Genomic DNA, 115,343 nt, shown 5'->3' with positions numbered 1-115,343 from the left:
TTTATACCCTGACGAAATAACAGCCACACCCCTAAGCTGGTAAATATGGGGGCAAGATTATGTAAGACACTAGAGATTGCAACGCTAGTTTGAGTCAGCGACCAAGCCAATAAGACTAAAGTGGCAGCCCAAAGAATACCAGCACCTAGCAATAGCCACAGATCCTGACTGGTATAGGGCTGCTGTTCTACAGGTTTGTCTAAGGAAAATCGCTGCCGTATTACCTTGTATCCATGCCATAGTAAGAAGACCACACTACTAAGCCAAAAGCGATTAAATACAGTGGCATTGGGGCTGAGTTCAATTTCGCTCAATTTCATAAAAATAGAGCCAAAAGATATGGCACCTACACCTAGAAACAATGAAGCGATCGCTATCTTCCTTTGATTGGATACATTCATTAGAAAATTTAAATTCAACTTCTTACCAATAAAGAATCAACTAATGGATCAAAGCCTCTAACCAATTTTGAGATGATTATCCCGATTTCATATATGCCTCTATTTCAAGAAAAAAAATGGTTATTTAGCTTGCTGCTAATATCTCTAGTCTATAGCTGATATTTTTGCCAAACTTTCCTTTCCGATACTGGGATTAAAGTATTTACGCTATAGTACCAGAAAAATTTACCTTACTGGTAACTGGCTTTATCCCACCCTTCAGGAGTAAAATTATAGTTACAATTAAAGGATTTACACTGATTTAACCATAAATTATTAATTAACTGTTTTTTCCCTTTTAACCCAGCCATTGATCTTTGCCATAATTAATCCATTGTTGCACAAGAGCGATCGCGGATACAATAATCACAAATAATAGATTTTTATATTTTCTTTTTCCCGGAAAACAACAATACAAATATCCTAAAGCTAGAAAAAAGAAAGGTACTGCAAATATATATCTACCTAAACTTGCTAGGCGATTTTGTGTGAAAAATACAATTAAAGCATTAATTACTGAAAAATATATACAAAACCAAAATAGATAATTATTTGGTAAGTTATTGGTGAATTTAGAGGTGATTATTTCTTTTTTTACACTTCGCCAATAATTCAACATATACGCCAATCCTAATACAGGCGGATATATTATTAAGATATCCCAAATAAATGTTTTTGGAATAAATACCAATAGCTGATGGTTTTTAATTTTACAATATATTATTACTAAAGAAATTATTAGAATTAAAATTGGCAGATATAAGCCTAATAAATCAAACAAGGGAGATTTAGGTAAAAATAGTAAGTCTAAATGTAATCCTAATGTTTTCCCCCATTGTTTTTGGTCGTGGAATGGCGCAAAAAAATCTCCTCTTAATTGGAGACATGAAAATCCATAAATAGAATATCCTAATATCGCTGAAATAGATATTGCGATCGTTCTGAAAATATTATTTTTACTTAGTTGTTTTGTTAGCCAAAATATTGTTATTAATGATAATAAACAAGCAAAGATTATCGGAATTAATACTGGACGAGTTAAAGCCATTAAAATAGTAATAAACGATAGCAGCATTAATTTTATTTTCTCATTTAATTTGTTTTCAGGTAAAAGCAGCCATATAAAAAAAATCCCTAATAAAGAAAATAAGCTTTCTGTATAGCCGATAACGCGAAAAATCGCCATAGGGTTGACGGTGTAAGTCAGGGTAATTATTAATGCCAAATACTGATTTTTTAAAGCCTTTTTAAATACCCAAAATATTAGAGGAGTAGATATGCAAAAAAGTGCTGTAGCTGTAATTTTAAAATAATTGGCATATTCATCTAAGTTTTCAGGATGAAATAGGCGAGTAATGATAAAACCCCAAAGAGGATAAAAAGCAGTACAGGCATTTTGCAAAGCCATATTTGCATAAAGTTCTATATCCCAATAGTAACTTTTTCGTGGTAATTGAGGAGGAATTGCACGAGGTAACTGAGTGGGTGAAAAAAACTTATTAAAAGTATCTGGGAAAATTAGCATTCCGACAATAGCGCAAACAATAAAAGCACTATAAATAATTATATAAGGTGTTAAATATCTGGGAAATTTTACTTTTTTCATTTTATGAATTTATCTTGATTTTCCTTTGATTGGATACATTCATTAAGAAAGTTAAATTCAACTTCTTACCAATAAAGAATCAAACCTCTAACCAACCCAACGCTCTTGGGCAAATCCTACAGCTATTTTGGCTAGTAATGTTACAAAAGCACCAAGATTAAATATTCCTGACGAGGATGGCGAGATAGCAGCACATCAATGGCTATATTCAAAGGCACAATACCATAGGCAAGATGACTCAAGGAAATAGTGTCTCCAGAGGCTAGCAGCAAACCAATACTACAAAAGCCATAGATAACTGTAGCTAGGATCAGTTGCGTGTGTAAGTGCCATAACACTTAATAATTCTTGATGGGGCAGAGTACTGTAGGGAATCTGTGAAATAATTACTTAGTACACTAACGACTGATGATAATTGGGTAGTGATGTTGAAGTTTGAAGAAGTTGAGGCAGAGGACAAGAGGGCATGGAGACACACGGGGACACTTTCTTTCTCCCCCTCACCGCGTCTCGACTCCTTTGCCTCAGTGTATCGATTATAGTGATTGCTGTTATTAAAGAGTCCCAAGCAATTATAGTGAGAGTTGTCTGTAAATCCTTAAGCAATTGTGAAAGCGATTACTCTCGTTGGTTCCACTGGTTCTATTGGTACTCAGACTTTAGATATTGTCACTCAGTACCCAGATCAGTTTCGGATTGTGGGATTGGCAGCTGGGAGCAATGTTGAAATGTTGGCTGCTCAAATTCGGCAGTTTCGACCGAAAATAGCAGCAATTTGCTCAGAAGAGAAATTACCAGCGCTCAAAGAAGCTATCATTGACCTTGATCCCCAACCGATTCTACTGGCAGGTGACGCCGGAGTGATAGAAGTCGCTCGTTACGGCGATGCCCAAACCGTTGTCACTGGTATCGTTGGTTGTGCTGGTTTGCTACCCACGATCGCAGCTATCGAAGCTGGTAAAGATATTGCCTTAGCGAACAAAGAAACCCTGATTGCTGGGGCCCCTGTAGTTTTACCCCTAGTCGAAAAACACGGTGTAAAATTACTCCCAGCTGATTCAGAACATTCCGCAATCTTTCAGTGTCTCCAAGGTGTGCCAAAGGCAGGCTTACGGAAAATTTTGCTCACTGCATCTGGTGGGGCTTTCCGGGAGTGGGATGTAGAAAAGTTAGCAGATGTCACCGTTGCTGACGCCATCAAGCATCCTAATTGGTCAATGGGGCGAAAAATCACAGTAGACTCTGCTACTTTGATGAATAAAGGACTGGAAGTAATTGAGGCTCACTTCCTGTTTGGGTTGGATTATGACGATATCCAAATTGTCATTCATCCCCAGAGCATTATTCACTCGTTAATTGAACTGCAAGACACTTCAGTTTTAGCCCAACTCGGTTGGCCGGATATGCGCTTACCCTTACTGTATGCTCTATCTTGGCCCGATCGCATCTACACCAACTGGGAACGACTAGATTTAGTCAAAGCTGGAAATTTAACCTTCAGTGAACCAGATCACCAGAAGTATCCTTGTATGCAGTTAGCTTATGCTGTGGGTAAAGCTGGCGGTTCGATGCCAGCTGTGTTGAATGCCGCAAATGAGCAAGCTGTGGCTTTATTTTTATCAGAAAAAATTCGGTTTTTAGATATTCCCCGGTGTATCGAATCGGTGTGCGATCGCCATCAAAATGATCACCGGGCAAATCCCTCTTTAGATGACATTTTGGCAGCAGATAAATGGGCAAGACAAGAAGTTTTAATCACAACTGAAAAGTTAGAAACTGACTCACGGATAATTTCTCTACGATAAGAACCTTCACTCAGACTCCCAAAGGGGAGATTTTCTGGCTCTTGACCAATTTTTGTTTAGCCTTCAGCCTAATCCTGAAGGCTAACGGTTAAATTCATCTGATTTCCTTAAGCTCTTTCTGATATTTCCGCTTGTGACATCAAGCGCTGCTGTAATCGCTAAATGCTTGACCCTATGTGGTCAATCATACGGGAAGTTTTGAAATAGTTAACTGTAACGCTTGCATTTGGGGAAAATCGCGCTGAATAATTTCCATAGCTTTTGTTTGACTTGATTGATTTTTAACAATCAGTTGTGCAGTCCCATCACCCTGAGAACCCACACCTTTTCCTCCGAAGATATAAGGACTCAGAGGCTCGTAATGGAGAAGGAGATGCAGCTTTTTTGCAGTTAATTGTTCTGGACAAGCCGGAACTACGTGCTGATCAAATTCAGCTTGGGCTTTTGTCATTAAAGCTCCCAGAAGTTGGGCATCTCCAAGTTGTATTGCTTCAACTGCTGCTCGGGTAATTTCCGAGCTAATAGAACCCAAGTATTTTTGGACATTTTGCTCTTGAGTATTAGTAGCGAAAGGATAACACTCATTCAATCTTCTTAGTATTTCTTGTGTATTTTTGCTGCCGCCGAGATCAACAATTACAAAAAACAAATCTTTGCTAACTTTCAACTCAATCAGGTCAATTTGCTCACCATCAAATATCATCAAGATTGGACGATTTCCATAAGCACAAGCCTGATCCATACGACCGCAAAGACTAGGAGTGGTTCTTTCTGCCTGGTAGGCCAACTCCATTTCTGAACGAATTGTCATCTTCAAATCATACAGACGATTAAATGCCCTCACCATGAGAACGCAAAAGGCAGCACTTGAAGATAATCCCTTTTGAATGGGTAAGTCGGTTAGATAATTATCAACCTCAAGTCCGCCGACACCATAGTGAGTCAGAAATTGATAAGCTGTACCAGCAGCATAACTAAAAAAACCGCCCTCTTGCGCTACGCACTTGAGGGTATTAGATTCCATAGGTAATCTGAACGGTTCATAACGCCTGCCATCACAGAGAGAAGCACGAATAATTAACTCAGTAGAATTAGGTTTGATATCGGCATAAATTCCTTGATTAGTACCAACAATTAAGGTGTAGCCCTTTTCAATTAGAGGATTAATCCGGCGATATTCTCCTGCCCAATCGCTGTGTTCTCCGAACAAACAAAGACGGCCAGGAACAAAAATTCTCATTTGAAGTTTCCTATTGTTAATCGGGGTATAGACAATAACGATAAATGTTGCTATCAACTATTGGAATCCCTACCTCTTTTCAACACGCGCTCTCACACCCTAACCCCAAAAGATGGATGATGGTGTTCGTTACTGTCAACGCCCTATTCTTTGACCGTCTAATCACGTGCTTAACTCGTTAGCTCTGACACTTTCATCTAATTTAATTTCTCTTCATCGCGCTCAATCAATGTCAATAAACTTACAATAACTCTCCAAACCCCACCACAAGATGCTTTGAGGGATAGTGCGACAATATGATGATAACCGCCAGCGTCTACAAAAGCAGATGAGTGACTCGATATCAAAACTCATCTAGAAAATAATTTTACTCTAGTTAATGCAATTAAACTGTCTGAAGAGATCAACCCAATAGAACCAATTCATAAATGGCGTACATCCGATTGAACTATATGGGTTTAAGGCTTATTTTTTCCTCAAAAATGTTTAAGTCCCGCTAAGTCATAATTAGAGATTACTTAGGTACTCAATTACTTATGTGAGGAAGGGATTGATACACTACTTTATCCATAACTCAGTAAATCAGCCCGGGGTTTAAAGGTTTCAATTTGCCGTAACTTTTCGTACAGTTCCTGTTCTTCTTGACTAATATTTTTCGGGGTAACTATTTGAATTTCCACTAATTGATCACCACGTTTCCCATCATCGCTGGGGTAGCCTTTATTCCCTAGTCGGAATTTTTGACCCGACCTAACTCCTGGGGGAATTGTCATTTTCACTGGGCCGTCCAAAGTTGGTGCTTCTACCTGTCCTCCTAAAACTGCCTCACTGGGAGTAACTGGGACTTGGCAGAGGATATTTAAAGCTTCTAACTTAAATAATCGATGAGGTTCAACAGTAATTTTTAAGTAGAGGTCGCCACCACCAACGCCTTGGTTCCGCAAACGGATGGTTTGACCTGTTACCATACCTGGAGGCATATTAACTTCTAGCGATCGCCCATCTTCCAAACGAATGCGTTCATTGCCACCTTGATAAGCTTTTTCTAGTGGTAGCGTCAATCTGGCTTCTATATCCCGACGGGTTGTGCGAGGTGGGGTGTTAGGGGTGTAGGCAACTTTTGTTCTGGGGGAACGAAACGGATCGCTAGTATTGCTATTACTGGAGTTACTTGTGCCATTCTTATTTTTGACGCCGATAACTTGATTAATAAAGCTTTCAAAATCAGAGAATTGGCTTGGATCTACGTCCTGATTACTGTTGCGATCGGCTTGACTACTCTGCCAAGTTTTAGCCTTTGGCGTTTGTTTGTTGCCTGCAAAGCCTTTTTGCTTCCAGTAGCGGCTAAACTGGTCGTACTGCGATCGCTTGGCTGGGTCTGAAAGAACTTCATAAGCCTCGCCGATATCCTTAAATTTTTCCTCAGATGCTTTGTTACCCGGATTGAGATCGGGGTGATATTGCCTTGCTAACCGCCGATAAACCTTTTTAATTTCCTCACTAGAGGCGTCTTTAGATACTCCCAAAATCTCGTAGTAATCGCGGAAATTCGGCAAATTTTGCATAGTCAGTTATTTAAATTTTAGATTTTAGATTTTAGATTTTGGATTAATTAGCAGGTAGGAGTTAGGAGTAGAGACGCGATTAATCGCGTCTGTACAGGAGTTATGAATTGAAATATTTAATTTTTAACTTCTCACTCCTAACTTCTCACTCCTAACTTCTAACTTTTATTAGGAGTATTACGACCAATCATTGTCTTCTTCTTCATCCCAGTTATCTTGGTAACTTGGACGGGATTTGCGTGAAGGACGGCTGTCATCCGAGGAAGAACGACTGTCTCGGCTATAGTCTTTGCCATAGTCTTTCCCATAGTCTTTACCATAATCTCTGCCATAGTCCTTACCATAGGAATCGCGTTCCCGATATGTATCTCTGGGAGATTCGCGTTCTTTATCTTTATCACCGCCAGTAAAAATGTCACGGATATCACGGATAGTACCCAACCAGTCGTCGTCTTCCTCTTCATCATAAGACTGGCGGACTTCCCGGTTTAGATCATACAGAGCATCTTGCAAGTCGGCGTAGGATTGGTCAATACCGCGATCGCTATTTTCTTTGAGACTCTCTCGTAGTTCTCGGCAAATATTATCAATTCTTTGGCGGCGGCTGCGGGCAAACTGCATACCAAATTCTAAAGCTACTTCTCTGAGTTGTCGTTCTGCTTGGAAAATCAACGCCTCAGAACGAGTCCGCTTTTCTACTCTTTCTTTACGTTCGCGATCAACATCGGCGTATTTCTGAGCGTCCTGAATCATCCGATTCACTTCCGACTCGTTCAAGGTAGAAGCGCCTTGAATGGTGATACTCTGTTCTCGCCCAGTGGTTCTATCTAGTGCTGTTACCTGTAAAATACCGTTAGCATCAATATCAAATGACACCTGAACTTGAGGAATTCCTCGTGGTGCTGGGGGGATACCATACAGCTTGAACCGTCCTAAAGACTTGTTATTTGCTGCCATTTCCCGTTCGCCCTGGACTGCATGAATTTCCACAGTATTTTGGTTATTTTCAGACGTGGAAAAAATATCAGAACGGCGGACAGGGATGGTGGTGTTGCGAGGAATGAGTTTTTTCATCACGCCGCCGATGGTTTCCAATCCCAAAGAAAGGGGTGTGACATCCAAAAGCAGCACATCTTTGAGTTCGCCTGCGAGAATACCTGCCTGAATTGCTGCACCCACTCCCACTACTTCATCGGGGTTGACGTTTTCGTTGGGTTCGGTACCAATCAAGTCCCGCACTAGCTGTTTCACCATTGGCATCCGTGTACAACCGCCAACTAGCACAACTTCTTCAATGTCTCTAGGTGAGAGTCCTGCGTCTTTGAGGGCCCGTTTCACTGGTGTCCGCAATCGCCCCACCAAATCAGCACACAACTCTTCAAACTGGGAACGAGTTAGACGAGTTTCCAGATGTTTGGGGCCTTCCTGGTCAGCAGCAATAAAAGGTAAGTTAATATCGATCACGCTGACAGAGGAAAGGTTATTTTTTGCGTTTTCCGCAGCTTCCATCAGGCGTTGTAAAGATTGTCTCTCGCGTCTTAAATCTATCCCTTCGACTTCCAGAAATTGCTCTGCTAACCAATCTACTATTTTTTTGTCAAAGTCATTACCACCAAGTTGCGTATCTCCGCTGGTAGCTTTGACTTCAAATATGCCATCACCAACTTCTAAAATCGACACATCAAAGGTGCCACCACCCAAGTCAAATACTAAGATAGTTTCCGTTTCACCCCGATCTAATCCATAAGCTAAAGATGCAGCAGTTGGTTCATTGAGAATCCGCAGCACCTCTAAACCAGCAATTCTGCCAGCATCACGGGTTGCCTGCCGCTGAGAATCGTTAAAATAAGCAGGTACTGTAATCACTGCCCCTGTGACTGGTTCACCCAAGTAGCGACTAGCGTCGTCTGCCAATTTCTTCAGCACCATTGCTGAAATTTCTTCTGGGGCAAATTCCTTATTCAGACGGGGACAAGCAACTTTGATATTACCTACTTCGTCTTTGCGGATGGTGTAGGGTACACGCTTGGAATCTGGGTTAAGTTCGCCATATTTGCGCCCAATGAAGCGTTTAACTGCGAAAAAGGTATTTTGGGGATTGAGGATGGTTTGTCGCCCTGCCATTTCCCCAACCACCCTTTCACCTTCTTTGCTGAAGCCAACTACGGAGGGAGTTGTTCGCTTTCCTTCTGCATTGGCAATCACCACCGGCTTGCCACCCTCCATAACGGCGACTACTGAGTTGGTTGTACCCAAGTCGATGCCGACTACCTTGCCCATGCGTTACTTTTCTCCTAAAGTGTCTTATATATTTATTATCATTGGGTGAAACTACCTCTATTTTTGTGCCACAGGATGAAAATACCTCAATGGTATAATAGTCATCATTAAGGCAGTAAGCTAAGAAGTGCAGCTAGAGGAGATAGTTGCAAGACTAGGATAACATTGACGATGATTGGTGTGTCCAAGCAGCCTCAATTCTTGTTATCCGCCTACTTCTATGCACTGGATCTGCAAGTTGGTAAATGCACCTTAATAATACTTGCTCTGCTTCTTTGAGTGCCTGAAAACCTTAATATTGCCACTATTTTTAAAATTTGAATTTAACAGAGCGATTACAAACTTCCCTGAGTGAGATAGCGCGAGAACGCGATCCTTACATGGCAACGGCTGGACATTTTTTTGTCCAAGAATATATCCGCCAGCAATTTTCCCAATGGGGGAGTGTGGAAATCCACACCTTTAAAGTAAGAGGTAAAGCTTGTAAGAACTTGATATTAAATTTATCCTCTGAAACTAGAGGGCAAAAAAAGGATTTGCCACCTATTTTAATTGGTGCTCATTATGATGGCGTTCCGGGAACACCAGGAGCTGATGATAATGCCACAGGTGTGGCGGTGTTGCTGGAATTAGCCAGAAAGTTTGCTGCCCAAGCTGTAAGATATCCCTTAAAGCTAGTTGCTTTTGATATGGAAGAATACGGCTTACTGGGTAGTGCTGACTATGCAGCCCTGTTGCACCAACAAAAGCGATCGCTACGCTTAATGATCTCCTTAGAAATGCTGGGCTATAAGGATTCTACACCTGGTTCCCAAAGTTACCCCTCTCCTCTGGAACGCTTCTACCCAGATAAAGGAGATTTTATTGCTTTAATTGGCAATTTACGGACATTACCTGATTTAATTGGCATGAGCCGTAATATTCGCAAAGCTGGCGTATCTAGTCAATGGCTACCTGTGCTGAATCGAGGTTTAATTGTTCCCCAAACTAGACGTAGTGATCATGCACCTTTCTGGGATTTGGGTTATCCAGCAATTATGGTCACAGATACGGCATTCCTGCGAAATCCACATTATCACAAACCTAGTGATGCGATCGCTACTTTAGATTTAGATTTTCTTAGCCGTGTATGTGAAGGGTTGGAAATTGCGATTCGGCGGTTGTAAAAAATATTAGGGTGAATGATGATCTGCTTGACTTCTCTGACAGTTGAGTGAATACCTTGTCAGTCTGATCCGAATCGGATTACATTATCATGCACATTTTGATCTAAAGAGTGGATCTAAAAGTAGGCAAGCTCTGCACGCTCTTTCATCGATAGCTAAAAGAATTCAAGCCTAAATTTCTCTACTGTATAGCTCAAAGTATCCATCCAAAAAGCCACTTCATAAAGAAAGCGGAATTCAACGCGAATATCTTAACTTTTTCATTCTCAACACCGCTTAAAGCTTAAGCGAAAAGTATTGGAAGATGGGAAAGCAGGGGGAAATAACCGATGCCCCATTCCCAATGCCCAATTCAGTTGTGATCAACTACCACTTTATGACTATGAAGATTGTACTAATTGACACGAAATAATTAGGCTAATGAATGCCAAGATCAAAAAAAAGGATGCCCCAAGGATATTGAAAGGACTATGCCAGAATTACACCAATCAATTGCCCAGCATTATCACGAACGGACTAAATACAACCCTGAGACTCTCGCTTCCAAAAGTCAAAGTTTAGACTGGGCTAAACAGCCAGTGCCCTTTAAAGAGTATAAAATTGGCTCTACTTTTGATCTCAAACCCTATATCCAAGAAAAACCAGAGGGATTTGCTAATAACCCAGATGCTCAATGGTGGCAAAGACTTTCACGGCTGCTGTTTCACAGCTATGGATTGACAGCGAAAATGCCTTCTATGGGTAGTGCGGTGTATTTACGTGCTGCTCCCAGTGCAGGCGGACTATACCCTGCCGAAGTCTATATAGTTTCCCGTGGCACGTCGTTATTACCACCTGGACTGTATAACTACCAATGTCGGACTAATTCACTGATGCATTATTGGGAAAGTGATGTTTGGCAAACTCTCCAAGCAGCTTGTTTGTGGCATCCTTCTTTAGAAAATACCCAACTGGCAATTATTGTCACTGCGGTTTTCTATCGTTCTGCGTGGCGCTATGAAGATCGGGCTTACCGCCGGATTTTTCTAGATGCAGGACACCTGTTGGGCAATATCGAATTAGCTAGTGCGATTACTGACTTTCGCCCCCATTTAATCGGTGGTTTTGTGGATGAATCGGTAAACGATCTACTTTATATCGATCCGCAACAAGAAGGTGCGATCGCTGTCTTACCTCTGGCAGACTTGTTAGATGTCAATCAAAATTTGCCATTGGGATGTACTGCTTTACCTTCCGCCACAGAAACCAGTTATCCCCAAATCCCCGATGGCGAACTGTTGACATATTTCCATCAACACACCCAGATCCAATCAGGTATAACTGGCAATCTCAATCTACCAACTATCAAACAAAAAAAATCTTTGGAGGATAAATATAACTTTCCTTTCTGTTTGAAAATTCCCACCACCACCGCGCCTATAGATTGGGGACAAAAGCTGTCAGAACTGGAAAGTACTATGTACAAGCGACGCTCTACCCGCGCCTACAATGGTGATGATTTAACCTTCGATGAATTGAAAAGTTTACTCGATTTCACTTACCAGCCGCAAAATTACATCGACCAAAGTTTAGATATTTCTCCAGACTACTTTGATTTGAATTTAATAGAAACATTTATTGTTGTTTGCGGAGTCCAAGGATTGGAGGCAGGTTGTTACTATTACGCGCCCAAAGCCCAAGAATTACGCCAAATTCGGTTTAAAAACTTTCGGCGAGAGTTACATTTTCTCTGTTTAGGGCAAGAATTAGGGCGGGATGCTGCAGCGGTATTGTTTCATACAGCCGATTTGAGAGCTGCGATCGCCCAGTATGGCGATCGCGTGTACCGTTACTTACATATGGATGCAGGCCATTTAGGACAACGCTTGAATTTAGCTGCAATACAACTAAATGTAGGTGTCAGTGGCATCGGTGGATTCTTTGATGACCAAGTAAATGAAGTCTTGAGTATTCCTGCTGATGAAGCAGTTATATATATCACGACACTTGGACGCTCAAGATAAAAATAATCTCAGAGGCGCACAGAATGCAGAGAGTTTCTTTCTGTATCCTTTACGTCTCTGTACAACTGCTCTTTGCTTAGTGTAAACTATCAGACATACTTTACACTGCGAGATTCGCATGAAAACTGAACCAACATATACCTCTGTGGGAAGTCTCTTTGAGTATAAACCTATGTTTTTTATTTCTAAATATCAAAGAGCTGATGCGTGGAGTTGCGAATCCCTAGAAGACTTTATAAAAGATTTAAAGATTTGAAAAATTTTTGTCACACAACCACTAATGCTATTTACTGAAAATGAAAGCCAACGGCTAGAAGTACTTAATCAGTATCAAATTTTAGATACGCCACCAGAAGAAATCTTTGATGAACTGGCTCAACTAGCTGCTAACCTTTGTGAAACACCAATTGCTCTCATTAGCCTAGTTGATGCAGAACGGGAATGGTTCAAGTCAAAAATCGGAGTAACTATATCGGAAGTTCCTCGAAGCATTTCCTTTGGTAGGTATACTATCTTGCAAAGTCAAATATTAATCATCCCAGACGCTTTGCAAGATGAACGGTTTGCGACAAATCCCCTTGTAAAATCAAATCATTATTTCCGCTTTTATGCGGGTGTTCCCCTGATTACTTCAAGCGGCTTTGCATTAGGTAGTCTTTGTGTAATTGATTTTGCACCGCACAACTTGAGTGTTAAAGAGCAAGTAGTATTACAACAGTTGGCAGGGCAAGTAATCAGGTATTTAGAGTTACATCAGCAAAAAGTAATAGATGATAGCCAAAGAAGTTTTAATCTTCTTTTCTCTAAAAATCTCAACCCAATGTGGGTATATAACCAGAATAATCTGCAATTTTTAGATGTAAATGAAGCTGCTGTTATTCACTACGGCTACTCACGAGAAGAGTTCTTGCAAATGCGAATAACTGATATTCATCCTCCAGAAGATGTGCCTATCTTGCTGAAATATTTAGGACAAAAGTATCTTAACTTACACTTTGCTGGACAATGGCGACATCGGCGAAAAGACGGACAGATTATTGATGTTGAAGTTGTCACACATCCAATAAGCTATGGCAGTTATAACGCTCAGTTGGTTAATATCCGAGACATCACAGAACACAAACGAATAGAAAGAATTCTTCAGGAAAGTGAAGCCAGATTTCAAGTTATTTCTGAAAGTATTCCTGTTCCCTTGATGATTTCACGTGTATCTGATGGGTTGATTTTATCTGCTAACCCATAGTTACTTCAAACATTTCGATTTTCTCCAGAGTCCAAAGTTAATCCTAAATATTTCTTAGATTTATATTATAACTTGGCAGATTTTGAAGCCTTGTTAAAACTTCTTAATCAACATGGCTTTATTCATAATTATGAACTTCAATTGAAAAGAGGGGATGGAAGTTATTTTTGGGCGATCGCTTCCCTACAATATTTAAATTATAACAATGAAGCAGCAATTTTAACAGTATTTTATGATATTAATGATCGCAAAAATTTAGAAATAAAACTCCAATAACAAAATGAGTTTTTGCAGAGAATTTTTGAGAGTATACCGTTGATGATTGCCCTGATTGATCCCAATGGAAAACTCCAGTGGGTGAACCAAGAATGGGAAAATGTTCTAGGTTGGAAATTTCAATATTTCCAAACTTGCGATGTCTTGGAAGCGTTATACCCTAATCCGGAATATCGACAGTATGTAATTAATTTTATTCAGTCTGCACAACACAATTGGGGTGACTTTAGAACTCAGGTGTGCGATGGTCGTTTACTAGATACGTCTTGGACTAATGTTTACCTTTCAAATGGTCAAATTATCGGTATTGGGCAAGACATCACAGAACGTAAGCGAACTGAACTAGCTCTAAAAGCCCAAGCCGAGCGGGAGCAATTGATGCGAACCGTTGCTCAACGGATTCGTGAATCTTTGAATCTTCAAGATATTTTGAATGCAACAGTTCAAGAAGTGCGAGATTTACTTGGGGTTGATCGAGTAATTGTTTATCAGTTTGACTCCGAGATGATCGGTACAATTATGGCGGAATCAGTGCAACCTGGATGGACAGTTTCTTTGGGCGTAAAGATTCATGATACTTGTTTTAAAACAGGTGCAGGAATGGAGTATTATCAGGGACACAAACGCGCGATCGCTAATATTTATGAAGCTGGATTAACTGATTGTCATATTAGCTTGTTAGAACGGTTTGAAGTCAAAGCAAATTTAGTCGTGCCGATTTTACGAGAAGTAAGCTCTAAAAACCCTGGCTCTCACCTTTGGGGTTTACTGGTCGCTCACCAATGCTCTGGTTTGCGTGAGTGGGAAGAAAATCAATTAGATTTACTCGATCAACTTACAGTCCAATTAGCGATCGCAATTCAACAATCCAGTATCCTTGAGCAAGCTCAAACTGAACTTGTTCAAAGACAAAAAGCTCAAGTGAAATTAAAAAATGCCTTGGCTGAAAAAGAAGTTCTTTTAAAAGAAGTTCATCATCGAGTTAAAAATAATTTACAAATTGTCTCTAGTCTATTACAACTCCAGTCTCAAACACTCAAAGATCCGGAAGTAATTAAAGTTTTTCGAGAAAGTCAGAACAGAATTGAGTCAATATCTTTAATTCATAAAAATTTATATACTTCCGCCAATATTGGACAAATTGATGTTGCTGAATATATCCATAATTTGGCAGCAAGCTTGCTAATTTCCTATCAAATATGGCCTGGTAAAATCGCTCTAGAAACTGATATAGATTCAGTGAGTTTGAATGTTGACCAAGCTATTGCCTGTGGACTGGTGATCAATGAGTTAATCTCTAATGCCCTCAAGCACGCTTTTCCCAACCAACAAGTAGGTACAATCAGCATTGCTTTACGTAATGTTGGCAATAGTATTGAGATGACTATCCGAGACAATGGGATTGGTTTACCAGATAATTTAGATTGGACAAATACTGATTCTTTGGGTCTGTCGTTAGTATATGACTTAGTTACAGAACAACTAGAAGGCGATATTACTCTAGAACGCAATCATGGAACAGTATTTAAAATCCAATTCACGCAGTTAACTTTGCATCAGTAAATATCAAATGGGTCAAGCTAGGATTTTAGTCGTTGAAGATGAAGTGATTGTGGCTAGAACTATTACCAGCCAACTCAGTCAACTAGGATACATTGTTACAGGTACAGCTTCATCTGGAAAAGTTGCCATTGCCAAAGCATTGGAAACTCAACCAGAACTAGTATTAATGGATATTATCCTTAAAGGTGAGATGGACGGTATTACTACTGCCAGTCATATTCGTGAGCAGTTAGACGTTCCTGTAATTTTTTTAACTGCATACGGCGATGAGCATACTTTAGAAAGAGCAAAAATTACCCAACCTTTTGGATATATCGTTAAACCATTTACTACCAAAGATTTAAGAATAGCGATCGAGATCGGTCTGTTAAAACACCAGTTAGAACGTGACCTGCGAGAGAATCGAGATCAGTTAGCAACCCTTTTAAACTCAATGAGTGATGCTGTAATTGCCACTAATGAGCACGGAAGGGTGACATTCATGAATCCTGCAGCTGAGGCGCTGACTGGTTGGCAGCAAAAAGATGCTTTAGGAAATGAGGTGGCGGAAATTTTTCATATTGTCGATGAAATTACAGAAGATACATTAGAAAACCCTGTGACAAAAGTGCTGCGGGAGCAACAGGTTGTTTATTTAAGGGAATTCACATCTCTGATTACAAAAGATGGAAAAAAAGTTCCAATTGGTGATAGTGCTTCACCACTGAAGCTACGACCTGACCAGATAAATGGTGTAGTAGTTGTTTTCCAGGATCTTAGCGAACGACGCCAGACAAAATTGTTAGAGCAAGCCTTAGAGAAAGAGCAAGAACTTAATCGTCTCAAGTCCTTATTTATCTCGACCGTATCTCATGAGTTCCGTAATCCCTTAACTGTTATTCAAACGGCAGTAGAACTCATAGAAATGCAAGCAGCAAATTTGACAGATGCAAAAAGAGGCATCTATTTAAAGCGAATTCAAGGTGCTGTGCAATCTATGGAAAAACTGATGGAAGAAGTGCTGTTTATGGGTCGAGCGGAGGCAAAAAAACTCGTATACAACCCTGCTCCACTTAACTTAGAGCAATTCTGTCGAGAGTTAATCGAAGATTTTTCTATTGTTAAAAGTAGCGTGTGTGAAATTGTTTTTTCCTGTTATAGCGATCGTACCGACGCTGTAATGGATGAAGGACTCTTACATTATATGTTTAAGAATCTTCTCTCAAACGCTGTTAAATATTCTCCAAGGGGTGGCAACATTCAGTTTAATTTAGTATGTGACTCGATTGAGAAAGTAGCAATTTTCTATATTCAAGATCAAGGTATGGGCATTCCGGAACCAGACCAAGCTCGACTTTTTGAGTCATTCTACCGAGCTTCAAATGTCCAATCAATTCAGGGTACCGGATTGGGGTTGGTAATTGTTAAAAGGTGTGTTGATGCTCACAGGGGTAAAATCAGTGTCACAAGTAAAGTTGGAGTTGGTACTACATTTACAGTAATTTTGCCCTTAAATTCCGAATTATCCTTGACTGAAGCTAATAAATGATCGCATTTAAAACTTGCTTTTGTGATTAACTCACATCCCGATTTTTGTTACCAACTTGGCTTTGATAGTGCCGCCATTTTTCCTGCTGACGCGCTCTTTTCTCCTCAGTGAGGCTATCAAAACAATAGGGACAGGAGATACCTTGCTCATACTTACCAGACAGCTTATCTGACTCAGAAATCGGACGTCCACAACAGAAGCACAGCTCATAACTCCCTTCATCCAACCCATGACTAACGGCTACCCGCTCATCAAAGACAAAACATTCCCCTTCCCATAAACTTTCTTGTGCTGGAACTTCCTGCAAATACTTGAGAATGCCGCCCCTGAGATGATACACTTCTGCAAAGCCTTGGGCAAGCATGAAGGATGAGGCTTTTTCACAGCGAATACCGCCCGTACAAAACAGAGCAACTTTTTTGTGTTTAGTTGGGTCGAGGTGGTGTAGCACATAATTGGGGAATTCCCGGAATGAGCCAGTTTGGGGATTTTCTGCCCCTTGGAAAGTACCGATATTCACTTCATAATCATTGCGGGTGTCAATCACAGTTACTTCTGGGTCACAAATCAAATCATTCCATTCCTGGGGACTGACATAAGTGCCAACTTGCTCACTTGGGTCAATTTCAGGCAACCCCAAAGTGACAATTTCTGGCTTCAACCGCACCTTCATCCGCTCAAAGGGCGGGGTTTCAGTATGGGACTCTTTGTATTCTAAGTCTGCTAGACGAGGGTCAGAACGCAGAAACCAGAGAACAGAATCAATCGCCTGACGCGAACCTGCAATTGTAGCGTTAATGCCTTCTTGTGCCAGCAAAATTGTTCCCTTGACACCTTGTGCTTGGCAGTAAGACAGCAGAGGATCTCGCTTCTCAGCAAAATCTGGCAGCTTAACAAATTTATACAGTGCTGCAACAATTTGGATATTTTCTGGCTTCATCCCTTTGGTCACGGAACAATATTAAGTTACAAGAACAATGGCAATCAAAGTTACTTACTATTTTAATTTTAAGGGGGTTTAGCTCAGTTGGTAGAGCGCCTGCTTTGCAAGCAGGATGTCAAGCGGTTTGAGTTTGCTAACCTCCATTGCATATGATTTATCTCAATGTACGATGCCTGCGGTTGTTGCTGGCCTACGCACATACAATGTTAATCAAAAGCCGATTCCTTCATAGAGAATAGGCTTATTTTCCTTGGTAGGCAAGGAGTAAAGGGAGAGGGAAATTGGTATTGCATCTAATTGCCCCTATCCAAAGCCGTACTTAGTTAAAGAAATCTCTGGATAAGGACGTGAACTCTGACTTGACAGCAGTAAGGTAATTTTGATCGTTCAAAATTTGCAGCGGTAACTTATTAGCACTAACACCAGCCTTAACTAAATCTTCCGCAACAATATTTTTGTTCTGGCGTTCAAAAATCAAAGTTCCCCCACTGGGAATGCCTTGCTGCTCTAAACCACCTTATACATGTAGCTAACTCGGTGGTTTGAATTATTTCTTACCCATTTGGTTGAAGCTATAAAGCAGTCAGGAATAGTGTAATACTCAACATTTAGTTTACTTGTTTGGGCAAAGAGGAAAATGGTAAAGATAAGGCGATTAAGTATTGCTACAATAGGCGTCTTAGTTGGCATCATCCAGAGCCAGTTAATCAAAGTTGGGCTTATATATACTTAGGGGGTTCTTTGAAAAAGCGTCCATTGGGATTAGTGGCAATTGTTCTCTACAAATCATTTACCGCTTTGCTGCTTATGGTTACTTCGATCGCTTTATTGTTGACGTTAAAAAATTATCAAACTCTAGAGGCTTTTTCAGAAAATTATGTTTTAGAAGGAAAATCGATAATTATTAATTGGCTTCTAAATAAAGTTATCAACTTAAATCCAAGAACCTTAGCCTTTAGCGGCATTGGTACAGGAATCTATGCTATTGTAACTACGATTGAAGCTGTTGGTTTGTGGTACGAGAAACGTTGGGCACATGTCTTAGTATTGGTGCTTGTCGGTATCAGTATTCCCCCGGAGATTTATGAATTGATTCGGGGTATCTCTCCTATAAAAATATTAATTTTCTTGTTGAACTTAGCCGTATTTTGGTATCTATTACGCAATTTTCCTAAACATCGAAAATAATTTTTTATTCGATACTTAGGTCTATGTTGGAGAGGTAAAACTAAGCGATGTCTAACGACAAGAGGCTGCGGATCTACGCAAAACCAAGACCCCCACGTTGTACAATCGCTAGAAATACAATCTGGAGAGCGACTTGCCTAGATCGATTCAGTCTACTCAACCACCACTGAAATTTATTCCCCAACAGTTTAACCCGCTGATACTCCAGATTTTTCGCTGGTTACTGCCGATCGCGTTACGGTTTCGCACTCGACCTTGGCTAACGGCTGGTATTGTCCGTGTTGAAGCCAAAAATGTTGAGGTATTAGCTGAACTTTATCAACAATTTCAGGCTGGAAAAATTCGCTTTTTGTTGGCATTTCGCCACCCAGAGGTAGAAGATCCTCTCTGTATGCAGTATTTGCTTTCCCGCATTGTGCCACAGGTGGCTCGTCAGAAAGGTATTACACTGCGATCGCTTGTTCACAGCTATTTTCTCTATGACCGGGGGATGACGGTTTGGGCTGGAGATTGGCTGGGTTGGTTGTTTTCTCGGTTAGGAGGTGTGCCGGTTCATCGCGGTAGGCGACTAGATCGCCAAGCTATTCAAACAGCACGGCAGTTGTTTGCTAATGGCGAACTACCGATCGCAGTAGCACCGGAAGGCGGTACTAATGGTCATAGTGGTATTGTTAGCCCACTGGAACCCGGTGTTGCTCAAATGGGGTTTTGGTGTGTAGAAGATTTGCAAAAAGCTAACCGGACTGAAACTGTGATCATTGTGCCGATCGCCATCCAGTATCGCTACGTTGAGCCACCTTGGTCTAGACTGGATTGGCTATTGAGTAAGTTAGAAGCTGATAGTGGGTTGCCAGTTAAGGAAATTGATCAGGGCGATGGCGAAGAGATTTACTATCAACGCCTGTGTAAATTGGCTGAATATTTGATTACCGAGATGGAAGAGTTTTATCGTCGCTTCTATCATCAAGACATCCCAAAAACTATCTCAACTGATGAATCTGCTAGTCCTAATCAGGTGTTGATTGCCCGACTTCATCGCTTACTAGATAAGGCTTTACAAGTTGCCGAACAATATTTTGGAGTTCAAGCGCAGGGTAATTTTATTGACCGCTGTCGGCGTTTGGAAGAGGCTGGCTGGAATTACATTTATCGGGAAGATTTGCCAGATATTAATGCTTTACCACCCCTTAAACGTGGTTTGGCAGACTGGATTGCAGAGGAAGCAGACTTGCGAATGCGGCATATGCGGATAGTGGAAAGTTTTGTTGCAGTTACCGCTACTTATATTCAGGAACAACCAACGGCAGAACGGTTTGCAGAAACAGCTTTGCTCATCTTCGATATGCTTTCTAGAATTCAGGATACAACACTTCCAGGGCGACCTCGGTTAGGTTTGCGACAGGCACAAATCACCGTTGGGGAGCCAATTTCAGTAACTGAACGCTCTCAAAATTGTCAAGGCGATCGCTATGCAGCTAGACAAGCTGTAAGCGATTTGACAAAAGATTTGCAAATCGCCTTAGAGAAGATGATTAAATAATGAAACTTTTAAGACTTTTTAGCCCTAATTTTGTCAAAGATTGCCCCTTCATCAAAGAATTTTTTCTGAATCTCATTCCACCCTCCTAAATCTTCAGCTTTAAAAATAGTTTTAATTTTGGGAAAATTGCCTTCTGTTTCTTTGGCGATCGTCAGGTCAATGGGACGAAATCCTAATTTAGTAAACTTTCGTTGCGAGTCTGGAGTGTAAAGAAATTTGATAAATGCTTCGGCAAGAAGGCGAGTCCCATATTTATCAACATTCTTATCTACAACAGCAACAGGATTGTCGATGGAGATATTTACATCGGGCACAATATATGAGATTTTATCGCCATTTTGCCTTGATAAAATCATCTCGTTTTCATAGTTGAGCAAAACATCACCCTGACCATCTTTGAACGGTCAGTTCGTTGATTTAAAAAGCTAGAAGAGGAGTTAATGCACTGTAAAGCTTATACAGCTTAATTTAGATAGGATTCTGGTAAGCACTTATCCAGGTACAAGGTAAGGGAAAGTGTAAAGCGACTGCGGTATTCCCATCAGAGTTAAAATTTGTTGTTGAAGTTCACCAAGTTGAGTCATTTCGTAGCTGCCATCTCGATGAAAATACATTGTTATTCCATTGAAAGCATTCAACAACTTTTCTGCTGTTGGTTTGGTTGTGTGGCGCTTGGGATTAGCATCATACAGACCAGCCAAAGATTCATTTTGATGTAACAATTGACGACGAATCACAAACTCCATTCGAGTAAAAACCGCTACTGCTAACAGCACTCAGCACTCAGTACTGAGTACTGAGTATGGTAAAACATCAGAAGAGACGAATTAAGAAAATCATGCTCGGTTTGTTAAAGTGCTGTAAGAGAAAGAACTATCTGCAAAGATAAATTTATCAAAGCCAGTGGTAGACATGGTAATGGTGTTGCCGTTGTTGTTAAAACTGATGTCAGCAGTTTGAAGGGTATTGCCAAAAATAACACCAGATACGATGAGATCAGAGCGATTGAAAGTGCCCAGATCCAGGGTGTCGTAACCTTTACCACCATCAACAGTCGCAGCACCGAATCCTTTAAAGTAGTCATCCCCAGTACCCAGTTGAATACTTAACCCGCCACCAATAGAGACTTTCTGTTGAACCCCATCTACGATACTGGTGGCAATAATTTTGTCATTGCCATCACCAGTCTTGATGATTCCTTTTCCATAAATGCCGTAGGCAGGACTATCGCCATAGCCAACAGCATTACTTGTTACTGTAGCCTGTCCGATAATGGTGTCAGCACCCTTGCTTGTATCAATGACTCCATCGTTGAAGATGCCATAAGTGGCGGTGTTTGCTCTTGAACTGTTTCCATTACCTGTAATCGTGTCGTTGCCTGTCCCTGTAGTTATGGAGGCGTCTTGAACGTTCTGGATGCCGATCCCAGCACCGCCGTAGCCGGCGAAGCCGGTGACGCTGCTCTTGCCACCATCACCCGTGCCAGTGATCGTGACGTTTCCGTTTCCTGTATTCAGTTTGCCACTATTAGCAATCCCAGTGCCAGTACCGCCGTTGCCGTTGGTGCCTAGGTAGGGAACGTACTTGTCGTAGTTTCTGTCACCACCTATGCCGCCGTTGCCGCCAGTACCAGTGCCAGTGATCGCGTCGTTTCCGTTTCCTGTATTCAGTTTGTCACTGTTAGCAATCCCAGTTCCAGTACCGCCGTTGCCGCCATCGCCGCCACCACCACCGCTGGCATAATTAATATTGTTAACATGTCCGCCGTTGCCGCCGTTGCTGCCAGTACCAGTGCCAATGATCGTGTCGTTTCCGTTTCCTGTATTCAGTTTGCCACTGTTAGCAATCCCAGTGCCAGTACCGCCCTTGCCGCCCTTACCACCGTTGCCGACATCGCCGGCATCGCCGCCCTTGCCGCCCTTGCCGCCAGTGCCAGTGCCAGTGCCAGTGCCAGTGCCAGTACCAGTGATCGCGTCTTTTTCGTACCCTAAATTCAGTTTGCCACTGTTAGCAATCCCAGTTCCAGTACTGCCGCCGCCACCGTTGTTGCCATCGCCATTGCCACCGTTGCTGCCATTGCCGCCGTTGCTGCCAGCACCCCTGCCCTTAATGGCGTCATTCCCTGAACGCGTATAAATGAAACCTCCAGTTAAAATATCGATACCTATTGCTGGAGATGCATTTAACTGTTCCCCGATTAAAGTGTCTGAACCAGGAGTGCCGATGAAATTGGGTGGAAAGGTAAGTTTAGGCATGATCAAAATCCTCTTAATTAGGTTAGTAAGGTCAGTTTGCTGATTCAAATAAGCAAACTCTCAAAAAATTCCCGGATCGTTTCTCCAAGAGCTATTTAGTCAATGAGTCTGCTGTTGTAGCTTTTACTGAAGCCGAATGAAGTTCCAAGGAATTAATCAGATTCCAGGGCATTAAACCCACATTCTGCACGTGCATTAACGTTCGCGCGGCGTCTCGTAGAGAAGCTCACCGTTCGCGTAGCGTCTCGAACAGTTGGTAAGTAATCGGACAAGATTAATTACACAAAAATGTGGACTGAAATCCTTGACTGGCAAAGAATTGGTAAATAACTAATATGTAATTAATTCTGTCCAGGTACTTATCGCGTCATCTAATAGGCTGATAGCTATTTATAAGTAAAGAAAATTTTATTACTTTGTAACTACCAGTACAATTACCAGTATTTCACGATTTAGTATAATCTATCTTTAGACCTAACTCACCACTCACGGTTCGCCCATTTTAAATTGAGTTAGAAAAAAGCCGAACGATTTAATAAGGGTTCCAGACTGTAGTTCAAACGTACTATGGTTCCGACTTTACGCGATCGCATAAAAATAGAGTTTTGAGAGCGGAGTGGTAATTTAAGGGAATTTAGTAAAATCTCTAAAACTATTATGGTGTATAGATTTTATGGTTTTTGATAATTTCTATAACTCAAAAAAATGGGCGAACCGGGAGTTTGAAGAATACTTCGCTGGCATTCCGAGCAGTTTTGGGTAATAAAGGTGCATTATTATAGACTTTGGCGATAAAGTCTATTGCTTGATTTTCATTGCCGCCAGTTTTTGTCACAGAACTCCACAGACTAAGGAAGTTCCAGCGAGCACCGCCAGAGGTTCTGGGGTCAGATGTAACCACATTTACACCATCTCGTGCTAAATCTGTCCAAGTTTTGATATTTTGGGATTACCCTGACGGATGGCGATCGCATCTAAAGATTTGGTAACAATTGCATCATTAGGCGCTTCTTTTTCCCACCCCGGTTGAATAAAACCTGCCTGAACAAGTTTATTAATATCTAGGGCAAGTGACAGGTGTACCACATCGGCTTCTTTACCGTCAATTACGGCAAGAGTCTGGGAACCTGAGCCATCATAGCTTTGATTAAAAGTGACGTTTTGGTTATGTTCTTTCTTCCACTGTTCGATAAATTTGGGAATGATCTGCTGGTATGCTGCATTAGTAACTGAGTAAGAAACAAAGGTTAGGGTTACATCACTCTGGGAAGCTGCGCCAGTATTACTAGTATTCTGCTACCCCAACAATCGGAAGTTCCCCCAGACTTTTGGTTCCTAGTGCATTCACAAAAGGATCGTGTTCTTCAATAAATTGTACTTCCATATTTGGGATATCTGCATGAACGGGAATTAGGTAATCAGAAAGGTTAGCACCAACTATTCTGCCCTGATTGGCATCCATTACGGTTTTCTCCATCAGCGCCATACCGATTCCCCATGTAATCCCGCTTAAAACTTGACTCCGCGCTGTCTTGAAGTTGAGAATTCGCCCTGCACCATAAACACCTACGCAACGCCTAACCTTGATTTCTCCCAACGATTCATCAACAGCCACTTCCACAAATATCGCACCAAAAGAATGTTTAGCATATTGTTTGCTCTCTGGGTTGAGTGAGGATTCCTCTGTAACTTCTAAACTCTCTAACCCGTGACGAAGCAGAATATCGGTGTAGCTGTCTCGCTTGAAAGGGTCTTGTTTTAAAAATATTTGCCCTGACTCTACGGTAATATCTTCTGCTTGAGATTCGTAAAGCAGAGAATTTGGATCTATGATCGCCATTTTAATTATCTTATCCCGTGCGGCGATCGCTGCTTTATGCACCGCAGGAGAAACACTAGCAACTGTAATTGAGTTTCCTGCCATCGGGGCTTTAGGAAGATTACTATCACCTAGTTCAAACTGCACTGGTAATCCTAATACCTCAGCAGCTACCTGCGTCATTACTGTATAAGTGCCTGTACCGATGTCTTGAGTGCCACTTTGTACTTTCACTTCTCCATTGGCAAAAATTTTTACCTTGACTAATGCTGTTTGAATGTTGGTAGGAAATGTCGCACTTGCCATCCCCCAACCAATCAGGAAATGATTATCCCGCATGGAACGGGGAACTGGATTACGTTGTGACCAACCAAAAATTTCTGCCCCTTTTCGGTAACATTCTTTCAGGGATTTAGTTGACCAAGGTAATCCTTTGTGCGGCTCGATATCTGCATGATTTTTTAATCTGAATTCAATCGGGTCAATATTTAAGGCATATGCCAGTTCATCCATTGCTGACTCTAGGGCAAACATTCCCGGCGCTTCTCCTGGCCCACGCATAAAGGTTGGTGTGCCAGTATTAATGCGTGCCAAGCGGTATTTAATTTCCAAATTGGGACAAGCGTACATCATTGTTGTTGCTGTACCCACAAGTTCCACAAAGTCATCAAACAGAGAAGTTAAGGATGTGCCAATGTGATTGATCAGGGTTAGCTTACCTTCCTTGGTTGCACCTAAAGTTAGCTGCTGCTGAGTTTGGGATCTGTGGCCGCAAGCTGTGTACATTTGCGATCGCGTTAGCACAACTTTCACAGGGCGCTTTACTTGACGAGATGCGATCGCAGCCAGGATAGTATGAAATCTTAGCAGTACTTTACAGCCAAATCCTCCCCCTAAATATTTGGAGATGACGCGGACATTTTCTTGAGGAATATTCAGAACAGATGCGATCACTCTTTGGGTTGCAGAAATGCCTTGAGTGGTTTCATACAGCGTCAAATTATCCCCTTCCCACATAGCGATCGTTGCAGAAGGTTCTAGGGGATTATGATGTTCCAGATGAACAGCAATACAATGTTCGCTAGCTCCGAAAATAGCGTGCATTCGATTTTAACCTGCGATCGCAGCACAACCTATACCGGGAGTGCGTTTATTACAAGGAAAAACCGGATCGCGAAAGTAGCCATAGCGGACTCGTTGCAATAAATTACCGCCCACTGTTGCCATATTTCGCAGTTGCGGTGAAGCACTTTGTAATAATGCTTGGCTAATTACTGGATAGCACTCCTGAATTTGGGGATGAAAAGCCACGTCACTCATCCGAGAAACTGCACCAATACGGATTCCATCAGCTTGAGATTCAATATCTGCTAAGGATAAACTATTAATATCAATTAATAAATTTGCTGTTTGGACTCCATCCTTCATCAATCCCAGTAAATCTGTGCCACTAGCAATAAATGCAGCAGTTTTGTCTTTTTCAACTGTTGCGATCGCTACTTCTTGTGAAGTAACTTTAGCATGACTAAATGGCTGCATCTTCCATTTTCTCCAGCACATCCTGAATCGCTGCAATAATATTTGGATATGCTTCACAGCAGCAAAGGTTTCCACTCATCTTTGCTCTAATTTATACTTTAGATTTTGGCAGTTATTCCAATTTCATCCCCACGGCTGAGACAATTTAACCAGATGTGCAGTAACCACATTGAAAAGCATCATGGGTGATAAAGGCTGTTTGCATGGGGTGGAGTTTGCCATCTTGGGCTAATCCCTCTATTGTGATTATTTTAGCGCTGATATGCATTACTGCTAGAGTCATACAAGAGTTAATTCACTGGCAAATTTTCACACACAAGTTTTAATTGTGCCGATTGAAGCTGGGATGGCAATTGGATTGTGGATTATGATTATGATTGTGACTCAAAGCTTTACAGCCACCCCGTCACGTAGTAAAGCTATAATTGGGATGCAAGAAAAGCCGGATAAACTTCGGAGCGATCGCAATGGCAGAATTAATGATTCATAGTAATGTTAGAGGTAGACTTTAAATAACATTTGGATCATATGCAAAAATTTTATATTTTAAAATCTCTATTCAAGATTTGATATAATTCCCTACTAAATATTGTTTTAACCCATCTAATTAACCTAATAATATGGAAAATCTTACTCAGAAATTATCCAAACCGATAGTAGAGAAAGTTGCCATTGTCGGTGCTGGCCCAGGTGGTTTGGCTGCTGCTATAGCATTGAGAAGCCAAGGGATAGACGTTCAAGTGTACGAAAAAGCCCAAGAATTTCGTCCGGCTGGAACTGGACTAGGACTGGCTCCTAACGGTTTGAATTTTTTAGATGCGATCGCACCAGGAATAGTCGAAACCCTTAAAAGTTCAGGATGCGAGGTTTACCACACGGTTTTAAAGAATATTCAGGCAGAAACAATCCGAACTAACGCAACCAAATACTTGGAGCAATACGGACAGCCATTATTGACTGTTTGGTGGTATCGTTTGCAGCAAGTTCTAGCGTCTAGATTGCCATCTGACATCATTCACCTCAATCATCGCTGCATCGGCTTTGAGCAAGATGAAAAAAGTGTGGAAATTCATTTTAATGGCGAAAAATCAGTATATGCAGATTTGCTGATTGGGGCTGATGGCGTCAACTCTGTAATCAGAGAAACTTTATTTGGCGAGGGTAAGCCTAATTATATTGGTAGTATGTGTTGACGTGCCGTTATCAAGTATCACCACGAGTTATTTAATGACTATGAACTAGTTTTTGTCAAAGGCAATAAACAATTTATGTACATTCTCAATGTGGGCGGTGGCTATACCAGTTGGATTAGTCGGAAGTTATCGCCTGAGTACTCTCTTTCCCACAGTGCTGATCAAGTGAAATCTCGCATTCTCCATGAATTAACTGATTGGGATGAATCTTTTCGGGCGGTGGTAGAAGCGACACCAGCCGAGCAAATCTGGGAGGGGCCGATTTGCGATCGCCCACCGTTAACCCACTGGAGCCAAGGCAGAGTCACACTTTTAGGCGATGCTGCTCATCCAATGGCACCTGCGATGGCACAGGGAGCAAATACCACTTTTGAAGATGCATACGAATTGGGAGAGTGTTTTTCCCAGTCACAGCTAACTACCCTAGGGTTAATCATCCTAGGGATTAGCGTTGTGTCATTAGGACATTAAGCAAGGTTTAGAATATACAGGTTAGCAAAGCGGCAACTTAACTAACCTACATAGTGGTAGAGTTTCAATGTTATTTAGGAACTCTACCCTTTTTTAGCGCAATTTTATTATAGCAAGAATTAAAGCTAGTAATATATGTGATTGAATTAGATATATTACTGAACATATGTGATCTAATTATATAGATTAAATAATTCATGTTTGACTGTAATACTATTTATCCTATGTAATATGTCTATGACTTTAAGTAAAAGTCACTTTTAAACTTGTAATTAAATTACAAAATCAGACTCATTCCTAACTTAAATATGAAAATTAAGGCTGTAGAGCTACTAACTCAACCCTCAGCAATAGAGACAGAGCCTCAGATCAGGATTTGGACGCAACACACTTTGGGGGCACAACAATGTTGTGCCCCTACGACGAAAAAGCTATATTTTACACTTGAGAGTCTGAAACTTAGTTTCGAGAGAAACAAAAGAGTCACACTTCTAACTCGCGGCTAAATTGCCCCAACCGACGTAGGGTAATTTTGCAGCAGTTGCCCGAACTTGGTCAGCATTCGCCACCAACTGACCGCAAGCGTCCCAAGTCCCAGAAATAAATGTACTTCTAGTACCTTCTTCGATCGCAACTGGGGCAGTGTAATCACCAATCTGCACTTGCAAGGTTTCCAGATTCACTGTCACGGCAGCTTGAGGATTGGCAGCCACTAACTCTTGCAGTTGTTTAACAGTAACAGCATCGGCTGTCAGACAAGGTATGCCCATTGCCACACAGTTACCGAAAAAGATTTCTGCGAAGCTTTCACCGATTAAAGCTTGGATTCCCCATTTTGCGATCGCTTGGGGTGCATGTTCCCGTGATGAACCACAGCCAAAGTTACGGTTGACTATTAAAATCTTCGCACCTTGGTACTGGGGTTGGTCAAAGGGATGTTCACCTTTAAGTGCTGTCCGGTCATCAATAAACGCGCCTTCGCCTAACCCATCAAAGGTAACGGCTTTTAAATATCGCGCGGGAATAATGCGATCAGTATCTATATCATTGCCCACTAAGGGTATACCGCGCCCTGAAACTGTTTTAACTTCACTCACCATATTATTTTTATATAGAAAACGTAGACACGAAGTGGCTTCCCGTAGGGTAGGACACAAAGAAAGAAAGAAAAGTTTAAGAGACTTATCTCTGCCACGAAGTGGGGTTACAGTAACTCGCGTACATCAGAAACTTCGCCTTTAATTGCAGCAGTGGCGACCATCGCCGGACTCATTAACAATGTCCTACCGGAGGATGAACCCTGTCTTCCTTTAAAGTTGCGGTTAGAAGAGGAAGCACTGATTTGTCTTCCTTGTAGCTTATCGGGGTTCATGGCTAGGCACATGGAACATCCCGGTTCACGCCACTCAAATCCGGCTTCCTCAAAGATTTTGTCCAGTCCTTCAGCTTCCGCCTCTTCCTTCACCCTTTCAGAACCAGGCACAACAAAGGCTTTGATTCCCTCAGCAACGTGGCGACCTTTGGCGATTTTCGCAGCTTCCCGTAAATCACTAATTCTGCCGTTAGTGCAACTACCAATAAAGCAGACATCTATTTTGGTGCCCTTGATGGGTTGACCAGGATATAAATCCATGTAGCGGTAAGCTTCTTCGGCAATGAATCGGTCTTCTTCAAGCAGTTCTTCCGGTTGAGGCACTGACTGGTTGACACCGATACCTTGACCGGGAGTAATCCCCCAGGTAACAGTAGGAGAAATTTCAGCAGCGTCGAATACGACTACATCATCATATTGGGCATCAGCATCGCTCTTGATGGAATCCCACCAAGCCACTGCTTTATCCCAATCTGCATCTTTGGGTGCAAAATCTCTACCCTTGAGGTAATCGTAGGTAACTTGATCGGGATTAACGTAGCCGCATCTAGCACCGCCTTCGATCGCCATATTGCAAACTGTCATCCTCTCTTCCATATTCATTTGTTCAAATGTCGTACCTGCAAATTCGTAGCCATAGCCCACACCACCTTTAACGCCAAGGGTGCGGATGATATGCAGGATGACATCTTTGGCGAAAACTCCTGGCTTTAGGGTGCCGTTAACTTCAATTTTGCGGACTTTCAGTTTAGAAAGGGCGAGAGTTTGAGAAGCAAGAACATCCCGGACTTGGCTAGTACCAATACCAAATGCGATCGCACCAAATGCCCCATGACTGGAAGTGTGGCTATCTCCACAAGCGATCGTCATTCCTGGTTGGGTGATTCCAAGTTCTGGAGCGATGACATGAACTATACCCTGACTGCCAGAACCAATGTTGTAAAAAGTTATGTTATTTTCTTGACAGTTATTTTCCAGCGCCTGGATCATTTCCTCTGCCAAGCTATCGGCAAAGGGACGCGCCTGATTTTCTGTGGGCACAATATGATCGACTGTAGCGACGGTACGCTCTGGAAACAGTACTTTCAGATCCCTCTCGCGTAACATAGCAAAGGCCTGGGGACTGGTGACTTCATGAATTAAGTGAAGCCCGATAAATAGTTGCGTCAGCCCTGAGGGAAGTGTACCAACGGTGTGTAAGTCCCAAACTTTGTCAAACAGGGTACCTTTGCTCATACGTCAATCAGTATTTAAAGAGTCCGGACTTAAATAGTATCAAAAAAAAGTATAGGTTTTTGCAGATCACTTAATATTACTTACATCTTTACACTCTTATTTCTCTGTGCCGCGCCAGCTGCTATAACGGGGGGAACCCCCGCAACGCACTGGCTTCTCTGTGCCTCTGTGGTTTCAATCTTCCTTAATGTAGACGCGCAGCGGCTTGCCGCAGGCTACCGCAGAGGCAAGGCAGTGCGTTGGGCGGGTTCCCCGACTTGAAGCAACTGCCGCGCTGAGAACACAGAGGAAGAGAGAACAGAGGTAATATCTACCTTTGAGGCAGCAAATCCGAAATGTTTAAGCTGATTTTGGTCCAGTGTAATTATGTTAGTTTGCGCGATCGCTTAATCTTCAGATTGCAGGAAATTTGTCAACTTGAAATTCGTGTTTTGGCAGTGCAGCAATCTCGCAAAACTCTTTATACTGCGATTCAGGAAGAATTCGGCGAAGAAATACCAGCCTGTGTGATGGTTGTCGGTTTGGAATCAGTACAGAATTTGCCTATAATGTTAACTTCTGCTAATCAGGTGCAGGAAGAGTTTCGCAAGAATTTTGCTTTTCCCTTAGTGTTGTGGATTGACGATGAAATTTATAAACAACTAATACAGCTTGCACCAGATTTGGAAAGTTGGGCAACTACGAGAAATTTTGCTATATCAACACAGGAATTAGTAGATTTTATCATTCAAACCGCTAATCAATGGTTTAGTAATAACTTAAAACTTAGCGTAAATGTATATATCAAACTGGAAAATGATTTAGAAACAGCGCAAAGAGATTTACTCAATCAGCCAGATGTTTATAATTTAAAAATTAAAGCTAATTTAAAATCTTTATTAGGTTTTGTTAAACAGATAAATAATTACGAAGATTCGGCTTTAGAGCATTATCATAAAGCTTTAGAACTTTGGCAGGAAAGTAATAATTTAGAAAAGTAAGCAATAATTCTCGGTGAGATTGGTATTTGTTATTATCTCAAAGCTTTTAAACATCAAGATATCAATCATCCAGATTGGCAAGCAACTTGGCATTATGTTCAAGAGTATATTAATTTTATTAACCAGTTTCAAAGTCCAGATTTAATCGCCAATTCAGTAGTGAAATTCGGTGATATCTTGCGAGACTTGCAAAAGTGGGAGTGGGTAAATGATACCGCCGCCAGTTGCTTCTCGTCTTGGCGGTAGCCTGCGGCAAGCCACTACGTGTCTACGATAAATTAAGCTTTTCGGCGATTTTTATGTAAATCCTGAGTTATTTAAATAGCAATCAAAACTTAAAAGCAATATTCTCTTCAGGCTTTTTATGGGTTTTTTGAATTTAATTGCATAGCTCCCAAATATTTGGTTAAATAAGGCGAAAAAACTTCATAAATTAAAGTTAGTGGCTGTCCATGATGCCAAAACAAGTAATGGCGACCCCAAAAAGGCCCGGTTACATCAAAACCAGACTCTAACGCCGATGAGTCACCGTAGTAAATTCCTCGAACATCCCGATACAACTCTGTGCGAAGACGAGCTAAACTTGCCCAAATTGGTAATGAACGATTTTGCAAATACTCATCTACATGACTGGCTTCCCACCACGAAGTGGCGTAGGCTAATCGTTGACCAGAAGCAGTACGCAGCCACACTTGTCGCCGTAGTCGTGGACCTGGGACAGTTTGGATTAATTCAGGCGCACCATCCAAGTCCATGCCAATCAATGACATATCAATCACATCTACTTCTACAGGCTCACCTGTGAGCAATTCTAGGTGACGTGTTGGAGAGCCGTCACCCAAAAGCATTAGTTGCCAAGCAGGTGCTAGCTGAGTATGAGGTAAACTTTGTTGAATTATTTCCTCCCCTCCTTGCCAAATCGGAGTGAGGCGATGCCAAGCTGCTGGCAATGTTAAGTTGTTTGTGGGCGTAAAAGTAATACTCAATGCTTTTTACAAAACTTCACCTATCTCTATAAAAGCATAAAAAACCTTAGCTCTACTCAGATTTAAGGGTCAATAATCTAAGGTGTTTTGACCCTTGACTATTGACCCTTGACTAAACAAACAAAATATGCGGATGGCGAGACTCGAACTCGCAAGGCAAAGCCACACGCACCTCAAGCGTGCGCGTATACCAATTCCGCCACATCCGCACGGGTTGTCTAAATATAGACTATAGCATAAGAAAATAATTATAGTAAGGTGATATCTAAAGTTATATTTCTCAAAAATATAAATTTCCTCAAGGCGGTATCAGACTGACAGAAATCTAGCCTCTGCACAAGTGATATTAAAAAGGGTAGAGCTACTGTAGGAGGTGCGGTGCGATGTCTACGACGGGCTACGCCTACGCAAAAGCCCATTTTGGCACTAGCCAAGACTTACAGTAATTAAGACCCATAAAGGCAGCAAGCTTGCAATATGAAAGTTTGCTTAGAATCAGGGTGGCGAATCGACTGTGATAATTTGAAATAATGCGAAAGCGTCGTTTCAAGTTGGATCAGAGAAAATGTCAATCTACTGGTAATGATATCGAAACTAAAAAATGAAGTTTGACAAAATATTAATTGCCAATCGGGGAGAAATCGCCCTTCGCATTCTCCGCGCCTGCGAAGAAATGGGGATTGCGACAGTTGCGGTTCACTCTACCGTTGACCGTAATGCTCTTCACGTCCAACTTGCTGATGAAGCGGTTTGCATTGGCGAACCTGCTAGCAGTAAAAGTTATTTGAATATTCCCAATATTATTGCTGCCGCCCTGACGCGCAATGCGACAGCCATTCATCCAGGTTATGGCTTTTTGGCAGAAAATGCCCGGTTTGCGGAAATCTGTGCCGACCATCATATTGCTTTTATTGGCCCAACTCCAGAAGCTATCAAGCTGATGGGGGATAAATCGACTGCCAAAGAAACCATGCAAAAAGCTGGAGTCCCTACAGTACCTGGTACTGAGGGGTTAGTAGAATCTGAGGAACAAGGATTAAAATTAGCCAAGGATATCGGCTATCCAGTGATGATCAAAGCCACAGCGGGTGGTGGCGGACGAGGTATGCGCCTAGTTCGTTCTGAAGATGAATTTGTCAAACTTTTCCTGGCCGCCCAAGGGGAAGCAGGAGCAGCTTTTGGGAATTCTGGCGTTTACATAGAAAAATTTATTGAACGTCCCCGCCACATCGAATTTCAAATTTTGGCGGATAATTATGGTAATGTTATCCACTTGGGCGAACGGGATTGCTCTATTCAGCGCCGGAATCAAAAGTTACTGGAAGAAGCACCAAGTCCGGCTCTCGACCAAGACCTGCGCGAGAAAATGGGACAAGCTGCTGTCAAAGCTGCCCAATTTATTAACTACAGTGGGGCGGGTACTATCGAGTTTCTCTTGGATAGATTCGGTAAATTCTACTTTATGGAAATGAACACCCGGATTCAAGTAGAACATCCTGTAACAGAGATGATTACTGGAATAGACTTGGTTGCCGAACAAATTCGGATTGCCCAAGGGGAAAGACTCAAGCTTACCCAAGAGCAAGTAGTTTTGCGGGGTCATGCGATCGAATGCCGGATCAACGCTGAAGACCCGGATCATGACTTTCGCCCTTCTCCTGGACGAATCAGTGGCTATCTTCCCCCTGGAGGGCCTGGTGTTCGGATTGATTCCCACGTTTACACAGATTACCAAATCCCGCCCTATTACGATTCCTTGATCGGCAAGTTAATTGTTTGGGCCCCAGATCGACCTACTGCTATTAACCGCATGAAACGCGCACTCCGGGAATGTGCCATCACTGGACTACCCACCACCATTGGATTTCATCAAAAAATTATGGAAACTCCACAGTTCTTGCAGGGTAATGTCTATACAAATTTTGTGCAAGAAATGAACGGTTAAGGGGGTGGAGAGTGGGAAGCTGGAGGAGCAAGAGAGCAGGGGAGCAGGGGTGAAATAACCAATGCCTTATGCCCTACGCCTCCTCAATTTTGGATTTGCGTTAGCGAGTCAGACGCTACGCACAGTTGCTCTAAGCGTACCCCTTCTCCTTCTCCTGACGGAGAGGCTGCGCCAACGGAGACGCTAACGCGAACGGGGAAGCAAGCTACGCGTAGCGTCTCTAAGAGTTGCCATGCCGTTGGCGCAGCTTCTCCAAGAGTTGGCTTTACGCTGCGCTATCAAGCGTTTTTTAGATTTTAGATGTTCAATCCAAAATCCAAAATCCAAAATCCAAAATTCTTCTGCCCCATGCCCTATCCCTAATTCACACGAGATAGCATAGTCAGCAATCCTTGCTGACCTAGCAGGATTTCTCGCAGCAGGCTAAAGATACCAACCCAAATAATCGGTGTAATGTCCACCCCACCTATAGGTTGGACTAGCTTTCGCAATGGTACTAAAAATGGTTCAGTAGGCCAAGCTATTAAATTAAAGGGCAAACGATTCAGATCCACTTGCGGATACCAAGTGAGAATGATCCGGAATATAAATAAAAATGTCATCAGTCCCAACACAGGGCCCAGAATCCAAGCAGTCAAGTCAACACCAGTCATCGGTTTAAGCTACTATCTATCTCTAAAGAAAGAAAAAACTTAGGCAACGGTAAGCCCTTCGGGTTCGCGTAGGCGTAGCCCGTCGTAGACATCGCCAGAAAATTTTAAGCTTTGTAAAGCACTCTCATGATCATTTTAACCAAATGCTGTCACTTCCTTCTGAAATAGAAAAGCGAACTCGCTCACGTGGTTAACTCAACAACTGGTGAAAGCAGTTACCAAGTTTAGCAGTTCCAAGTTAGAGGCTTCTCAAGAAAGTAATACACTATTAAAATTAGGATGAACTGTGTAAAAAAAGGTTGAGAAGTATGACGCCTTCTTTAGCAAATTTTCTTTGGAGTCTGCTATGGGGTACTGCAATTGTTGTAATCCCCGTTACAGTTGGTCTAGTTTTCATTAGCCAAAAAGATAAAATTCAGCGTTCATAATGCTTATGAGAGTCGAATTGACTCTCATAACCGATTGTCTGTCAGTTATTTTTAATTGCACCAAAAACAGCAGTGTTTACCGCTAGGAGCAGTTGTAGCTGACAGAAGTAGGTGTTTTTATTTTTCTGTGAACAGCTTCAGAGCTTCTTTGCCAGAGGCTTTGAAGCTTCAATATATCGTGACTAATTAGAGTAGTGATTTTAATTGTGACTCGCTAACATAGATTTGATATTGGGAAAACAGCAATGATAAATTTTGGGCTGAACTCAGCCAGTTTTCTGGCTCAGGTTAATTTTGGGGCAAACTCAGCCAGTATTTTAGGAATTTTCCTGGCTGTGGCTGGGGCAGCACTGTATTTTCTCCGCACTGTGCGTCCGGAATTGTCACGGGATCAAGATATCTTTTTTGCGGCAGTCGGCTTGCTCTGCGGCTTCATTCTCGTCTTTCAAGGATGGCGGCTAGACCCGATTCTTCAATTTGGTCAACTGCTTTTAGTTGGCACAACTGTGTTTTTTGCAGTTGAAAGTATTCGCCTGCGGAGTATAGCTACCCAGCAAGCAAAACGCAACACTCCGATTGTGGACGATGAACGAGAGATAAGCAGAAACTATGAGTACAAGAATCGCAGAAACTATCAAGCTGAAATTGAAGACTTAGATCCATTGCCTTATGAAGACGAGGAGGAACGCCCCGTGCGTGCCCGGATTCAGGGTAGCAGGGATAAGATTTCAACTCGTGATGACTACTACGAGGAGCAACCCCCCCGTCGTACAGAACGCCGCAATAGCAGCAGTAGTGAAAGACAGGCTGCGACTGATAAAACGCGGCGGCGGACTTCTGGCCGTCCAGTGAATCGCCCTTCTGAAAGCTCTGAAGAAGAGAATTGGGGTTCTTCATCTAGGGAAGTTGATGATTGGGAAAGTTCGGGTGGGGAAGTCAGAAAACCTTCTCGCCGCAGTAATAACGGGCCCCAGCGTCCCGAAAGTCGTGATGATGATGTTGCTCCCAGACCAAGAAGGCGTCGTCCACCCACTGACTCGACTCCTCGAAGAGGGCGCGAAGATGATGAGGCGATCCCAACTGATTATGTACCATACAACCCGGTTGAAAAGCCAAATCAGGAGCCAGATAATTCGACCGATTTTGACGATGTTTAAAACAGTTAGCGTGGAAATAGATTTAGAGGCGACGGAAAACAGTTGAGGTGGAAAAATTTACGCCTACATTTTGGCTCCAAAGACCAATTCATTGGAGCCTGGTTTTTGGTTTAACAAGTTTGCTTGTATCTTGTGGTTCTAACGATATTCCTATAGGGTCTACTTCCCTCAACAGTCGCTACACCGAGGAGCAACCTGCTTTGAGTGGAAATGGGCGTTTTTTAGCGTTTGTATCTAATCGGAATGGTAATCAGCAGTTACTGGTGTACGATTTGGAGAGGCAACTGTTTATTGGCACACCGGGGATAAACCGACAGGAGACAATTGCTGAAAGTCCGAGTTTGAGCTATACCGGGCGTTATATTGCTTATCTTACTAGTGATCAAGGTAGACCTGTGGTGGCACTTTACGATCGCGCTACGCAACAGTCGCAAATCGTCACACCAATCTATCGCGGCTGGGTCAGAAAACCAAATATCAGCCCAGATGGACGTTATGTTGTCTTTGAAACCGCCACCCGTGGTCAGTGGGATATTGAAGTCCTAGACCGGGGGCCAAATATTGAGTTAGATATTCCTAACGGTGCAACTGTCGGTTCATCTCCGTAAAGGAGGCAGGGGAGGTAGGGGGAGAATAATTACTGATTAATGATTAATAACTATATATATGAAACGTATTGTTTTTATACCTGTATTTTTCTGTTTAAGTTTATTGACTGGGTGTTTTGGCTACCCTCGCATTTTAAGTTATCCCTTTGATCCGGGGGGTCGGAGTCTCAATAGTTTAGCGTCGGAATTAAATCCCCAAATTTCTGGGAGATACATTGTTTTTATTACTGACCGACGTGGTAGCCAAGATGTTTATATGTTTGATACGGTGACTCGTGATTTGGTTGATTTGCCAGGTTTAAATTCCTTTGATGCGATCGCAACTCATCCTAGCGTTTCACAAGATGGTCGTTATATTGTATTTGGTGCTAGCCGTCAGGGGCGATCAGCCATTTTTCTCTACGATCGGGAAACACGTCAATCACGGAATTTGACTAATAATCTGCAAGCGGAAGTCCGCAACCCTACAATTAGCGCTGATGGTAGCAGGATTGCTTTTGAATCGAGTAGCAACGGGCAGTGGGATGTTTTAGTATATGACCGTTATGGACAGCCGTTGAATATCCCTCAAGAACCGCGTTGAACTGGAGTTAGGAGTTATGAGTTAAAATTCTTAACTCCTGTAGAGACGCGATTAATCGCGTCTCTACTCCTCATTCCTCACTTTTATTTTCTACTTGTTGCACAGATTCAATGAGCGATCGCACTTGTTGCATCCCCTCTGAAGGTTCAAATGATCGGGGAAACTTACCCCGGATGATCATCCGTAAACCGAGGGGTGCAAGACTGAGTAATCCTTTTAAATCTCGAAAGTAGTTACCGACAACTTGTAAACCAAATTGACGTTCATCAATCCAACCACCTTCTTTAACTAAATCCACCAATACTTTTCGGTGACGAAGTGAGCGACTATCGCTGGCTTGTTTCTGGGTGAGAATTTCTTGTTTAATTTTGGTGATTTGTTCTAATGGTGCAACATCCATTGGACAAACGGAATCGCAGTACAAACAACGGGTGCAACCCCATACGCCTTTAGTACCTTCGTTGTAGCTTTCTAAACGATTTTCGGTGTCGCGATCGCGGGAATCTGCTACCATCCGGTAAGCTTTGGCAAGGGCATGGGGACCAACAAAGTCTGGATTAACTTCACGGGCGTTGCATTCAGAGTAACAAGCACCGCACATAATACAGTTGCCAGTTTGATCGAGGCGCGATCGCTCTTGGGGTGTTTGCAAAAACTCTCTTTCGGGTACAAGTCGTGCTGCCGTACTCACATAAGGAGCAACTGCCTCTAGATTATTCCAGAAACTGCTCATATCTACAACTAAATCTTTAATCACCGGCATATTGCCGAGAGGGGCGATCGTGATTTCGCCAATGGCATTTACTTTACTTTGGGATGATGATATTTGTTGTAATCTGGCAAGTTCACTGCCAACATTTTCCTTACAAGCTAAAGCCGAACGCCCATTAATTCGCATAGCACAGCTACCACAAATGGTATTGCGGCAATTTTTGCGAAACGCCAAAGTTCCATCTTGCTCCCACTTAATATGATTGAGGCAATCCAAGATTGTATTACCTGGTTCTGCCTCTACGAAGTAGGTTTGCACAACAGGAGAGGAATTTTGTTGCTGTCGAATGACCTTAAAAATAACTTCCATGACCACTAACCAAAATTTTAAAATTGCTTCACTAGCCTCAACAATCATCAGTCAAGGCAGGTAGTTGCCAAAAGTGAGCTATACTTTTTTGCCCTTAATTCAAATCCTGGTGTTAATAGGCTGACGATGAAAGAGTGACTGATTCTAGTTTAAGGATAACCATTAAAACTTTACTTGCACCAGCGCCGTAGGCAAGATTTGTGTCAAATTCTGAGTTAAAACGCCAAAAATGTAATCGGAGCTTTGCATTGAATTTAGCTGTTTAGGAATGTAAAGGAAAGGAAGTTTGCTTAGAAAGGGACTTAGGTTCATCTTTGACCTAGCGATCATATCCAAATTAGATGCATGTCAGGTTAGCAACACGTCTTGATCTCAACTTGAGTCAAGCAGTCCTGACTGGAAAATTCCACCTTCGCTACCGCTTGACAGAATTTTTTGATTATATAGAAGTGTAAAAGCACATGTTCAATATATAGTAATAGCAATCAAGCGCTAGGCAGATGTTAAGAGATTTATTCTTCCCATAGACAGACGGACAAAATCTTCTGACCGCTTTTGAGCTTACGGTAATAAACTGAGGAAAAATCCTCACCACTTTTAAATAAAAGTTCTTGCACCGGAAATCCCGGATGCGGGAGACTTTTAGATTTTTGCCTCCTCTCAATCAAGAAAATCTTGGATTTAACTCATTGGTCAAAACGGCTCGTCTATATTAGATAAATTTTTATAAAAGCCATAGGGCAATACTTACGCTTGCAATAAAGGGTTAAGAAAATACTCGCTGCTTTTTCCAAGCTTTAAGTCCAGGAATTTAAATAAAAATTTACCAGCAACTTTAATTCAAAATTAAACAACTATTTTGCTATTATTAGTCCATGCTAGTATTTGATATAAAATTACGAAGTAACAAAACCAGAATCAATAGCCGTATCAGCGCGGTTACTACTGCTTTGTTGATTCGTAATGTAGAGACCAAAAAATTCACGTCTCTACTGGCAGGACAAAAGGGCGTATGCCCATAGGACTCTATTGAAATACTATGCTGTCCAAAGCTTGAAAGGACGAGTAGAGAAAACTCTACTTGTTCATTGGTCAGAAAGGCAAGCACTGAAAGTGAAAAACCTGCAATTTATTGGGTCTACGACTTATTTGTAGTAGAATCAACACAATTTGTAAAGGTGGCTGAAAGTTACACCGCTACAGTAGCGTCACAGGAGAAAATAGTTTTCTTTCTGATGGCGAATAATGGTTAAAAGTGCCGTAACATCGCCAAAATTAATGTCTGTGGCAACTATGACCTCTAGTTGGTTGTGGACAACCATATATAGAAGTGCTTTTGGCTCTTATCAGCAGGAATTCACCCGTTACATTAGGGTCTTAAGTAGCTTTATGCAAATGCTAAAAAGCTAAATGCTGGCATGAGACTACATCGTTTATCAGTTTGGAGAGAGTAAGGAAAATTTGAGCATAATGACTGAAACTGCAACCGCGCCATTAACCGGAAAAGCACTACTTGCTAAAGTAAAAGAACTTTCCACTTTACCACGCCGAGAAAGAGCTAAACAGTGCGGCTATTACACTGTTACTAAGAATAACCAGGTTCGTGTCAATCTCACTGATTTTTATGACGCTTTGCTATCGGCTAGAGGAATTCCTCTAAGTCCAGAAGCACCTAAAGATGGTCGTGGTCGTGAACCGACATATCGGGTTAGTGTCCATCAAAATGGTCAGATTGTAATTGGTGCCACATATACCAAGGCAATGGGCTTAAAGCCTGGAGATGAGTTTGAAATTAGGCTGGGTTACAAGCATATTCACTTGATTCAACTCGGTGAAAGTGATAAAAAATTAACCTCACAAGATGTAGATTCTGACGAATCAGACGAAGATTTGGAAGATGAAGAGTAAATTTGCTGATGGTAGGGATAAGTTTCAGGTGATGATAACTTGTCCTTACTCCGACAGCAAACTGGTAGCTCTATTGAGATAATTTTGTCCCAGATAAAAAATACGATTAGACCCCTTGCAGAAGTCACCAAATTTAGTAGAGTCTTGATTAATCAGCAAGAAATCTATAATGCAAGAAGTCTATCGTGTTTTTTTTGTTTATTTTGATAACTTTCTTTGAGCCTTCGGTCAACATCTTACTGGCGTTTATGGAAAATGCACCAGCACTAGTTGTAGTGATGGCATTTTTTATTTTCTGGATAGTTTGCTGGTTGCCAGTCGCAACAGGATCAGCAATATTGCTCAATTGGCAACCTCCCAAACCTTTGCAGCCAGAGCAAAAGATGCCGTTATTGGCGTCACTCTACCTATTAGCTCCCCTGATTCTATGGGGAGTTAGTTGGCTGAGGAATAAATCTTTTTCGGATTACGGCTTTGTTGGGAATCTTTCAACTCTTGGTTCTTTAGCACTAGGTTTCGGTTTGGGAGTGGTGAGCCTAGCTATTGTATTTAGTGGGCAATTCGGATTAGGTTGGTGTTCTTTTGAAAAGACGAATTTCAAGTTATTACTACCCATCTTGCTATCGATTTTCTTGATAGCGTTATTAGTAGGTGGGATAGAAGAGTTAGTTTTTCGCGGTTTCCTGTTCACTGAATTAGCGCAGGATTATCCAATTTGGGTAGCAGCAGCAATATCTAGCTTGATTTTTGCCTTGCTACACCTGGTTTGGGAGCAACGCGAAACTGTACCTCAACTCCCTGGATTGTGGCTGATGGGAATGGTGCTAGTGTTGGCACGCTTTGCCTCTAGTGGCAATTTGAGTTTTGCTTGGGGACTGCACGCGGGATGGGTATGGGCAATCGCAACTTTAGATACAGCAGGATTAATTACTTACACAGGTAAAGTCTCTGACTGGTTCACAGGTAAGAACAAAAAACCTTTAGCTGGTTTGGCGGGAATTATTTGTGTACTGGGAACTGGAGTGATTATCTGGTTTTTCTCTAGGTATTTTTAATTTCGTGCCAAGGTACAATATTTGAGGGGCGAGCCTGCTAACCGAAGCTTGCCTTTTAAATAATTCTTGCAAAGATGGGGAAGCTATGCACAATTAAGATAGAACTGGAGCAGAAGTCTATGGCATACAGTGATTTTAGTCTCGCTAAAGTAAGAAATGCGTTTGGCTTAACTTTAGAAGAGACACGTAATCTATTTCTTACTGTAGCAGGTGTCCAGCCATCTGACTTGCTAAAACGGTTGCTGGATGAAAACCTAACTTTAGCGACTGCAATCAATAGCGAAAAAGCCCGTTCTGAGTTTTTAATCGCTCCTATTCTGTCTGAGGTAAGGCGACAGTTAAATTATCGGATCAGCTTATTTTCAGGTACAGAATTCAATGTTGATCCAGCTCTTGGACTCTCAGGTTTTTGTGACTTTATCCTCAGTGCATCTGGTGAACAGTATTTTATCAGTGCTCCAGTAGTCACTGTTATAGAGGCCAAAAATGAAAATATCATCGCTGGATTGGGGCAATGTGTAGCCACAATGATTGCTGCTCAAATATTTAATCAAAGAGCAGGTAATGAAATTCCAGTCATCTATGGAGCAGTGACAAGTGGAACTGCTTGGAAATTCTTAACTTTAGAACAGAATACTGTTTGCATTGACTCAATTGAATACTATGTTAATGCAGTCGATAAGATTCTGGGAGTTATATTGCAAACCTTTGAGAGTTCCTTGTCTAAAACCCTAGTTTAGAGAAATGGTAAGTAGATAGGCATAAATAAAGTGAAAATAGGGCAGGCAAGACGCCCACCCACTAGAGATTTGTTACTAATCCCTAACCTCCAAAACCAGGGATTAAACGCTTGAGAGCGCGACCGGCAACGTCGCCATAACGCAGTTCTCCGCACAGAATCTTACCCATGATTTTGGCACCGGAGGGGCGCTTAACACCAACTTTGTAGCCAATGCTAGGAAAGCGATAGAATGCTCCAGCTAATTTTTGCGCCCAAGCCATCTCAGTACCCCATTCTTCATTAATGGCTTCACTATATTTTTCTAAAGCATTGCTATCACCAGAAAGAGCCTGATTAATCGCTCCTGCTGCAATCAAACCGCTAAAAATTGAAGGGCGAATGCCTTCTGCTGTCATGGGATCAACTACACAAGCAGCTTCCCCAGCCAAAACTGCATTTTGAGTATGCAACTTTTGGTTGCCATCCCACAAGCAAAGGGGATAACCATACTGCTTGCTAGTTTTGATATCTAGATTAAACGATCGCGCGTACTCATCTAAAATCTTCTTAAAATCTTGAGGTTCGCCACCGATAAACGTACCGACACCAATGGAATAACCGTCCGCCTTCGGGAAGTTCCAAATATAGCCATTTTTCACCAAGCCAAACTCGAAGTGAATTGTGGATTTGTCCTTCACCGTTGCGGAAACTTCTGCTTCCAAAGCTGCTGCTAAACGACGTTTACGTTCTTTGAAGCCTAGCCATTTTGCCATTGGCCCTTTGGCACCATCAGCCGCAATTAAGTAGCGACCTGTAATTGGCCCATTGGCTGTGTTAACTTGCCAATAGTCACTTTGAAACTCAATACTCGTCACTTCAGTATTATCTCGGAGTTCAGCCCCTTGCTTCTGTGCCTGCTGGACTAGGAAATGGTCAAAAATATCTCGTCGCACCATCCAGACTGGTTCTTTGGTGGCGATTTTTGCTTCCACGGGGTCGCCCAATTTCCAGGTAAAGCGAAGGGAGTCGGCTTTCACAGAAATCGCTGGGCTAAAATCAAAGTCAAACCATTGAGCGATCGCTGGAGATACACCACCGCCACAAGGTTTATATCTTGGCAGGGATTCTTTTTCTAAGACTAATACTGAGCGACCTTGCTTGGCTAAATGATATGCAGCTGTTCCACCAGCTGGCCCAGCACCGACGATGATGCAGTCGTACATATGGCTGAATTTTTGCTCCGGAATTAGTGATTTTCTATTGAGATACTTGATCAATTTTTGTTAGATACCTAAGAAATGATAAAGGCTGAAGAATTTATCCATCATCCTTCAGCCTTTATGCTTCAGACTTGAGATTTTAAACAGTCGTGATGTCTTTTTCTTTTTCTGCCAGAAATTCGTCTATTCTAGCGGTGTATTTGTTTGTCAGTTTTTGTAGTTTGTCTTGCTGATCCCGGGCTTCATCTTCAGAAATTTCAGTATTTTTTTCCTGTTTGCGAATGGCGTCTATAGCATCGCGGCGGATGTTGCGAATAGCAACACGACCCTCTTCAGCATACTTAGATGCCATTTTGACGAATTCTTTCCGGCGATCGCTTGTTAAGGGCGGAATATTCAGCCGAATCACGGAACCATCATTGCTGGGGGTTAAACCGACATCAGATAAAGAAATCGCTTTTTCGACTATATTTAAACTGCTGCGATCATAGGGTTGAATTAAGATCGTCGTCGCATCCGGTGTGCTGATATTTGCCAGTGATTTAAGGGATGTGGGCGAACCATAATAGTCCACCAATACCTTATCTAATAGACTCGCATTGGCGCGACCAGTGCGAATTGTGTTAAAAGCTCGTTGAGTCGCCTCAACGGTCTTTTGCATCGTACTCTCAGCTTCAGCTAATTTCACAAGAACCTCCCACAAGGGTGCCGATGGATTCTCCCAAGACTGCTCGGTGGATGTTTCCTCGCACCGTTAGGTCAAATACCAGAATTGGGATATTATTTTCTTTACACAAGGCGATCGCAGTACTATCCATCACCCGCAAATCTTTGGCTAAAACGTGTGCGTAGGTGAGGCTATTGTAACGCTTGGCGTCAGGATAAATATGAGGATCAGCATCATATACTCCGTCTACTTTGGTGGCTTTAAAAATCACTTCCGCATCAATTTCTGCGGCTCTCAATGCCGCAGTGGTGTCTGTAGTAAAGAAGGGATTTCCAGAACCAGCACCAAAAATTACCACCCGTCCTTTTTCAAGATGGCGGATGGCACGACGACGGATATACGGTTCTGCTAATTCTTGCATTGCGATCGCAGTTTGCACCCGCGTCTGTACCCCTATACGTTCCAGCGAATCTTGCAGCGTCATGGCATTCATTACCGTGGCAATCATTCCGATATAGTCAGCGGTTGCCCTGTCCATCCCCGCCGACGCCGCTTTGACGCCACGAAAAATATTGCCGCCGCCAACAACGATGGCGATTTGAACGCCAGTGGCGATCACCTCTGCTAATTCTTGTGCTATTCCTTTGACCACTTCTGGATCAATGCCATAGCCCATGTTGCCCATTAAGGCTTCACCGCTCAGTTTGAGTAAAACCCGTCGGTAATTCGTTCCCATGAAGTTATGCTTTATCAAAAAAGTTGCAATTGCCTCCAATTTAAGATAGCAGTTACAGGGACTATCTATGTCTAGTTACGCCAAATCAATGTAGTACCTATTGGTTCTGTTTGTGGTATATCTATTTCTTCACCAAGAAACAGAGAAGCGATCGCAGTTCTCAAATAATCCTTTCCCACCGATGATCGGTCTTGGGGGTGATTGTCAATTTGACCTTTGTAGCGTACTATACCATTAGTATCTATAAGAAAGGCCATTGGTGTTTTTGTGGCACCAAAACTGCGGGTCACATCTTGGGTGGAGTCCCACAGGTAAGGGAAATTCAACTGATGACGCAGGGCAAAAGCTTTCATATTTTCAAAGCTTGACCTAGTGTCGCGATCACCATTACTACCATTCATGCCAATTAGTGTGAAGCCTTCTGGGGCAAATTCGGCTTGAATATTTTTTAACCTGTCTAGATACCACTCCACATAAGGACAGTGGTTACACATGGAAATGACGCCGACTGCTCGGAACTTCTCAAGATAACGCCTGAGATGGTGTACTTGATCATCAATTCCTGGCAATTCAAAATCTGGTGCATAGCTCCCAACAGGAGTATCAATTGTTTCTAATATATTCATGCTTTCTGGCTCGCAGAACTAGGAACAAGAAAAATATTGTTAAATTCAGTGTCAGTTTCCAGTTGCAAACCACCCCTTAGCCGATGCCTCATATTCGACAATTTTATAGACTTGTATTGGCTCTCGTAAATTGTGAAACTACTGAATCTAGCACTGATGCTAATTCGCTCACATTTAAAAATAGCGAAAATATTACTCACATTGCAGAAGTTATGATTTTTAATCCTGACATAATCTAAGTTGTGAGTAAATTACCTCTATCAACAAGATGAAAACTCTCTATGCTGGATAAAACTATCAGCTTGATGCTAGTGTTATCAGCCTAGAAGCTTTCTCGGTGTACGTCTAAGCTATCACTAGATCAAAGGACTTACTTTGAAAATTTGATAAATTTTATTCAGATTTAAAACAATTTTGCTTGCACCTTGTTGCTGAAAAGCTTTTACCCTTGTTTTTATCAATTTTCCTATGACAACCTCAAGTTCAAAAACAACACTTACTTCTACAAAAACCTGGATTTGGCAAGATTTCTCTATCTGCTATCAAACCCAAGGAACTACTGGGCCAGCTGTTGTCCTCGTGCATGGATTTGGTGCTTCTTGGTGGCACTGGCAGAAAAATATTCCCGTGATAGCACAAAATTGCCGTGTTTATGCTATAGATTTGATTGGTTTTGGCGGTTCCGCAAAACCTCAACCTGGTGAAAAAATTGCCTATACACTAGAAACCTGGGGACAACAAGTGGCAGATTTTTGTCGCGAAGTTGTCGGTGAGCCAGCTTTTTTAGTCGGAAATTCCATTGGCTGTATTGTAGCCATGCAAGCAGTAGTAAGCAACCCAGATATTGCCTTAGGAGTTGCTTTGCTCAACTGTTCTTTACGACTGTTGCACGATCGCAAACGGGTAACTTTACCTTGGTCTCGTCGTTTCGGAGCGCCTCTACTACAACGCCTGTTATCTATCAAACCAGTTGGCGATTTCTTTTTCAATCAACTCGCCAAACCGAAAACAGTGCGAAAAATTCTGCTGCAAGCTTATGCGAATGCTGAGATGGTGACAGATAAATTGGTAGATATTCTCACTTCACCAGCAAGTGATCCGGGGGCTGGAGCTGTTTTCCTGGCTTTTACTTCTTATTCCACAGGGCCTCTACCTGAAGAACTTTTGCCACTTTTAGCTTGTCCTGTGATTATCTTGTGGGGAACGGCTGATCCGTGGGAACCAATTAAGTTAGGGAGAGAATTAGCTAACTTTCCCCAAGTAGAAAAGTTTATTGCTTTAGAGGGAGTGGGGCATTGTCCGCAGGATGAAGCACCAGAGTTAGTCAATCCGATTTTACTCGATTGGATTTTGGAGCGATCGCGGTAATAGACAAGGATTCAATTTTCAATAATGGCTTAGACAATGACCGCGATATTGGGCATTGGCTTTGGTTAGGTGTTGGGAAATGTTTAAGTGGTTGGATAGATGAAAGGTTGGTTAGTTTTGAATACCATACTTTTGAAACATCACAAATGCTTGGTAACATACACGCTCCAACATTTGTTGGCTTGCCTTAGATTCAACTTTAACTACTATCCGTGTTTCTTTTCCGCTTTGATTAGTTACAAACCATTTTAGAGAAGTATCCGTCCTAAGTTCACCCTTATTTGTTTCACAGGACTCGGTGAGGGCTTTATTAACTCTGCTAGTTACATTTCCTGTGAACTTGTAAGTAAACTCCGTAGCTTCTCCATAACCTACAAAATGAGCCGATGATAAATCTAAAGATAGTGTTTCACCTGCTGAAGTTTTACCAATGGCCACCCAAGGTGAATATTTAGAGGAAGTTTGAGAATCTGGTTTAGAACTCCCTAGCTGACAAACTTTCTTTAATAAAGATTGACTCCCAGTAGAATCTGCTTTTATTTCAATTGCTCCTGTAAAATTTCCATTTGTATCAATAGAGTCAACTAACCATTCTGATTTACCTAATACTTTTCCTTCAATACAACTACCAGTACTTCCTATGTGTTCGCGTGTTTCTTTATCGTCAGTTATTCGGTAAGAAAACCACAGCCAGTTACCTGCATGAGCTTTTGTTTCAACCGAACTAATATTTAGAGATAAAATACTACCGCTACTAGTCTTACCCATTGTCAGCCAAGGCGAATAGTGTGATGCTTCCGCTTTAACAGATAAATTTGCAAGAATCACAGTAGATACGATCGCTGATAAGGCTAATTTTTTAAACATACATAAAAGTAGTAAAACTATCCTTAAGTTCTACCTACTGAGTAAAAAATATTGTAGCCGTGTAACTACCAGAACATTTATGAAAACTCGCTAAAGAGCGATCGCTATGCAAGTTATACGCGTGACAGCTTACTAATTCAAAACTAACTGACTCAAAAAGAAAGCAAGTGCTGCACTGCCTAAAGGAACTGTCAAATTGTCAATACCCAAAAATGAAACAGCTTCTAAAGCCGTAGCTATAACTGCTACCACGAGTGATACTGCCCAAGTTTGCCAACTGTTTCCTTGAGTTCCAATTAAAATCAAACTACTGACGAGATAGCTAACGAGCATCATAGTTAGGGAGCCTTCCCAACTTTTTTCTGTCCCAAAAACTTTATACTTGTGTTTACCAAAGCGCTGCCCAATTAAGGCTGCTAGTCCATCTCCCCAAGTCATGATCAAAATTCCTAGTGCTGCGTATTGAGGTTGTTGCAAATACCAAAACCAGGCAACTAAAATACCGAAACTGATAGAGTAAAAAAAAGTCCCTAAACTTTGGCGTCCAACGCTATTAATACCAGGAAGAATGGGCAATCGGTAGGATAATAAGGTAATTACACTCGCTAAAATGGAAGCTGTAATCCCTACACTGGCGGGAATCTCGAGCCACCAAGCGATTAAAATCACATTCCCAGTGCCAATATGAACTATCTTCCGCACGATTTCTGGCTTGTCAGCGAAGCGGTTTACCACCCATGCAATCAGGAGGATGAGTAACACCCAAATTGCAGCCGACGCAATTTGCAGCCATAAAATCGGAATTGAGGTGAAGTCAGAAAATGTAATTAACAAAGATGCAACAAATGAAAATTTTTACCTCTGTTACTAATTTATAAGATTTAGGTAACTGAAATGAAATTATTATTGATTTGGATGATTCGCGGCTATCGAATGTTTATCTCCCCATTGTTTCTCCCGACTTGTCGCTTTCAACCAACTTGTTCGATGTATGCTATTCAAGCCATTGAACGATTTGGTGTGTTGCGTGGTGGGTGGATGGCAACTCGGCGGATTTTGCGCTGTCATCCGTTTCATCCAGGTGGTTACGATCCAGTGCCAGAGTTAGTAGAAAAGCAGAGGGGCAGGGGGGCAGAGGAGCAGAGGGGAAATAACTAATACCCAACGCCCAAATTAAAGGAATTGTCACTGGGTGTAGCCACTTAGGGAGATGTCAACAGATGAGGTTGTCATCTACTTTAAGAAGGTTGAATAATTTAATTTAGACTTACCATGATTAATCCCATTGCGATTTCTATACCCGAACCACAAATTCCTACTCCTGGGCCGAGTCCGCTACCGAGTCCCAATCCTGAACCGAACCCGCTACCGAGTCCTGAACCTGTACCGGGGCCAGCTATACCCCAACCTCTACCGGGGCCTGTACCAGAACCAGTACCCGCTCCGATTCCTCAAACAGTACCTGCTCCCATTCCCCAAACCATACCGGAACCTGTTTGAATTACCTTGGTAGTGTAATCCAAAATCCCAAATCTAAAATCCAAAATGCTAAGAGCCGGAATTGTCGGACTTCCCAACGTCGGAAAATCTACTTTATTTAATGCTGTAGTTGCTAATGCTAAAGCAGAAGCAGCTAACTTCCCTTTTTGCACGATTGAACCGAATGTCGGCGTTGTCGCAGTACCGGATGAACGGTTAAATGTTCTTGCTAAGATTGCCAGTTCGGCACAAATTATCCCGGCGCGGGTTGAATTTGTGGATATTGCCGGTTTAGTTAAAGGTGCAAGTCAGGGTGAGGGACTAGGGAATCAATTCCTGTCCCACATCCGGGAAGTTGATGCGATCGTCCATGTGGTACGTTGTTTTGAGAATGACGATATTATCCACGTTGCTGGTTCTGTTGACCCAGCCCGAGATATCGAAATCATTAATATAGAACTGGGTTTATCAGATTTATCACAAATTGAGCGGCGAATTGACCGCACTCGCAAACAAGCTCGTACCAGCAAAGATGCACAGTTTGAAGTCTCAGTCTTAGAAAAATTAGCTGCGGCTTTAAATGAAGGTAAATCGGTGCGTCAGGTGAGCTTGAATGAAGAAGAAGCAGAAATTATCAAAGGACTGGAACTGCTCACTTATAAACCAATTATCTATGCGGCCAATGTATCTGAGGATGAGTTGGCAACCGGTAATGATTTTGTGGAAACAGTGCGGCAAATTGCAGCAACAGAAAATGCCCAAGTTGTCATTGTTTCTGCCCAAGTTGAAGCTGAATTAGTGGAATTACTAGAGTCAGATAAAGCTGATTTCCTCGCATCTTTAGGTGTGGAAGAAGGCGGTTTGAAAGCATTAATTCGTGCAACTTACATGCTTCTAGGCTTACGGACATATTTTACCTGCGGCCCCAAAGAAACCCGTGCTTGGACAATTAATGCCGGAATGTCTGCACCTCAAGCTGCTGGTGTAATCCATAGTGATTTTGAGCGGGGATTTATTCGCGCCGAAACTGTCGCTTATAAAGATTTGGTAACAACTGGTTCGATGAATGCTGCGAAGGAGAAAGGGTTGGTTCGTAGTGAAGGGAAAGAGTATGTTGTGCAGGAAGGGGATGTAATGTTGTTCCGATTTAATGTGTAGAGGTAATTAATCACTGACCGTTATCAATAAGATAATGGTCACCTACACCAAGTTGCGATCGCCCTAAAACATTGACAAAATCTTCAAAATATAAAATACCGTTATTAAAAGCTGGTTTATTTGCGGTCGCAAATAAACCAGCTTTTCTCAAAATTCTAAAATCTCGGCTTAACTGTTTGACAACTAGTTTTTTATAAGTCTTGGGGTTCATGATTATTTCCAAAGAATTGGTATCAGTATAAATCTTGCTTACTAGATGCTACTCCTAAATCTTAGTTTTGATCTGTACCTTTAAACCTTTATCAGGTCTAGAAAAAACGATGATTGTCGCCCTCTGAGTTTCTCTAGCAAGCAGCATTGTTCAACTACTTCCACCCACAATGTATACATAGGAACCCAAATTCTCGTCATCTGTACCAACCACTACACCGCCTTCTGCACCGGGAACAAGTTCTATACCTTCAATTTTGTGGTAATTAGAGCGGTAGAAGGGAACAAGTTGAGGATTTTGCCGCCATGCAATTTTGTCACCATGCAATCCCAGATAACCAGCGACATACACAGCTGACTGAAATGGCCCATCATCTCCGGCATCACTTGCTGAGGTGATGTACACAATTCCTACGGGGTCTACCTTAATATCTGAAATATGACGCACGTTGCCAGATGGAAACGGTACTTTCAGATTGGCAGAACCTGCGAGAGTAATTTGATATTTAGCCAAGTCAAATATTCCCCAAAAAATAGTTGCTGGTTGTTCTCCTTCACCGCGATGTCCCCAAATAGCAACTAATTTGCCGTCTATATTTTGTAATCCAAATGCTTCAAAATTATTTCCTTGAATAATTCCTGGAAGATTGAATTCCTTGAGAACCGAGATGGTCTTATTACCAGGCTCTAATCTGATGCAATAAGCTTTTCCAGTACTGCTTAAAGCAATAAAAAAGGATTTTGTTTTCTTTGGAACAGATGTTAAAGCTTCTAAGTCGATGGGCAATTCTGTGTTACTTGGCCAGTTCAATGGGAAATATTCAGGTTGGTTCTTACCCTTAATGCTGATGATTGCTAAACGACCTTGGTTTTTTTGTTTGTTGTCATGGACAATCAGAAAATTCAGCGTATTGCTTTGCTGCTCTATCAAAGCTATACCACTGATACCGAAAGGGATACCACCGCGAACCGGACGCCAATCTTGTGCCCAAACTTGCACAGATATGACTAACAATGCTCCCAAGACTACTATATTGATAATTAACTTGAGAAACCGAGGCATATTGATTTAGCCAGCGTTGTAAGATATCGGTAAGAGAAATGTATTAACCGAGGCTCAATCATATCAAATCCAGGCAATTCGCACCCACATCAATAAAGCAGTCTTTTGTTCTTACGGCTATCAGGTTGCTGATGTCATTACTTAACTCACGATAGTACTTTCTGTAAAGAAAGCAATAATTCGTTGACAGTATAGGGCTTGGACAAAAACGTATTCACACCAATGGCAGCTACTGCATTTAACTTATTGTCTGACATAAGTCCACTGCTGGCAATAATTCTGACTTTGGGGTTGATTTTTTGCATAGTACGGATGGCAGTTAAACCATCCAGCGAGGGCAGCATAATGTCTATCAGTACGGCACTAATTTTATCCCTATTTTGAGCGTATAGCGCGATCGCCTCAATGCCATCACTGGCAATTATGGTTTTGTAGTTGTGAGCTTCCAATGATATTCTGGTAATCTCTTGAATGGCAGTTTCATCATCCACAACCAAAATCAATTCTCCATGTCCTGTCTGTGGTGGCATATCTTCAAGGCTGAGTGTTTCCATTCCCTCCACTGCTGGCAAGTAAACCTTAAAGCTAGTGCCACTTTCCGGTTCGCTATACACGGTTACAAAACCTCCGTGACTTTTAATAATCCCAAGTACAGTGGAAAGTCCTAATCCTGTGCCTTTTCCGACATCTTTTGTGGTAAAGAATGGCTCAAAAATTCTATCTAAGATTTCTCTAGGAATTCCAACTCCAGTATCAAAGACAGTAATCACTATGTAAGGCCCCTCTTTAGCTTCCAGATTCATCCGGGCATAATTTTCGTCAATCAACAGATTCTCGGCAGAGATACTCAAACTACCGCCATTGCCCATAGCATCGCGGGCGTTAACGCAGAGGTTCATCAGTACTTGATGCAGTTGGGTGCTATCTCCAGAAACCATCCACAAATCTTGCGGTACATCAGTGATAACTTCTATGGATTTGGGAAATGTCTCTTTGAGAATTTTGGCAAGTTCCACTATCAAATGCCTGAGTTGCAAAGTGATCCGCTTCCCTTCTACACCTCGCGCAAAGGACAGCACTTGTTTGACTAAATCAGCGCCGCGTCTAGCGTTGATTTCCAAAATCTCCAGTAGATGGCGAGTCCGCTCATCTACATTGGGAAATTTCAGTGGTAATAGTTGCGCTCCTGCCAAAATCGGTGTCAGGATATTGTTCAGGTCGTGAGCAATGCCACTAGCTAGAGTGCCAATACTTTCCAGGCGTTGAGCACGAAACAATTGGGCTTCTAAGAGTTTTTTCTCGGTAATATCTGTGTCAACGGTGAGAATTGATTTGGGTTTGCCTTGTTCATCGCATACCAGACTCCAGCGACTAGCAACAAGGATTTCTTTGTCAGTTTTAGTAAGTTTAGTTAACTCACCTTGCCACTTACCTTTACTAATAACTTGCAACAGAGCCGCTTCGATTTCCGGTGAAGGTTCATCAAACAAAAGCTCACTAGCATTTTTACCCCAAGCCTCTGTAGCTCGCCACCCGAAAAGTGTTTCTGCGCCTTTATTCCAAAAGATAATTTGATTGTTTAAATCTCGCACACAAATGGCATCTGTGGTGACATCAAGTAATGCTGCTTGTTCACGGATTTTTTCTTGTGCCAATTTGCGATCGCGTAGCGCAGCTTGCTGTTCGCGTAGCGCCGCTTGCTGTTCGCTAATATCGATACTGGCACAAGTCACACCAACAACTTCTTGCGACTCATTCCGCAATGGCTCGACAGTTAAGTCGTAATATCGAGTTGTATCTTTGATTGTAATTGATACTTCCTCTCGCGTTCCGATGCCAGTGGTTAGCACCCCACGTTTAATTGTAATTAAACGTTGAGCATCTTCGGCTGGGATGATATCTAAGTCTTGTTTGCCCAATATTTCCTCAACCGTCAATCCATAGGAGGGATTGTAAACCCAGGTGTAGCGTAACTCCCTATCTTGGTTGTAGACAAAGATTGGAGAGTTTTTCAGGGCAACCCGAAATCGTTCCTCACTCTGTCGCAGTGCGTTGTCTGCCCGTTGACGCTCGATCGCATAACGCATTGAGCGCACCAGCAAATCGCCAGTTACTTGCCCTTTCACCAAATAATCCTGCGCTCCTTGCTGCATTGCCCTAATTGCCAGGGTTTCATCGTCTATACCCGTAAGCACAATTATCGGAGTGGCTTTTGCCTGATTATGAGTGATCACAAAGGTTTCCAGTCCCTGGCCATCTGGCAGCGAGAGGTCTAACAAAATTACATCAAAAATTTCCTTTGCTAGGTAGTTGAGTGCTTCCGAAAGCCGCACAACAGGCATCAAATCAACTACAACTGTAGTAACTTCCTTTAAAAACTCCTGTAATAAAAAGACATCACCAGGGTTATCTTCTACTAATAAAACTTTAATATTTGTACCTGCCATTTTCATTACTCCGGTGGCAGTTTTACGATCGCAAACCAAAAATTTTCTATTGATTGGACAATTTTAACGAATTGATCGAAATCTACTGGCTTAGTTATATAACAGTTTGCAGATAAATTATAAGCTTTGAGGATGTCTTCTTGAGCTTGGGAAGTCGTGAGGACGACTACAGGAATTCTTTTGAGGTTTTCATCTCCTTTAATTTCTGCCAGTACCTCCCGCCCATCTTTTCTGGGCAGGTTGAAATCGAGCAACACAATATCTGGATGGGCTGCTTTGACATATTTTTCCTGTTTTCGCAAGAATGCCATTGCCTCTACACCATCTTCGACTACATTCAAGTGGATTGGGATTTTGCTATCTTCTAGGGCGATCCGTGTGAGTTGGGCATCGCCAGGATTGTCTTCTACTAACAAAACCTGAATAGGCATAATCCCTCTTATGGTGCTTATGATTGCTTAATATCTCTATCTGGAATTGTGAAGTAGAAAGTCGAGCCTTGATCCGGTTTCGACTCAACCCAAATCCGGCCGCCGTGGCGTTCTATAATTTTTTTACAAATTGCTAGACCAATTCCAGTACCGGGATACTTACCTCTACCATGCAAGCGCTGAAAAATTATAAAAATTCGTTCAGCATACTGGGATTCTAAACCAATAGCATTATCACGCACCCAGAATAACCATTCATCTGCCGACGGGATAACATTTAAACTTTCCCGATCTAGATTTGCACCTGGCTTTGCTACTCCAATGTGAATTCGTGGCTGCTGATGACGGCAAAATTTGATTGCGTTGGCGATCAGGTTTTGAAATACTTGTGTCAGTTGGGTAGCATCAGCCATTACTTCAGGTAGAGGATCATGAGTGACAACTGCTTTACTATCGGCAATCGCCAGTTGAAGATTAGCGATCGCCCCCTGTAAAACAACATTACAATCAACTAGTATAAATGGCTGTCCCCGACTGCTGACATGGGAATAGTTCAACAAATCGTTGATTAGCGTCTGCATCCGCCGGGCCCCATCTACTGCATAGGTGATAAACTGATCAGCATTCGCATCCAGTTGATTTTTATATTTTCGCTCAAGCAATTGTAAATAACTCGTGACCATCCGCAACGGCTCTTGCAAGTCATGGGAAGCCACATAGGCAAACTGTTCCAATTCTGCATTGGAACGGGCAAGCTCCTGACTTTGGCGGGTTTCTTGTTCTAATAGTTGCGCTTGAGATAAAGCAATCCCAATTTGGTTACCTAGTTGCTGTAACAACTCCGTCTCAAAGTTATTCCACTGTCGAGGTGCGGCACACTGATGAGCCACTAACAAGCCCCAAATACCTTCCCTGACAAGAATCGGCACTACGAGGTTAGCCCTGACAGCAAATTGCTGAAGAAATTCTCGATGACATGGTTGGATATGAGCAGCTTCAATGTCTTCAATGGCACTGATTCTTCCTTGGCGATATCTTTCTAGGTATTCTGCTTTAAAGCAGGGGTCGAAAATATTTTCTCCTAGAATTACCCGCCAACCAGGCAGCACCGCCTCTTGCACCACTGTTCCCGAACCATCAGGCCACAGTTGAAAAATAAAAACTCGGTCAGCTTGTAATAGTTTTTGTACCTCAGTAACCGTAGTTTGAAGAATTTCGTCTATTTGTAAAGATTCTCGAATTTTCAGGGTGATTTCGGCAAATAGTTGCGATCGCAGATTCTGCTGCTTTAATTCCTCTTCTACCCGCTTGCGTAAGCGAAGCTCGTCGTAGACATCTGTGATATCAGTATAAGAACCTACCATCCGCACTATATCACCCAATGCGTCCCAAAGTGCCTGTCCTCGATCTAGAATCCACTTATAGCTGCCGTCTTGGCACTGGACTCGATATTCACAAACGTAAAACGGTGTTTTCTTGGCAAAGTGGTCTTGGAAAGCTTGAAGTACCCTATCTCGCTCATCGGGATGGATTCGTTTTGTCCATTCATCCCAATCGTGGGAAACTTCGTGGTCTTTATAGCCGAGCATTTCCTTCCACTGAGTTGAGAAGAACACTTCATTAGTCTTCAGGTTCCAGTCCCAAATACCATCATTATTACCATGTAATGCTAATTGCCAGCGTTCTTCACTCTCTCGTAGTGCTTCTGCTGTTTTCCGTCGTTCAGTAATGTCTTGGAAATAAACAGACAAGCCGTCTTTTGCAGGATAGGCGTGGATTTGAAGCCAGCACTTCTGTGGCGGATAAAACTCCTCAAATTCCACACTCACCTGTTCTAAGATTGCCCTGTGATACTCACGATGGAATGTTGTGCCGATGATTTCTGGAAACACCTGCCAAATGTTTTTACCCAAAAGCTCATACTGAGTTTTTTGCAAAAGCCGTTCTGCTTGACCATTAATGTAGGTGAATCGCCACTTTTTATCTAGGGCAAAAAAACCATCAGTGATGCTTTCGAGCAAATTAGCAATGCGGGTTCTGGCGGCTTCAGACTGGGCGTGGGCTGCTTGCTCGTGTGCCAATAGTTTCTCAGTAATTTGAGATACTTCAGCTACATGACTCCTGAGTTCTAGTTGGTCGATTACCAGGCGACTCAGAGCTACAAGCGCCTCTATTTGTTTTTGACTCAATTGTCGTGGAACTTGGTCAATTACACACAGAGTTCCTAGCATATCTCCCTTCGGGGTAATCAGGGGTACACCTGCATAAAACCGCACATAGGGATAGCCAGTTACTACCGGATTATTGGCCAATTTTTCATCAGCTAAGGTATCCAAAACCACTACAACGTTACGCTGCTCTTGGCAAAGGTAAGAGAACCCAACACTCCGGGGCATTTCTGATACATCTAAACCGACTTTTGCCTTAAACCATTGACGGTTTTCATCAATGAAATTTACCAAGGATATGGGAGTGCCACAAATAGATGCCGCTAATTGAGCCAGATTGTCGTAGGCTTCTTCGGGTTCAGTGTCAAGAATTTGATACTGCCGCAGCGCTTCTAGCCTCGCCACTTCTGTATCAATGTGTCCAGCTTTCATTAACTTTTATTAAACAATCTAAATATAATATTCAGTTAAGAGCGTGGCTATCTCAAGAATAGCTTAACCTTTTTTAATAATTGTTAGTCTTTTCCTCGCCTCTAGCTGTTCAGGGAAGTCTGTTAAATTTTGTCAAAATGCCAAATCCACATTATTATTGTTGAGATTCAACATCTGCGTAATTTTGCAAGAAAAAGAGTGATATAAAACTAAAGCAAAACATCTCTGCTTTAAATAAGAAAAGTAAACGAAGCTAAAACCCTTTTCCCTCCTGCCTCTTGCCTTCTGCCTTATCCCAACGATAATTATTTACGCTGACTTACTTACCAATTTACAAAAACTGTATTAGGACTAGCCCTTTCAAAGTGAACGTTTGTACTATGAAATAAATCGTATTTTAACCCAATTTTGGTATTTTGGCTCAGGCGATAATTCTTTGTTCAATTCCAGCCGATGCCTGAAATGCCGTAAAAACCCTGATAGTACATATGCTCACCTTAAAAAGGTTACTGTTAAACCCCTACCAAAACGACTGACCGCAGCTTGGCTATCACATCACTTAGATTACCCGTGTTCAGGCGGTAATTCAGAGGATGGGCAATTAACCGCGCTGTGCTTTCATACAGAGTAGCGATTTCAATCAAACCATTTTCGCGCAAAGTCCGCCCTGTGGAAACCAAATCCACGATCGCTTCTGACATTCCAGTAATCGGGCCTAATTCTACTGAACCATACAATGGCACTATTTCCACAGGTAAATCCAGATTGTGGAAATATTCACGAGCGCAATTTACATACTTGGAAGCAACTCTACCATGCGGTGATAAATCTAAAGGCGATCGGTAAGAACTAGATGCTTTTACCGCCACCGACATCCGACAATGTCCAAACTGCAAATCCATCAAGTGGGCAACTTGCGGCTGCTTCTCCCGCAGCACATCGTAACCAACAATACCCAGTTGTGCTTGACCATATTCCACATAAACGGGTACATCCTGCGCCCGCACCAGCAAAGCTTTCGCTTGTCCCTTAGTGTCAAAAATTTGAAGTTGGCGATTTCCTGAATCTAAAAAAGCACTAAAGTCTAATCCCACGGATTGTAGCAGGCGGATGCTATTTTTAAGTAGTTCCCCTTTTGGCAATGCAACAGTCAGCATTCTTTTTCTTAGTATCCTTAGCGTCCCAGCAGTTGAATAATATTAAGAATATCTCTATATGCTTACCACAAGCAGGATGAGAATTTTATTAGTTGATGATGAAGTTGAACTAACTGAACCCCTGAGTCGCTTATTAACTCGCGAGGGTTACACTGTGGATGCCACTTACGATGGCACAAGTGGCAGCGAACATGCACAAGTAGGCAGTTATGATCTACTAATTTTAGATTGGATGCTGCCAGGAAAAACGGGGTTAGAGATTTGTCAACAATTGCGACGCCAAGGCAAAACCACTCCCGTACTGTTTCTCACAGCCAAGGATACTCTAAATGACCGTGTACAAGGTTTAGATGCTGGTGCTGACGACTATTTGGTTAAACCTTTTGAACTGCAGGAGTTATTAGCCAGAGTCCGTGCTTTATTGCGTCGTTCCGGTTCCCAAACCTATGAAACCACTACCGGACGCCTAACTGTCGCTGATTTAGAACTCGATTGTGAAAATCAAGTAGCCTATCGCCAAGGACGAATAATTGAGCTATCGCAAAAAGAAAGCCAGTTGTTGCAATATTTTATGGAACATACTGGACAACTAATGACTCATGCCCAGATTATGCAAAATTTGTGGCAAGAAGAACAACCCAATAGTAATGCGATCGCGGCATTAATTCGTTTGCTGCGTCGTAAGATTGAGGTAGGTAGAGAAACTGCGCTGATTCACACAGTCTACGGCAAAGGCTATCGTTTCGGTGCTTCCTCAGTGGAGTTAGTTTAGCTGCCTACTTCCAACTCATAATGATTCGGTTCATTGGTAGGAGAATCATTGATATTTTTCAATCTTTGCGACTTTAATTCCTGTCGAAGTTTATTGTAGAGGGAGACAAATAATTGAACCATCAATTTCTAACTGAGTCTCAGCCATAAAAATTATTTTATGGTAAGCGCAATAATTCTAAAGCCCTTCTATTACAGATTCAAATTTGCTTCTGTCCATACAATTTAGTAAAATTCCCTTGTTATCACTATAAGCTGAGTATTATTACTTGACTTGTGCCTCTGGGGATTCACTCTATACAATTAGGGAGTATTGGTTCAATCCTTTCTCTCCGTAATAATTACACATCGTATAGCTTAAGTAGTGCAATTTTATATTGATTTATATACTTGTTAGACTTCTAAATCTGGTAAGTCTACAAAATACCTTATGAATTTTTCTGGAGGGAATTCAATTGAGTTTTTCAACTTTTCCTCAATTTCTTGAATAGCTCTATAAAAATACAAAAATGCATCATCATTGTAAAATGACAAAAGAAGCTCATGGTGATTTTGAAAATTAAAACTACTAGGTTTTTTAATAATCTTTGCACAAGATAGTCTGTTAAATGCCTTTTGCAGTGGATTGGAGTCCAGCGTTAGTTCTCCATCAATCGTAGAGGTATAACCATCAACATTATTCATTTTAAATTCTAGAAATAAATTGCGTCCATGGCCAAATAGATTACGTAGTGAAGCCACAGCAATTAAATCTTCATTAAGTTCTTTACCTATTAATTGACTTAACTTTTTCTCAAATATTCTATTGTAAAGCTCAATAAGCTTATTAAGAGGTGCATTTTCAGTTTCATTTTCAATTACCGAAATAAGTTCTAAAAGAGATTCAACAACAATTTTTTGGTCACACAAACAGGGGATATCATTTTCCATATAATTAATTGGGGGAATATTATCCCACGGCATTAAGCTTTTTATGGAAAAAAGTCTTGCATTAATGGCTGAAGATAGGATGCTCTCAATATGTCCACAAATCGTTAAATAAAAAAACTGATAAAATCCCCGTTTTTCTGTTTCTTCTAATTCTTTATGCGTATCCCAAGCACGAGCAATATAAGCTGTATTAGAACGGGAAGTTGAAATAAAACTTCGTGCTGTCATAATTTAGCAAGAGCCTCATATAGAAAAGTTTTAATAGAGACAAAAGTCCCATTTTGTCATTTAAGTATAATTCTAAGCCAGTGATTTATAGTTTTTGGGCTAAAAGTATAAATCAAATTCCCTTAAAGTCACATTTTAACTGTGCAGTGGACACGCTAAATATTCCACTGGACAGTAGACGTTTTTGTTTAAATTAGTCAAAGCTTCAGTGGCGTTTATCCTTGAGCAATGCGGCTTTGAGAGGTCGCCGCAAACTCAATTTAGTCAAGATTTAGTCAAAGATAAATTTAGAGAGCTGGAAAGGATGGGTGACGAGGGATTTGAACCCGCAACCAATAGATTAAGAGTCTACTGCTCTACCGTTGAGCTAGTCACCCACACGAATAACAATCATAGCAGACTTCTGGCAATTTAACTAGTGCCACGCCCAAAAAAGAAATTAAAGGGGGAATTTGACGGTGAACGTAGTTTGACCTGTTGCACTCTTTACATAAATTGAGCCGCCTAAATGTCTGACCATTTTCTGCACTAATGCCAATTCCAGTCCAGTGCCGCTATGTTTCCAAGGATCATGTTTGGAAAGGTGATAGAAAGGCTCAAATATCCGTGACAGTTCATTGCTGGTAAGCTCTATTCCAGAATTAGTAATATTAAGCTCTACTGCATCCCCTGTCAGGTGAGTAGAAACTGTGATGTATTCGCCCGCTGGGGTGTATTTGCAGGCATGGTTGAGCAGTTCGGTAACAATCCGCTCCAAATCAGTGATATCTGTCTCTAAAGGCGGGAGTGGATGAGCAATAGTCAGGTTTAAATGCTGCCGCTGGCAGTTGGTGAGGTCTCGAAAAGACTCGACAATAGGGTGAAGCCAGCTTTGTAAGTCAATGGCAATCAAAGTTGGGGGATCGGGTTCGGCTTCGAGATATGTGAGTGTGAGTAGGTCATTAATTAATTTGTTTTCTCGCCCACACTCGTTATGCAGAATCTGCAAGAGTTGCGGAACTATTTCTATATCTGATATTTCTGCTGGTGTGAGGACACTTTCGAGAGTTTGGGCTGCGAGGCTGATGCTAGTTATTGGTGTCCGCAGTTCTTGGGACAGGGTTCTGAGAAATTGATTTTTGAGCCGATCGCGTTTTTCTAGTTCTTTTACCTGTGCCTGGGTTTGTTTGTAAAGCTGGGCTTGACGAATGGCGATCGCACATTCATTTGCTACCTGCTGCACTAGCTCGATTTCAAATTCATCAAAAGCCTCTTGTGTCGCTCTTGTCAACCAAATGTTTCCCAAAATCCCTTGAGTATCGAAAATTGGACAAGCCATCTGGGCGATAACCAATAACTTTGGTTCCCATCCCGGCAAAATTTCCAAAAATTGCAATGGTTGTTTTTGCAACAGAGGTTGATAAACTTCAAGACGGTCTGCAATCTGTCTGGTCAATCCCTGACACGGAGGTAGGTTCGTGCTGTACTCGTAAGTAATAGTAACCAGGGTTTGGCAGCTGCTATAGAGTTCGATTTGGCAACGATCAAGGTTCAGTAACTCTGCTAATTCCTGGGTAACTGTCTGCAACACCTGAGTTTGATCCAGACTGTCACGGATTTGTTCTGTCATGCGTCGCACCAAGGCTTCAAAGTTTCGCACTTGCTGCAACTGATTTATCTGCTTCTGTTTTTGCAACTCCAACTTTGCTTCAAGATGCTTAATCTGCTGACGAAGTTCTGCCTGCCCAGCAGCAATGCCGATTTGAGTTGCCAACTGCTTGAGCAAGTCAGTTTCTGTTTGCTGCCATTGACGCGGTTGGTGGCAATGCTGGGCAATCAATAGCCCCCACATCTCTTGCTCTTTGAAAATCGGCATAACCAGATTGGCTCTCACCTGCAAAGATGCCAGGAAATCTATATAGCAAGAATCCAAGCCGGCTGCATAAATATCTTCAACAACTTGAATGCAACCTCGTCCGTAGTGTTCTCGATGTTTGCCATTGAAGCAGGGATCGGTGATGTTTTTTCCCAACAGTGGATCACTTGCAGCCACACTTGATTCAGCAATGAATACCCCACTGCCATCAGGCTCGAAGCGATAAATCAGGATGCGATCGCAATTCAAAAACTGCCGGAGTTCTTTGGTTGTCTGATGCAGAATTGTCTCTAATTCTACAGATTGGTGAATTCGTCCGGCGATCGCTTCTAGCAGTTGCTCTTGTTCAACCTGGAGTCCGACTGCTTCTTGGGCTTGCTTAACCGGGGTGATATTGCTACTAGTACCAATCAGTCGATAAATCCTAGAGTTAGTATCCCTTAGTGGAGTAAGAGTCGTACTCCACCAAGTAGGAATTCCCTGGAATTGCAAACATTGTTCGTAAGAAATAGTTTTGCCGAAGCGCACGCAATCAGTATAATGCTGACGCACCATAGCAGCATCAATGGGGGAGAGAATATCCTCTGGTTTTTTGCCTCGGAGATCGTCTGAGCATATGCCTATCCACCGCTCATGAGTGGGATTTAATGCCACATATCGAAAATCTCCGTCCTCCAGCACATCAACTACAAATATTGATGCCTGCACAGAATCGTACATGCTTAGTAGAAACTGCTCGCTACTGCTTTTCTCATCTACTTCTGTGCCGAAGAGAATTTGAGGTGGTGATAATTTTGTCAACTTTATAGTTGATTCCGCTGGATTTATATTCATGCGAGAGTCCCTGTCTGGTATTACTGACTCTTCTAGGCGCTCTCTTGTAGTTACGCTTGTAGTAGATGCACTTTAGCGCCTATAGCAAAGTCTTGTCAGCTGTTGCTCATCGAAATTTGGATCTTTCTCTACTTCTGCTCAGAAATCTAGCAAAGCTAATAGGAGTCAGCTTAACAAATCCTGCTTTTTGAAGGCGAAAATACATTTGCAGATTAGGGCAAACTTCCTGAAATTTATTTTTAACAGTTTTTTAAAATTATTGCATATATCTCAGTGCAATCATCAGTATATATCAATTAATTTTATAATTCTTAATAAATTTTTATTTAATATTCCGAGGAAAGAGGAAATAGAGTAAAGGAGTGGGAACTTACGTAGGCGTAGCCCGCCGCAGGCATCGCAATTTGTGAGCATTCATTCCTGTGAGGATACCAACCAGCAGCCAACTGATAGCTAATCCTATGACTTCGCCGAAGAATAACTGCGTCAAGCGGCGCAAAATCATTCCCACAACAGAACCTACAGGTATGGCAACAGCCCAACTTGCTGAAGAGACAAATATCCATCGCCATGCCATCGGCTGGGGAATTGCCAACCATTGTGCCAATCCAATCCCGAAGCCGCCAAGTGCCCCATAAATCACCCCAGACAAGATTCTCAAAGGGAAAATCTGAGTGCTAGGTACAATCCAACCCACGGCACCAATACCGATAGCGGTGATAATACTCCAACCTAAAAGACTTGATAAAATCCACCTGATACAAAATATAGGTTCTTTAAGGAGACAGCCTTGAGGAAGTGCGATCGCCAATCCGCCGATAGCGGCCTCCACTACCCCAACATCTGGCTTTTCACCGACTTCAATTAAGAGTAAACTCAATAAAAAACCACCACAAGTAGCGAAAGTCCACAGCAATGTAAAGCCAAATCTAGTATTTCCAGGCGGGAATGGCATCAAAGTTTCTTTGGTTTTAATAGTCTGACAGTTTTAGCATTAAACATCTCAAAAAAACCTTTGCGTCTCTGTTGGGGTGATTCAGGTACGATGTAACCCCACAGACTCTCCCAGTAGAAAAAGGAGATACCATCAAAATTGCGATCGCGCACTATCTGAACCTGTTGTCTAACTTGTGCCATTTTTACCGGATTACCTACCGTTCCCGTTGATATACCAATTCCTACAGGAATTAGACTTTGAGCTAATTTCACAGATGGAAGTTCTAGTTGAGCGATAAAAGAGTTTTTATCATTTAGATATACCTGCAAAATTAACTCATTAACTAAACCTTTTTTTACCCAATTTTCCCAATCTTGCAAATAGTATTTGTAGGCGAAAGCTTGATAGTTGGGAGACAAAGATATTTTGACTTTGGGTTTAACTGCCTTGACAGCTTGATAGATTTCTGCCATAAAATCAGTAATTTTGTCTGCTCGCCAACGCATCCATTCGGAGTTAAAAGGATCAATAGGGGGATTTTTGCCTTGATGTTCTTGCTGGTAGAGTTTTATAGTGAAGCGATCGTAACCAAACTGTACAGGCATCCCAAAATGGTCATCAAGCTGAATACCATCCACATCGTAATCTCTGACTACTTCCAAAATCAGCCCTTGGATAAACTCTTGGACTTGTGGATGTAAGGGATTCAACCAAGCCTGTTTACTTACCAAAACATTGTCGATTTCTTCCGGTGGGGCATCTTGGATAGAGTTTATACCTTCTTGCCCAATTGTCAACCAGTCAGGATAACGCCTTGCTAATTGTGAATAATGCGGCGTCATGAACCCGTATTCAAACCAGGGAATGACTCTCAAATCTTTATTTTTAGCAAGCGTCACTATCTTTGCTAAAACATCCTGTCCACCGTGCATGAAGTTGAGCAAAGGTTGAGTATCTGAGCCTGTAGTCATTTTGGCTATAGCACTCTTATAAAAAGTATGTCCTCGGTTCCAAACTACAGGATAAATTGTATTAAAGTTGAGAGCCGATAATTGATTTATAGCCCGGTTAATACCCCAAGGGACAAATAGTACACCACTAGCAACATTAGTGAGCCAAACGCCGCGAATTTCTGTAGTTAAAGGACTTGTTTTTTGGGAATAAACTGGCAGTGAAGAGAGTGAGAAAACTGTTAAAGCAACTACTAATCCCAAACACAGTAAGTAATAAATACCACGGCGAGTAACCCGATTCATTTGTAAGCGTGACCTAGTGCGATCGGAATATATATAACTACAAAATAAAGTTGTAATCCTCCGGATGATGTAGAGAAATGATGATTTTATACCAAGATATAAATTAATAAATGTGCTTTAGCAGACAATTCTTACTATTTCTAATTCTGTGAAATACAACAGGCCATGCCGTGTGTGGTTTCCCGATGTTAGGTGCACCCTTCAAACTCTCGTTCCCAGTCTCTGGCTGGGAATACAGGCAATCAGGCTCCGCCTCCTATACTGACTTGAGGCAGAGCCTCCTATAAGTGCATTCCCTGGCTCTACCAGGGAACGAGAGTAACTGTAAATGCACCTTTGCAGAAAATTAAAATCTTTCCACACCTTCAAATTGCTTGATAGCCGATGCATTTGCTGCTTCTCCACAAGTTCGTGGTGTGGGGAATATCTTTTCAGGATTTGCTAACCCTTTAGGATTAAAAACTTGCCGCACCCATTGCATAGTTTCTAAATCAATTTGGCTAAACATCTGTGGCATATAGCACTTTTTCTCTTCACCGATGCCATGTTCACCAGAAATGCTACCACCGACTTCGACACAAAGTTTGAGAATTTTTCCACCCATTTCTTCTACTTGCTCTAATGCTCCAGGCACAGAATTATCATAAAGAATTAGCGGATGAAGATTGCCATCGCCAGCATGAAATACATTAGCAACACGATAACCGTATTGCTCACTTAATGTCTTAATCTCGTGCAAAACATAAGGCAACTGAGTCCGGGGGATTACACCATCTTGGACATAATAATCTGGACTTAAATGTCCAGCCGCAGCAAAAGCCGCTTTGCGTCCTTTCCATAATTTCAATCGGGTTTCTGGATCAGTAGCAGAAGTGACATTACGTGCACCATTCTTTTTACAAATTTCGGTAACTCGCTGCTTATTTCCTGCAACTTCCACTTCTAAACCGTCAATTTCTATTAGTAAAATAGCAGTAGCATCGCGGGGATAACAATTAGTTGCTACAACATCTTCAACTGCATTGATGCTAAAGTTATCCATCATTTCCATACCAGCAGGAATAATTCCGGCGCTGATGATATCAGAAACAGTTGCTCCAGCAGCTTCAATACTAGTAAAATCTGCCAACAGCACACAAATTGATTCTGGACTTTTGAGAATTCGCAAAGTAATTTCTGTGGCAATTCCTAAAGTGCCTTCAGAACCAACAAATACACCTGTTAAATCATAACCTGGCATTTCTGGGATTTGTCCGCCTAAATCGATAATTTCCCCTGACGGTGTGACAATTTTTAATCCCAAAACGTGGTTAGTGGTGACGCCATATTTGAGGCAATGCACCCCACCAGAATTTTCAGCAATGTTGCCCCCAATAGAGCAGATAATTTGACTGGAAGGGTCAGGAGCGTAGTAAAAACCAGCACCACTGACGGCTTGTGTTACCCAACTATTAATCACCCCTGGTTGAACAATCGCCCGTTGGTTTTCCAAATCAATGCTGAGGATTTGCCGCATTAACGAGGTTACAATTAAAACAGAGTCTATCATTGGTAAAGCGCCACCAGATAGACCAGTGCCAGAACCGCGTGCTATGAAGGGTATAGAATATTGATTGCATATCTTCACCACTTGGGCAACTTGTTCTGTAGTTCTGGGTAATACTACCACAGCTGGACGTTGGCGATAGCCAGTTAAACCATCGCATTCATAGGTAATGAGTTCTTCGCGGCGTTGGACAACACCATTTTTGCTAAGGACAGCCTCAAATGCTTTGATAATGGGTTTCCAGTTGCGTTGCTTTTTATCTTGGATAAGCATAGTTTTTTAAAGTTCAAGGTAGATGTATTGCGTATTGCTGGCTTTTTTGGAACGCTTTAATTACTATTGTTGCAAAAATAACAGTTAAGAGTGAGTAAAAAACGATGTCTGACGATAAGCCGCTCTGCGTCTACGCATTTGATGTAAAATAAGTGCGATCGCATGATTTAAGTACCGAGGGTGGGATATCTGTTAACAAGTGCGTTGAATGATGGTAAAATCCAATATTATGTTAACTTTGGGGTCAAAGTAACATGGAGTCAGACATTCAACAGGAGAGAGTGAAATGACTTCCCAAATTTTAGATTCCACCTCAAAATTAATTGCAAAGCTGCAAACCCTAGCACCCGAACAGCAACAACAGGTGCTAGATTTTGTGGAATTTCTAGCACAAAAATATGCTCAACCCCAACAACCACCGCAGAAACGAGTACTAGGTTTAAACCAAGATAAGATTTGGATAAGTGATGATTTTAATGACCCTTTACCTGATGAATTTTGGTTAGGTGAAAGTGAGGGATGAAATTGTTATTAGACACTCACGTAATTATTTGGTCAGCAGGAAACCCAGAAAAACTATCCCAGAGAGTTAGAAATTTATTAATTGATACTAACAACTTTTGGGTAGTTAGCATGGCTAGTGTTTGGTAATTACAAATAAAATCTCAGCTTGGTAAGCTAAATTTAAGCTCGTCGCTTCCTAATTTCATCGAAACTCAACAGCGAGTGAATAATCTACAACTATTACCCATTGAATTGACTCATATTTATGCTTTAGAAGCTTTGCCAAGCAATCACCGCGACCCTTTTGACCGGATTTTAATCGCTCAGGCAATAGTTGAAAAGATGCCTTTGTTAAGTATAGATGTTGTCTTTGATGTATATCCAGTTCAAAGGATGTGGGAGTAAAAATACATATTCGATAGGCTGAGATGGCGATCGCACTCATCTTGACTAATAATTTGGATGGGTGTATACAAGGCATCGTATCACTTGTATTTATTAATGGAGGATATGCATTTAAGCGATATCAATAAATGATAATCATATCAATTGCAAATTAGTGCTTAAAGCTTGACAAACTATTAATCAATAAACATGCCTGTTTTGTCGATAATCCGCTCTTGCCCACCAATTTCGACCTTTGCTTGCCCATCCCTCAAAGAATAAGCCATGTTAAACATAGGCTTAATTACCCAAGAACCCCTTTTGTCAATATAGCCCCACTTGCCACCACTTCCATCACCGAATAAGCTCTCCCTTCCACCAATATTAACTGCTGCCCATCCTTCGGAAAAGTCTCGAGCTATGCCAAACTGCGTTTGAATAACTAACTTTCCTGTCTGGTCAATATAACCATACTTGCCACCAATTTTGACCAACTTTAGTGAGGCAATGGATAATTTTAAAGCTAGTTGAGCTAGGTTTAGGAATTGAAATTTTGGTGAAGAGACAGGCGATTCTAGTCTTAGTTGAGCTAGCTTGAGAGCTTGCATTCTTACTGAGGTAACAGATGATTGTGGATTGAATAAAGCCAGTTTTAAAGCTTGTAATGCCTGAGCTGCATTTTTGTATCGCTGGCGGAAATCACGTTGCACCATTTTTGTCAAAAATTTCGCTAGTCCATCGTTAATTTCAGCATAATCGCGCCATCTTAATTCTAAAGTCTGAGATTTTGGCAGTTGTTGTGGCGGTAATCCAGTTAAAGCTTGGATTGCTGTCATTCCTAAAGCATATATATCACTGCAAAGCTGAGGATGCCCTTCCCATTGCTCACTTGGCATATAATCACGAGTACCAATGGTGATTGTGCTACTGATTTGTCCTTGAATATTGATTTTAAATGTGCTTATTTCTTTGATTGCTCCAAAGTCAATGAGGACAAGCTTATTATCTAAATATCGCCGCATCAAATTCAGTTTTTTAGCAGCAGCGAATGTTGGGATTTACCATACAGACGGTCAACCCGCAATTGTACCCGATGTTTTTCTTAGCTTGGGTGTGCAAGTACCTCAAAATTGGTGGGAAAAACAAAATCGTTGTTATATGGTTTGGCATTTTGGCAAAAAATTCTCACGAACTTGTGCAATTTATAAACTCATTTATCCGATGCCAGACCTTCTCTAATAAATCTGGAGCATCTATATTAAACCATTCAATTTGTGGATATGCTCGAAACCAAGTACGTTGTCGCTTGGCAAATTGCCGTGTATGTAAAATTGTTAATTCTTTCGCTTCATTCAAGGAAATATCCCCAGCCAAATATTGCTTAATCTCTTGATAACCCAAAGTATTTAATAAAGACAAATCAGCGCCATATTTTTGACAAAGATACTCCACCTCAGCAACCAAACCATTTGCTATCATTTCATCAGTACGCTGTTGAATACGACCACCCAAATTTTCAACATCGCAATCTAAACCAATTTGCAAAATCGGATAATTTGGTGGATTCTCCCCTTGCTGTCCTGAAATAGGATATCCAGTAACATAATATACCTCTAATGCTCTTAAAGTTCGCACTGAATCATTAGCATGAATCTTTTGTGCAGCAACTGGATCAACTTGTTGTAAGATTGCGTAGAGTTGATGTTGACCTAAAGATTCAAGCTGCGATCGCAATTCTATTTGCGGTGCGACTCGAGGAATTTTCATCCCTTGGACAATGGAACGGATGTATAAACCAGTGCCACCAACTAGCAACAGTGGCGTAACACCAACAGAAGCAATTAAGGCTTGTGTTTGCTCCTGATAGTCTGCTACCGTCATTGTGTCTATTGGATCGCAGATATCTATTAAATAGTGTGGCACCAATTTTTGTTCAGCCACAGTTGGTTTTGCTGTCCCAATATCAAACTCACGGTAAACTTGACGAGAATCAGCACTGAGAATTACAGAACCCAACTGCATCGCCAAAGCCAAAGCCAAACTCGACTTACCTGTTGCCGTCGCCCCACAAATCACAATTAATTTAGTCATTAGTCATTAGTCATTAAGCTATTCTCCCCCGACTTGTCCTGTTCTCCCAGTCCTCTGCCCCTTTGACACAGGACTGCAACCCCTGTATAAACTTCTCTTGAAAATGCCCTACAGACGCCAGCAAGGCTTTTGTGTTACAATCTTGGAGTGTTTTTACTTTTATTTGCCTTTTGGCGAGTTCAACCCCACGCATCAGGAGAGTTTACATGACGAGCAGTTACAGTGCCGATCAGATTCAAGTTCTGGAAGGTCTGGAAGCCGTCCGCAAAAGACCAGGAATGTACATCGGTACCACTGGGCCGCGAGGACTCCACCATTTAGTTTACGAGGTGGTGGACAATTCAATTGATGAGGCTTTGGCGGGTTATTGCACTCATATAGAGGTGGATATCAACGCTGATGGTTCCGTGACTGTAACAGATGATGGTCGCGGTATTCCCATCGATACTCACTCGCGCACCGGGAAATCGGCTTTGGAAACCGTGATGACGGTACTGCACGCCGGTGGTAAGTTTGGCGGCGGTGGCTACAAAGTTTCTGGAGGATTGCACGGGGTTGGTATTTCTGTTGTTAATGCCCTATCTGAGGTTGTAGAAGTTACAGTTTGGCGAGATAAAAAAGTTCATATCCAGCGCTATGAACGGGGTATCCCAGTGACTGATCTGCAAGTCAAGCCTTATAAAGAAGCTAGAACCGGAACTTCTGTTACTTTTAAGCCAGATACCCAAATATTCACTAATAGCATTGAGTTTGATTACATTACTTTATCAGGTCGCCTACGGGAATTGGCGTATCTGAATGCAGGTGTCAAAATTACTTTTACTGACCACCGTCTGGAACTACTAAAAAGCGAAATACCCAAGATAGAAACCTACGAGTACAGGGGTGGTATTAAAGAGTATATCGCCTACATGAACCGCGAGAAGCAACCGCTGCATGAAGAGATTATCTATGTGCAGGGAGAACGGAACAACGTACAAGTGGAAGTTTCCTTGCAATGGTGTACTGATGCTTATACGGATAATGTGCTGGGTTTTGCTAACAATATTCGTACGGTGGATGGTGGTACGCACTTAGAAGGGTTGAAAGCAGTTCTGACTCGGACATTAAATGCGATCGCCCGCAAGCGCAATAAAATTAAAGAGAATGAACCTAACCTCAGTGGCGAACACGTCCGCGAAGGTCTGACTGCCGTAATTTCCGTTAAAGTCCCCGACCCAGAATTTGAAGGTCAAACCAAGACTAAACTCGGTAACACCGAAGTGCGGGGAATTGTCGATTCTTTGGTGGGAGAAGTCCTCACCGAGTACCTAGAATTTCATCCGGCGATCGCAGACTCAATTTTAGATAAAGCTATCCAAGCTTTCAAAGCCGCAGAAGCAGCCCGTCATGCACGGGAGTTAGTTCGGCGCAAATCAGTACTGGAATCTTCGCCATTACCTGGTAAATTGGCAGATTGCAGTTCTCGTGACCCTAGCGAATCTGAGATATTCATTGTGGAAGGGGATTCAGCCGGTGGGAGTGCCAAACAAGGACGCGATCGCCGCACTCAAGCTATCTTACCTCTACGTGGTAAAATTCTCAACATTGAAAAAACCGACGACGCTAAAATCTATAAAAATAACGAAGTTCAATCGTTAATTACAGCACTCGGTTTAGGTGTCAAAGGTGATGAATTCGATTCCACTCAACTGCGTTATCACCGCATAGTGATCATGACGGACGCTGACGTAGATGGAGCACACATCCGGACTTTATTGTTAACATTCTTCTATCGATATCAACGATCGCTCATCGAACAAGGCTTTATTTATATTGCTTGTCCCCCACTGTATAAAGTTGAACGAGGACGTAATCATGAGTACTGCTATAGCGATCGCGAAAAAGTTCAAACAATCGCCAAATTTCCTGCTAATGCCAACTACACCATCCAACGCTTCAAAGGTTTGGGTGAAATGATGCCACAACAACTCTGGGATACCACCATGAACCCAGAAAGCCGCAAAATGAAGCAAGTCGAAATTGAGGATGCCGCAGAGGCCGATCGCATTTTCACAATTTTAATGGGCGATCGGGTCGCACCCAGACGAGAATTCATCGAAACCTATGGTTCTAAACTCAACTTCACCGATCTAGATATCTAATCTCAATTCTTTAACACTACTCTGAAAATTTGTCAAGTTGGTAATGGGTAATGGGTGAAAACCTATTACCCATTGCTTTTTTTATAATTTATGGCTGTTTTCAATACGGAAAATCCGGACTAAAACCTACGTCTTTTGGCTGATGATAAACTAGAAAATTAGTCAAACTTTTGTATGAATATTTTCACTTTAGAAAATATGCCGTAAGATGAGTAATTAAAAGTAGTCGGACAGAATTAATTACACAATATCATTGCGAGTCTAAGGTACTCCGTAGGAGAAGCAAGCTACGCAAAGCGTCTCGTTGGCGCATCCCAAGGTAGAGAAGAGAAGCTATTCGCTTGTAGGTTGGGATTGCAACTATAGAGACACTTCGCGAACACTTCAGACTCTACGCAATACAGTTCGGTTAACATGTTTATCTCTCGAAGATCCCCCCAACCCCCCGATAAATTGGCTTAATCTTTCTGATTTTTACCCCCAATTTATCGGGGATCACCGCAGGCGGGGGATCTTATCCGAGCCGTATTAGTTCCCTACGGATTCTCCAAAAAAGTAGGCAATGACCGAAGAGGCAGGGGAGCAGGAAGCAGGGAGCTTTCTAGCAGGGGAGAAAGATTCTGGATTTCCCCTGCCCAGTTGGGTTTCAAGCCCCTAAATTTATTTATGGCCAAAAGCAAAAATATTTATTTCAAGATTATTGCACGAGAAATAATGCGTCCAAGTTTTCAAGCCCCTAAATTTATTTATAGGGTTCTCCCCCTTGCTCCCTGCTCCCTGCCCCCTTTCCTCTTTTTTGACTGTAAATATTTTTGTCCAGCTACTTATCCATGAATTAATTAACTATTGTCAATGTTTAATATTATTTGCATAAATACAGCAGATTGCAACTTCTCTTCTTAGGCTACGCCAAGGTAAGGTGCAGATCATCGTAGGGGCACAACATGTTGTGCCCCTACCCGTGTACTTCGTTTACCTGCAATACGCTGTAGTTTGGTTGCTCTATCTGCCTGCACTCAGCCTGTCACAGAAACTCGCACAGCAATTGTCCCTCCGATCACACCAACTCTTACTGCGATCATTGCCACCCAAAATTTAGCAGAACTGGCAAAGTCAGCAGCTAGTCAAGGACAGTTTAAAAACCACAGAAGTGGTATTCAATGCTACATAGTATTGTGTCCGCCAAATTACCCATAATAAAAGAACCCCACCCCGCAAAAGCTACGCTTTAGCTCCCCTCCCCGCAGGCGGGGAGGGGTTGGGGGTGTGGTTCTTCGGGTTTAATAAGCAATCAAGCGGACATGATATAACTACAAAAATTCTAAATTTTTCAGTTAGTTATTAATCATATAATTTGCTTATTGTCAATATTTCACAAAAATTCAATGTTCTAGTGTTCCCAAAACTACCAACTTTATTGGAAATTTAGTTAAGACAATATTTATTGCACTAACTGGTTGATTAATTTTGCCTACCAGCTAGAAACACATTTGTTATGCTTCAAGAAAATAACTAAATATTATATATCAAACAGCAGTTAATAAGTATCTTGAAGATTCTGTCATCATAAGATGACAAAAACTTACCGAAAGAAAAGTAATGAAGTTTACAACTTTATTACGCAAAAAACCTTTGTAACCAACTCATCAGACAATCTTCTGGGTTCTGTTTGTTTGAGGTAATGGCTACTAGAAGCACACACCATCTGGCAGAAAACTTGTTAATATCTTCATGTACTGCCGTGGCGATCGCTATTGTATCGTATGTATCTAATGTACTTTAATGTACTTTACGCCTTAAATAAAACTATATTGGCGAGTTTGCAGGGCAAATCGTTCTTGAATTGATTAAAATATCCTTGTATACAATAAAAAGAGTTTGTCAAGTTTCATAGGGCTGAAATCGCCGCAGTGCGCTAACGTGTGAATAAGACCAAATTAGTTAAACCTAAATTGATCTGCTATCAGGTCGATTCTGCCACAGCCTCAACTCCTCAGTTAAGGTAATTAGTTCGCAAAAGGTTAACTGCTTTGAGGCAAGCACCATCACCCTTGTTGTATTTACTCAAGGTCAAGACCTGCTTTAGTCTAAGGAATGCGTAATTTATGAAGGAAATGTAAAAATGGGTAGATTAAGACTTCTCCTTTGAGTTAACATACAATCCACTCTTCCTAAGTAGTTAATGTTGTGTAAAATACATGAAATTCGGCAAAAGCAAGTTTACTTACTTTGTAATGTAATAAGACCGTCACTGCAATTCCGAAAAGTAGGGAAAAAATTTAAGGGTATAATTCCCGTTTTGAATATCTTTTTGGTAATAGTGGCTAACAATTGCTGTGGGAGTTCATGATTAATACACGAAAAGAGTGCAATTTCTGTGAAACAGGCTACAATCGGAAGAGTCTTTATAGGAAAATCTGCCTACAGTCTGAATTAGTTTGTATAGAAAGGCAAATTTTTTGATAAAGGCGAGTCTTTTTTTTGACCAGTTAGTTAAAAGCAATGTGTGATAGCAACACATATAACATTTACGAAGGTGAGTAAGTCACCTTTAGTAGTGGCTTAAACTAAAGTAAAAAAACCTCCAACCGGAGGTAGAAAATGTCGAAAATATTTCTGGCAAATTTGCCAAAAAGCTTATTTTCGGTTGACAACTAGCTCGTTTGAAAGAGCAGTAAACACATCTTGAGTAATTGATTCTGCAAGGAGCATGAGGAACGCGGCATGAACCAGGCTAACAACGTACTCGAAAGCATATATCAGCCTGACCTAGAAATAATGAATCAGCCTGAGCTCGAGTTAGAAGAACTCTTAATAGACGAAGAAGAGGACTTGCTGATCATCGATGAAGGTGAAGATGAGTTTTTAGAGCCTCAGTCTGATGAGGACGACGCAAAGTCTGGAAAAGCCGCTAAATCGCGTCGTCGGACACAAAGCAAGAAAAAGCACTACACTGAAGATTCAATTCGGCTTTACTTGCAAGAAATTGGTAGAATTCGGCTGTTGCGGGCAGACGAAGAAATTGAATTGGCGCGGAAAATAGCCGATTTGCTGGAATTAGAGAGGGTGCGGGAAAGACTCTGTGAGCAGTTGGATCGCGATCCTCGAGATAGTGAATGGGCAGAAGCAGTGCAACTGCCACTACCAGCCTTTCGTTATCGCCTCCATGTTGGTCGCAGGGCCAAAGACAAGATGGTGCAATCTAACCTCCGTCTTGTGGTTTCAATTGCCAAAAAATACATGAATCGTGGTTTGTCGTTCCAAGACTTAATTCAGGAAGGCAGTCTCGGTTTGATTCGTGCCGCTGAAAAGTTTGACCACGAAAAAGGCTATAAGTTCTCTACATACGCTACATGGTGGATTCGTCAAGCAATTACCCGCGCGATCGCAGACCAATCCCGCACGATTCGCCTTCCAGTTCACCTTTACGAAACTATCTCTCGGATTAAGAAAACTACCAAGCTGCTGTCTCAAGAAATGGGTCGCAAACCCACCGAAGAAGAAATCGCCACTCGCATGGAAATGACCATTGAGAAGTTGCGGTTTATTGCTAAATCTGCCCAGTTACCTATTTCACTAGAAACGCCGATTGGGAAAGAAGAAGATTCTCGGTTAGGCGATTTTATTGAATCCGATGGTGAAACACCAGAAGACCAAGTTTCCAAAAATCTTCTGCGCGAAGACCTCGAAAAAGTCCTCGACAGTCTCAGTCCTCGTGAACGGGATGTTCTCAGACTGCGTTATGGCTTGGATGATGGTCGGATGAAAACACTTGAGGAAATCGGACAGATTTTCAACGTCACCCGCGAACGGATTCGTCAGATTGAGGCGAAAGCACTCCGCAAGTTACGCCATCCAAATCGTAACAGCGTTCTCAAGGAATATATTCGGTAGTTATTAGTCATTTGTCAATAGTCTTTGTTATTAGCCTTAGACAAATGACAACAAATAAAAAACCTGGTAGTGAATTAGCACTCCAGGTTTTTTATTTATGGGTTATCTTTGATATTAAAACTTACAGGATGCCCCAAAAATGTAGGAAGCCTTGACCAGAAAAAAGCTCAACCAAAACGGCTGCTAAAAAGCCAATCATTGCCAAGCGACCGTTCCAAATTTCTGCTTGTGGGGTAAAGCCCCAACGCCAAGCGTTGCGATCTTCAATTATGGGAGTAGTAACTTTTGTTGTAGTTGCATTTGTCATGACTGGGACTCCGAACTTAATTCTTAAGGTTTATTGGCTTATGTAAATTAATATAACAAATATTTTTAGAATAGCAACATTTTTTATATTTTTGTTTCTATAGCTTGACATAAATAGCAATACCTATTTATACATAGTAAAACATCTGTCTTCAGTTAGATTTACTGAGGTAGGGGAAATGTTATTGAGATTTTTAATGTCATCAACAATATAAGCTTATTGATATCAATTATCAAGTTTTTTATCTGTATTGCGTTATTCACGTAGATTTTGTTATTTAAAATTAAAAAAATATTGATAATTTAGGTCAGTACCAGACAATTTCCGTTTCTTTTGAAGTCGAGACAAAACTAAGCTTCTCGTAGATACGTTTACCATCCTCAGTGGCGTGAAGCCAGAGGCGTTTTGCCTCAGTTGCTCTCACAAAGCTGATAATTTCTCTTAACAATGCCGTAGCAATTCCCTGGCCTCGCCATTGAGGAATTGTATACACGTTCATAACGTAGGCTTCTAAGCCTGAGAGATTGCCGTTGAAAAAATACCAAGCCGCTAGGGCGTGTTTTCAAACTCAAAAAGTAGGTTGGGTTAAGCGTAGCGCAACCCAACAAAGTAACCTAAATGTAGGTTGGGTTACCCTGCGGGAAGCAAGCTACGTTCCTCAAACGCCACTTGCTTCTCCCAAGGGGAGACGCTGCGCGAACAAGTTGGGAAACCGCAAGGGCGCAGTGGCTCCCCAACCTACATTTAAGTCTAATTTGAGGTTTGAAAACAGTCCTTAGTGCCAACAATTTGACCAGAAAGAAAAAGGTAGAAGCCCACTTAGGCTACGCTCAGTGCATCGCCTAAATTTATTTTGGTGGTTCTTAATCTTAATTTTGACTTTTGACTTTTGACTTCCCCGAAGGGGGCTGTCTCCCGCAGGAGTTCAAGACGCAGTTGGATCAGCGCCTCTAAGTCCTGCAAGTTGAACATCACCTCGATTTACGATCGCACTTCGGCGACGGTGATGATTTTTTCATCACGGTTGAGTTGGAGGATGCTTTCACCTTTGACATCTCTGCCTAAGATAGGTATTGTTTCCACAGGTATCCGCACTACCCGCTCCTTATTCGTCATTAAAGCTACCTCACCAGATGCGATCGCCATGACCATACCAGCTAAGTTGTCAGTTTTGCTGGCAAATTTCAGGGCTTGCGTGCCCAAATCGCCACGATTAGCCGCTCTTAGATGACTGGCAGCCATCCGCTTGGCATATCCTTCTTGAGTAACTAGCAACAGTTGGTCATCTTTACCGACAGTGACACAGCCAACCATTTGCTGATTTTTCAATAACCGAAATGCTTGTAAACCCATCGCTGTGCGACCCATAATCGGCAATTGTTCATCATTGACTGCAAAGCGCAACAGTCGCCCACCGGAACTAGCTAAAATCAGATGCCCCCCTGGAGTGGTGAACTGGGTAAATGACAATTCATCATCGTCTTTGAGCTTCAAAATCGTGATTCCGCGCCGAGTCAAGTTAGTAAATTCTTCCAAAGACAGACGCTTAATTCGTCCTTGTTTTGTTAAGAGAATCATCTGCCTAGTTTCGAGATTTTCCGGCAGCAAAAAACGGCTGATTACCGCTTCTTGAGCGCCTTGAGCAGTACTACTGAGCATAGTAATCAAAGGTTTTCCCCGTGGAGAACGCCCAGTGGTTGGGGGAATTTCTCCCACGTTCACAGGATAGACTTTGCCGCCACCAGTTAGTACTAGCAAGTCTTTCTCTGTGTCAGTCAACACAGTTTGGATAATGAAGTCATTATCATGTAGACCATTTTCAGCTTTTGACTTTCTCCCAGATGGTTGGGTGCGGCGGACATAACCCCGTTGGGTAAATTCTAAAATTGCTTCCTCTGCCGGTTCAGAAGATTTAAGATTTTCCTCTTCCTCCTCTGCCCCTCTGCCCCTCTGCCCCTCTGCTCCTCTGCCCCTCTGCTCCTCTGCCCTAGACTTTTGCTCCTCTGTTATTTTCGTCCGCCGGGGATCGTTGTACTTGCGCTTGAGCGATCGCAAATCTTTTTTCAGCGCCTTGAGTAATTCCCGGCGATCGTTGAGCAATTGCTCTAACAATCTAATTTGTTCACTTAGCTGCTCAAATTCCTGCTGCAAATTTTGCTGTTCTAAACTGGTGAGGCGACGCAATGGCATAGCCAAAATTGCATCTCCTTGTACCTCACTCAAATCCAGTTGGCTACAAAGATTAATTTTTGCTGTACTACCATCGGGAGCTTGGCGCAAAATTCTAATTACCTCATCCAAATTAGACAGTGCTTTCAGCAAACCTTCTACCAATTGCACACGACTTTGGGCCTTCTCCAACTCGTAATTGTAGCGACGGTTTAGCGTCTGCTCTCGAAAACTCAAAAACTCCTGCAACAGTTGACGCAAACTTAATTGGCGGGGTTGTCCATTCACTATTGCTAGGAGAATTGCCCCAAAAGTCATTTGTAAAGCAGTTTGGTGATATAAATGCTGGAGAATTTCTTGGGGATTGGTATCGCGTTTGAGTTCAATTACCACTCGCATTCCTTCGCGATCGCTTTCATCCCGAAGATCAGAAATTCCTAGCAAGCGACCTTGATTTACTAAGTCCGCTACCTTCTCAATCCAGGCAGCCTTATTCACTTGATAAGGCAATTCTGTAATGATAATTGCCGTCCGTCGCTTGCTTCCCCGACTGGCTGGAATTTCCTCCAGAGTTGCGACTCCCCGCAGCAGAATTCCACCCTTACCTATGGTGTATGCTTCCCGAATTCCCGCCTCACCAACTATTTCTCCACCAGTAGGAAAATCTGGCCCTGGAATTAGCTCAAATAACTTTTCATCTGACAAATCTGGGTTGTCGATTAAGGCAATTAACCCATCGACAATTTCCCCCAAGTTGTGGGGTGGAACATTCGTCGCCATTCCTACCGCAATACCAGAACAGCCATTGAGCAACAGAAACGGCAATTGAGCAGGTAGCACCGTTGGTTCTTGCTGGGAATTATCGAAGTTCCCGACAAATTCCACAGTTTCTTCACCAATTTCTGTCAGCATTCCCTCATGGCTGATCGGTGCAAGGCGTGTTTCTGTGTAGCGCATTGCCGCTGGCGGGTCATTATCAACGCTGCCAAAGTTACCGTGTCCTGCTAGTAAAGGATAGCGGCTAGAAAAGTCCTGCACTAGCCTCACTAAGGCATCATAAACTGATTGGTCACCGTGGGGATGGTATTTACCCAGCACATCACCCACTACACGGGCACATTTTCGATAGGGTCTATCTGGTACTAAACCGAGTTCGTGCATTGCATACAGAATGCGACGATGCACTGGTTTTAAGCCATCACGCACGTCTGGTAGCGCTCGCCCGACAATCACGCTCATGGCATATTCTAGATAAGACCGTTGCATCTCGGTGTGCAGGGCTGTTGTAATTACCTGTCCCGTTGAGAGCAGGTTTAACTGTTTTGCCATGAGTTTTTTCCCTGAAATTTAACTACACAAAAGCTGATGGAACTCAACACTGCGGCAACCACAGCATAACGGATGAAATAGGATTGATCACAAAATTTTGATAGTCATACAAGAAAAAGCAGTAGTATCATCCTTGATAACGAAGATGTACATTGACTATTAAAAAGGATGCAGACAACTATAATCTACATAAACTTAGTAGCCATGATACTTACCATAATTGCATTTCTTAATTTTGAATTCTGGAATTCTTGAATCCCCTCACCTCTATAACTAAAATTCTCATGAAAACTGTTTTAATTGTCGAAGACGATCTAATTAATGCTCGTGTTTTTTCCAAAATTTTATCCAAGCGTGGCGGCTTGGGTGTGAAACACACTGAAAATGTCGAAGAAGTCATAAAAATTGCCCAATCAGGAGAAGCCGACCTGATTTTGATGGATGTTTCTCTGTCTAGAAGTGTTTATCAAGGTAAGTCTGTTGATGGAATCAAAATTACACAAATGTTAAAATCTGATCCAAAAACAGCAAACTTACCTGTTATTTTGGTGACGGCACATGCTATGGAAGGCGATCGCGAGAACTTTCTCAAGCAAAGCGGCGCTGATGGCTACATTTCTAAGCCAGTTGTTGACCATCAACAGTTTGTTGACCAAATCATCGCACTTCTACCCACAGACGACCACGAGAGTTAACGACTTATTTCAGGAATACTCGCCCGCCAAGGTTTTTGGGCGACTAATTCCTGGATCTAATAGTATATATGTACTACAAAGAGGTACTGTTAGGCAAGTGGTGATCACAGAGTTAGGAGTTAAAAGTTATGAGTGAGGAGTTGAAATATTTAACTTTCAACTCTCAATTTTTAACTTCTAACTTTTAACTTCTAAGTTTTAACTCCTAACTCCTAACTCCTAACTCCTAACTCCATTATTGGGTAGGCTGTTGTTCAGGGGCTGATGATGAGTTTCCTCGTTGCAGTAGGGCTGCTTGAATACGGGGTAATTCTAGGAATTTTTTCGTATCAGACAGTAAGCGATCGCCCCAGAGATTTTCTTTGAGAAAATTCAAATTAGCATAGCGTGAATCGATGCGGAGTGCGGCTTCTCCCAAAGTCAATCCTTGTTGGTGATCGCCTTTGGTATACAGTGCCACTGCCAAGGCCAATAAAGGTTCTGCGGCTTGCTTTTCAAGGGTTATAGCAGATTGCCATCGCTTAATCGCTTCGGGGATATTACCCTGTTCGTAGTTGATTAAGCCAATATTGTTGAGCGCCGGCCAGAATTTTTTGTCTTGGGAGACGGCTTGATTGTACTGTGTGATCGCATCTGGCAATCGACCCAGCAGATAGTAAGCATTACCCAAATCAAACAAACCCTCTGGGTCATTGGGTTTTAACTTCAAGCCATCTTTGTAATTGACAACAGCTGCCTGGTAATTTTTCTGCTGAAAATTAGCTGAACCCAAAGCAAACAGAATATCACCATTTTTAGGGTTGATAGATTGCGCTTTTTTCAGGCTAGCGATCGCCCCATCAAACTCTTTAGTTTGCAGTTGCAATCCACCTAACAGCAACCACACTTTATCATTCTTAGGAGCCAGTTGACTTGCCAGCCGCGCCCGTGGCAAAGCTAATTCAACCTGTTGAAACTGAGCTAGTTGAGCCGCCTCTTGTGCCAAGCTCAACCCCTGCTTTTCTAACTTTGTCACATCTAGTTGCAGTGTATGGGGTATTAATGCCTGCGCGTTAGCGGCTTTTGGCATACTCCACAAACTACAGACCATTAAAAGAGAAATCAAACGAACATGTTTAGGCACACTACCGCCTTTAAGCCACTAATCAAAGAATCTTTCAGCTAGCTTAAACGATCTCCGCTGTTGACGGTAGCAAAATCTTACGTGATTAATTCTTGACATCCCCATAACAAAAGCAATATATTAATAAGTATCTACTTACTTATTAATGGCTCGTACACCCAGAATCACCAATCAGCAAATCTTAGAAGCAGCTCGTCAAGTTTTCCTGCAACAAGGATTTGGTGCTTCAACGTTAGAAATTGCTCAACAGGCTGGTATTTCTGAAGCTTCAATTTTCAAGCGCTTCTCAACAAAAGAAGAATTATTTTTTGCGGCGATGGGAATTCCCGAAAAACCCCTCTGGGTGAACGAGTTGGAATCTCTTTGTGGCAAAGGCAATCTCAAAGAAAATCTAATCAATATTTGCTTCCAGATTATGGAATTTTATCGCGAGGTGCTGCCTCAAATAATGATGCTGCGATCGCGAGGCAATGCAATGCCGGAACTTGGAGGTAAAGAGCCAAGACCGATGCTAGATGTGAAAGTACTAACTGCTTTCTTAGAGCGTGAGATTAACCAAGATCGCCTTCGCCCTTGCGATGCCAAGACAGTGGCTCATATCTTAGTAGGATCGGTGATCAACTACGTTTTCTTAGAGCAGATGTCGTCCCAAGTCAGTATGCCAACTGCGGAATTAGCAATAAGAACTTACTTAAATTCTGGAGATCCTGCCACAGAAGTATCAGTATTTATCCTGAGTCTTGTGGATATTGTCTGGCAAGGAATTGCACCAAGCCAGGATTAAGTAAACCGACGCAGGGACGCTCTTACACGGAGACGCAAAGAGATTTTTAGAAATATTTCCCTGGATCTCCTCTTCCCTAGTACTCATTGGAAAACTGATGACTTTGGTCATACATCAGTCTGGAATTACTAGTGACTTTGGTCATACATCGGTTAGGAATTTTTGAGCCATAATTAACATGTATGAATTTATACGTTGTTTTGAATATTAGACATCTTGATGTCAAAACAAAAGCAACTGTCTAAATTGCTGAATTTTAACCTAAACAAAATAGAACTTTAATCTAAATAAGGAGTCAATTCCATGTTGAAAGCAAACCGTGTATCGATAGTCTTAGCTGCTACTGCCCTGATCATTATTCCCGCTCTCTTGACTGCGCCTGCAAATGCCCAGACGGGTGAACGTGATCGAGATTGGGATCGCGACGGCAGATCCAATGCCGGAGAAGTTAGCACTCCCACAAATAGGGGCAATTGGAACCGCGACAGCAGACCCAATTCTAGAGAAGTTACAACTCCGGTAGACAGGCGCAATTGGAACCGCGATCGCAGATCCAATCCTGGAGAAGTCAGAAACCTCCAAGACAGGGGCAATTGGAACCGTGATGGCAGATATAATCCTAGAGAAGTCAGAAACCTTGAAGACAGGGGCAATTGGAACCGCGACAACGAACCCTATAGCAGAGTAGTCAGACTTGGTAATGGTGACATCAGATATCCCAATGGGCAAATTATTCCTTCTAGAAACATAGCCAGATTGCGTAATCAAGGTTACTTCAGACTTCCCAACGGGGATATTCTTCTTCCTAATCAGGAAATTGTTCCTGCTGGGAGATTAGTGAGAGTGCATGATGATTACTTCAGACTTCCTGGTGGATTGGTACTGCAAATAAACCTTTAAAACACCAATAACTCAAAATAATTGTCAGTATTAGGGTTACCAGGCTATAGTTTTAGCCGTGAATAACTAGCTTGGTAGCTGTTCTTTATAGACAAAGTGGACATGAAAATTGATACACCAAATACCATAGATTCATCAGTTTTAGTTCCAGAGGTAAAGAAAAAAAAGGGCAGACGTAATTGGCTCTCTTGGCTAATTGCTCTTTGCCTTTTGGGTGGAATTGGCTATGGAGTTTATTACCAAGTAACAGTTGTTTCCCGGCAAGAAGCCAGACGCCGGGTGCTGACAAAGCCTGTAGAAAGGCAAAGTTTAACAATTACAGTTTCAGCGAACGGAACGGTGAAGCCTGAGCGGTCAATCAACCTCAGCCCGAAAAATTCGGGTATTTTGAAAACACTGCTGGTAAAGGAAGGGGATATCGTCAAACAAGGACAGATTGTAGCTTACATGGATGATTCCAACTTGCGAGGGCAACTCACCTCTGCTCAAGGACAATTGGCACAAGCCGAGGCGAATTTGCAAAAGGCGATCGCAGGCAATCGTCCTCAAGATATTGCTCAAGCACAAGGAGTATTAGACGAAGCCGAGGCGAATCTGCAAAAGGTACAAACAGGCAATCGCTCTCAAGATATTGGTCAAGCACAGGCCCGCTTGCAAAGTGCTCAAGCCACCCTTCGCCAAACAAAAGATGATTTTGTTCGTAATCAGCAACTTTACAATGCAGGCGGTATATCCCTTCAGACTCTTAACCAAAACCGTGCCACTCGCGACAGTGCCCAAGCTAGTGTAAATGAAGCACAGCAAGCACTGGGGTTGCAAAAAGCCGGGTCACGTCCAGAAGACATCGAGCAAGCCCGAGCTGTGGTGAAGCAGAGACAGCAAGCTCTGGCGCTTCTGAAAGCAGGAACGCGCCAAGAAGATATTAACGCAGCCCGCGCCCAGGTAACATCTGCTCGTGGCTCGCTGCAAAACATCCAAGCTGAAATCAATGACACGGTAATTCGCGCCCCCTTTGATGGTGTGGTGACCAAGAAGTTTGCTGATCCAGGTGCTTTCGTGACACCCACAACAGCCAGTAGTGAAGTTGCTTCTTCTTCTTCTTCTTCAATCTTGTCTCTAGCTTCAACAAATGAAGTTGTCGCAAATTTAGCGGAAACAAATATTTCCAAAACCCGCCTTGGTCAAAAAGTCTCGATTAAAGCAGATGCGTACCCAGGAAAAACTTTTGAAGGTAAAGTCAGCCAAATTGCTGCCCAAGCAATAGTAGAGCAAAATGTCACCAGTTTTGAAGTGAGAGTATCACTTTTGGACCCTCAAAGACTACTGCGGTCTGGGATGAATGCGGAAGTAGATTTTCAAGTCGGTCAAGTGGAAAATGTTTTAGTAGTGCCAACAGCCTCAGTCGTGCGTCAAGAAAATGCCACAGGTGTGTTTGTGCAAGGAAAAAATAACAGACCTGTGTTCACTTGCATTGAGACTGGCGTCACCGCGAATAACTTTACCGAAGTTAAGTCTGGATTGACAGGAAACGAAAGGGTATTGCTCAGTTTCCCACCAGGATCGCGTCCGCAATCAACACCAAGAGGAGGAGTTTTCCCTGGTCTAGGAGGAGGCGGAGGAGGTCGTTCAGGCGGTGGTGGTCAAGGCGGTGGTTCTGCCGGTGGTGGTCGTTCTCAAGGTGGTGGTTCCCCTTAAAGTTAGTTTTAAATACAACCTTATGTTTAAGATGTTTAAGGGCTTTTACAAAGTTAAGAATACTCGCACAGTACCGTTGCTGGAAATCTTGACGATGGCGGCAGAGACTTTGTGGAGTAACAAATTACGCACAGGTCTAACTATGTTGGGCGTGATTATTGGGATTTCCTCGGTCATTGCCATTACTTCTGTTGGTCAGGGAGTGCAAAAGGGAGTTGAGCAACAGATACAAGCATTGGGTACAGATGTCATCCAAATTTTAGCTGGTGCAGCAAGAAGCGGGAATGTCCGTCAAGGAGTAGGTTCTAGCAGCACCTTGACTTGGGAAGATGCAAAGGCGATCGCTACACAAGCGCCATCAGCACAGATGGTTTCTGCTTATCTCCAACGCAGCGCCCAAGTTGTATATGCAGGACAGAACACTTCAACAACCATTTATGGCACAGATTTAAACTACCCAGAAGTCAGAAATACCCACCCCCAGCAAGGGAGATTTTTTACTCAGGAAGAACTAGATACTGCTGCACAGCTTGCAATTCTTGGCCCCACAGTCCAAACCACACTCTTTGGAAAGGGTGTAAATCCGATCGGCGAGCGAATTCGGATTCAGGGAGAGGCATATGAAGTAATTGGGGTGATGGAGCCTAAAGGCGCTCAAGGCCCGATGGATCGAGATGACCAGATTTTCATCCCTCTAACTACTATGTCCAAGAGACTGGTTGGTAACAATGCCCTGGTAGGCGTTTCTGTAAGTGGAATTTTAGTCAAAGGCGCGAATCAGGAGCAGTTAGAAGCCGCTCAGTTTCAAGTCACCAATCTCTTACGGCTGCGTCACAACATTTATCCGCCGCAAGCTGATGATTTTCGGCTGACTAATCAAGCTGATATTGTTAGTACCTTCACTAGTATTGTAGGTTTATTTACAGTAATGGTGGTAGCGATCGCCGGAATTTCCCTAGTGGTTGGTGGAATTGGTATTGCCAATATTATGCTAGTTTCCGTGGTTGAGCGGACGCGAGAAATCGGGATTCGCAAAGCTGTAGGAGCCACCAATTCAGCCATCCTTAATCAATTTTTAGCCGAAGCGATCGTGATTTCCATTGTCGGCGGAGGTATTGGCATGGCGACTGGCGTTTTATTAGCTTTTGTAGCTGCAAACACTTTCAAATTTCCGTTTGTAATTTCTTTATTGTCAATCATTGCTGGCTTTGTACTTTCATTAGCTGTTGGCTTACTCGCCGGGGTAATTCCAGCCCGGAACGCATCCAAATTAGATCCAATCAACGCTTTACGTAGTGACTAAATAATTCAAACTGGAAAATTTAAAAATTTAAAGCTTTTATTGCGATCGCGACCAATAGTGACAATTTATCAGAACCATTGATTTTCATTTCACCCACAACTCAAAAACCTCCAAATTACCCGTTAGAACAGCGACCTCCTTTAGTTTATAAAGTTTGATTCAAAGAAATTACAGTATTACAAGTCACCTTACCCGGTGTTCAAAATTTTTCTGCTGAAGTTAGAACCTAATTGATCTGGGATTATTGCAATTTTCACAGGGTAATTTTTACCAACTAAAAATAGAGTTTGATAACGCCAAGTAATGGTATTCACAAGCTTTTGGCTTGCAACTACTAATTTTAATTAGATGGTAATATAGAATTTTATTGTAGTAAATATATTCTAGTAAATGAAAAATTTACATACTAAAATAGCAGTTTATTTACAAATAATCTGGTGACTAAATTTTAATTATTCAGGACTTACACACGGGTCATGGAAGAACGTAGACGCATACTCCTACGGAGAAGCAAGCTACGCGTAGCGTCTGTCTGCGACACGCTGCGCGAACGTAGAGAAGCGGCTTGCCGCAGGCTACCACTCCAGACACAGAGAAGCCAGTGCGCCCTTGCGGTTAAGAGACTTGTACCCCTCCGGGGAAGCAAGCTACGCTCTTAGCGTTCCCGTAGGGTAGCAACTGGCGTGACACGGAGGATTAAGAGTTTGAGAGGTTTTTTGCGTAAGTCCTATTATTCACAGGTTATACAGTCCATGTAGTTTTTTGAAATAAAAAACTTACAACTGACAATTTATTAATATCAAATCAATATGACAACGATGATTTGGATGAAATCGATTACCAAAACTTATCACTTGGGAGAAGTTAGTGTTCCAATACTCAAGGGAATTCAACTCTCCATTGAGGAAGGGGAATACGTCTCCATCATGGGTGTATCAGGTTCGGGTAAATCCACGCTGATGAATATTTTGGGATGTCTGGATCGTCCCACAACTGGAGACTATATTTTTGAAGGCAGAAATCTGACGACTTTTGATGATGATGAATTAGCCTATATCCGCAACCAAAGAATAGGTTTTGTTTTCCAACAATTTAACCTATTAGCGCGGGCGACAGCGCTGGAAAACGTCATGTTACCAATGGTTTATGCTAACTTACCTAAGCCAAAACGCCGTCAAAGGGCATTAGAAGCCTTGGAAAAGGTAGGACTAAGCGCACGGATATCTAACCGTCCCAGTCAACTCTCTGGCGGACAACAACAACGAGTAGCTATTGCTCGTGCTTTGGTCAACCGACCTGCATTAGTTTTGGCAGATGAGCCAACAGGAGCTTTAGATACTGAAACTTCCCATGAGGTGATGAGTTTGCTGACAGAACTTAATAACCAAGGAATTACAATTGTGATTGTTACTCATGAACCAGATATCGCTGCTCAAACCCAAAGGATTATTCGAGTTCAGGATGGTTTGATTGTAGGCTAATTTGTTAATATCAACTCTTTGAGGGGGAATTTAAAATTTAAACCTCTGTAGGTCAATCAGGTGATTGTATCCTCAAAAAAACCTAATTAATGACTACATCATTATGAATCTCAGCTTATTCTCCGTACATTTTACCTGGGTTACCGTAGCGTTGGCGGTAGCCTTGCCGTCAGGTATCGCTATTCTTTTTCCAACTTTAGCAAGTGGAGCAACTCCCCCAAAACCGCAGAATTCCTCAAGCTCTGTACAGGTTCCCGATTCTCTCAACCCCAATCCCAATCCTCTGCAATTTCCTACCAAACCAGAGGAAGTAAGGATTCAGCAAAGTGTGCCAATCAGTTTGGCACAAGCTTTGGAATTAGCACAACGCAACAATCGAGACTTACAGGTAGCCATATTACAGTTACAACGCACTCGCTCGGCGCTACGCGAGTCGCAAGCTGCTTTATTTCCCACTCTTGGTCTTAACAGTAGTGTGACTAATAATGGGAATGGTTTTACTAACAATTCATCTCAAGCCACCACCACTTTCAATGGTTCAGCACAACTGAATTATAACCTTTATACCTCCGGTAATCGAGAGGCAGGTATCCGAGCAGCTGAAGAACAACTACGTGTGGATCAATTTAATGTTGAAACTCAGTCTCTTACAATTAGGTTGAATGCCAGCATTCAATACTACAATTTGCAACAAGCCGACGAATCAGTAAGAATTAATCGGTCTGCTGTAGCAAATGCCCAGGCTAGTTTGCGGGATACTCAAGCCAGAGAACAGGCTGGAGTGGGTACGCGGTTTGATGTGCTGCAAGCTCAGGTGAATTTAGCAAATGCCCAACAAGACCTGACTAATGCTATCTCACAGCAGCAAATTGCCCGTCGTCAGCTTGCCACCCTGTTAAGTTTGTCGCACTCAGTTAATATCAGTGCAGCAGATCCCGTACAACTAGCAGGTCTTTGGCAGCCAACACTGGAACAAACAATTGTTCAAGCGTTTCAAAATCGTCCAGAATTGCCACAGTATTTGGCACAACGTAATATTTCCGAGCAACAGCGACGACAGGCACTTTCACAGCTAGGGCCGCAAATTAGTTTGGTAGGCAACTACAATCTGCTAGATCGGTATAATGATGGCGTCAGCATTACTGATGGCTATTCAGCAGGACTCCAAGGAAATCTAAGTTTGTTTGATGGAGGAGTAGCAAAAGCGCGTGCGGCTCAGTCGAGAGCTAATATTGGGATCGCAGAGTCTCAATTTGCTAGCCAGCGCGACCAAATTCGCTTTGATGTAGAACAGTACTATTCTCAATTGCAATCCAATTTAGATAATGTGCAAACTTCTAGTGTGGCTTTAAATCAAGCCAGGGAAGCTGTCAATTTAGCAAGGCTGAGGTTCCAAGCAGGTGTAGGCACTCAAACGGAGGTGATTGATGCTGAAAATGACCTGACAAGAGCAGAAGGTAATCGAGTCGCAGCTATTTTAGATTACAATCGCGCTCTAGCTAATTTGCAAAGATCAGTCACTTCCAGGGCTTCGCGCTAAGGTCAAATCATTAAAGAAAAGTTTGCTTAGATCCTGAAATTGGTAATCTATGTGAATATAGCTATATCAAGCAAGCTAATGTATGTAATTATACAATTATGGTATAGTAATTACCGCTACTGGGCAATGGGCTTTACTCAGAATTGCATCTACTCTGTGACCAAAGAAAACGCGACCCGTAACCATTCGGATACTACTACCGAGAATAATTAGGTCAACTTCCTGGGTTTGGGCAAACTTGAGGATTTCCTTTTCTGGGCTGGTTCCTTGAAGAATATATGTTTTGACATCAGCACCCAGATTGCGGCCCATTTCTGCTTGCTGTTCGAGCAGTTCATGGGCAATTTCTTTCACTGGAGCTAGCGATCGCTGGTCGTAAAGAATATACTGAGCCTGTGGCAAATTAATCACGTTAACGATCATCACTAATGCCCCTGTTTGAGCAGCGATCGTACTTGCCATCTCTACAGCATTTTTGCTATATTCTGTCCCTACCGTTGGCACCAAAATCTTTGTCAGCTTTTGTTGAGCGATTTTGCATATCTCGCCTTTGGTTTGGGGTAGGTGCGACTTCACCACCATTGTTGCACAAGGCGCTTCTTGTACTACGCGGTCTACAAGCAAATTGAACAATGCTTTCTGGGGGCGTATCTGTTCAGAGGCTCCCAGTACAATCAAGTTATAGCCTTTGTTCGCTTCATTCAGAATTACCTCCGCTTTACTACGCCCAGACTCCGTTTTTGTTTGCAAGATGGTATCAATAGGTAGCTGCATTTCCTCGGCGACAGAAGCCAGAGCTTGCTCGGCGGCGGTATCTTTTACCTGGGTTGCCGTCCGACGGGCTTTGTTTTGGGGCTGCTTGTCACTCAGGGCAAATAGAGATGTGACTTCTATCGAGTTTTGGTGAGCCATGTGCCCGACTAGTTGCGCCGCGAGTTGGATGTTGGGGCCACCGCTAGTGGGTATTAAGACACGCTGAATTTGCTTGATAAAGCTGCGGCTATCCTGCTCTTCTTGTTCCAAACGTCGAGCTTCCTCTTCACTCATAACCACCTTCGACAAACACCAGCGCAAAAGGGGTGGAGCCATTAGGGAAGTGACGATCGCCACCATGACAATAATCGAGTACATCTGTGGATTCAGCACTCCCAGAGATAAACCAATCGTGGCAACGACAATTTCCATCGCTCCGCGAGCATTCATCCCGGAACCCATCGCCAAACCTTCCCAATGACTCAAGCCGCCGACGCGAGAACCAAGGTAAGCACCTGTAAATTTGCCAACACAGGCAACAACAAGAACAATCAAGCCAAATAGTAACGTCTGGGGGACTAACAAGGTTAGCAAGTTAACTTTCAAGCCAGCTGAAGCAAAGAAAATCGGCGCTAGAAAGGCTGCTGTGAAGACTTCTAGCATGTGTCCAGCTTCATTGCTAAAGCGGCGGGATTGACCTGCTAGAATCCCCAGCACAAAAGCACCTAATGCTGCTTCTAGACCTAATGCGTGGGTAAGTGCCGCTGCCGAGAGCGAAAGAATCAGCACAACCGATATACTAGCCGAGACTCCGCCAACGTAGTCATCAACCCAGCGCAAAATCTGGTCTACGATAGTACGCCCAATTGTGAAGGCGATCGCTAGAAATAATACCGCTGCACTCACGGAATGGAAAATTGTCCCAAAGTCAAATTTGCCACTAGTAGCTAAACCTGAAACCACAGAAAGTAAAATCCAGCCGATGGTGTCGTCAGTCATACCAGCAGCTAAGGTGACTTGACCAATGTCACGGCGAATCAGGTTTAAGTCCATCAGCACTTTAGCAATCACTGGTACTGCCGAAATACTCATTGCTGTGGCTATGAACAGACTGAATACTAGTCGCTTTTCTGGGTCGGCTAAAAAACTATCTGGCAATAGCCAGCCCAGTCCAAATCCGGTAACAAACGGGATAATAATTCCGCCCAGTGAAATCAGCAGAGCCGTTTTACCCTTACGAAGAATCAGCTTGAGATCCGTCTCCAACCCAGTTACAATCAGCAAAAATAACACGCCTAACCAAGAAATCACCGAAAGTAAATTAGATTGTTCTTGACTTTTGGGAAAGATGTGTGCCTGTAAGTCTGGAAGGAGCAAACCAAATAGAGAAGGGCCCAGCAGCACACCCGCCAGTAATTCCCCAACAACAGGTGGGAGGTTAATCCGGCGCATCAACTCACCTAATCCCCGTGCTACCAGAAGCAATAGTGACAGTTGTACCAGCACCAACAGCAGTTCATGATGACCGAGAGGTTTAATTAAACCGTCACCTGCTATTTTCTGTGCAGCGAGTACAGGCACTAATATTAGGGACAGGTTTTGCATATAAGCGTCCAAAGGTTGGATTACGAATTTTTAATGGGCTGCTTCAAGTAAATACTGAAAATATTTACTTTTACATCGGTCTAGGAGGTTAAACTTATTTTTGAGCGCGAACAAAGAACTTTGTAGTGTCTTCCCAAACACCTTGATCAGTTGCTAGTTTCTCAATTTCTGCTTTGTACTCAACTTGCAACTGATTTAATTGTTCTTCTGATAATTTTGACAACAGGGGATTACCTTTAAAATTTATATTAATTAGTGTCCTAGATAATCTGCTATCCCTAAGAGGGCGATAACGTCCTGATGGCTCAATTTTAATTTCAATATCTTTAAAACCTGCTTGATTGAGCAAATTTCGACATTTTTCTGGAGTCCCCAGTGGTTCAAGAATATGTGGTAATGATTCGCCTAAAACTCTAGCGCAGATCCTCTGCTGAAGAGATGCCGTAAAAGCAGTTTCGGGAGGACAGGTAAATGCCACATACCCTCCTGTTTTCAAGAAGCGATACCACTTTTGCAAAGTAGCAAGGATATCAGGAAAAAGTACAATTGCCTCACAGCAAAAGACAACATCAAAACTACTATCACTAAAGTCGAAATATTCTGCATCTGCCTCAATTAACTCAATGTTTTTTAATCTTGCCGCTGCAATCTTAAGTCTTGCTTGATGCAACATTCCAGGGGTCATGTCAATCCCAATCACATAGCCATCTGAACCAACTTTTTCAGCTGCGGGTATCGCAACTAAACCTGTTCCAGTCGCCACATCAAGGATTTTATGTCCTGAATTTAGCGGTACAAATTCTCTTAGTTGCTTGGCTTCTAGAGGATGGCGAGTACCTTCCTCATGGTCATAAGTCGTTCTACTACCATAAAATTCTCTTAGTTGCTGCTTATAGCTATCCAGATCAGTCATAACCAAATGTCAAATTTTCTCCACTTTATAGTAACTCTTGTTGTGATATTGAGTTGCTCACTGCTGAACCCAACCCTGACAGCACAAGCTGCTTCTTCATCCACCACAGTTTACGAACAGCATATTATCCATAATCCAGATGGTATTGGCAAATATTACATGGGACGAGAAATTGCCAAAGTTATGGGATATACAGGTGCTGGCTGGCTAGAACGTCCAAGGCGAGAGGCAGAGGAACAGCCAAGTAAGGTAGTCAACGTCCTCAATCTGAAACCTAATGATGTGGTGGCGGATATTGGTGCTGGTACAGGTTACTTGAGCTTTCGCATCGCACCGCTATTAACAGCAGGTAAGGTGTTGGCTGTAGATGTTCAGCCAGAAATGTTAGAAATTATTGAGTTGTTCAAAAAAGAGAAAAACATCACCAATGTTGAGCCTGTTTTGGCAACCCTTACTGACCCAAACCTCCCACCTGAAAGTGTCGATTTGGCTTTGATGGTGGATGCTTACCATGAACTTGAGTATCCCCAAGAAGTGATGCAAGGAATTGTAAAAGCACTGAAACCTGGTGGTAGGGTGGTTTTGGTTGAGTACCGGGGCGAAAATCCCTTTATTATGATTAAAGGTTTACACAAGATGACTCAAAAGCAAGTCTGTAAAGAAATGCAAGCTGTTGGTTTGGTTTGGCGGAAAACTAAAAACTTGTTACCTCAACAGCATTTAATAGTATTTGAGAAACCTGATTCTAGCGATTTATTGACAAGATGAGGCTTGGGCAGTACATCACAAAAAAATATGCATCACAGCCATAATAAAGTAAAACTCTTTGCCAGAGCAGACATTCATGGTTAACCTATTACTCAAGCAGCGAATTCCTCCTTTAGAGAATGGCGATCGCCTCACTCGCTACGAATTTGAGCGACGCTATCAGGCAATGCCCCGTCATCAAAAGGCAGAATTAATTGAAGGAGTTGTATACTTGGCATCCCCGTTACGCTTTGAAAGTCATGCTGAACCACATGGTCATACAATCACTTGGTTGGGAGTTTATGAAGCATCAACTCCTGGTGTGAGGTTGGGAATTGAGCCAACAGTCCGCTTAGATCGAGACAATGAACGCAACCAGATGGAGTGCTATTAATCACACCAACAGCTAAAGGACAATCTCATTTCAGCGATGATGATTTCATAGAAGGTGCGCCAGAACTTGTAATAGAGATAGCAGCTAGCAGTGTTGCTATTGATTTACATGACAAGAAAAAAGTCTATGGTTGTAATGGGGTAATAGAATATATTGTTTGGCAAATATTTGAAAACAAATTAGATTGGTTTCGCCTGCAACAAGGAGAGTATGTGTCCTTAGAAGTGGACGCAGATGGAATTATCAAAAGTCAGGTATTTCCTGGTTTGTGATTATCAATGTCAGATTTACTTGCTGGCAATATGCAGCAAGTATTGGCTGTATTGCAGTTGGGATTAAATTCGCCAGAACATCAAACATTTGTGCAGCATTTGTTTGAGTAAGGAAGATAGTCACAGCGATTTTTTGATATCACTCTATTTTTTAGGAATGAGACTGGCGCTTTTAGTTGTACTATCCCAAACAATCCAATTAAAAGAATTATCTAAATCATTGGCGGTATTTGAAACTTTAAAATACAGATTTTCTGCGCCTTTAGTTTCAATAGCAAAGTCGGCATTTTGGGCATAAACGACTTTAAAACCTTTGTATCGCAAACAATACATCGCCCAAGCTTTCAATGATTGCTTGTATGGTTCGTGTGGAATTGGCGGTTCTGTGATTATCTCTTCGATTAGTTTAAATATTTGCATGAGTTTCCCGCTCATAGTAGATTAACTAGTGTCCTTTAAGAAGCTGGGCGAATGGAATTCGCGGCTACACAGGCAAAGTCCGCCTCCGCGGACTAAGAAAAAATTGAGGGTTAAATCGAATGAAGGTTTAATGTCAGTGCTGTCATAGAAGTATTTCCCGTTTTTTGCTGAAAAATAATTCTTTAATGGACATCTGGATCGCAACGAATTTCAATCATAAAGCCATCTGGATCGTAAAAGTACACTCCTCTACCAGTAGGGCGAGTGACTGGGCCATGAGCGATCGCTATTTTATTTTCTCTAATCACTGTCACCGCGCGATCGAATAACTGCTGATCTATATCAAAGGCTAGATGGTACGCTCTGGTGAAAGTCTTTTCGGGGTCTGGATTTGGTGGTGTTAAATCGGGTTCCCCAAATAAATCCAGTATCGTCCCATCCGGGGTAATGAAGTTGGCTACTTTCCCAGATGCTACAAGTTCCACCAGAGTTGCGGGTACTTCGTCGCCTGTGAGTTCATGCAAACCCAGGATTGTGCCATAAAAGTAGCGGGAAGCTTGCATATCCTGGCCGTTGAGGGCAATGTGATGCACTTTACGCAGATTGCCCGGAGCAAGGACACTGTTCACGGATTGGGTGCTAGATAGCATAATAAAATAAAATTTCCCTACAGAGATAGAAGTTCTACTTTTTTATTAAAGTTTATTATGAATAATAAACACTTCGCATGGCTTTTGATTATTCTTTAGACTTTAAAAATCTCGATTTTCGCCAACATCCTGAACTCTATCGTGTTGGCAAGGGTGAGCAGGGTGTACTTTTGGTAGAACCATATAAATCGGAAATTCTTCCCTACTGGCGGTTTAAAACTCCTGAGATTGCTAGAGAGTCGAGTGAAAAAATATACGAGCTTTTTCTTGATTATTTAGAGAAAGATGATTTTGTCGGTGCGGATATGGCAAGGAAGTTTATCCAAATGGGTTATACTCGCTCCCGCCGTTATGCTAATCATAAGAGTGGCAGGAAATATAAACAAAATTCGGAAACTTCAGATTCTAAAAAAGAGATTCTTCCCTATGAAGTAGACTCAGTTAAAGCGGAATCAGCAGCAATATTTAAAGCTAAGTGGGTAGAAGCAAAGACAAACGAGAAATATCAAGAGCTTTTAGTCAAGCATAAACAGATGTATGAAAGCATCTCACCTTTGCAAATAAATATACCTGGGGATTAGAAATTGCGACTACACAAACTAAGTCCGCCTGTGCAGACTCAGGAATTTGAAACCCACGGAGGTAAGTTTTGTCTGTATAGCCGCGAATTCCATTCGCCAGGGCGAGTATTTGAACTTCATTAAAGAGGCTTTGAACTCCTTTAATGAGTCTTTGATACTCGTTAACGTGGTATTGTTGCCAATTAATTTAAGCATTAACGCGATCGCATCTTTTCTCTCAGCAATAGTTGTTCATCGCCATACCTGAACTAGCATCAAATCGAAATGATAGTTATATGTCCACACTGGTAGCTTCATTTCCTCTGACAAAATGGCAGTGACAGCATCGCTGAGGCTAATCTGTTGATCTAGAAAACGTGCAGCTTTTTCAACTGCTGCTATATATTGCTGCTGTGAAGGATTAACTAAATGAACTGCTCCTCTACATTGTCTAGCAAAGCTAATCGATTGTTCAGTTCCAAGACGATATAGCAAAAGATTATATGTTTCCAGATAAACAGGAAAGGGAATTAAGATTATTAAATTTTCTGCATTAATCCGTTGTAGTTCAGCTTGCGATCGCTGATGATATTCGTCGTCTACGTCTACGGCAGCGTACAAAGGCCCAGTATCAGCAAATACGGCTCTCAAAGTGTGTTTGATGGTAATGACTGTAAAAAGGCTTGTTCTGCTAGAATTTTATCGTGATTTCGTGACGTATCTTGAAATCCACTTCCTTTTGGTGCAGGAGTAAGGGATAAACCTTGCTTTCGTGGACGTAAATAGCCACGTTGGCTGAGGAATTCTTCTAGGGCAGTTTCTGCAACGACATTAGCAGGTATGGAAACTTCCTGATCCTTGATATAGGCATTGAGAGCATTAGCGATCGCATCCGGCAGTGTAATATTGAAGGACTGCATAAGCTGGTTAGATTGTTAGCGATTAATTTAAGATTAACGCGATCGCATCTCCCTTATCTTCATCGCATCTTTTCTCTATACAAGCCAACAAAAATCATTAAGAGTAACGCGATCGCTCTTGCAATGTCCCCTTGGTCGGCGATTACACCTGCCATGTTGTTGAGAGTGGCAGCTTCACCAACCACATCGCCAATCTGCTGTTGTATTTCCAAGGATTGCTCCCAAAGTGCGATCGCTTTTGGAATGTCCCCTTGTTGGGCGATTACCCTGGCCATGCTGCTGAGGTTACTGGCTTTACCTTGTTGACTGAGAGCGAAGGTGAAGTTTAGGGGCATAGCTGACAGCAGTAGTTTTCACAGTAACCTTCACCGTGTTATCACCTTTTTACCGAAATTACCGCCGATATTCGTCGCCGCAATCGCCGATAAGCTGATACAAATCGCGTGATTGGCGAGATACTGCATTGATGCGATCGCGATCGTCAGTATCTAAACTAAAACTAAATACTTTGGCGTTATCTTCTATATGTTCAGATACACCAAGTCTGGCACCAACTATCACGCCGCCCACAGTTGGCTGATCTAAAATGTAACGCACTGCTACGTTGGAGATACTTACCCCATGCTTATTAGCAATTTCTTTGAGGATAGCCAGCAACTCTTGAAATAATGGCCAACTACCCCAACCATCGATCATATTTTTATATTTTTTCAAACTAGCAGTAGATAGATCATCTCTTCGCGGTTCCGGTTTCCCCAAATAGTTTTCTGATAACAACCCGCCGCACAGTGTACCGTAGGTAAAAAGTTTTATGTCATGCTGTTGACAAAACTCTACCATATTAACTTCAGGACGGCGGTCAACAAGCGAAAATTGTACTTGGTTAGAAACAATTTTGATACCTGCTTCGGTAATAATCTTCAAGTTTTCCGTATCAAAATTAGTTAAACCTAGATGCTTAATTTTACCCTCAGTCTGAAGTTCTGCCATATATTTGAGGGCATCCAGGTAATTTTTGTCCTGATATTCCCACCAGTGGAATTGCATCAAATCTAACGATTCTACATTCATGCTTCTCAGAGAAATATCAATATTTTCCTCAACCAGTTTTTTCGTCATTTTGCCTGGACGAGGTACCCATTTTGTAAAAGCTTGCACCTGAGATAAAGCATCTTTCCCACGAGTATCAATTAGTTCACAGCGAAACTCACCAATAAAGTCTTCCGCGGGGCCATAATGGTCTGCTAAATCCCAAGTGGTAAAGCCTGCATCTAAATATTTGAACATATTCTCAATAGCGGCTTGGGGATTTATCTGTCCGTGTCCGCCGGCGACTTGCCACATACCATTTAATATGCGGCAGATGTTCAAATCGGGAGTGAATTGGAGACGGCTAGCTGCGGGTAAGTTCATTTTCAAGTTTAGGAGTGAGGAGTGACGGATGAAGAGTGAGGAGTGAGAAGAGTTAATAATTAGTGAGTTGACAAGAGGGTTTTTACAGCCTTTTTAACTTTTCTACTTTATTATGAATGATTTCCGACTGCTAGAGTTAATAACTGCTAAAGTCTTAACTCCTAACTCCTAACTCCCACCTCCTAACTTTTTAACGCCAGCCTTTTTCAGCTTGTTCGATAACGTAAGCAGCAACCTCTTGAATTTGCTGTTCAGTGAGGCGCTCTTTGTAGGCTGACATATTATTTTTACCATTGGTTACTATAGATGTAACTGCCTCTATAGAATCCATACTATATTTCTTGAGCGCTTGCTTTTTGAGATTTTTACCTCGCCTGATTATGTTGCTACCGTTGATATGACAACCAGCACAATGAACACTAAATATTTGTTCACCATTAACTGTGTCTGCAGCACTAGCAGGGAAAGTAAAAGTACTGATTAATAACAAAAACGTTACTAATACTAATGTGATTATTGTTTTCAATTAACTTCTCCTGATTTTGACATATTAGTTGCAGGCATAAGTGTGATAACCAATACTATAGGGATTCAAAGTCAGTTGAAAATCCAGCAAAATTTGCACAATCTTCTTGAAATGCTTCTGCATCACTAACATCCTCAATTTTATAGGACATGATGCGCGTACCATCTGGCATTTTTTTGGAACCAATCAATTCACCTTGATATTTCTCTGCGATCGCTTTAAATTCTGTACCATAACGCTTCCAGGCATCACCTGAACAAGTAATATTTACTCGCCACATATTTCACTCCCAATTACTAGCAACAAATATTCATCATCTCACAAATGGTCAACATGCTACACATCACCTCCTTAGGGCTATTATTTTCTATCTAAAGGAAGTACCTAGCTCTATCAGCCTACGCCATAATATGGGTGTGAGAACATGCCTAGAAAATTTTATCCAAATTAGTTAAATCCCAAGAGTTGAAAATGCCTAACAATATCAAACAACAAATTCAAGCCGACCTACAACAAGCTAAAGAAACCGGACAATTAAGAACTGATCGGATTCGAGAAATTGTCAAATCCGCAGTTTCCCAAGTAGGATCTGAGTTTAAACAAGGTTCGACTGAGCTTCGTAGCCTTGTTAGAGATGCAGTTTCTGCTGTAATCGAAAACTTCCAAGAAAAAGGTAGTGAACTCAAAGATGAAGTGGCAGCTTCGATTGAAGGAGCGCTGGAAGGGATTAATAGCAAAAGACACGAAAGCATTGCTCAAACTCAGATAGATATCAAGCGCCTACAGGCTCAACTGGATGGTGAGGAAGAACAACTTCAGCAAGAGGTTGATGTAATTTTGGCAGAGATTGAAGAGACGAGTAAGCAAGAACCTGCTACTACTAAAACTGCAATTGATTCTGCTGTCAATGCTATTAAAGATAGTGAAGAAGTAGGATTGTTAAAGAAACGTTACGCGCAATTGCAAGCGCAGCTAGCGATTGTCCGAGCTAACTTAGCTGCACGCTATGGCGGACGTTCCATGGAAGTTCAAGATTATCTGGACGAGGCTAAACACTGGTATGATAAAGCTCGTCCGCAAGCAGAATCTATGGCTGCACAGGTAGAACAAAAGCGATCGCAGTTAGAAGAGCAATTAGGTGAAGCTGGTACATCTTTAGCGAGAAAAGAGCGCCAAATTAAACAAACATTAAGACAGTTACTCTTAACGGCGGCTGACTTGTTCAAAGAGAAGCAACCTGCTGATAAAGAGCGGGATACTATTCATAAATAGACTAGACTGCCTTTTCACAAAAACCCTGATACATATGATTTTTCGTAGGGGCACGGCATTGCCGTGCCCTAGTAACGTATTTGTATAATTATTAAAGACTAAGTTTTTATAGAGTATGTTATGCCAAAGACTAACACACCGCTTGATAAGTTGAAAAACATCTAAATTGCTTGAATTAAATTAAACTCTGATCGGGTGTGCAAGATACCCACCCTAATTATGCAGGTTAAAATTGGAATAGCTTATAAATTCTAATTTTCGTAATAAAATGGTGCGTTAGACTAAAGCCATAACGCACCCTACTTAAGATTTCTTAAAATTAATCTTGCGTATTAGTTAAATACGTCCCTCTTGATTAACTTGTTCTTCATGCTTGGCAATCACCCAAATTGCATGAATACTACCGGGTAGCCAACCTAAAACTGTGAGCACAATGTTAATAATCAAGGTTGGGCCAACTCCAACTGTCAGGAAAACACCTAAAGGAGGCACTAATAAACCTAGAAGAAAACGAACTAATTTCATGATGTTACAATTTTGTGATTTTGTTTAGTTACATTCTTTTGAAAATGCCGAATTAGGAAATCCACCTTCGGATATTTTTTTTGGAGTAGAGACGTGATTAAAGTTGTATTTCTACTCCCTTTAATATTTATCTAGAAGGTAATTCATTTTGGCTTTTTACATCACCACTACTGGCTAAAAGATTTTTTTCAACAAAGTAGTTGTTAATCAAGGTGTTAGCAAAAGTTAGAATTACTGGCCCAAAAAGGAAACCAATAATCCCACGAACTCCGAACCCAGGAACTAGTACTGCTGCTAACCAGAAACAAAAACCGTTGACGATGAGCGAAAATGCTCCAAATGATAGAAAGTTAAGTGGTAAGGAAAGAGTAGACAAAACTGGTTTAACCGAACCGTTAATTAGACCAATAATTAAAGCGGCAATCAAAGCTGCGGGAAAATTAGCAATATTAACGCCTGGAACAACTAAATCAACAATCAACAGGCTCAAAGCTGTAGCTAGCGCGGTTAATAATGGTGTTAACATTTTTTTGACCTAATCACTAAGATTTATTGTTTGTAACTTCTGATCTCATCATTAACTATGTGCTGCGTTTTAACCTCTCTTGCAAGATAGAATTTGCTTCTACCGTTAGGTCGATCATTTAGAAAACTATAGCGGTTGTCATCTGGATGCAATATATTACAGGGGCGTATAGCTGTGCGCCTCTACTCTGTTAAGACTTACGCAAAAGAGATCCCCCAACCCCCTTAAAAAGGGGGCATTCGATTCTAGTTTCCCCCTCTTAAAAAGGGGAGTTAGGAGAGAGTGCGCGAAGCGCACGCTACGCGAACGAGGTTTCAGATTTTCCCGACTCAGGCTTATAGTAAAGGGCTGATTTATACAAGACTTGTTCTTGATGGGTTTCTAAAGTGCAATCAGACAAGGGGTAAGTTACACAAGTAACAACATAACCAGCCTGTATTTCAGTTGGGCGTAAGAATTTTTGCTCACTTTGATCAACTTCACCGCTAATAAGTTTGGCGACACAGGCAGAACATTCACCTTGCTTACACCCAGAGGGGAGGCGGATACCAGTATCTTCTGCCATATCGAGAATATATTGATCATCTGGTACTTGAATGGTGCGATCCAATCCAAGTGTAGGATTGATGAATCGAACTTGATAAACTGCCATCTGCTGTTTCTAATTATTGTTTAACTGCTTTGATCGACAAACTAATCCGCTTGAGTTTCTCGTTAATTTCTAGCACCTGTACTTTGACTACTTGTCCAACTTTGACAACTTTGTTGGGATCGTCTACAAATCTATCAGCAAGTTGGGATATATGCACCAAGCCATCTTGATGTACGCCGATATCGACAAATGCGCCGAAGTTGGCCACATTCGTGATCATTCCCTCTAGTTCCATTCCCACCTTTAAGTCCCTGATTTCCTTAATTCCTTCTTTGAAGGTGGCATACTTAAACTCAGCACGGGGATCTCTACCTGGTTTTTCCAGTTCGCTAAGGATGTCGCGCAGTGTAGGTTCACCGACGCTATCGGTAACATATTTCTTCAGGTTGGTCTTTTTAAGTTTTTCAGCAATTTGTGTGACCTGATTTAATGGCACATTTAAATCAGATGCGATCGCTTCTACTACAGAATAACTTTCTGGATGTACAGCTGTATTATCTAATGGGTTGTCACCGCCGCGAATCCGCAGAAAACCCGCTGCTTGTTCAAAGGCTTTTGGCCCCAGCTTCGGAACTTTCAAAAGTTGTCGGCGATTTTTAAAGGCTCCATACTGGTTGCGATAGGCAACAATGTTATTGGCAACACTTGCCGTAATCCCAGAGACAGAAGTTAGAAGTTCTTTGGAGGCGGTGTTCAAGTCTACGCCGACGTAGTTAACGCAGCTTTCTACAGTGTCATCCAATTTCCTTTTCAACAACTTCTGATCGACATCGTGCTGATATTGTCCCACACCAATGGATTTGGGATCAATTTTCACCAGTTCCGCTAAGGGATCTTGCAAACGGCGGCCGATGCTAATTGCACCGCGCACGGTAATATCTAAATCGGGAAACTCTTCTAGCGCTACAGTACTTGCAGAATATATAGATGCGCCAGACTCATTCACCATCACCTTAACTGGTTTGCGTTCTATGGTTTGCAATACTTGCATGACAAATTCCTCTGTCTCGCGGGAGGCTGTACCATTACCAATGGCGATTAATTCTATCTTGTACTTTTCAATCAGATTTTTGACAGTTTGTGCTGCTTTGAGTCGTTGTTCAGCCGCTTGGTGGGGAAATACCGCTTGGTATTCCAAAAATTTTCCAGTTTGGTCGAGGACTGCAACCTTACACCCAGTTCTAAATCCAGGGTCTATCGCCAGTGTTGGTTTCATTCCTGCTGGTGCAGACAGCAGCAACTCCCGCAGATTAGTTTCAAATGTCTTGATTGATTCCATATCTGCATAAACTTTATTCTCAGAAATTACCTCCCCCATTAGAGAGACTTTCATCAAACGATTGAATGCATCTTTTAGCATTGACTGATAAAAATCCCGAATTGTCCGAACTTTGGTTTTAATTTCTTTCGACTCAAGATAGTAAAGTACCGTATCTTCATCGAAAGCAATTTCAAAGCTTAATACTTTCTCAGTTTCACCCCGACACAAGGCCAGCATATTGTGGGGTGCAATATTTTTAACACGAATTTGATAGTTACGGTACATCTCAAATTTGGTTGTACCTTCGGGATAATCATCTTTAATGCGGGAGACAAATACCCCTTCTTCTAAAAGATAGTCGCGGATATATGCGCGTAATTCCGCTTTTTCAGCTACTTCTTCCGCCAAAATATCAGCAGCACCTTTGAGCGCTTCTTCTGCTGTTTTTACTCCCTTGGTTTGGGAAATATACTTAGCCGCTTCTTCTTCCAGAGAAGCCGTTGCAGCATTTTTTAGATTTAGCGACTTGATAAATTCCGCCAGTGGTTCGAGTCCTTTTTCTCTGGCGATGGTGGCGCGGGTGCGTCGCTTTGGTCGATAGGGTAAGTATAAATCCTCAAGTTCAGTTTTTTGTAAGCAGGATGAGATTTTGGCTTTGAGTTCATCTGTAAGTTTACCTTGGTCAGCGATCGCATTTAAAATCACCGATTTTCGTTCTTCCAGTTCTGTTAAATAAGTATATCGATCGGCCAGTTCACGTAGTTGCACTTCATTCATCTCATCGGTGCGCTCTTTGCGGTAACGTGCAATAAACGGAATTGTTGCACCCTCCGCCAAAAGTTCCAGCGCGTTTTGCACCTGATGGGGTTTGAGGTTTATTTCAGTTGCCAGTAATTGAGGAATGTTCAGCATTGGGTGTCTAAAATGAAAAAATGAAAATGCTACTTCTAAAGGTAATATGCTAGATCCTTATCCTGGCGCAAGGCCAAAGTTTTAAGCTAATTTACCAGATGATTACTCCAAGAGGGCAATTGGCGAAATAGACAAAACCCACCTACGCAAGTTTTAAACCCTTTCAATCCACGTAGGTAAACGAGGTTTGTATAGCATAGCGTAGCTATGCTGAGTCGAGACGGCAGAACAAGTGTCACCAAAAGGATTGTGTGTTTCTACAGTTAAAGCAAGCTGACGCGCAGCATCAACTACAGAAGAAGGAGTTATTCGCCAAGCTGTTGGGCGCTTCATCTGTCGCAATCATTATTCCGATTGGTGTAACATACGACGTTGTGTAATCTTGATTTTCTATAATATTTATTTCGATCGACTGTTGTGGCTAAAACCTTATTGGATGTAAGATTAACCAAAATTCCAAAAACAATTTTAATTTGTTTTATAAGCACAACAGCTTTTAGTTCAGAGGTTAATAAAATGCCTTTGTTTTTCTTGATACCACTGTGTACGGCTTTAGCCACTGGCTACTTATTTAAAAAGAGTACTGATGAAATTGCATATCTGGCAGGTGTATTTGCAGCCATTAGCTTGATTTTAACTTTAGTATTAGCACCCTGGCAGATTCAGTTTGGAATGTTAATTATTGTATTAATAATTACCAATAGACTTTTGCAGGAAAATGAGTCCAAACAAACTGAAGCTATAGGAAAACAACCTAAAGTAATTAAATAATACCAACTACTAGGAACTAATTTTTTCTCAACATTAAACAGCTGAAAATTATCAGACAGTTAACCCAGTAATATCCTAAAAATAACTTGGTAATTTTTTATAGTAAATTCTGCTGTGTGATTATGATCTTGACCACTTGATACTCGCTTTTTAAATAGAATATTTCCTAATTATGGCAAGCTTGATCTTCTGCTTCAGCCCTTGAATGCTATGTTAGGTTAGTTATTGTTGAGCTTTTGCATCTGTCAGGCAACGCCAACTTTTAAAAGTATACTTACAATCAATCGTTGTAAGCTGTTCTATAAAAACCAAAGCATATATTAGGCACTCGTGTCACCCACCCCACAAGAAATGTACAATTTCAGATTATGCAAACTAGATGTAGTTTAGCTGATCAAATAAAATTTGATCAGAGAATTCATAAATAGGGTCTTCCGATTTACTTAGTGTCTGAATTAACCCTCAACTAAGCTTTGTCTGAGATATCTGAATTTGAAGATTTTCCTGAATAATGCCATCTATGATTTATTCTGTAATTAGTGTCTTATTGTGCTACGGCGGGATATTGTTTACATTGTTGTTCAAGTTTCAATTCTGCTTGATCAAACTCTTAGGTTTGCACTTCTAGAGTTTGATACTAAAAATTGCTACTTCTGCAAGTTTATTAGCCAGACTGACTTTTCATGGTAGGTGGAAAAAGTCATTTTCAGGATTTCCCAAGCCCTGATTTTTCTGTAGATCATTTTCATTAATTCATAACTATTGACGAATAAGGCTGTGGAAAAAGCCACACTGTCTCGTGGTTTGAGGACTTACCCTGAAAAGTCAGATGAACCAGAAAGTGCTTCATAAATGTACAAATCCTTAAAAATAAAAATTCATCTAGAGAAAAATTTTGATTTTATGAAGTTTCTGTTTAAGTATATTTTCGGTAAATAAAGTTTTGATGAAGTATGGCGATAAATTTGCAACACACTTTTCTCATGGTATTCTAGTAAGTGATTACATGTAACAATAGATTTAAAGAGAAAACTCTAGTAAAAATTACATGTAATGAAGAACAATCAAGCAAACATAATATTGAATTATGTAAAAACATCTCAACTTTAATCTGAATCAGCCAACGCTAGTTTACATTAGCCGTTAGTATCGTCAAAAACTTAATTTTAGACAGTGATTAAAGTCCCCCAGAAAGCTGTAAAACGCATTACTGTAGACTGATTCATCTATAGTTTCCGCAGCCAAGCAGATTTCTGTTACTTATTTTACTCATTGTGTTTCTATTCTATTCCCAAAAAAGCACTTATACACACTCAATTTGAGTACAAATTTTTATTAATCGGCTTAGTTATCAGCCGAGTTTACAGATATGTCTGTGAGCCTGGAGAAATTCTATGGTATATGAGTGAATTAATAAACTTTACTGGAGAAAATTAAGAACATTTATTAATCCAGTTAAGTTAATCTCCTATCTCTGCATCCACTATGACCTAGATATTGCGATCGCACTAAAATTAGTGTTGAAGTATAACTGGCTGATACGGGTGATTTCTGCAATTCACAGTTGGGCAAAGCTTTAATTGATTGTGCCAATTACCAAACAAGAAAACTGGTTTGTCTGGGAGTATAACCTAGTAAACTAATTTAGCGTATTTACTCTGATCATATCGAACGCTGCCATGATCAAGCAACCATTCTGGAAGTTGCATAGTATTTAGTTGCTAACTCTAGGACATGAGCTTCAACGGTCATTTTGAGATCAGTTCTTTTAACATGACCTTCCTAATTTTGTTGTCTGTTTACTGAAGTGGAGGTTGAATTGCACAGAAGGTGTGACCGAAATCCGAAATGTTCACAACAACGGGCTGTTTACTGTCTGGTTCATACCTCTTATTTCAATTGAGGCAAATGTACTATGAAATCTATCTCGCAAATTTCAAACTTTAAAATAATTCCTTATATCATCCTGTTTATCAGTATATTATTTAGTATCTCTGGACAATTGCTAATGAAGCATACCATGAGTCAGACAAATGAGGGACTATTTACTTGGATATTTCTTGAACAATTAGCATTAGCTGTTAGTGTTTATTGCTTGGGAATAGCAAATTGGATATTGGCTCTGCGATCTGTAAAATTGAGTATTGCTTATCCACTAACTAGTTTAAATTATGTTGGTATACTTTTCGGTTCATACTACTTTTTTAATGAAGTGATTACACTAACTCGAATAGCAGGAGTGATCACAATTTTTCTGGGTGTTCTTTTAGTGGCTATTCCACTGAAAAAGTCTATATGAATTTATAGTAAATTCCACAAAAAGCATTGACAAATGAACATCATTACTTGGCTACTTTTAATGCTTGTAGTTTTATTCGGAACAGCAGCTAACCTATCACTAAAATATGGACTTTACATTTCTAGCCCTACTAAGGGAGCAAGTGCATCTATCCGAAATCTGTTATTCTCTCGTTATTTTTTGATTTGGTTTATCTGCTATACATTTATGACTATATTGTGGCTTTATGTATTGCGGACAATTCCTCTGAGTCAAGCATTTCCAGTTCTCGGATTAATGTATGCACTTATACCGATTACTTCTTACTATCTTCTAAAAGAGCAGGTTCTATTTAGCCAGTGGTTAGGAATTTCCATTATCATAACTGGTGTAGTTCTTGTTGTACATTAATAGCTCAAAATGCAACCACCGAGGTTATTAATATTAAAAGCCTCTGAAGAAAAATCTCAAAGACATCCCTACAAAAATCTAAATTTATGAATATAGGTATCATTGGCGGGGGTATCACTGGGCTAGTATTAGCCCAACGTCTTTCACATCAAGGACATATAGTAACTGTCTTCGATAGCAATAAGCAGCTTGGTGGACTTACCACCTATCATGATTACGGGTTATTTACCTGGGATCGCTTTTATCACGTTATCCTCCCTTCTGATACTCACTTAATAAATTTTCTTAGAGATGTTGGTCTTGGAGATAAACTGCGTTGGCATCGAAGTCTAACAGGTTTCTACGACAATCAAAAATTTTATTCTATTAGTAACACTATAGAATTTCTGCGCTTTCCTCTGTTTGGACTTATAGGTAAAATCAGATTAGCTTTTACTCTCCTGTATGGTTCACGCCTTAATAACTGGCGGCGCTTAGAGAAGATTTTAGTTGAAAATTGGCTATTGAAACTCGGTGGGAAAAACACATACGAAAAACTCTGGAAACCCTTACTTCTATCCAAATTAGGAGAGAACTATAAGCGAATATCAGCAGTTTTTATTTGGGCTTATATCAAACGACTATTTTCAGCGCGAGATTCTTCACTAAATAAAGAACAACTTGGTTATGTCTCAGGTGGTTACAAAACTGTTTTTGACCATATAGAAAAATTAATTTATGCGGCTGGAGGTCATATCCATACAGGTGTTGCAGTGGAATATATCGCACCTCATCCAGGGGGTGGAATGTGGGTAGAATATCAGGGTAAAAAGGAACATTTTGATAAAGTCATTTTTACTGGCCCAGTTAATATTCTGCAACAGGTTGCCGCCAATGAACTGGTGAAAGTTTCAGATACTGGTGAAACAGTAGAATACCTGGGTGTAATCTGCATGGTACTTATTACTCGCAAGGCTCTAGTTCCTTATTACGTAGTAAATATTGCCGATAGAAATGTTCCCTTTACTGGAGTCATCGGTATGAGTAACCTAGTTTCTTTACAGGAAACAGCAGGATATCACATGACATTCCTACCAAAATATATACTTTCCACTGACCCGCTGTTAAAACAGCCTGATGATGAATTGCGCCAAGTGTTTTTCCAGGGAATACGTTTGATGTTCCCCGAACTCAAAGCAGATGACATTGTGGCAGCCCACATTAATCGAGCTATTAAAGTACAGCCACTACAAGTTTTAGATTATTCAAGTCTTGTTCCAAAAGTTAGTACTGAAAACGATGATTTTTTCGTCGTCAATACCTCACAGTTTGTTAATGATAGCGTCAACAACAACGCAGTTGTGCGACACGTTGATGAATTTCTCCAAAAATCAACATTACTAAATTCTTGAAATTTGAGTAATGGTATTTTATTTTGAAAATCACACGAGGTCTTTATGAGTCTTTTTGTTCTTTTACCCGCATACAATGAACAAGAATCAATTCGCCCCTTGTTCAAAAGGTTTCAGGCATTGCAGGAAATTTCTAATATGGAGATAGAACTGATTCTTGTTGATGATGGCAGTAGTGATAAAACTGCTCAGACTGCTTTAGATGAATCTCAATCACTAGGAATATTACTGAAATTAGTCCAACATCCCAAAAATGCTGGTTTAGGTCAAGCAATCAAAACAGGTTTCACGACTTTCTTAGAAATTTCTCAGGAAGGCGATTTTTTAGCCGCGATGGATTGCGACAACACTCAACCACCAGAACTGTTAATAAAGATGTATGACACTATGATAGCTGGCAGCTATGATATTGCGATCGCATCTAGATATCGAAAAGGCTCTAAAGTCATAGGCTTATCAAAATTTAGAGAATTGATGAGTTATGGAGCCAGCTGGCTTTTTAGAATTGCAGCCCGTGTACCAGGAGTAAGAGACTACACTTGTGGTTACAGGCTGTATAACCGTACTTTTGCCAGTAAACTGGATATGTATTATGGGGATAGTTTATTCACTGAAAGTGGATTTGCTTGCATGATAGATTTACTGCTGAAAGCCAAAGTGCTCAAACCAAAAATTATAGAAATTCCAATGGTTTTGAGATACGATCAAAAGCCGACTGCCAGCAAAATGAAAATTATTAAAACTATTACTCGAACCCTAAAGCTCCTGTTTAAGAATCTAACATCGACAGGACAAACTACCAATTTAGGTCTGACTTTCAATGAGCAAGAAACAACAAGAATTCCACTTAAAATCGCAAATCGTAAATAAACTGGAGAAGGAATAAACTCTCAGGAAGAATTAACTGAATAGAAAAATGGTAATTTCTCAATGGTGTCATTCTAGGAATGAGCAAAGCAGAAATCAAAAAGAAGTTTAATGAAATTGTTGCTTTTGCCAATATATGTGGTTCTTGCTTCCTATACTTTAATAAATTGGAAGCAGTCTAATACTGCCTTCCAATTATGTATGAATGTTTTCACTTTCTGGTTTGCTGATTCTCTGAGGCTAAAATACTACATTCAATATTGCAACTGATTCTCTAAACATTCTTTTCATTTATTACCAGGGTGCAACTATCCCATAAATAATTTGAATATTTTGCTTCATACCAAGGTCAGTAACTGCGACAAGATATCGTAATAACGCATCAACATCCTTTTTTCTGGTATTTGTGCGTTAAATTCTCTTGGTTCACATACATAAAAAGATACATCTGTAATCATTTGGAAGGGGGAGTTAAGACGTGCTTTCAGGTAGTCGGCTACTGTAGCACGCGGTGTTTTGCTGCTCAATGAATGTAAAGGTAAAACAGTCCCTGCGGATATTAGCAATGCTGTGGAACTTTTTACCCCTATTGTCGCAAAATGAAACTGTATTCTCGACTCTACATGAAGTGCGATCGCTCTCGAAAGGGTGTTACTTACAATATTTCACTGACCTTTAAGGGGGGAGTGAGTTTCCCAGGTGAGGAAACCCCTACTACTTAATTGCCGACTGTGGCTTTCACTCATTTGTTAGACTGAACACACCAGGATTTTTCAGTCAAATCTCTGAATTACGCCAGCAGACGAGGCTACCCATGCTTACAAGTACGCTACTTCTCTCAAATCAACTTCCCACCCTCCAATATTCCTCTACACCAGAGCGTTTCGATGAAACCTGGGAAGCCCCTCTGGCTACCCTCTTGGGACTAGGACGCGCCGCTGGTGCTGACTTCATCGAATTATTTTTAGAGCGTCGCAACTATATTAGTTGTCTTGCAGAAGACGACTCCATCACCAGTATTTCACCCAGTCTGTCTACAGGCGCGGGAGTCAGAGTATTTCGCGGCAAAGCTGACTGTTATGTCAGCACCAATGACATTTCTTTTTCCGGTTTGAAAGCAGCCTTAGAAAAAGGTCTTTCTATACTGGGATTGCAACTACCCGCTCCTAAAGCTTTCATTCCAGAAATCAACTTGGAATTACTCAGAGATTACGCCACCAAAAGAGGTAAAGATGCATGGCTACCAGTGTGTAGCTCCATCCGAGAAATGGGAGAAGTCCTCCTTGATGGTACTGCTCACTTGAAGCAAAAAGCTAGCCACGTCCAATCGCGCCGTGCTACTTATTTCCGGGATTGGCAAGAAGTTTTAATCGCCGCCAGTGATGGTACTTTTGCCCGTGATATTCGCCTCACCCAGTCAGTAGGATTTAACCTGTTGTGTGCTGATGGTGCTAATCGTACCTCAATTGGCGATCGCGCTGGTAATACTAGCGATGCCAACTTCTTGAGAACTTGGGATTCTCAACAAGCTGCTGAGAAAATAGCAGAATCCGCTGGAAAAATGCTCTACGCAGATTACGTAGAATCAGGTACTTACCCGATTATTATGGCTAATCACTTTGGCGGCGTAATCTTCCACGAAGCTTGCGGACACTTGCTAGAAACCACTCAAATTGAACGCAATACCACTCCCTTTGCTGACAAAAAAGGCGAAAAAATTGCTCACGAAAGTTTGACAGCCTGGGATGAAGGACGCTCTGAAAATGCCTTCGGGACAATTGATATGGATGACGAAGGTATGCCCGCTCAAAGAACCCTATTAATTGAAAAAGGCGTTCTCAAAAACTTCTTAGCAGATAGAACAGGTTCTGCACGCACCGGACACCCCAGAACTGGAAGTGGCCGCCGCCAAAATTATACCTTTGCCGCTGCTAGCCGGATGCGTAATACTTATATTGATTCTGGCGAATACACCAATAATGATTTATTTGCCTCTGTTGATAAAGGTATTTACTGTAAAAAGATGGGTGGTGGTAGCGTTGGTGCTACAGGTCAATTTAACTTTAGTGTTGATGAAGCTTATTTGATTGAAAATGGCAAAATCACCAAACCTTTAAAGGGAGCAATTCTTATCGGTGAAGCCAAAGAAATTATGAACAAAATTTCTATGTGTTCTCAAGATTTAGAAATTGCACCAGGTTTTTGTGGCTCCGTCAGTGGCAGTATTTACACTACAGTTGGACAACCTCACATCAAGGTTGATTCTATTACCGTAGGTGGACGATAATCTCGTCAACTCGTTCCCAGGTTCCACCTGGAAACGCCTTCTTCGTGGCTCTGCCACTATTTTATCTGAGGAGGCAGAAGCCCTCCAGTATTACACTCCCAGGCTGAAGCAGGGAGCGAAAAAATCCCAAATCTAAAATTGACTATGCCGAATATCAATGAGATTGCAAATTCTGCCAAGGATAATGCTGATAAGCTTGGTATTAAGAAATTTGACATTTATGGCTCAACAGTAGATGACACTAGCGTGCAAGTAGACCAAGGTGAGCCAAAACAAGTCAAAGCCTCAAATCGCTCTGGTGTTACTGTTCGTGTCTGGAATGAAGATAATACAATGGGTATCACCAGCACCACAGATGTAGATCCCAAGGGACTAGAATTAGCTTTGAAAACTGCCTATGAAGCCAGTTTCTTTGGTGTTAAGGAAAATGTCCCTGATTTTAGTCCAGAAGCTACTGTTACTATTGCCAATAAACCTCAGGATAATACACCCCAAGCACCTGTTGCTGAACTCATAGAAAGATTGTTGGTAGCTGAAAAAGAATTACTGGCAGCTCATCCAGCAATTAAAGGTGTGCCTTATAACGGGTTATCGCAAAGAGATATTGACAGGTTTTATCTTAATAGCGACGGTGCAATCAGAACTGAATCTCACTCCTTATCATCAGTCTATCTTTACAGCAAAACTGAGGAAGAAGGAAAAAAACCTCGCAGTGCAGGCGCTTTTAGAATCAACCAAAGTTTAGATAAACTAGATATCAATGGTTGCATCAAAGAAACCGCCGATAAAACTATCAGTCACTTAAACTATGAAAAAATCAAGACCGGTAAATATCGAGTTGTTTTCTCAGCGGAAGCTTTCTTAAGTCTATTGGGTGCTTTTTCTAACTTGTTCAATGCCCAAAGTATTTTGGACAATCAAAGCCTATCTACTCCCGATGATTTAGGTAAGCAAATTGCTTCTCCTCTGCTTTCAGTTTTTGATGATGCACTGCACCCAGCTAACGTTGGTGCAGAAAGTTTTGATGGTGAAGGAACTCCTACTCGTCAGATTTCGCTGATTGAAAATGGCGTTTTAACAAGCTTTCTCCATAGTGCAGGCACTGCTAAAAGGTTAAATGCCCAGCCAACAGGTAATGCCAGTATTGGTGCAAAAGTCAGCGTCAGTCCCAATTTTTATCACGTTTTTACAACAGCAACTTCTGAACAGGAGTTGAGCTTAGAAACTGCTGAAAATGTGATTTTTATCGATGATTTACAAGCTCTCCATGCTGGAGTTAAGTCCTTGCAAGGTTCGTTTTCTTTGCCGTTTGATGGTTGGCTAGTTAATAAGGGTGTCAGGACGAGTATTGAGTCAGCAACTGTTGCTGGCGATTTCTTGGAACTCTTAAAGTCAATTATTTATGTAGAAAAAGATGCGGAGTTAACGCCAGGGGGAGTGTGTCCGAAAATCTGGGTTAATGAACTGTCGATTACTGGTGAATAAAAGTTAGTATTTGGGCAAGACCTACGATGATAAAATAGTGGTCATTGCCCATGCTATATTTTTAGTCATTAATTGTTCCATCAGGCATTATTGCACCACGCAAATCTGCACCCGTCAGATTTGTACTACTTATTTCTGCTCTGATCAGATTTGCCTTACTTAAATTGGCATCAGTCAAGTCTGTCCTAGCAAGATAGGCATCAACCATGTCTGTTTCAGTCAGGTTAGCCCCACGCAGGTTAGCCCGACTTAAATCAACTCTATTTAGCCTTGCAAAACTCAGGTTTGCTCCACTCAACTGGCATCTAGTCAGTTTTGCATCTGCCATAATTGCACCATACAAGTTAACACCTGTAAGTTCGGCGTCAATGAGATTTGACCGTTGCAGTTTAGCGTTCATTAGGTTAGCACCTTTCAAATTAGCACCCCCGATGTTAGTATCTGCTAGAGATGCATTATACAAAATCGCTTCACTCAAGTTGGCATCACTTAGATCGGCATAACGTAGCGTTGCCTCACTCAAGTTAGCACCACTCAGATCAACTTTAGATAAGTCTACACCAGTTAAATCAGCGCCCCGCAGGTCAGCCTTATGCAGGTTAGCACCTCGTAAAGTAGCAGAGTACATTCTCTTTTCTTCTCGCAGGTTAGCACCACGCAAGCACGCACCAGTTAAATTTGCACCACTCAAATCTGCACCTCGCAGATCAGCATCCATCAAGTTAGTATCTAGCATATACGCCAAAGTTAAATTGGCATTACGCAAATCAGCACCCTGCAAAGTTGCACCATGTAAATTAGCATCATGCAAGTTGGCACTGATTAAACTTGCCTGATTTAGGTTCGCGCCACTTAGCTTTGTACAAACTAGATTTGCTTTATTTAAGATTCCCCGATTTAGATAGCTAAAAATTAGGATGGCATTACACAAATCTGCCTGATTCAAAGCTATACCGATCAAATCTGCACCAAACAAATTTACCCCATTTAAGTTGACCTCAATAAATTTTGTTTCTCCATTTCTATATCGCTTAAGAAGTTCATTGGCATCCATATTTTTCCTATTTCAATTACTACAATCTTTCCAAATCTTCCCAGGAACAAAAACAGTCAAAAATTGCCATTATTGTTTTTATTGAGCGGATCTGTGGTTGGGGTTGCTATAAATTGACAAGTATTATTATCCTTGTTGTCATCCTTGAGTGCAATTTTCTGCTCAGGATTAACTAGTGTTCTAGCTTCTAGAGATGAATCGCTGTTAAGCGGTTGATATCGGTTGGTGCTGGATGACATATTGCTATATAAACCTTGCATAGATTGGATGATTGCACTAGCTGCTTGAATATTTTCATCCGGCTTGCCTAGAGATATAACAGCACTATTTAGTTTAGATTCAAGCTCTCTGATAGTTGGACAAGTATCAAATAATCTCAGCAATAAATCATCAAGTTTTTCAGCCTTCAGTTTCAACCAGTCTTCTTCATTGAAAGTAAACTTCTTATAAAGCGCAGAAAATAGAACTATTTTAGCTCTAAGTGGGTTAGTATACTTCATAATATTTTGCCGTAAATCAAACTGATTATATTGATGTTTTATTTGACTGTTTGGAGATTTATCTATAGAATTTGATAATATTTGTCCAGAATTATAAAATATCTGTTTCTCTTGATGAGGTTGATTTAATAATATTCCTGTTGATTCTTCTTGATGAGGTTGGTTTAATAATATTCCTATTGATTCATCAGGCGTTATATATAGCTTCTGCATTTCCTGAGAAATAACACTGGCGATCAGGGCGTATTCAGCTTGTTTATTAAGGGTTTTTACAACTTTAGATAAAGTATAATTTAAGTTATTTATACTTGGATTCAATCTGCATAATTCTTGAATTAATTCTTCTAATTTAAACCTATCTAGCGTATCTTCATCATTCTCCCAAATATTTTTACAAGCCGAGTAGATTAATTTTTTTATCCGTTTTGAGTTCTCATGCTGTTCTAAATTTTTAGTTACCGCATCAAGGCTAGATATAGTTTTCATCGGCAAATCTCCGGCATAGCCCTCTTCTGTCACTTTCCGGAATAAGCAAGTAGTAAATAAGCTAAATCATCCAGAAGCATAACAGGGTTTAAATTGATTCATGGCAGCAATTAA

At 41.6% G+C, this 115,343-nt stretch carries 102 protein-coding genes, 3 tRNA genes and 7 pseudogenes (1 of these 112 running past the window's edge); 50 read left to right on the top strand and 62 right to left on the bottom strand.

All coding sequences use genetic code 11. The annotated features are described in order from the left end of the window. From V7K48_RS28295 to V7K48_RS28285, 3 genes and pseudogenes are all read right to left on the bottom strand, one after another. A protein-coding gene (locus V7K48_RS28295; RefSeq protein WP_335077566.1) for a DMT family transporter crosses the window boundary here: on the bottom strand, window positions 1-401 show its beginning. Its footprint begins 1,531 nt before the window's first position; the window shows 401 of its 1,932 coding nt (coding positions 1-401); its start codon is at window positions 399-401; the stop codon falls past the left edge of the window. 337 nt (window positions 402-738) lie between these two features. Beyond that, window positions 739-2,046 carry a mannosyltransferase gene (locus tag V7K48_RS28290; protein ID WP_335077564.1) on the bottom strand — a complete coding sequence of 436 codons (1,308 nt, stop codon included), beginning with the start codon at window positions 2,044-2,046 and terminating at the stop codon, window positions 739-741. An 87-nt stretch (window positions 2,047-2,133) separates the two neighbouring features. Continuing rightward, a pseudogene (locus tag V7K48_RS28285) lies at window positions 2,134-2,384 on the bottom strand (hypothetical protein); the annotation flags it as partial. Between the two features lie 270 nt (window positions 2,385-2,654). On the opposite strand from V7K48_RS28285, the gene dxr reads away from it, so the two are divergent. Beyond that, a complete protein-coding gene (dxr, locus tag V7K48_RS28280; protein ID WP_335077562.1) occupies window positions 2,655-3,851 on the top strand; it encodes a 1-deoxy-D-xylulose-5-phosphate reductoisomerase in 1,197 nt (398 codons plus the stop codon). 184 nt (window positions 3,852-4,035) lie between these two features. Here the strand turns inward: dxr and V7K48_RS28275 are convergent, their stop codons facing one another. From V7K48_RS28275 to dnaK, 3 genes are all read right to left on the bottom strand, one after another. Next, window positions 4,036-5,091, bottom strand: a complete 1,056-nt coding sequence (locus tag V7K48_RS28275; RefSeq protein WP_335077560.1) for a mevalonate kinase family protein — start codon at window positions 5,089-5,091, stop codon at window positions 4,036-4,038. 563 nt (window positions 5,092-5,654) lie between these two features. Next, window positions 5,655-6,656 carry a DnaJ C-terminal domain-containing protein gene (locus V7K48_RS28270; RefSeq protein WP_335077558.1) on the bottom strand — a complete coding sequence of 334 codons (1,002 nt, stop codon included), beginning with the start codon at window positions 6,654-6,656 and terminating at the stop codon, window positions 5,655-5,657. 177 nt (window positions 6,657-6,833) lie between these two features. Next, window positions 6,834-8,936 (bottom strand): molecular chaperone DnaK, encoded by a 2,103-nt coding sequence (gene dnaK / locus V7K48_RS28265; RefSeq protein ID WP_335077556.1) that lies wholly within the window; start codon window positions 8,934-8,936, stop codon window positions 6,834-6,836. A 317-nt stretch (window positions 8,937-9,253) separates the two neighbouring features. On the opposite strand from dnaK, the gene V7K48_RS28260 reads away from it, so the two are divergent. From V7K48_RS28260 to V7K48_RS28245, 4 genes and pseudogenes are all read left to right on the top strand, one after another. Beyond that, window positions 9,254-10,102 carry a M28 family peptidase gene (locus V7K48_RS28260; RefSeq protein ID WP_335077554.1) on the top strand — a complete coding sequence of 283 codons (849 nt, stop codon included), beginning with the start codon at window positions 9,254-9,256 and terminating at the stop codon, window positions 10,100-10,102. Window positions 10,103-10,572: 470 nt separating this feature from the next. Beyond that, window positions 10,573-12,105: a SagB/ThcOx family dehydrogenase gene (locus V7K48_RS28255; protein WP_335077551.1), complete on the top strand. Its 1,533-nt coding sequence runs from the start codon at window positions 10,573-10,575 to the stop codon at window positions 12,103-12,105. Window positions 12,106-12,385: 280 nt separating this feature from the next. Continuing rightward, window positions 12,386-15,187, top strand: a pseudogene (locus tag V7K48_RS28250) (PAS domain S-box protein). Window positions 15,188-15,194: 7 nt separating this feature from the next. Beyond that, window positions 15,195-16,715, top strand: coding sequence for a hybrid sensor histidine kinase/response regulator (locus V7K48_RS28245; protein WP_335077549.1), 1,521 nt, complete (start codon window positions 15,195-15,197; stop codon window positions 16,713-16,715). Between the two features lie 25 nt (window positions 16,716-16,740). Here V7K48_RS28245 and trhO read toward each other — a convergent pair whose 3' ends face one another. Next, window positions 16,741-17,655, bottom strand: coding sequence for an oxygen-dependent tRNA uridine(34) hydroxylase TrhO (gene trhO / locus V7K48_RS28240; RefSeq protein WP_335077621.1), 915 nt, complete (start codon window positions 17,653-17,655; stop codon window positions 16,741-16,743). A gap of 72 nt (window positions 17,656-17,727) precedes the next feature. Here trhO and V7K48_RS28235 point away from each other — a divergent pair. The 3 genes from V7K48_RS28235 to V7K48_RS28225 all read left to right on the top strand — a co-directional run bounded on the left by V7K48_RS28235 (window position 17,728) and on the right by V7K48_RS28225 (window position 20,386). Then, window positions 17,728-17,801 (top strand) — tRNA-Ala (locus V7K48_RS28235). Between the two features lie 598 nt (window positions 17,802-18,399). Further along, complete coding sequence (locus V7K48_RS28230) at window positions 18,400-18,846, top strand: DUF2127 domain-containing protein (RefSeq protein WP_335077619.1); 447 nt, start codon at window positions 18,400-18,402, stop codon at window positions 18,844-18,846. A gap of 133 nt (window positions 18,847-18,979) precedes the next feature. Beyond that, entirely contained in the window at window positions 18,980-20,386 is a 1,407-nt protein-coding gene (locus tag V7K48_RS28225; RefSeq protein ID WP_335077547.1) for a lysophospholipid acyltransferase family protein, read from the top strand. Window positions 20,387-20,394: 8 nt separating this feature from the next. On the opposite strand, the pseudogene V7K48_RS28220 reads toward V7K48_RS28225, so the two are convergent. The 7 genes and pseudogenes from V7K48_RS28220 to V7K48_RS28190 form a co-directional block, all read right to left on the bottom strand. Beyond that, window positions 20,395-20,772: pseudogene (locus tag V7K48_RS28220) on the bottom strand (substrate-binding domain-containing protein); the annotation flags it as partial. A gap of 105 nt (window positions 20,773-20,877) precedes the next feature. Next, window positions 20,878-21,162 carry a hypothetical protein gene (locus V7K48_RS28215; protein ID WP_335077545.1) on the bottom strand — a complete coding sequence of 95 codons (285 nt, stop codon included), beginning with the start codon at window positions 21,160-21,162 and terminating at the stop codon, window positions 20,878-20,880. 60 nt (window positions 21,163-21,222) lie between these two features. Next, complete coding sequence (locus V7K48_RS28210; protein ID WP_335077543.1) at window positions 21,223-22,641, bottom strand: hypothetical protein; 1,419 nt, start codon at window positions 22,639-22,641, stop codon at window positions 21,223-21,225. A 721-nt stretch (window positions 22,642-23,362) separates the two neighbouring features. Continuing rightward, window positions 23,363-23,922: pseudogene (locus tag V7K48_RS28205) on the bottom strand (extracellular solute-binding protein); the annotation flags it as partial. 4 nt (window positions 23,923-23,926) lie between these two features. Then, window positions 23,927-25,564, bottom strand: a complete 1,638-nt coding sequence (locus V7K48_RS28200; protein ID WP_335077541.1) for a xanthine dehydrogenase family protein molybdopterin-binding subunit — start codon at window positions 25,562-25,564, stop codon at window positions 23,927-23,929. Between the two features lie 6 nt (window positions 25,565-25,570). After that, window positions 25,571-25,999, bottom strand: a complete 429-nt coding sequence (locus V7K48_RS28195) for an FAD binding domain-containing protein (protein WP_335077540.1) — start codon at window positions 25,997-25,999, stop codon at window positions 25,571-25,573. 145 nt (window positions 26,000-26,144) lie between these two features. After that, window positions 26,145-26,282, bottom strand: coding sequence for a 2Fe-2S iron-sulfur cluster-binding protein (locus tag V7K48_RS28190; protein WP_335077537.1), 138 nt, complete (start codon window positions 26,280-26,282; stop codon window positions 26,145-26,147). Between the two features lie 45 nt (window positions 26,283-26,327). Here V7K48_RS28190 and V7K48_RS28185 point away from each other — a divergent pair, with 45 nt between their 5' ends. The 3 genes from V7K48_RS28185 to V7K48_RS28175 all read left to right on the top strand — a co-directional run bounded on the left by V7K48_RS28185 (window position 26,328) and on the right by V7K48_RS28175 (window position 27,663). Beyond that, the gene (locus V7K48_RS28185) at window positions 26,328-26,489 is read left to right on the top strand and encodes a hypothetical protein (protein WP_335077535.1); all 162 of its coding nucleotides are present in this window, start codon (window positions 26,328-26,330) and stop codon (window positions 26,487-26,489) included. Between the two features lie 130 nt (window positions 26,490-26,619). After that, on the top strand, window positions 26,620-27,192 hold the full coding sequence (locus V7K48_RS28180) for an FAD-dependent monooxygenase (protein ID WP_335077533.1): 573 nt from the start codon (window positions 26,620-26,622) through the stop codon (window positions 27,190-27,192). A gap of 75 nt (window positions 27,193-27,267) precedes the next feature. Further along, window positions 27,268-27,663: an FAD-dependent monooxygenase gene (locus V7K48_RS28175; RefSeq protein WP_335077532.1), complete on the top strand. Its 396-nt coding sequence runs from the start codon at window positions 27,268-27,270 to the stop codon at window positions 27,661-27,663. A gap of 491 nt (window positions 27,664-28,154) precedes the next feature. On the opposite strand, the gene leuD is transcribed toward V7K48_RS28175, so the two are convergent. Both leuD and leuC read right to left on the bottom strand, forming a co-directional pair. After that, window positions 28,155-28,763: a 3-isopropylmalate dehydratase small subunit gene (gene leuD, locus V7K48_RS28170; RefSeq protein WP_335077530.1), complete on the bottom strand. Its 609-nt coding sequence runs from the start codon at window positions 28,761-28,763 to the stop codon at window positions 28,155-28,157. A gap of 104 nt (window positions 28,764-28,867) precedes the next feature. Beyond that, window positions 28,868-30,271 (bottom strand): 3-isopropylmalate dehydratase large subunit, encoded by a 1,404-nt coding sequence (gene leuC, locus V7K48_RS28165; protein ID WP_335077528.1) that lies wholly within the window; start codon window positions 30,269-30,271, stop codon window positions 28,868-28,870. Window positions 30,272-30,606: 335 nt separating this feature from the next. On the opposite strand from leuC, the gene V7K48_RS28160 reads away from it, so the two are divergent. Continuing rightward, window positions 30,607-31,251 (top strand): hypothetical protein, encoded by a 645-nt coding sequence (locus V7K48_RS28160; protein WP_335077526.1) that lies wholly within the window; start codon window positions 30,607-30,609, stop codon window positions 31,249-31,251. Window positions 31,252-31,613: 362 nt separating this feature from the next. Here V7K48_RS28160 and V7K48_RS28155 read toward each other — a convergent pair whose 3' ends face one another. Continuing rightward, the gene (locus V7K48_RS28155; protein ID WP_335077524.1) at window positions 31,614-32,237 is read right to left on the bottom strand and encodes a chorismate lyase; all 624 of its coding nucleotides are present in this window, start codon (window positions 32,235-32,237) and stop codon (window positions 31,614-31,616) included. Window positions 32,238-32,365: 128 nt separating this feature from the next. Next, window positions 32,366-32,446: transfer RNA gene (locus V7K48_RS28150), tRNA-Leu, on the bottom strand. A 392-nt stretch (window positions 32,447-32,838) separates the two neighbouring features. Here V7K48_RS28150 and accC point away from each other — a divergent pair. Then, a complete protein-coding gene (accC, locus tag V7K48_RS28145) occupies window positions 32,839-34,182 on the top strand; it encodes an acetyl-CoA carboxylase biotin carboxylase subunit (protein ID WP_335077522.1) in 1,344 nt (447 codons plus the stop codon). A 359-nt stretch (window positions 34,183-34,541) separates the two neighbouring features. Here accC and V7K48_RS28140 read toward each other — a convergent pair whose 3' ends face one another. Further along, window positions 34,542-34,835, bottom strand: a complete 294-nt coding sequence (locus tag V7K48_RS28140) for a YggT family protein (protein ID WP_229462437.1) — start codon at window positions 34,833-34,835, stop codon at window positions 34,542-34,544. Between the two features lie 308 nt (window positions 34,836-35,143). Between V7K48_RS28140 and psbX the strand changes: the two genes are divergently transcribed. The 4 genes from psbX to V7K48_RS28120 all read left to right on the top strand — a co-directional run bounded on the left by psbX (window position 35,144) and on the right by V7K48_RS28120 (window position 37,611). Next, window positions 35,144-35,263, top strand: a complete 120-nt coding sequence (gene psbX / locus V7K48_RS28135) for a photosystem II reaction center X protein (RefSeq protein ID WP_099100805.1) — start codon at window positions 35,144-35,146, stop codon at window positions 35,261-35,263. Between the two features lie 245 nt (window positions 35,264-35,508). Next, entirely contained in the window at window positions 35,509-36,420 is a 912-nt protein-coding gene (locus V7K48_RS28130) for a Ycf66 family protein (protein WP_335077520.1), read from the top strand. 47 nt (window positions 36,421-36,467) lie between these two features. Continuing rightward, a complete protein-coding gene (locus tag V7K48_RS28125) occupies window positions 36,468-37,028 on the top strand; it encodes a TolB family protein (protein ID WP_335077518.1) in 561 nt (186 codons plus the stop codon). Window positions 37,029-37,086: 58 nt separating this feature from the next. Further along, complete coding sequence (locus V7K48_RS28120) at window positions 37,087-37,611, top strand: TolB family protein (protein ID WP_335077516.1); 525 nt, start codon at window positions 37,087-37,089, stop codon at window positions 37,609-37,611. A 70-nt stretch (window positions 37,612-37,681) separates the two neighbouring features. Here the strand turns inward: V7K48_RS28120 and V7K48_RS28115 are convergent, their stop codons facing one another. Beyond that, the gene (locus tag V7K48_RS28115; protein ID WP_335077514.1) at window positions 37,682-38,692 is read right to left on the bottom strand and encodes a succinate dehydrogenase/fumarate reductase iron-sulfur subunit; all 1,011 of its coding nucleotides are present in this window, start codon (window positions 38,690-38,692) and stop codon (window positions 37,682-37,684) included. A gap of 1,470 nt (window positions 38,693-40,162) precedes the next feature. On the opposite strand from V7K48_RS28115, the gene V7K48_RS28110 reads away from it, so the two are divergent. The 3 genes from V7K48_RS28110 to V7K48_RS28100 all read left to right on the top strand — a co-directional run bounded on the left by V7K48_RS28110 (window position 40,163) and on the right by V7K48_RS28100 (window position 42,395). Then, complete coding sequence (locus tag V7K48_RS28110; RefSeq protein WP_322721207.1) at window positions 40,163-40,600, top strand: AbrB family transcriptional regulator; 438 nt, start codon at window positions 40,163-40,165, stop codon at window positions 40,598-40,600. A 185-nt stretch (window positions 40,601-40,785) separates the two neighbouring features. Next, the gene (locus V7K48_RS28105; protein WP_335077511.1) at window positions 40,786-41,655 is read left to right on the top strand and encodes a CPBP family intramembrane glutamic endopeptidase; all 870 of its coding nucleotides are present in this window, start codon (window positions 40,786-40,788) and stop codon (window positions 41,653-41,655) included. A 119-nt stretch (window positions 41,656-41,774) separates the two neighbouring features. Next, window positions 41,775-42,395, top strand: coding sequence for a hypothetical protein (locus V7K48_RS28100; protein ID WP_335077509.1), 621 nt, complete (start codon window positions 41,775-41,777; stop codon window positions 42,393-42,395). Between the two features lie 82 nt (window positions 42,396-42,477). Here the strand turns inward: V7K48_RS28100 and V7K48_RS28095 are convergent, their stop codons facing one another. The 4 genes from V7K48_RS28095 to V7K48_RS28080 form a co-directional block, all read right to left on the bottom strand. Beyond that, entirely contained in the window at window positions 42,478-43,599 is a 1,122-nt protein-coding gene (locus V7K48_RS28095) for a geranylgeranyl reductase family protein (RefSeq protein WP_335077507.1), read from the bottom strand. Window positions 43,600-43,735: 136 nt separating this feature from the next. Beyond that, window positions 43,736-44,284 (bottom strand): ribosome recycling factor, encoded by a 549-nt coding sequence (gene frr / locus V7K48_RS28090; RefSeq protein ID WP_335077505.1) that lies wholly within the window; start codon window positions 44,282-44,284, stop codon window positions 43,736-43,738. Next, on the bottom strand, window positions 44,271-44,999 hold the full coding sequence (pyrH, locus tag V7K48_RS28085; RefSeq protein WP_335077503.1) for a UMP kinase: 729 nt from the start codon (window positions 44,997-44,999) through the stop codon (window positions 44,271-44,273). The genes frr and pyrH overlap by 14 nt, the downstream gene beginning before the upstream one ends. Window positions 45,000-45,070: 71 nt before the next feature. Next, a complete protein-coding gene (locus V7K48_RS28080) occupies window positions 45,071-45,625 on the bottom strand; it encodes a thioredoxin family protein (protein ID WP_335077501.1) in 555 nt (184 codons plus the stop codon). A gap of 468 nt (window positions 45,626-46,093) precedes the next feature. On the opposite strand from V7K48_RS28080, the gene V7K48_RS28075 reads away from it, so the two are divergent. After that, complete coding sequence (locus V7K48_RS28075; RefSeq protein WP_335077499.1) at window positions 46,094-46,993, top strand: alpha/beta fold hydrolase; 900 nt, start codon at window positions 46,094-46,096, stop codon at window positions 46,991-46,993. 111 nt (window positions 46,994-47,104) lie between these two features. Here V7K48_RS28075 and V7K48_RS28070 read toward each other — a convergent pair whose 3' ends face one another. Continuing rightward, window positions 47,105-47,860: a hypothetical protein gene (locus tag V7K48_RS28070; RefSeq protein WP_335077497.1), complete on the bottom strand. Its 756-nt coding sequence runs from the start codon at window positions 47,858-47,860 to the stop codon at window positions 47,105-47,107. 132 nt (window positions 47,861-47,992) lie between these two features. Next, the gene (locus V7K48_RS28065) at window positions 47,993-48,694 is read right to left on the bottom strand and encodes a diacylglycerol/polyprenol kinase family protein (protein ID WP_335077495.1); all 702 of its coding nucleotides are present in this window, start codon (window positions 48,692-48,694) and stop codon (window positions 47,993-47,995) included. A 60-nt stretch (window positions 48,695-48,754) separates the two neighbouring features. On the opposite strand from V7K48_RS28065, the gene yidD reads away from it, so the two are divergent. From yidD to ychF, 3 genes are all read left to right on the top strand, one after another. After that, on the top strand, window positions 48,755-49,018 hold the full coding sequence (gene yidD, locus V7K48_RS28060) for a membrane protein insertion efficiency factor YidD (RefSeq protein ID WP_335077493.1): 264 nt from the start codon (window positions 48,755-48,757) through the stop codon (window positions 49,016-49,018). Between the two features lie 114 nt (window positions 49,019-49,132). Beyond that, entirely contained in the window at window positions 49,133-49,360 is a 228-nt protein-coding gene (locus V7K48_RS28055; protein WP_335077491.1) for a hypothetical protein, read from the top strand. A 45-nt stretch (window positions 49,361-49,405) separates the two neighbouring features. Then, entirely contained in the window at window positions 49,406-50,497 is a 1,092-nt protein-coding gene (ychF, locus tag V7K48_RS28050) for a redox-regulated ATPase YchF (protein WP_335077489.1), read from the top strand. A gap of 10 nt (window positions 50,498-50,507) precedes the next feature. Here the strand turns inward: ychF and V7K48_RS28045 are convergent, their stop codons facing one another. The 6 genes from V7K48_RS28045 to hisG form a co-directional block, all read right to left on the bottom strand. Next, window positions 50,508-50,708 carry a hypothetical protein gene (locus tag V7K48_RS28045; protein WP_335077487.1) on the bottom strand — a complete coding sequence of 67 codons (201 nt, stop codon included), beginning with the start codon at window positions 50,706-50,708 and terminating at the stop codon, window positions 50,508-50,510. Between the two features lie 150 nt (window positions 50,709-50,858). Next, window positions 50,859-51,770 (bottom strand): hypothetical protein, encoded by a 912-nt coding sequence (locus V7K48_RS28040; RefSeq protein WP_335077485.1) that lies wholly within the window; start codon window positions 51,768-51,770, stop codon window positions 50,859-50,861. Between the two features lie 146 nt (window positions 51,771-51,916). Next, window positions 51,917-54,217: a hybrid sensor histidine kinase/response regulator gene (locus V7K48_RS28035; protein WP_335077483.1), complete on the bottom strand. Its 2,301-nt coding sequence runs from the start codon at window positions 54,215-54,217 to the stop codon at window positions 51,917-51,919. Window positions 54,218-54,222: 5 nt separating this feature from the next. Continuing rightward, window positions 54,223-54,648, bottom strand: coding sequence for a response regulator (locus V7K48_RS28030; RefSeq protein ID WP_335077480.1), 426 nt, complete (start codon window positions 54,646-54,648; stop codon window positions 54,223-54,225). Window positions 54,649-54,665: 17 nt separating this feature from the next. Beyond that, window positions 54,666-57,248, bottom strand: coding sequence for a GAF domain-containing protein (locus tag V7K48_RS28025; RefSeq protein ID WP_335077478.1), 2,583 nt, complete (start codon window positions 57,246-57,248; stop codon window positions 54,666-54,668). Window positions 57,249-57,760: 512 nt separating this feature from the next. Further along, window positions 57,761-58,405 (bottom strand): ATP phosphoribosyltransferase, encoded by a 645-nt coding sequence (hisG, locus tag V7K48_RS28020; RefSeq protein WP_335077476.1) that lies wholly within the window; start codon window positions 58,403-58,405, stop codon window positions 57,761-57,763. Window positions 58,406-58,481: 76 nt separating this feature from the next. On the opposite strand from hisG, the gene rppA reads away from it, so the two are divergent. Then, on the top strand, window positions 58,482-59,177 hold the full coding sequence (rppA, locus tag V7K48_RS28015) for a two-component system response regulator RppA (protein ID WP_335077474.1): 696 nt from the start codon (window positions 58,482-58,484) through the stop codon (window positions 59,175-59,177). A 392-nt stretch (window positions 59,178-59,569) separates the two neighbouring features. On the opposite strand, the gene V7K48_RS28010 is transcribed toward rppA, so the two are convergent. The 6 genes from V7K48_RS28010 to glcD all read right to left on the bottom strand — a co-directional run bounded on the left by V7K48_RS28010 (window position 59,570) and on the right by glcD (window position 67,035). Further along, window positions 59,570-60,334, bottom strand: a complete 765-nt coding sequence (locus V7K48_RS28010; protein ID WP_335077472.1) for a hypothetical protein — start codon at window positions 60,332-60,334, stop codon at window positions 59,570-59,572. A 305-nt stretch (window positions 60,335-60,639) separates the two neighbouring features. Then, window positions 60,640-60,711 (bottom strand) — tRNA-Lys (locus V7K48_RS28005). Between the two features lie 62 nt (window positions 60,712-60,773). Next, window positions 60,774-63,023 carry a sensor histidine kinase gene (locus V7K48_RS28000; RefSeq protein WP_335077470.1) on the bottom strand — a complete coding sequence of 750 codons (2,250 nt, stop codon included), beginning with the start codon at window positions 63,021-63,023 and terminating at the stop codon, window positions 60,774-60,776. Between the two features lie 370 nt (window positions 63,024-63,393). Continuing rightward, window positions 63,394-63,978, bottom strand: coding sequence for a hypothetical protein (locus tag V7K48_RS27995; protein WP_335077468.1), 585 nt, complete (start codon window positions 63,976-63,978; stop codon window positions 63,394-63,396). Beyond that, complete coding sequence (locus V7K48_RS27990) at window positions 63,978-65,216, bottom strand: glycoside hydrolase family 10 protein (RefSeq protein ID WP_335077466.1); 1,239 nt, start codon at window positions 65,214-65,216, stop codon at window positions 63,978-63,980. The genes V7K48_RS27995 and V7K48_RS27990 overlap by 1 nt, the downstream gene beginning before the upstream one ends. A gap of 346 nt (window positions 65,217-65,562) precedes the next feature. After that, window positions 65,563-67,035 (bottom strand): glycolate oxidase subunit GlcD, encoded by a 1,473-nt coding sequence (gene glcD, locus V7K48_RS27985; protein ID WP_335077464.1) that lies wholly within the window; start codon window positions 67,033-67,035, stop codon window positions 65,563-65,565. Window positions 67,036-67,321: 286 nt separating this feature from the next. On the opposite strand from glcD, the gene vapB reads away from it, so the two are divergent. Both vapB and V7K48_RS27975 read left to right on the top strand, forming a co-directional pair. Further along, window positions 67,322-67,558: a type II toxin-antitoxin system VapB family antitoxin gene (gene vapB, locus V7K48_RS27980; protein ID WP_335077462.1), complete on the top strand. Its 237-nt coding sequence runs from the start codon at window positions 67,322-67,324 to the stop codon at window positions 67,556-67,558. 134 nt (window positions 67,559-67,692) lie between these two features. Next, window positions 67,693-67,944: a type II toxin-antitoxin system VapC family toxin gene (locus tag V7K48_RS27975; RefSeq protein ID WP_335077617.1), complete on the top strand. Its 252-nt coding sequence runs from the start codon at window positions 67,693-67,695 to the stop codon at window positions 67,942-67,944. 176 nt (window positions 67,945-68,120) lie between these two features. Here the strand turns inward: V7K48_RS27975 and V7K48_RS35190 are convergent, their stop codons facing one another. Next, complete coding sequence (locus V7K48_RS35190) at window positions 68,121-68,945, bottom strand: WG repeat-containing protein (RefSeq protein WP_442949483.1); 825 nt, start codon at window positions 68,943-68,945, stop codon at window positions 68,121-68,123. A 7-nt stretch (window positions 68,946-68,952) separates the two neighbouring features. Between V7K48_RS35190 and V7K48_RS27965 the strand changes: the two are divergent. Then, window positions 68,953-69,102, top strand: a pseudogene (locus tag V7K48_RS27965) (Uma2 family endonuclease); the annotation flags it as partial. Between the two features lie 6 nt (window positions 69,103-69,108). On the opposite strand, the gene miaA reads toward V7K48_RS27965, so the two are convergent. Further along, window positions 69,109-70,014, bottom strand: a complete 906-nt coding sequence (miaA, locus tag V7K48_RS27960; protein WP_335077460.1) for a tRNA (adenosine(37)-N6)-dimethylallyltransferase MiaA — start codon at window positions 70,012-70,014, stop codon at window positions 69,109-69,111. Window positions 70,015-70,220: 206 nt separating this feature from the next. Between miaA and gyrB the strand changes: the two genes are divergently transcribed. The 3 genes from gyrB to rpoD all read left to right on the top strand — a co-directional run bounded on the left by gyrB (window position 70,221) and on the right by rpoD (window position 76,052). Further along, the gene (gyrB, locus tag V7K48_RS27955) at window positions 70,221-72,158 is read left to right on the top strand and encodes a DNA topoisomerase (ATP-hydrolyzing) subunit B (protein ID WP_335077458.1); all 1,938 of its coding nucleotides are present in this window, start codon (window positions 70,221-70,223) and stop codon (window positions 72,156-72,158) included. A 993-nt stretch (window positions 72,159-73,151) separates the two neighbouring features. Then, window positions 73,152-73,355: a hypothetical protein gene (locus tag V7K48_RS27950; RefSeq protein WP_335077456.1), complete on the top strand. Its 204-nt coding sequence runs from the start codon at window positions 73,152-73,154 to the stop codon at window positions 73,353-73,355. Between the two features lie 1,527 nt (window positions 73,356-74,882). Then, window positions 74,883-76,052 (top strand): RNA polymerase sigma factor RpoD, encoded by a 1,170-nt coding sequence (rpoD, locus tag V7K48_RS27945; protein WP_300414872.1) that lies wholly within the window; start codon window positions 74,883-74,885, stop codon window positions 76,050-76,052. Window positions 76,053-76,173: 121 nt separating this feature from the next. On the opposite strand, the gene V7K48_RS27940 is transcribed toward rpoD, so the two are convergent. Together V7K48_RS27940 and V7K48_RS27935 are read right to left on the bottom strand one after the other, a co-directional pair. Continuing rightward, window positions 76,174-76,359, bottom strand: coding sequence for a chlorophyll a/b-binding protein (locus V7K48_RS27940; RefSeq protein ID WP_322669477.1), 186 nt, complete (start codon window positions 76,357-76,359; stop codon window positions 76,174-76,176). Between the two features lie 307 nt (window positions 76,360-76,666). Next, window positions 76,667-76,873: pseudogene (locus V7K48_RS27935) on the bottom strand (GNAT family N-acetyltransferase); the annotation flags it as partial. A 16-nt stretch (window positions 76,874-76,889) separates the two neighbouring features. Between V7K48_RS27935 and V7K48_RS27930 the strand changes: the two are divergent. Further along, a complete protein-coding gene (locus V7K48_RS27930) occupies window positions 76,890-77,138 on the top strand; it encodes a hypothetical protein (protein WP_335077452.1) in 249 nt (82 codons plus the stop codon). A 40-nt stretch (window positions 77,139-77,178) separates the two neighbouring features. Here the strand turns inward: V7K48_RS27930 and V7K48_RS27925 are convergent, their stop codons facing one another. Continuing rightward, on the bottom strand, window positions 77,179-77,331 hold the full coding sequence (locus tag V7K48_RS27925; protein WP_335077450.1) for a hypothetical protein: 153 nt from the start codon (window positions 77,329-77,331) through the stop codon (window positions 77,179-77,181). 9 nt (window positions 77,332-77,340) lie between these two features. After that, window positions 77,341-79,857 (bottom strand): DNA gyrase subunit A, encoded by a 2,517-nt coding sequence (gene gyrA / locus V7K48_RS27920; protein ID WP_335077448.1) that lies wholly within the window; start codon window positions 79,855-79,857, stop codon window positions 77,341-77,343. A 284-nt stretch (window positions 79,858-80,141) separates the two neighbouring features. Between gyrA and V7K48_RS27915 the strand changes: the two genes are divergently transcribed. Next, on the top strand, window positions 80,142-80,552 hold the full coding sequence (locus V7K48_RS27915; RefSeq protein WP_335077446.1) for a response regulator: 411 nt from the start codon (window positions 80,142-80,144) through the stop codon (window positions 80,550-80,552). A gap of 235 nt (window positions 80,553-80,787) precedes the next feature. Here the strand turns inward: V7K48_RS27915 and V7K48_RS27910 are convergent, their stop codons facing one another. Continuing rightward, a complete protein-coding gene (locus V7K48_RS27910) occupies window positions 80,788-81,675 on the bottom strand; it encodes a tetratricopeptide repeat protein (RefSeq protein WP_335077444.1) in 888 nt (295 codons plus the stop codon). A gap of 145 nt (window positions 81,676-81,820) precedes the next feature. On the opposite strand from V7K48_RS27910, the gene V7K48_RS27905 reads away from it, so the two are divergent. From V7K48_RS27905 to V7K48_RS27880, 6 genes are all read left to right on the top strand, one after another. Continuing rightward, window positions 81,821-82,459 (top strand): TetR/AcrR family transcriptional regulator, encoded by a 639-nt coding sequence (locus tag V7K48_RS27905; protein WP_335077442.1) that lies wholly within the window; start codon window positions 81,821-81,823, stop codon window positions 82,457-82,459. Window positions 82,460-82,762: 303 nt separating this feature from the next. Beyond that, a complete protein-coding gene (locus tag V7K48_RS27900) occupies window positions 82,763-83,359 on the top strand; it encodes a hypothetical protein (protein ID WP_335077440.1) in 597 nt (198 codons plus the stop codon). 102 nt (window positions 83,360-83,461) lie between these two features. Beyond that, complete coding sequence (locus tag V7K48_RS27895; protein WP_335077438.1) at window positions 83,462-85,054, top strand: efflux RND transporter periplasmic adaptor subunit; 1,593 nt, start codon at window positions 83,462-83,464, stop codon at window positions 85,052-85,054. Between the two features lie 31 nt (window positions 85,055-85,085). Continuing rightward, window positions 85,086-86,357, top strand: a complete 1,272-nt coding sequence (locus tag V7K48_RS27890) for an ABC transporter permease (protein WP_335077435.1) — start codon at window positions 85,086-85,088, stop codon at window positions 86,355-86,357. 809 nt (window positions 86,358-87,166) lie between these two features. After that, window positions 87,167-87,838 carry an ABC transporter ATP-binding protein gene (locus tag V7K48_RS27885; RefSeq protein WP_335077433.1) on the top strand — a complete coding sequence of 224 codons (672 nt, stop codon included), beginning with the start codon at window positions 87,167-87,169 and terminating at the stop codon, window positions 87,836-87,838. Between the two features lie 103 nt (window positions 87,839-87,941). Next, window positions 87,942-89,378: a TolC family protein gene (locus V7K48_RS27880; protein ID WP_335077431.1), complete on the top strand. Its 1,437-nt coding sequence runs from the start codon at window positions 87,942-87,944 to the stop codon at window positions 89,376-89,378. Between the two features lie 96 nt (window positions 89,379-89,474). Here V7K48_RS27880 and V7K48_RS27875 read toward each other — a convergent pair whose 3' ends face one another. Beyond that, the gene (locus V7K48_RS27875; protein ID WP_335077429.1) at window positions 89,475-91,736 is read right to left on the bottom strand and encodes a cation:proton antiporter domain-containing protein; all 2,262 of its coding nucleotides are present in this window, start codon (window positions 91,734-91,736) and stop codon (window positions 89,475-89,477) included. Window positions 91,737-91,830: 94 nt separating this feature from the next. After that, complete coding sequence (locus tag V7K48_RS27870) at window positions 91,831-92,649, bottom strand: class I SAM-dependent methyltransferase (protein WP_335077427.1); 819 nt, start codon at window positions 92,647-92,649, stop codon at window positions 91,831-91,833. 6 nt (window positions 92,650-92,655) lie between these two features. On the opposite strand from V7K48_RS27870, the gene V7K48_RS27865 reads away from it, so the two are divergent. Together V7K48_RS27865 and V7K48_RS27860 are read left to right on the top strand one after the other, a co-directional pair. Further along, window positions 92,656-93,417, top strand: coding sequence for a class I SAM-dependent methyltransferase (locus V7K48_RS27865; protein ID WP_335077425.1), 762 nt, complete (start codon window positions 92,656-92,658; stop codon window positions 93,415-93,417). A 76-nt stretch (window positions 93,418-93,493) separates the two neighbouring features. Next, window positions 93,494-94,173: pseudogene (locus V7K48_RS27860) on the top strand (Uma2 family endonuclease). Between the two features lie 33 nt (window positions 94,174-94,206). Here the strand turns inward: V7K48_RS27860 and V7K48_RS27855 are convergent. After that, complete coding sequence (locus V7K48_RS27855) at window positions 94,207-94,482, bottom strand: hypothetical protein (protein WP_335077613.1); 276 nt, start codon at window positions 94,480-94,482, stop codon at window positions 94,207-94,209. A gap of 182 nt (window positions 94,483-94,664) precedes the next feature. Further along, entirely contained in the window at window positions 94,665-95,132 is a 468-nt protein-coding gene (locus V7K48_RS27850) for a VOC family protein (RefSeq protein ID WP_335077423.1), read from the bottom strand. Between the two features lie 77 nt (window positions 95,133-95,209). On the opposite strand from V7K48_RS27850, the gene V7K48_RS27845 reads away from it, so the two are divergent. Further along, complete coding sequence (locus V7K48_RS27845; RefSeq protein WP_335077421.1) at window positions 95,210-95,713, top strand: DUF4385 domain-containing protein; 504 nt, start codon at window positions 95,210-95,212, stop codon at window positions 95,711-95,713. 231 nt (window positions 95,714-95,944) lie between these two features. Here V7K48_RS27845 and V7K48_RS27840 read toward each other — a convergent pair whose 3' ends face one another. The 6 genes from V7K48_RS27840 to V7K48_RS27815 all read right to left on the bottom strand — a co-directional run bounded on the left by V7K48_RS27840 (window position 95,945) and on the right by V7K48_RS27815 (window position 98,831). Next, entirely contained in the window at window positions 95,945-96,343 is a 399-nt protein-coding gene (locus V7K48_RS27840) for a type II toxin-antitoxin system VapC family toxin (protein WP_335077419.1), read from the bottom strand. Continuing rightward, window positions 96,340-96,612, bottom strand: a complete 273-nt coding sequence (locus V7K48_RS27835) for a hypothetical protein (RefSeq protein ID WP_335077417.1) — start codon at window positions 96,610-96,612, stop codon at window positions 96,340-96,342. The genes V7K48_RS27840 and V7K48_RS27835 overlap by 4 nt, the downstream gene beginning before the upstream one ends. A gap of 59 nt (window positions 96,613-96,671) precedes the next feature. Beyond that, window positions 96,672-96,947, bottom strand: coding sequence for a tetratricopeptide repeat protein (locus tag V7K48_RS27830; protein ID WP_335077415.1), 276 nt, complete (start codon window positions 96,945-96,947; stop codon window positions 96,672-96,674). Window positions 96,948-97,005: 58 nt separating this feature from the next. After that, window positions 97,006-98,025: an aldo/keto reductase gene (locus V7K48_RS27825; RefSeq protein WP_335077413.1), complete on the bottom strand. Its 1,020-nt coding sequence runs from the start codon at window positions 98,023-98,025 to the stop codon at window positions 97,006-97,008. A 190-nt stretch (window positions 98,026-98,215) separates the two neighbouring features. Then, a complete protein-coding gene (gene petJ, locus V7K48_RS27820) occupies window positions 98,216-98,551 on the bottom strand; it encodes a cytochrome c6 PetJ (protein WP_335077411.1) in 336 nt (111 codons plus the stop codon). Window positions 98,552-98,606: 55 nt separating this feature from the next. After that, complete coding sequence (locus V7K48_RS27815; RefSeq protein ID WP_334974769.1) at window positions 98,607-98,831, bottom strand: hypothetical protein; 225 nt, start codon at window positions 98,829-98,831, stop codon at window positions 98,607-98,609. 191 nt (window positions 98,832-99,022) lie between these two features. Between V7K48_RS27815 and V7K48_RS27810 the strand changes: the two genes are divergently transcribed. Further along, window positions 99,023-99,823, top strand: a complete 801-nt coding sequence (locus V7K48_RS27810; protein ID WP_335077409.1) for a histidine kinase — start codon at window positions 99,023-99,025, stop codon at window positions 99,821-99,823. Between the two features lie 336 nt (window positions 99,824-100,159). Here V7K48_RS27810 and V7K48_RS27805 read toward each other — a convergent pair whose 3' ends face one another. From V7K48_RS27805 to V7K48_RS27785, 5 genes are all read right to left on the bottom strand, one after another. Then, on the bottom strand, window positions 100,160-100,348 hold the full coding sequence (locus V7K48_RS27805) for a YqaE/Pmp3 family membrane protein (protein WP_334795633.1): 189 nt from the start codon (window positions 100,346-100,348) through the stop codon (window positions 100,160-100,162). Between the two features lie 127 nt (window positions 100,349-100,475). Continuing rightward, window positions 100,476-100,874 (bottom strand): phage holin family protein, encoded by a 399-nt coding sequence (locus V7K48_RS27800; protein WP_335077406.1) that lies wholly within the window; start codon window positions 100,872-100,874, stop codon window positions 100,476-100,478. A gap of 298 nt (window positions 100,875-101,172) precedes the next feature. Then, complete coding sequence (locus tag V7K48_RS27795) at window positions 101,173-101,526, bottom strand: 2Fe-2S iron-sulfur cluster-binding protein (RefSeq protein WP_335077404.1); 354 nt, start codon at window positions 101,524-101,526, stop codon at window positions 101,173-101,175. Window positions 101,527-101,539: 13 nt separating this feature from the next. Beyond that, window positions 101,540-103,699 carry a Tex family protein gene (locus V7K48_RS27790; protein ID WP_335077402.1) on the bottom strand — a complete coding sequence of 720 codons (2,160 nt, stop codon included), beginning with the start codon at window positions 103,697-103,699 and terminating at the stop codon, window positions 101,540-101,542. 153 nt (window positions 103,700-103,852) lie between these two features. Next, a complete protein-coding gene (locus V7K48_RS27785) occupies window positions 103,853-104,032 on the bottom strand; it encodes a hypothetical protein (RefSeq protein ID WP_335077399.1) in 180 nt (59 codons plus the stop codon). An 84-nt stretch (window positions 104,033-104,116) separates the two neighbouring features. Between V7K48_RS27785 and V7K48_RS27780 the strand changes: the two genes are divergently transcribed. The 7 genes from V7K48_RS27780 (at window position 104,117) to V7K48_RS27750 (ending at window position 113,189) form a co-directional block, all read left to right on the top strand. Continuing rightward, window positions 104,117-104,470 (top strand): hypothetical protein, encoded by a 354-nt coding sequence (locus V7K48_RS27780; protein WP_335077396.1) that lies wholly within the window; start codon window positions 104,117-104,119, stop codon window positions 104,468-104,470. Window positions 104,471-106,385: 1,915 nt separating this feature from the next. Further along, window positions 106,386-106,769, top strand: a complete 384-nt coding sequence (locus tag V7K48_RS27775; RefSeq protein WP_334974783.1) for an EamA family transporter — start codon at window positions 106,386-106,388, stop codon at window positions 106,767-106,769. 33 nt (window positions 106,770-106,802) lie between these two features. After that, a complete protein-coding gene (locus V7K48_RS27770; RefSeq protein WP_335077394.1) occupies window positions 106,803-107,159 on the top strand; it encodes an EamA family transporter in 357 nt (118 codons plus the stop codon). An 86-nt stretch (window positions 107,160-107,245) separates the two neighbouring features. Then, window positions 107,246-108,550: an NAD(P)/FAD-dependent oxidoreductase gene (locus V7K48_RS27765; RefSeq protein ID WP_335077392.1), complete on the top strand. Its 1,305-nt coding sequence runs from the start codon at window positions 107,246-107,248 to the stop codon at window positions 108,548-108,550. 45 nt (window positions 108,551-108,595) lie between these two features. Then, window positions 108,596-109,420: a glycosyltransferase family 2 protein gene (locus V7K48_RS27760; RefSeq protein ID WP_335077390.1), complete on the top strand. Its 825-nt coding sequence runs from the start codon at window positions 108,596-108,598 to the stop codon at window positions 109,418-109,420. 811 nt (window positions 109,421-110,231) lie between these two features. Further along, complete coding sequence (locus V7K48_RS27755) at window positions 110,232-111,704, top strand: TldD/PmbA family protein (RefSeq protein ID WP_335077388.1); 1,473 nt, start codon at window positions 110,232-110,234, stop codon at window positions 111,702-111,704. Between the two features lie 144 nt (window positions 111,705-111,848). Then, the gene (locus V7K48_RS27750) at window positions 111,849-113,189 is read left to right on the top strand and encodes a TldD/PmbA family protein (RefSeq protein WP_335077386.1); all 1,341 of its coding nucleotides are present in this window, start codon (window positions 111,849-111,851) and stop codon (window positions 113,187-113,189) included. Between the two features lie 61 nt (window positions 113,190-113,250). On the opposite strand, the gene V7K48_RS27745 is transcribed toward V7K48_RS27750, so the two are convergent. Both V7K48_RS27745 and V7K48_RS27740 read right to left on the bottom strand, forming a co-directional pair. Then, the gene (locus V7K48_RS27745) at window positions 113,251-114,243 is read right to left on the bottom strand and encodes a pentapeptide repeat-containing protein (protein ID WP_335077384.1); all 993 of its coding nucleotides are present in this window, start codon (window positions 114,241-114,243) and stop codon (window positions 113,251-113,253) included. Window positions 114,244-114,299: 56 nt separating this feature from the next. Continuing rightward, entirely contained in the window at window positions 114,300-115,262 is a 963-nt protein-coding gene (locus V7K48_RS27740) for a hypothetical protein (protein WP_335077383.1), read from the bottom strand. Between the last annotated feature and the right edge of the window lie 81 nt (window positions 115,263-115,343).

Source organism: Nostoc sp., from assembly GCF_036919615.1.
Taxonomy (GTDB): Bacteria; Cyanobacteriota; Cyanobacteriia; order Cyanobacteriales; family Nostocaceae; genus Nostoc.
Note: the sequence above shows the minus strand (reverse complement) of the source record. Positions and strands in the feature narration are given on the sequence as shown.

Coding starts and splice junctions, on each gene's coding strand:
- V7K48_RS28290 (WP_335077564.1), bottom strand. CDS start 2,046: ATGAAAAAAGTAAAATTTCCCAGATATTTAACACCTTATATAATTATT.
- V7K48_RS28275 (WP_335077560.1), bottom strand. CDS start 5,091: ATGAGAATTTTTGTTCCTGGCCGTCTTTGTTTGTTCGGAGAACACAGC.
- V7K48_RS28270 (WP_335077558.1), bottom strand. CDS start 6,656: ATGCAAAATTTGCCGAATTTCCGCGATTACTACGAGATTTTGGGAGTA.
- dnaK (WP_335077556.1), bottom strand. CDS start 8,936: ATGGGCAAGGTAGTCGGCATCGACTTGGGTACAACCAACTCAGTAGTC.
- V7K48_RS28255 (WP_335077551.1), top strand. CDS start 10,573: ATGCCAGAATTACACCAATCAATTGCCCAGCATTATCACGAACGGACT.
- V7K48_RS28245 (WP_335077549.1), top strand. CDS start 15,195: ATGGGTCAAGCTAGGATTTTAGTCGTTGAAGATGAAGTGATTGTGGCT.
- trhO (WP_335077621.1), bottom strand. CDS start 17,655: ATGAAGCCAGAAAATATCCAAATTGTTGCAGCACTGTATAAATTTGTT.
- V7K48_RS28210 (WP_335077543.1), bottom strand. CDS start 22,641: ATGCCTAAACTTACCTTTCCACCCAATTTCATCGGCACTCCTGGTTCA.
- V7K48_RS28200 (WP_335077541.1), bottom strand. CDS start 25,564: ATGCACGCTATTTTCGGAGCTAGCGAACATTGTATTGCTGTTCATCTG.
- V7K48_RS28195 (WP_335077540.1), bottom strand. CDS start 25,999: ATGCAGCCATTTAGTCATGCTAAAGTTACTTCACAAGAAGTAGCGATC.
- V7K48_RS28190 (WP_335077537.1), bottom strand. CDS start 26,282: ATGACTCTAGCAGTAATGCATATCAGCGCTAAAATAATCACAATAGAG.
- V7K48_RS28180 (WP_335077533.1), top strand. CDS start 26,620: ATGGAAAATCTTACTCAGAAATTATCCAAACCGATAGTAGAGAAAGTT.
- V7K48_RS28175 (WP_335077532.1), top strand. CDS start 27,268: ATGTACATTCTCAATGTGGGCGGTGGCTATACCAGTTGGATTAGTCGG.
- leuD (WP_335077530.1), bottom strand. CDS start 28,763: ATGGTGAGTGAAGTTAAAACAGTTTCAGGGCGCGGTATACCCTTAGTG.
- leuC (WP_335077528.1), bottom strand. CDS start 30,271: ATGAGCAAAGGTACCCTGTTTGACAAAGTTTGGGACTTACACACCGTT.
- V7K48_RS28160 (WP_335077526.1), top strand. CDS start 30,607: ATGTTTAAGCTGATTTTGGTCCAGTGTAATTATGTTAGTTTGCGCGAT.
- accC (WP_335077522.1), top strand. CDS start 32,839: ATGAAGTTTGACAAAATATTAATTGCCAATCGGGGAGAAATCGCCCTT.
- V7K48_RS28140 (WP_229462437.1), bottom strand. CDS start 34,835: ATGACTGGTGTTGACTTGACTGCTTGGATTCTGGGCCCTGTGTTGGGA.
- psbX (WP_099100805.1), top strand. CDS start 35,144: ATGACGCCTTCTTTAGCAAATTTTCTTTGGAGTCTGCTATGGGGTACT.
- V7K48_RS28130 (WP_335077520.1), top strand. CDS start 35,509: ATGATAAATTTTGGGCTGAACTCAGCCAGTTTTCTGGCTCAGGTTAAT.
- V7K48_RS28120 (WP_335077516.1), top strand. CDS start 37,087: ATGAAACGTATTGTTTTTATACCTGTATTTTTCTGTTTAAGTTTATTG.
- V7K48_RS28115 (WP_335077514.1), bottom strand. CDS start 38,692: ATGGAAGTTATTTTTAAGGTCATTCGACAGCAACAAAATTCCTCTCCT.
- V7K48_RS28110 (WP_322721207.1), top strand. CDS start 40,163: ATGACTGAAACTGCAACCGCGCCATTAACCGGAAAAGCACTACTTGCT.
- V7K48_RS28100 (WP_335077509.1), top strand. CDS start 41,775: ATGGCATACAGTGATTTTAGTCTCGCTAAAGTAAGAAATGCGTTTGGC.
- V7K48_RS28095 (WP_335077507.1), bottom strand. CDS start 43,599: ATGTACGACTGCATCATCGTCGGTGCTGGGCCAGCTGGTGGAACAGCT.
- pyrH (WP_335077503.1), bottom strand. CDS start 44,999: ATGGGAACGAATTACCGACGGGTTTTACTCAAACTGAGCGGTGAAGCC.
- V7K48_RS28080 (WP_335077501.1), bottom strand. CDS start 45,625: ATGAATATATTAGAAACAATTGATACTCCTGTTGGGAGCTATGCACCA.
- V7K48_RS28075 (WP_335077499.1), top strand. CDS start 46,094: ATGACAACCTCAAGTTCAAAAACAACACTTACTTCTACAAAAACCTGG.
- V7K48_RS28070 (WP_335077497.1), bottom strand. CDS start 47,860: ATGTTTAAAAAATTAGCCTTATCAGCGATCGTATCTACTGTGATTCTT.
- yidD (WP_335077493.1), top strand. CDS start 48,755: ATGAAATTATTATTGATTTGGATGATTCGCGGCTATCGAATGTTTATC.
- V7K48_RS28055 (WP_335077491.1), top strand. CDS start 49,133: ATGATTAATCCCATTGCGATTTCTATACCCGAACCACAAATTCCTACT.
- ychF (WP_335077489.1), top strand. CDS start 49,406: ATGCTAAGAGCCGGAATTGTCGGACTTCCCAACGTCGGAAAATCTACT.
- V7K48_RS28045 (WP_335077487.1), bottom strand. CDS start 50,708: ATGAACCCCAAGACTTATAAAAAACTAGTTGTCAAACAGTTAAGCCGA.
- V7K48_RS28040 (WP_335077485.1), bottom strand. CDS start 51,770: ATGCCTCGGTTTCTCAAGTTAATTATCAATATAGTAGTCTTGGGAGCA.
- V7K48_RS28035 (WP_335077483.1), bottom strand. CDS start 54,217: ATGGCAGGTACAAATATTAAAGTTTTATTAGTAGAAGATAACCCTGGT.
- V7K48_RS28030 (WP_335077480.1), bottom strand. CDS start 54,648: ATGCCTATTCAGGTTTTGTTAGTAGAAGACAATCCTGGCGATGCCCAA.
- V7K48_RS28025 (WP_335077478.1), bottom strand. CDS start 57,248: ATGAAAGCTGGACACATTGATACAGAAGTGGCGAGGCTAGAAGCGCTG.
- hisG (WP_335077476.1), bottom strand. CDS start 58,405: ATGCTGACTGTTGCATTGCCAAAAGGGGAACTACTTAAAAATAGCATC.
- rppA (WP_335077474.1), top strand. CDS start 58,482: ATGAGAATTTTATTAGTTGATGATGAAGTTGAACTAACTGAACCCCTG.
- V7K48_RS28010 (WP_335077472.1), bottom strand. CDS start 60,334: ATGACAGCACGAAGTTTTATTTCAACTTCCCGTTCTAATACAGCTTAT.
- V7K48_RS28000 (WP_335077470.1), bottom strand. CDS start 63,023: ATGAATATAAATCCAGCGGAATCAACTATAAAGTTGACAAAATTATCA.
- V7K48_RS27995 (WP_335077468.1), bottom strand. CDS start 63,978: ATGCCATTCCCGCCTGGAAATACTAGATTTGGCTTTACATTGCTGTGG.
- V7K48_RS27990 (WP_335077466.1), bottom strand. CDS start 65,216: ATGAATCGGGTTACTCGCCGTGGTATTTATTACTTACTGTGTTTGGGA.
- glcD (WP_335077464.1), bottom strand. CDS start 67,035: ATGCTTATCCAAGATAAAAAGCAACGCAACTGGAAACCCATTATCAAA.
- vapB (WP_335077462.1), top strand. CDS start 67,322: ATGACTTCCCAAATTTTAGATTCCACCTCAAAATTAATTGCAAAGCTG.
- V7K48_RS35190 (WP_442949483.1), bottom strand. CDS start 68,945: ATGCGGCGATATTTAGATAATAAGCTTGTCCTCATTGACTTTGGAGCA.
- miaA (WP_335077460.1), bottom strand. CDS start 70,014: ATGACTAAATTAATTGTGATTTGTGGGGCGACGGCAACAGGTAAGTCG.
- gyrB (WP_335077458.1), top strand. CDS start 70,221: ATGACGAGCAGTTACAGTGCCGATCAGATTCAAGTTCTGGAAGGTCTG.
- rpoD (WP_300414872.1), top strand. CDS start 74,883: ATGAACCAGGCTAACAACGTACTCGAAAGCATATATCAGCCTGACCTA.
- V7K48_RS27940 (WP_322669477.1), bottom strand. CDS start 76,359: ATGACAAATGCAACTACAACAAAAGTTACTACTCCCATAATTGAAGAT.
- V7K48_RS27925 (WP_335077450.1), bottom strand. CDS start 77,331: ATGTTCAACTTGCAGGACTTAGAGGCGCTGATCCAACTGCGTCTTGAA.
- gyrA (WP_335077448.1), bottom strand. CDS start 79,857: ATGGCAAAACAGTTAAACCTGCTCTCAACGGGACAGGTAATTACAACA.
- V7K48_RS27915 (WP_335077446.1), top strand. CDS start 80,142: ATGAAAACTGTTTTAATTGTCGAAGACGATCTAATTAATGCTCGTGTT.
- V7K48_RS27905 (WP_335077442.1), top strand. CDS start 81,821: ATGGCTCGTACACCCAGAATCACCAATCAGCAAATCTTAGAAGCAGCT.
- V7K48_RS27900 (WP_335077440.1), top strand. CDS start 82,763: ATGTTGAAAGCAAACCGTGTATCGATAGTCTTAGCTGCTACTGCCCTG.
- V7K48_RS27895 (WP_335077438.1), top strand. CDS start 83,462: ATGAAAATTGATACACCAAATACCATAGATTCATCAGTTTTAGTTCCA.
- V7K48_RS27890 (WP_335077435.1), top strand. CDS start 85,086: ATGTTTAAGGGCTTTTACAAAGTTAAGAATACTCGCACAGTACCGTTG.
- V7K48_RS27885 (WP_335077433.1), top strand. CDS start 87,167: ATGACAACGATGATTTGGATGAAATCGATTACCAAAACTTATCACTTG.
- V7K48_RS27880 (WP_335077431.1), top strand. CDS start 87,942: ATGAATCTCAGCTTATTCTCCGTACATTTTACCTGGGTTACCGTAGCG.
- V7K48_RS27875 (WP_335077429.1), bottom strand. CDS start 91,736: ATGCAAAACCTGTCCCTAATATTAGTGCCTGTACTCGCTGCACAGAAA.
- V7K48_RS27870 (WP_335077427.1), bottom strand. CDS start 92,649: ATGACTGATCTGGATAGCTATAAGCAGCAACTAAGAGAATTTTATGGT.
- V7K48_RS27865 (WP_335077425.1), top strand. CDS start 92,656: ATGTCAAATTTTCTCCACTTTATAGTAACTCTTGTTGTGATATTGAGT.
- V7K48_RS27855 (WP_335077613.1), bottom strand. CDS start 94,482: ATGCAAATATTTAAACTAATCGAAGAGATAATCACAGAACCGCCAATT.
- V7K48_RS27850 (WP_335077423.1), bottom strand. CDS start 95,132: ATGCTATCTAGCACCCAATCCGTGAACAGTGTCCTTGCTCCGGGCAAT.
- V7K48_RS27845 (WP_335077421.1), top strand. CDS start 95,210: ATGGCTTTTGATTATTCTTTAGACTTTAAAAATCTCGATTTTCGCCAA.
- V7K48_RS27835 (WP_335077417.1), bottom strand. CDS start 96,612: ATGCAGTCCTTCAATATTACACTGCCGGATGCGATCGCTAATGCTCTC.
- V7K48_RS27830 (WP_335077415.1), bottom strand. CDS start 96,947: ATGCCCCTAAACTTCACCTTCGCTCTCAGTCAACAAGGTAAAGCCAGT.
- V7K48_RS27825 (WP_335077413.1), bottom strand. CDS start 98,025: ATGAACTTACCCGCAGCTAGCCGTCTCCAATTCACTCCCGATTTGAAC.
- V7K48_RS27815 (WP_334974769.1), bottom strand. CDS start 98,831: ATGTGGCGAGTAAATATTACTTGTTCAGGTGATGCCTGGAAGCGTTAT.
- V7K48_RS27810 (WP_335077409.1), top strand. CDS start 99,023: ATGCCTAACAATATCAAACAACAAATTCAAGCCGACCTACAACAAGCT.
- V7K48_RS27805 (WP_334795633.1), bottom strand. CDS start 100,348: ATGAAATTAGTTCGTTTTCTTCTAGGTTTATTAGTGCCTCCTTTAGGT.
- V7K48_RS27800 (WP_335077406.1), bottom strand. CDS start 100,874: ATGTTAACACCATTATTAACCGCGCTAGCTACAGCTTTGAGCCTGTTG.
- V7K48_RS27795 (WP_335077404.1), bottom strand. CDS start 101,526: ATGGCAGTTTATCAAGTTCGATTCATCAATCCTACACTTGGATTGGAT.
- V7K48_RS27790 (WP_335077402.1), bottom strand. CDS start 103,699: ATGCTGAACATTCCTCAATTACTGGCAACTGAAATAAACCTCAAACCC.
- V7K48_RS27785 (WP_335077399.1), bottom strand. CDS start 104,032: ATGAAGCGCCCAACAGCTTGGCGAATAACTCCTTCTTCTGTAGTTGAT.
- V7K48_RS27775 (WP_334974783.1), top strand. CDS start 106,386: ATGAAATCTATCTCGCAAATTTCAAACTTTAAAATAATTCCTTATATC.
- V7K48_RS27770 (WP_335077394.1), top strand. CDS start 106,803: ATGAACATCATTACTTGGCTACTTTTAATGCTTGTAGTTTTATTCGGA.
- V7K48_RS27765 (WP_335077392.1), top strand. CDS start 107,246: ATGAATATAGGTATCATTGGCGGGGGTATCACTGGGCTAGTATTAGCC.
- V7K48_RS27760 (WP_335077390.1), top strand. CDS start 108,596: ATGAGTCTTTTTGTTCTTTTACCCGCATACAATGAACAAGAATCAATT.
- V7K48_RS27755 (WP_335077388.1), top strand. CDS start 110,232: ATGCTTACAAGTACGCTACTTCTCTCAAATCAACTTCCCACCCTCCAA.
- V7K48_RS27750 (WP_335077386.1), top strand. CDS start 111,849: ATGCCGAATATCAATGAGATTGCAAATTCTGCCAAGGATAATGCTGAT.
- V7K48_RS27745 (WP_335077384.1), bottom strand. CDS start 114,243: ATGGATGCCAATGAACTTCTTAAGCGATATAGAAATGGAGAAACAAAA.